The 113,205-nt window shown below is 72.4% G+C and carries 102 protein-coding genes and 2 pseudogenes; 50 read left to right on the top strand and 54 right to left on the bottom strand.

Annotated elements, in window-relative coordinates:
* The first annotated feature begins 23 nt into the window (after positions 1-23).
* Together ACWDEN_RS00520 and asnB are read left to right on the top strand one after the other, a co-directional pair.
* Positions 24-803 carry an alpha/beta fold hydrolase gene (locus ACWDEN_RS00520; protein WP_351603603.1) on the top strand — a complete coding sequence of 260 codons (780 nt, stop codon included), beginning with the start codon at positions 24-26 and terminating at the stop codon, positions 801-803.
* Positions 804-1,036: 233 nt separating this feature from the next.
* Positions 1,037-2,878, top strand: coding sequence for an asparagine synthase (glutamine-hydrolyzing) (gene asnB, locus ACWDEN_RS00515; protein WP_450856481.1), 1,842 nt, complete (start codon positions 1,037-1,039; stop codon positions 2,876-2,878).
* Here the strand turns inward: asnB and ACWDEN_RS00510 are convergent.
* Both ACWDEN_RS00510 and ACWDEN_RS00505 read right to left on the bottom strand, forming a co-directional pair.
* Complete coding sequence (locus ACWDEN_RS00510; RefSeq protein WP_450856479.1) at positions 2,868-3,068, bottom strand: hypothetical protein; 201 nt, start codon at positions 3,066-3,068, stop codon at positions 2,868-2,870. The two genes, asnB and ACWDEN_RS00510, sit on opposite strands and share 11 nt — an antisense overlap.
* Entirely contained in the window at positions 3,068-4,663 is a 1,596-nt protein-coding gene (locus tag ACWDEN_RS00505) for an alpha/beta hydrolase (protein WP_450856477.1), read from the bottom strand. Before ACWDEN_RS00505 ends, ACWDEN_RS00510 begins: the two co-directional genes overlap by 1 nt.
* Before the next feature lie 285 nt (positions 4,664-4,948).
* Between ACWDEN_RS00505 and ACWDEN_RS00500 the strand changes: the two genes are divergently transcribed.
* The 4 genes from ACWDEN_RS00500 to ACWDEN_RS00485 all read left to right on the top strand — a co-directional run bounded on the left by ACWDEN_RS00500 (position 4,949) and on the right by ACWDEN_RS00485 (position 9,293).
* Positions 4,949-5,605 (top strand): chaplin, encoded by a 657-nt coding sequence (locus ACWDEN_RS00500; protein ID WP_351603609.1) that lies wholly within the window; start codon positions 4,949-4,951, stop codon positions 5,603-5,605.
* A 277-nt stretch (positions 5,606-5,882) separates the two neighbouring features.
* On the top strand, positions 5,883-6,737 hold the full coding sequence (locus tag ACWDEN_RS00495) for a GNAT family N-acetyltransferase (RefSeq protein ID WP_450856474.1): 855 nt from the start codon (positions 5,883-5,885) through the stop codon (positions 6,735-6,737).
* 121 nt (positions 6,738-6,858) lie between these two features.
* Positions 6,859-7,635: a GNAT family N-acetyltransferase gene (locus ACWDEN_RS00490; RefSeq protein WP_351603613.1), complete on the top strand. Its 777-nt coding sequence runs from the start codon at positions 6,859-6,861 to the stop codon at positions 7,633-7,635.
* Between the two features lie 197 nt (positions 7,636-7,832).
* On the top strand, positions 7,833-9,293 hold the full coding sequence (locus tag ACWDEN_RS00485; RefSeq protein ID WP_450856472.1) for a hydrolase: 1,461 nt from the start codon (positions 7,833-7,835) through the stop codon (positions 9,291-9,293).
* Here the strand turns inward: ACWDEN_RS00485 and ACWDEN_RS00480 are convergent.
* Both ACWDEN_RS00480 and ACWDEN_RS00475 read right to left on the bottom strand, forming a co-directional pair.
* Positions 9,280-12,054, bottom strand: a complete 2,775-nt coding sequence (locus ACWDEN_RS00480) for a glycoside hydrolase family 2 protein (protein WP_450856470.1) — start codon at positions 12,052-12,054, stop codon at positions 9,280-9,282. The genes ACWDEN_RS00485 and ACWDEN_RS00480 overlap by 14 nt on opposite strands.
* Positions 12,055-12,163: 109 nt before the next feature.
* Positions 12,164-13,348, bottom strand: a complete 1,185-nt coding sequence (locus tag ACWDEN_RS00475) for an ROK family transcriptional regulator (RefSeq protein WP_450856468.1) — start codon at positions 13,346-13,348, stop codon at positions 12,164-12,166.
* Between the two features lie 118 nt (positions 13,349-13,466).
* On the opposite strand from ACWDEN_RS00475, the gene ACWDEN_RS00470 reads away from it, so the two are divergent.
* On the top strand, positions 13,467-14,915 hold the full coding sequence (locus ACWDEN_RS00470; RefSeq protein ID WP_351603620.1) for an APC family permease: 1,449 nt from the start codon (positions 13,467-13,469) through the stop codon (positions 14,913-14,915).
* Positions 14,916-15,028: 113 nt separating this feature from the next.
* Here the strand turns inward: ACWDEN_RS00470 and ACWDEN_RS00465 are convergent, their stop codons facing one another.
* On the bottom strand, positions 15,029-15,268 hold the full coding sequence (locus tag ACWDEN_RS00465) for a hypothetical protein (protein WP_450856465.1): 240 nt from the start codon (positions 15,266-15,268) through the stop codon (positions 15,029-15,031).
* A 156-nt stretch (positions 15,269-15,424) separates the two neighbouring features.
* On the opposite strand from ACWDEN_RS00465, the gene ACWDEN_RS00460 reads away from it, so the two are divergent.
* A complete protein-coding gene (locus ACWDEN_RS00460) occupies positions 15,425-16,192 on the top strand; it encodes an ArsR/SmtB family transcription factor (protein ID WP_351603624.1) in 768 nt (255 codons plus the stop codon).
* Between the two features lie 90 nt (positions 16,193-16,282).
* Here the strand turns inward: ACWDEN_RS00460 and ACWDEN_RS00455 are convergent, their stop codons facing one another.
* Positions 16,283-16,717: an SPW repeat protein gene (locus tag ACWDEN_RS00455; RefSeq protein ID WP_351603626.1), complete on the bottom strand. Its 435-nt coding sequence runs from the start codon at positions 16,715-16,717 to the stop codon at positions 16,283-16,285.
* A gap of 125 nt (positions 16,718-16,842) precedes the next feature.
* Positions 16,843-17,880: an acyl-CoA dehydrogenase family protein gene (locus ACWDEN_RS00450; protein ID WP_450856463.1), complete on the bottom strand. Its 1,038-nt coding sequence runs from the start codon at positions 17,878-17,880 to the stop codon at positions 16,843-16,845.
* A gap of 112 nt (positions 17,881-17,992) precedes the next feature.
* Here ACWDEN_RS00450 and ACWDEN_RS00445 point away from each other — a divergent pair, with 112 nt between their 5' ends.
* A complete protein-coding gene (locus ACWDEN_RS00445; protein WP_069782743.1) occupies positions 17,993-18,343 on the top strand; it encodes a YciI family protein in 351 nt (116 codons plus the stop codon).
* A 127-nt stretch (positions 18,344-18,470) separates the two neighbouring features.
* On the opposite strand, the gene ACWDEN_RS00440 is transcribed toward ACWDEN_RS00445, so the two are convergent.
* Together ACWDEN_RS00440 and ACWDEN_RS00435 are read right to left on the bottom strand one after the other, a co-directional pair.
* Positions 18,471-19,460 (bottom strand): metallophosphoesterase family protein, encoded by a 990-nt coding sequence (locus tag ACWDEN_RS00440; RefSeq protein ID WP_450856461.1) that lies wholly within the window; start codon positions 19,458-19,460, stop codon positions 18,471-18,473.
* Positions 19,457-19,957 carry a cupredoxin domain-containing protein gene (locus ACWDEN_RS00435; protein WP_450856459.1) on the bottom strand — a complete coding sequence of 167 codons (501 nt, stop codon included), beginning with the start codon at positions 19,955-19,957 and terminating at the stop codon, positions 19,457-19,459. The genes ACWDEN_RS00440 and ACWDEN_RS00435 overlap by 4 nt, the downstream gene beginning before the upstream one ends.
* 166 nt (positions 19,958-20,123) lie before the next feature.
* Here ACWDEN_RS00435 and ACWDEN_RS00430 point away from each other — a divergent pair, with 166 nt between their 5' ends.
* The 10 genes from ACWDEN_RS00430 to ACWDEN_RS00385 all read left to right on the top strand — a co-directional run bounded on the left by ACWDEN_RS00430 (position 20,124) and on the right by ACWDEN_RS00385 (position 29,619).
* A complete protein-coding gene (locus ACWDEN_RS00430; protein WP_450856457.1) occupies positions 20,124-20,726 on the top strand; it encodes a sigma-70 family RNA polymerase sigma factor in 603 nt (200 codons plus the stop codon).
* 25 nt (positions 20,727-20,751) lie between these two features.
* Positions 20,752-21,543 carry a zf-HC2 domain-containing protein gene (locus ACWDEN_RS00425; RefSeq protein WP_450856455.1) on the top strand — a complete coding sequence of 264 codons (792 nt, stop codon included), beginning with the start codon at positions 20,752-20,754 and terminating at the stop codon, positions 21,541-21,543.
* A 116-nt stretch (positions 21,544-21,659) separates the two neighbouring features.
* Positions 21,660-22,088 (top strand): ATP-binding protein, encoded by a 429-nt coding sequence (locus tag ACWDEN_RS00420; protein ID WP_450856453.1) that lies wholly within the window; start codon positions 21,660-21,662, stop codon positions 22,086-22,088.
* Positions 22,089-22,230: 142 nt separating this feature from the next.
* On the top strand, positions 22,231-23,463 hold the full coding sequence (locus ACWDEN_RS00415) for an RNA polymerase sigma factor (protein WP_450856451.1): 1,233 nt from the start codon (positions 22,231-22,233) through the stop codon (positions 23,461-23,463).
* Positions 23,464-23,579: 116 nt separating this feature from the next.
* Entirely contained in the window at positions 23,580-24,902 is a 1,323-nt protein-coding gene (locus ACWDEN_RS00410; RefSeq protein WP_450856449.1) for an aldehyde dehydrogenase family protein, read from the top strand.
* Between the two features lie 40 nt (positions 24,903-24,942).
* Positions 24,943-25,848 (top strand): aldo/keto reductase, encoded by a 906-nt coding sequence (locus ACWDEN_RS00405; protein WP_351603642.1) that lies wholly within the window; start codon positions 24,943-24,945, stop codon positions 25,846-25,848.
* An 812-nt stretch (positions 25,849-26,660) separates the two neighbouring features.
* Positions 26,661-27,038: a BlaI/MecI/CopY family transcriptional regulator gene (locus ACWDEN_RS00400; RefSeq protein ID WP_351603644.1), complete on the top strand. Its 378-nt coding sequence runs from the start codon at positions 26,661-26,663 to the stop codon at positions 27,036-27,038.
* Entirely contained in the window at positions 27,038-27,973 is a 936-nt protein-coding gene (locus ACWDEN_RS00395; protein ID WP_351603646.1) for a M48 family metalloprotease, read from the top strand. The genes ACWDEN_RS00400 and ACWDEN_RS00395 overlap by 1 nt, the downstream gene beginning before the upstream one ends.
* Before the next feature lie 143 nt (positions 27,974-28,116).
* The gene (locus ACWDEN_RS00390) at positions 28,117-28,512 is read left to right on the top strand and encodes a VOC family protein (RefSeq protein ID WP_351603648.1); all 396 of its coding nucleotides are present in this window, start codon (positions 28,117-28,119) and stop codon (positions 28,510-28,512) included.
* A 36-nt stretch (positions 28,513-28,548) separates the two neighbouring features.
* Entirely contained in the window at positions 28,549-29,619 is a 1,071-nt protein-coding gene (locus ACWDEN_RS00385; protein WP_351603650.1) for an adenosine deaminase, read from the top strand.
* On the opposite strand, the gene ACWDEN_RS00380 is transcribed toward ACWDEN_RS00385, so the two are convergent.
* From ACWDEN_RS00380 to ACWDEN_RS00370, 3 genes are all read right to left on the bottom strand, one after another.
* Positions 29,601-30,116: a mycothiol transferase gene (locus tag ACWDEN_RS00380; protein WP_351603652.1), complete on the bottom strand. Its 516-nt coding sequence runs from the start codon at positions 30,114-30,116 to the stop codon at positions 29,601-29,603. The two genes, ACWDEN_RS00385 and ACWDEN_RS00380, sit on opposite strands and share 19 nt — an antisense overlap.
* Before the next feature lie 28 nt (positions 30,117-30,144).
* A complete protein-coding gene (locus ACWDEN_RS00375) occupies positions 30,145-31,647 on the bottom strand; it encodes a carotenoid oxygenase family protein (protein ID WP_351603654.1) in 1,503 nt (500 codons plus the stop codon).
* 67 nt (positions 31,648-31,714) lie between these two features.
* Positions 31,715-32,641, bottom strand: coding sequence for a LysR substrate-binding domain-containing protein (locus ACWDEN_RS00370; RefSeq protein ID WP_351603656.1), 927 nt, complete (start codon positions 32,639-32,641; stop codon positions 31,715-31,717).
* Positions 32,642-32,752: 111 nt separating this feature from the next.
* Between ACWDEN_RS00370 and mgrA the strand changes: the two genes are divergently transcribed.
* Positions 32,753-33,745: an L-glyceraldehyde 3-phosphate reductase gene (gene mgrA / locus ACWDEN_RS00365; protein WP_351603658.1), complete on the top strand. Its 993-nt coding sequence runs from the start codon at positions 32,753-32,755 to the stop codon at positions 33,743-33,745.
* Positions 33,746-33,887: 142 nt separating this feature from the next.
* Positions 33,888-34,034 (top strand): hypothetical protein, encoded by a 147-nt coding sequence (locus ACWDEN_RS00360; protein ID WP_351603660.1) that lies wholly within the window; start codon positions 33,888-33,890, stop codon positions 34,032-34,034.
* Here ACWDEN_RS00360 and ACWDEN_RS00355 read toward each other — a convergent pair.
* Positions 34,027-34,311 carry a DUF1905 domain-containing protein gene (locus ACWDEN_RS00355; RefSeq protein ID WP_351603662.1) on the bottom strand — a complete coding sequence of 95 codons (285 nt, stop codon included), beginning with the start codon at positions 34,309-34,311 and terminating at the stop codon, positions 34,027-34,029. The two genes, ACWDEN_RS00360 and ACWDEN_RS00355, sit on opposite strands and share 8 nt — an antisense overlap.
* A 109-nt stretch (positions 34,312-34,420) precedes the next feature.
* Positions 34,421-34,804, bottom strand: coding sequence for a nuclear transport factor 2 family protein (locus tag ACWDEN_RS00350; protein WP_351603664.1), 384 nt, complete (start codon positions 34,802-34,804; stop codon positions 34,421-34,423).
* 327 nt (positions 34,805-35,131) lie between these two features.
* Here ACWDEN_RS00350 and ACWDEN_RS00345 point away from each other — a divergent pair, with 327 nt between their 5' ends.
* The 4 genes from ACWDEN_RS00345 (at position 35,132) to ACWDEN_RS00330 (ending at position 39,547) form a co-directional block, all read left to right on the top strand.
* Positions 35,132-35,542 carry a hypothetical protein gene (locus ACWDEN_RS00345; RefSeq protein WP_351603666.1) on the top strand — a complete coding sequence of 137 codons (411 nt, stop codon included), beginning with the start codon at positions 35,132-35,134 and terminating at the stop codon, positions 35,540-35,542.
* 71 nt (positions 35,543-35,613) lie between these two features.
* Entirely contained in the window at positions 35,614-37,953 is a 2,340-nt protein-coding gene (locus tag ACWDEN_RS00340) for an FHA domain-containing protein (RefSeq protein WP_351603668.1), read from the top strand.
* A 38-nt stretch (positions 37,954-37,991) separates the two neighbouring features.
* Positions 37,992-38,543, top strand: a complete 552-nt coding sequence (locus ACWDEN_RS00335) for a hypothetical protein (protein WP_351603670.1) — start codon at positions 37,992-37,994, stop codon at positions 38,541-38,543.
* A complete protein-coding gene (locus tag ACWDEN_RS00330) occupies positions 38,543-39,547 on the top strand; it encodes a serine/threonine-protein kinase (RefSeq protein ID WP_351603672.1) in 1,005 nt (334 codons plus the stop codon). The genes ACWDEN_RS00335 and ACWDEN_RS00330 overlap by 1 nt, the downstream gene beginning before the upstream one ends.
* Positions 39,548-39,587: 40 nt before the next feature.
* Here the strand turns inward: ACWDEN_RS00330 and ACWDEN_RS00325 are convergent, their stop codons facing one another.
* On the bottom strand, positions 39,588-40,862 hold the full coding sequence (locus tag ACWDEN_RS00325; protein ID WP_351603674.1) for a streptophobe family protein: 1,275 nt from the start codon (positions 40,860-40,862) through the stop codon (positions 39,588-39,590).
* Between the two features lie 192 nt (positions 40,863-41,054).
* Here ACWDEN_RS00325 and ACWDEN_RS00320 point away from each other — a divergent pair.
* A pseudogene (locus ACWDEN_RS00320) lies at positions 41,055-42,275 on the top strand (DUF6777 domain-containing protein); the annotation flags it as partial.
* Between the two features lie 455 nt (positions 42,276-42,730).
* Positions 42,731-43,183, top strand: a complete 453-nt coding sequence (locus ACWDEN_RS00315) for an ATP-binding protein (RefSeq protein WP_351603676.1) — start codon at positions 42,731-42,733, stop codon at positions 43,181-43,183.
* Between the two features lie 32 nt (positions 43,184-43,215).
* On the opposite strand, the gene ACWDEN_RS00310 is transcribed toward ACWDEN_RS00315, so the two are convergent.
* Positions 43,216-44,109 (bottom strand): RNA polymerase sigma factor SigF, encoded by an 894-nt coding sequence (locus tag ACWDEN_RS00310; protein WP_351603678.1) that lies wholly within the window; start codon positions 44,107-44,109, stop codon positions 43,216-43,218.
* Positions 44,110-44,394: 285 nt separating this feature from the next.
* Here ACWDEN_RS00310 and ACWDEN_RS00305 point away from each other — a divergent pair, with 285 nt between their 5' ends.
* Positions 44,395-44,877 carry a VOC family protein gene (locus ACWDEN_RS00305; protein WP_351603680.1) on the top strand — a complete coding sequence of 161 codons (483 nt, stop codon included), beginning with the start codon at positions 44,395-44,397 and terminating at the stop codon, positions 44,875-44,877.
* Positions 44,878-44,901: 24 nt separating this feature from the next.
* Here the strand turns inward: ACWDEN_RS00305 and ACWDEN_RS00300 are convergent, their stop codons facing one another.
* The 5 genes from ACWDEN_RS00300 to ACWDEN_RS00280 all read right to left on the bottom strand — a co-directional run bounded on the left by ACWDEN_RS00300 (position 44,902) and on the right by ACWDEN_RS00280 (position 50,591).
* On the bottom strand, positions 44,902-45,810 hold the full coding sequence (locus ACWDEN_RS00300) for an aminoglycoside phosphotransferase family protein (protein WP_351603682.1): 909 nt from the start codon (positions 45,808-45,810) through the stop codon (positions 44,902-44,904).
* Positions 45,811-45,873: 63 nt separating this feature from the next.
* The gene (locus ACWDEN_RS00295; protein WP_450856439.1) at positions 45,874-46,752 is read right to left on the bottom strand and encodes a geranyl diphosphate 2-C-methyltransferase; all 879 of its coding nucleotides are present in this window, start codon (positions 46,750-46,752) and stop codon (positions 45,874-45,876) included.
* Between the two features lie 67 nt (positions 46,753-46,819).
* The gene (locus ACWDEN_RS00290; protein WP_351603686.1) at positions 46,820-47,887 is read right to left on the bottom strand and encodes a family 2 encapsulin nanocompartment cargo protein terpene cyclase; all 1,068 of its coding nucleotides are present in this window, start codon (positions 47,885-47,887) and stop codon (positions 46,820-46,822) included.
* Positions 47,884-49,329: a family 2B encapsulin nanocompartment shell protein gene (locus ACWDEN_RS00285; protein ID WP_450856437.1), complete on the bottom strand. Its 1,446-nt coding sequence runs from the start codon at positions 49,327-49,329 to the stop codon at positions 47,884-47,886. Before ACWDEN_RS00285 ends, ACWDEN_RS00290 begins: the two co-directional genes overlap by 4 nt.
* A gap of 254 nt (positions 49,330-49,583) precedes the next feature.
* Positions 49,584-50,591 (bottom strand): zinc-binding alcohol dehydrogenase family protein, encoded by a 1,008-nt coding sequence (locus ACWDEN_RS00280; protein ID WP_351603778.1) that lies wholly within the window; start codon positions 50,589-50,591, stop codon positions 49,584-49,586.
* A 163-nt stretch (positions 50,592-50,754) separates the two neighbouring features.
* On the opposite strand from ACWDEN_RS00280, the gene ACWDEN_RS00275 reads away from it, so the two are divergent.
* Entirely contained in the window at positions 50,755-51,549 is a 795-nt protein-coding gene (locus tag ACWDEN_RS00275; RefSeq protein WP_351603690.1) for a VOC family protein, read from the top strand.
* A 33-nt stretch (positions 51,550-51,582) separates the two neighbouring features.
* Positions 51,583-52,278: a ribonuclease H family protein gene (locus ACWDEN_RS00270; RefSeq protein ID WP_351603692.1), complete on the top strand. Its 696-nt coding sequence runs from the start codon at positions 51,583-51,585 to the stop codon at positions 52,276-52,278.
* A 15-nt stretch (positions 52,279-52,293) separates the two neighbouring features.
* Here ACWDEN_RS00270 and melC2 read toward each other — a convergent pair whose 3' ends face one another.
* Positions 52,294-53,115, bottom strand: coding sequence for a tyrosinase MelC2 (gene melC2, locus ACWDEN_RS00265; protein WP_450856434.1), 822 nt, complete (start codon positions 53,113-53,115; stop codon positions 52,294-52,296).
* Between the two features lie 36 nt (positions 53,116-53,151).
* Positions 53,152-53,538, bottom strand: coding sequence for an apotyrosinase chaperone MelC1 (melC1, locus tag ACWDEN_RS00260; protein WP_450856432.1), 387 nt, complete (start codon positions 53,536-53,538; stop codon positions 53,152-53,154).
* Between the two features lie 333 nt (positions 53,539-53,871).
* On the opposite strand from melC1, the gene ACWDEN_RS00255 reads away from it, so the two are divergent.
* The 5 genes from ACWDEN_RS00255 to ACWDEN_RS00235 all read left to right on the top strand — a co-directional run bounded on the left by ACWDEN_RS00255 (position 53,872) and on the right by ACWDEN_RS00235 (position 59,147).
* Positions 53,872-55,074 carry an FAD-dependent monooxygenase gene (locus ACWDEN_RS00255; protein ID WP_450856430.1) on the top strand — a complete coding sequence of 401 codons (1,203 nt, stop codon included), beginning with the start codon at positions 53,872-53,874 and terminating at the stop codon, positions 55,072-55,074.
* Positions 55,075-55,141: 67 nt separating this feature from the next.
* On the top strand, positions 55,142-55,963 hold the full coding sequence (locus ACWDEN_RS00250; RefSeq protein WP_450856428.1) for a lipase family protein: 822 nt from the start codon (positions 55,142-55,144) through the stop codon (positions 55,961-55,963).
* A gap of 100 nt (positions 55,964-56,063) precedes the next feature.
* Positions 56,064-57,650 carry an MFS transporter gene (locus ACWDEN_RS00245; RefSeq protein ID WP_450856426.1) on the top strand — a complete coding sequence of 529 codons (1,587 nt, stop codon included), beginning with the start codon at positions 56,064-56,066 and terminating at the stop codon, positions 57,648-57,650.
* Positions 57,565-58,548 carry an aldo/keto reductase gene (locus tag ACWDEN_RS00240; RefSeq protein ID WP_450856424.1) on the top strand — a complete coding sequence of 328 codons (984 nt, stop codon included), beginning with the start codon at positions 57,565-57,567 and terminating at the stop codon, positions 58,546-58,548. The genes ACWDEN_RS00245 and ACWDEN_RS00240 overlap by 86 nt, the downstream gene beginning before the upstream one ends.
* 53 nt (positions 58,549-58,601) lie before the next feature.
* Entirely contained in the window at positions 58,602-59,147 is a 546-nt protein-coding gene (locus tag ACWDEN_RS00235) for a DUF6328 family protein (RefSeq protein WP_351603702.1), read from the top strand.
* Here the strand turns inward: ACWDEN_RS00235 and ACWDEN_RS00230 are convergent.
* The 10 genes and pseudogenes from ACWDEN_RS00230 to ACWDEN_RS00185 form a co-directional block, all read right to left on the bottom strand.
* Positions 59,125-59,437 (bottom strand): annotated as a pseudogene (locus ACWDEN_RS00230) (VOC family protein); the annotation flags it as partial. The gene ACWDEN_RS00235 and the pseudogene ACWDEN_RS00230 overlap by 23 nt on opposite strands.
* Positions 59,438-59,643: 206 nt before the next feature.
* Positions 59,644-60,069 (bottom strand): SsgA family sporulation/cell division regulator, encoded by a 426-nt coding sequence (locus ACWDEN_RS00225; RefSeq protein WP_351603703.1) that lies wholly within the window; start codon positions 60,067-60,069, stop codon positions 59,644-59,646.
* 62 nt (positions 60,070-60,131) lie between these two features.
* Positions 60,132-61,172 (bottom strand): hypothetical protein, encoded by a 1,041-nt coding sequence (locus tag ACWDEN_RS00220; RefSeq protein WP_450856421.1) that lies wholly within the window; start codon positions 61,170-61,172, stop codon positions 60,132-60,134.
* Between the two features lie 120 nt (positions 61,173-61,292).
* Complete coding sequence (locus ACWDEN_RS00215; protein ID WP_450856419.1) at positions 61,293-62,264, bottom strand: LLM class F420-dependent oxidoreductase; 972 nt, start codon at positions 62,262-62,264, stop codon at positions 61,293-61,295.
* Positions 62,265-62,314: 50 nt separating this feature from the next.
* Complete coding sequence (locus ACWDEN_RS00210; protein ID WP_450856417.1) at positions 62,315-63,880, bottom strand: serine/threonine protein kinase; 1,566 nt, start codon at positions 63,878-63,880, stop codon at positions 62,315-62,317.
* A gap of 197 nt (positions 63,881-64,077) precedes the next feature.
* Positions 64,078-65,040 carry a threonine/serine dehydratase gene (locus ACWDEN_RS00205; RefSeq protein ID WP_351603711.1) on the bottom strand — a complete coding sequence of 321 codons (963 nt, stop codon included), beginning with the start codon at positions 65,038-65,040 and terminating at the stop codon, positions 64,078-64,080.
* A 93-nt stretch (positions 65,041-65,133) separates the two neighbouring features.
* Positions 65,134-66,153: a polyprenyl synthetase family protein gene (locus tag ACWDEN_RS00200; RefSeq protein ID WP_450856414.1), complete on the bottom strand. Its 1,020-nt coding sequence runs from the start codon at positions 66,151-66,153 to the stop codon at positions 65,134-65,136.
* Positions 66,150-67,193: a tetratricopeptide repeat protein gene (locus ACWDEN_RS00195; protein ID WP_450856412.1), complete on the bottom strand. Its 1,044-nt coding sequence runs from the start codon at positions 67,191-67,193 to the stop codon at positions 66,150-66,152. The genes ACWDEN_RS00200 and ACWDEN_RS00195 overlap by 4 nt, the downstream gene beginning before the upstream one ends.
* Before the next feature lie 169 nt (positions 67,194-67,362).
* A complete protein-coding gene (locus ACWDEN_RS00190; RefSeq protein ID WP_351603714.1) occupies positions 67,363-68,040 on the bottom strand; it encodes an AIM24 family protein in 678 nt (225 codons plus the stop codon).
* Positions 68,041-68,096: 56 nt separating this feature from the next.
* Positions 68,097-69,536, bottom strand: a complete 1,440-nt coding sequence (locus ACWDEN_RS00185) for a CAP domain-containing protein (protein WP_351603782.1) — start codon at positions 69,534-69,536, stop codon at positions 68,097-68,099.
* A gap of 473 nt (positions 69,537-70,009) precedes the next feature.
* On the opposite strand from ACWDEN_RS00185, the gene ACWDEN_RS00180 reads away from it, so the two are divergent.
* Both ACWDEN_RS00180 and ACWDEN_RS00175 read left to right on the top strand, forming a co-directional pair.
* A complete protein-coding gene (locus ACWDEN_RS00180) occupies positions 70,010-71,797 on the top strand; it encodes a M4 family metallopeptidase (protein ID WP_450856410.1) in 1,788 nt (595 codons plus the stop codon).
* Positions 71,798-72,280: 483 nt separating this feature from the next.
* A complete protein-coding gene (locus ACWDEN_RS00175) occupies positions 72,281-73,498 on the top strand; it encodes an SGNH/GDSL hydrolase family protein (RefSeq protein WP_450856408.1) in 1,218 nt (405 codons plus the stop codon).
* A gap of 18 nt (positions 73,499-73,516) precedes the next feature.
* Here the strand turns inward: ACWDEN_RS00175 and ACWDEN_RS00170 are convergent, their stop codons facing one another.
* The 4 genes from ACWDEN_RS00170 to ACWDEN_RS00155 are packed head-to-tail and all read right to left on the bottom strand — an operon-like array spanning position 73,517 to position 80,052.
* Positions 73,517-76,480: a helix-turn-helix transcriptional regulator gene (locus tag ACWDEN_RS00170; protein ID WP_450856406.1), complete on the bottom strand. Its 2,964-nt coding sequence runs from the start codon at positions 76,478-76,480 to the stop codon at positions 73,517-73,519.
* A gap of 59 nt (positions 76,481-76,539) precedes the next feature.
* Positions 76,540-76,893 (bottom strand): UBP-type zinc finger domain-containing protein, encoded by a 354-nt coding sequence (locus tag ACWDEN_RS00165; protein ID WP_351603722.1) that lies wholly within the window; start codon positions 76,891-76,893, stop codon positions 76,540-76,542.
* Positions 76,890-78,359 carry an ATP-binding protein gene (locus ACWDEN_RS00160; protein WP_450856403.1) on the bottom strand — a complete coding sequence of 490 codons (1,470 nt, stop codon included), beginning with the start codon at positions 78,357-78,359 and terminating at the stop codon, positions 76,890-76,892. The genes ACWDEN_RS00165 and ACWDEN_RS00160 overlap by 4 nt, the downstream gene beginning before the upstream one ends.
* A gap of 16 nt (positions 78,360-78,375) precedes the next feature.
* Entirely contained in the window at positions 78,376-80,052 is a 1,677-nt protein-coding gene (locus ACWDEN_RS00155) for an FAD-dependent oxidoreductase (protein ID WP_450856401.1), read from the bottom strand.
* Positions 80,053-80,456: 404 nt separating this feature from the next.
* Here ACWDEN_RS00155 and ACWDEN_RS00150 point away from each other — a divergent pair, with 404 nt between their 5' ends.
* On the top strand, positions 80,457-81,323 hold the full coding sequence (locus ACWDEN_RS00150; protein WP_351603728.1) for a universal stress protein: 867 nt from the start codon (positions 80,457-80,459) through the stop codon (positions 81,321-81,323).
* 1 nt (position 81,324) lies between these two features.
* On the opposite strand, the gene ACWDEN_RS00145 is transcribed toward ACWDEN_RS00150, so the two are convergent.
* The 3 genes from ACWDEN_RS00145 to ACWDEN_RS00135 form a co-directional block, all read right to left on the bottom strand.
* Positions 81,325-82,560 carry a DUF4032 domain-containing protein gene (locus ACWDEN_RS00145; RefSeq protein WP_450856399.1) on the bottom strand — a complete coding sequence of 412 codons (1,236 nt, stop codon included), beginning with the start codon at positions 82,558-82,560 and terminating at the stop codon, positions 81,325-81,327.
* 31 nt (positions 82,561-82,591) lie between these two features.
* Positions 82,592-83,338: an MBL fold metallo-hydrolase gene (locus tag ACWDEN_RS00140; protein WP_450856397.1), complete on the bottom strand. Its 747-nt coding sequence runs from the start codon at positions 83,336-83,338 to the stop codon at positions 82,592-82,594.
* Positions 83,339-83,416: 78 nt separating this feature from the next.
* The gene (locus ACWDEN_RS00135; RefSeq protein ID WP_450856395.1) at positions 83,417-84,046 is read right to left on the bottom strand and encodes an alpha-ketoglutarate-dependent dioxygenase AlkB; all 630 of its coding nucleotides are present in this window, start codon (positions 84,044-84,046) and stop codon (positions 83,417-83,419) included.
* Positions 84,047-84,161: 115 nt separating this feature from the next.
* Between ACWDEN_RS00135 and ACWDEN_RS00130 the strand changes: the two genes are divergently transcribed.
* Positions 84,162-84,806, top strand: a complete 645-nt coding sequence (locus ACWDEN_RS00130; protein ID WP_351603736.1) for a TetR/AcrR family transcriptional regulator — start codon at positions 84,162-84,164, stop codon at positions 84,804-84,806.
* Positions 84,807-84,876: 70 nt separating this feature from the next.
* Complete coding sequence (locus tag ACWDEN_RS00125; protein WP_351603738.1) at positions 84,877-86,550, top strand: FAD-binding dehydrogenase; 1,674 nt, start codon at positions 84,877-84,879, stop codon at positions 86,548-86,550.
* A gap of 2 nt (positions 86,551-86,552) precedes the next feature.
* Here ACWDEN_RS00125 and ACWDEN_RS00120 read toward each other — a convergent pair whose 3' ends face one another.
* On the bottom strand, positions 86,553-86,900 hold the full coding sequence (locus ACWDEN_RS00120) for a DUF488 domain-containing protein (RefSeq protein ID WP_351603740.1): 348 nt from the start codon (positions 86,898-86,900) through the stop codon (positions 86,553-86,555).
* 160 nt (positions 86,901-87,060) lie between these two features.
* On the opposite strand from ACWDEN_RS00120, the gene ACWDEN_RS00115 reads away from it, so the two are divergent.
* From ACWDEN_RS00115 to ACWDEN_RS00095, 5 genes are all read left to right on the top strand, one after another.
* Entirely contained in the window at positions 87,061-88,488 is a 1,428-nt protein-coding gene (locus ACWDEN_RS00115) for a M1 family metallopeptidase (protein WP_450856392.1), read from the top strand.
* Positions 88,489-88,530: 42 nt separating this feature from the next.
* The gene (locus tag ACWDEN_RS00110) at positions 88,531-89,265 is read left to right on the top strand and encodes a L,D-transpeptidase family protein (protein WP_450856390.1); all 735 of its coding nucleotides are present in this window, start codon (positions 88,531-88,533) and stop codon (positions 89,263-89,265) included.
* A gap of 20 nt (positions 89,266-89,285) precedes the next feature.
* A complete protein-coding gene (locus tag ACWDEN_RS00105) occupies positions 89,286-89,990 on the top strand; it encodes a response regulator transcription factor (RefSeq protein WP_450856388.1) in 705 nt (234 codons plus the stop codon).
* A gap of 86 nt (positions 89,991-90,076) precedes the next feature.
* Positions 90,077-91,900: a sensor histidine kinase gene (locus tag ACWDEN_RS00100; RefSeq protein WP_450856695.1), complete on the top strand. Its 1,824-nt coding sequence runs from the start codon at positions 90,077-90,079 to the stop codon at positions 91,898-91,900.
* Positions 91,901-91,970: 70 nt separating this feature from the next.
* A complete protein-coding gene (locus ACWDEN_RS00095; RefSeq protein ID WP_450856386.1) occupies positions 91,971-92,420 on the top strand; it encodes a DUF6098 family protein in 450 nt (149 codons plus the stop codon).
* Positions 92,421-92,443: 23 nt separating this feature from the next.
* Here ACWDEN_RS00095 and ACWDEN_RS00090 read toward each other — a convergent pair whose 3' ends face one another.
* The gene (locus ACWDEN_RS00090) at positions 92,444-92,695 is read right to left on the bottom strand and encodes a WhiB family transcriptional regulator (RefSeq protein WP_351603747.1); all 252 of its coding nucleotides are present in this window, start codon (positions 92,693-92,695) and stop codon (positions 92,444-92,446) included.
* A gap of 351 nt (positions 92,696-93,046) precedes the next feature.
* The gene (locus tag ACWDEN_RS00085; RefSeq protein WP_351603749.1) at positions 93,047-93,934 is read right to left on the bottom strand and encodes a LysR family transcriptional regulator ArgP; all 888 of its coding nucleotides are present in this window, start codon (positions 93,932-93,934) and stop codon (positions 93,047-93,049) included.
* Positions 93,935-93,999: 65 nt separating this feature from the next.
* Between ACWDEN_RS00085 and ACWDEN_RS00080 the strand changes: the two genes are divergently transcribed.
* Positions 94,000-94,617, top strand: a complete 618-nt coding sequence (locus tag ACWDEN_RS00080; RefSeq protein WP_351603751.1) for a LysE/ArgO family amino acid transporter — start codon at positions 94,000-94,002, stop codon at positions 94,615-94,617.
* A gap of 107 nt (positions 94,618-94,724) precedes the next feature.
* The gene (locus ACWDEN_RS00075) at positions 94,725-96,023 is read left to right on the top strand and encodes an MFS transporter (RefSeq protein WP_351603753.1); all 1,299 of its coding nucleotides are present in this window, start codon (positions 94,725-94,727) and stop codon (positions 96,021-96,023) included.
* Between the two features lies 1 nt (position 96,024).
* Here ACWDEN_RS00075 and ACWDEN_RS00070 read toward each other — a convergent pair whose 3' ends face one another.
* Together ACWDEN_RS00070 and ACWDEN_RS00065 are read right to left on the bottom strand one after the other, a co-directional pair.
* Positions 96,025-96,483 (bottom strand): cyclic nucleotide-binding domain-containing protein, encoded by a 459-nt coding sequence (locus ACWDEN_RS00070; RefSeq protein ID WP_351603754.1) that lies wholly within the window; start codon positions 96,481-96,483, stop codon positions 96,025-96,027.
* 281 nt (positions 96,484-96,764) lie between these two features.
* Positions 96,765-97,007, bottom strand: coding sequence for a hypothetical protein (locus ACWDEN_RS00065; protein ID WP_351603755.1), 243 nt, complete (start codon positions 97,005-97,007; stop codon positions 96,765-96,767).
* 121 nt (positions 97,008-97,128) lie between these two features.
* On the opposite strand from ACWDEN_RS00065, the gene ACWDEN_RS00060 reads away from it, so the two are divergent.
* Positions 97,129-97,554 carry an ATP-binding protein gene (locus ACWDEN_RS00060; protein ID WP_351603757.1) on the top strand — a complete coding sequence of 142 codons (426 nt, stop codon included), beginning with the start codon at positions 97,129-97,131 and terminating at the stop codon, positions 97,552-97,554.
* A 234-nt stretch (positions 97,555-97,788) separates the two neighbouring features.
* Positions 97,789-98,637, top strand: a complete 849-nt coding sequence (locus tag ACWDEN_RS00055) for a SigB/SigF/SigG family RNA polymerase sigma factor (protein ID WP_351603759.1) — start codon at positions 97,789-97,791, stop codon at positions 98,635-98,637.
* A gap of 19 nt (positions 98,638-98,656) precedes the next feature.
* Here ACWDEN_RS00055 and ACWDEN_RS00050 read toward each other — a convergent pair whose 3' ends face one another.
* The 4 genes from ACWDEN_RS00050 to ACWDEN_RS00035 form a co-directional block, all read right to left on the bottom strand.
* Positions 98,657-100,879 carry an FUSC family protein gene (locus tag ACWDEN_RS00050; protein WP_351603788.1) on the bottom strand — a complete coding sequence of 741 codons (2,223 nt, stop codon included), beginning with the start codon at positions 100,877-100,879 and terminating at the stop codon, positions 98,657-98,659.
* Between the two features lie 155 nt (positions 100,880-101,034).
* Positions 101,035-102,408, bottom strand: coding sequence for an NAD(P)/FAD-dependent oxidoreductase (locus tag ACWDEN_RS00045; protein WP_351603761.1), 1,374 nt, complete (start codon positions 102,406-102,408; stop codon positions 101,035-101,037).
* Between the two features lie 201 nt (positions 102,409-102,609).
* Positions 102,610-103,044: an ATP-binding protein gene (locus ACWDEN_RS00040; protein ID WP_351603763.1), complete on the bottom strand. Its 435-nt coding sequence runs from the start codon at positions 103,042-103,044 to the stop codon at positions 102,610-102,612.
* A gap of 165 nt (positions 103,045-103,209) precedes the next feature.
* Positions 103,210-105,108, bottom strand: coding sequence for an AMP-dependent synthetase/ligase (locus tag ACWDEN_RS00035; protein WP_351603765.1), 1,899 nt, complete (start codon positions 105,106-105,108; stop codon positions 103,210-103,212).
* Between the two features lie 150 nt (positions 105,109-105,258).
* On the opposite strand from ACWDEN_RS00035, the gene ACWDEN_RS00030 reads away from it, so the two are divergent.
* Positions 105,259-105,492: a DUF6480 family protein gene (locus tag ACWDEN_RS00030; RefSeq protein ID WP_351603767.1), complete on the top strand. Its 234-nt coding sequence runs from the start codon at positions 105,259-105,261 to the stop codon at positions 105,490-105,492.
* A gap of 10 nt (positions 105,493-105,502) precedes the next feature.
* On the opposite strand, the gene ACWDEN_RS00025 is transcribed toward ACWDEN_RS00030, so the two are convergent.
* From ACWDEN_RS00025 to ACWDEN_RS00005, 5 genes are all read right to left on the bottom strand, one after another.
* Entirely contained in the window at positions 105,503-106,591 is a 1,089-nt protein-coding gene (locus ACWDEN_RS00025; RefSeq protein WP_351603769.1) for a glutamate--cysteine ligase 2, read from the bottom strand.
* Positions 106,592-106,686: 95 nt separating this feature from the next.
* Positions 106,687-108,888 carry a 1,4-alpha-glucan branching enzyme gene (glgB, locus tag ACWDEN_RS00020; protein ID WP_351603771.1) on the bottom strand — a complete coding sequence of 734 codons (2,202 nt, stop codon included), beginning with the start codon at positions 108,886-108,888 and terminating at the stop codon, positions 106,687-106,689.
* A gap of 4 nt (positions 108,889-108,892) precedes the next feature.
* Positions 108,893-110,260, bottom strand: coding sequence for a maltokinase N-terminal cap-like domain-containing protein (locus ACWDEN_RS00015; RefSeq protein WP_351603773.1), 1,368 nt, complete (start codon positions 110,258-110,260; stop codon positions 108,893-108,895).
* A gap of 32 nt (positions 110,261-110,292) precedes the next feature.
* Entirely contained in the window at positions 110,293-112,011 is a 1,719-nt protein-coding gene (gene treS / locus ACWDEN_RS00010) for a maltose alpha-D-glucosyltransferase (protein ID WP_351603774.1), read from the bottom strand.
* Positions 112,008-113,205: DUF3459 domain-containing protein (locus ACWDEN_RS00005; RefSeq protein WP_450856379.1), on the bottom strand; the 1,198-nt coding region annotated here is incomplete at its 5' end. The genes ACWDEN_RS00005 and treS, both read right to left, overlap by 4 nt.

The following is a 113,205-nucleotide window of genomic DNA, read 5'->3' as shown; positions in this document are numbered from 1 at the left end:
CAGCACGCCCCAGGAGGCCTGACATGCCGCAGCTCGAAGTCGACGGAGCGGCCCTGACGTACGACGACGAGGGCCCCCGTGACGCGCCGGAGGTGCCCTTGGTCTTCGTCCACGGCTGGACCGCGAACCGGCACCGCTGGGACCACCAGATCGCGCACTTCTCGGCGAGACGCCGGGTGATCCGGCTGGACCTGCGCGGGCACGGGGAGAGCACCGGGGCCGGGGTGCGCACGATCGCGGAGCTGGCGCGGGACGTGCTGGCCCTCCTCGATCACCTGGAGGTCGAACGGTTCGCGCTGGTCGGCCACTCGATGGGCGGGATGATCGCGCAGACCATCACCCTGGCCCACCCCGCGCGGGTGGAGCGGATGGCGCTGGTGGGCTCCATCGGCCGGATGACCTACAGCCGTGGCCGGGGCCTGCTCATGGCCGCCTCCACCCTGGTGCCGTACCGGCTGTTCGTGGCCGCCAACATCCAGCGCGCCTTCGCGCCCGGCTATCCGCGTGAGGAGATCCGCGCGCACATCCGCGCCTCCGCCGCGACTCCGCGCGAGGTCGTGATGACGCTGTACGGCGCCATGCGCGCCTTCGACGTCCTCGACCGGGCCGGGGAGATCCGCACGCCCACGCTGATGGTGCACGGTTACCACGACGTCCAGCTGCCGGTGCGGCAGATGCTGCGGATGGCCAAGGCCTACCCGGACGCGGTCGTCCGCATCCTCGACGCGGGCCATGAGCTGCCCCTGGAGAAGCCGGCCGAGCTGACGGAGGCGCTTGCTTCGTTTCTGGCCGTGAAGGACTGACACGCGAGCTGCTTGGCCAAGTCTTTGCCCGTGGCCGGTTCCCCGCGCTGCCGGCCCGGAGTCCCGGCGCTCCGGGCGTTTCGCGAAGGCAAAACCCGGCCGAAACCATGAGGAGCGTGGGGCACGCGTGTTACGGCCGTGTTGACCGTGTGGAACACCTGACGGAGGCTCGTCATATAGGTGCTCGATACAACTGGTTTGCTCGGCCCAGTGCCGGAGGCAGGAGGCAGCGCATGTGCGGCATCGCAGGATGGGTCTCTTTCGATCGCGACCTCACCGCCGAGGCCACCACATTGCATGCGATGACCGAGACGATGGCCTGCCGCGGCCCGGACGACCGCGGCACCTGGGCCGAGGGCCCGGCCGCGCTGGGCCATCGCCGGCTCGCGATCATCGACCTCCCCGGCGGCCGTCAGCCGATGTCCGTGGCGACCCCGGAGGGCACCGTCGCCATGGTGTACTCCGGGGAGGCCTACAACTTCACCGAACTGCGCCGGGAACTCCAGGGCCGCGGCCACCGGTTCACCACCGACTCCGACACCGAGGTCGTCCTGCACGGCTACCTGGAATGGGGTGACACGGTCGCCGAACGGCTCAACGGCATGTACGCGTTCGCCGTCTGGGACGGCCGCCACGACAAGCTCGTGATGATCCGCGACCGCATGGGCATCAAGCCCTTCTACTACCACCGCACCCCCGACGGCGTCCTGTTCGGCTCCGAGCCCAAGGCGATCCTCGCCAACCCGCTGGTCCGCCGCCGGGTGACGCTGGACGGGCTGCGGGAGCTGTTCGTCCTGGTCAAGACGCCCGGACACGCGATCTGGGACGGCATGCGCGAAGTGGAACCCGGCACGGTCGTCACCGTCGACCGCTCCGGCCTGTCCACCCGCGTCTACTGGCGCCTCGAGACCCGCCCGCACACCGACGACCGCGACACCACCATCAGGACCGTGCGCTCGCTGCTCGACGACATCGTGCGCCGCCAGCTGGTCGCCGACGTTCCGCGTTGCACCCTGCTCTCCGGCGGCCTCGACTCCTCCGCGATGACCGCGATCGCCGCCCGGCAACTCGCCCGGCAGGGCGAGAAGGTGCGCAGCTTCGCCGTCGACTTCGTCGGCCAGACCGACAACTTCGTCGCCGACGAACTGCGGGGCACCCCCGACACGCCGTTCGTGCACGACGTGGCCGAACTCGCGCGCACGGACCACCAGGACATCGTGCTCGACGCGCAGTCCCTCGCCGACCCCGCCGTGCGCGAGCAGGTGATCCGCGCCCGCGATCTGCCGGTCGGCTTCGGCGATATGGACACCTCCCTGCTGCTGCTCTTCCGCGCCATCCGCGAGAAATCCACGGTGGCCCTGTCCGGGGAGTCCGCCGACGAGGTCTTCGGCGGCTATCTGCAGTTCTTCGACGAGGAGGCGCGCCGCGCCGACACCTTCCCCTGGCTGGCCACGTTCAACCGGCACTTCGGCGACGACGCCGACGTACTGCGCGCCGACCTCACCAAGTCGCTGGACCTGGAGCGTTACGTCGCCGACGGCTACCGCACGGCCGTCGCCGGCATCGAACGGCTCGACGGCGAGAGCGACTTCGAGTACCGGATGCGGCGGATGAGTCATCTGCACCTGACCCGCTTCGTGCGCGCTCTGCTCGACCGCAAGGACCGGATGAGCATGGCCGTCGGCCTGGAGGTCCGGGTGCCGTTCTGCGACCACCGGCTGGTCGAGTACGTCTACAACGCCCCGTGGGCGCTGAAGTCCTTCGACGGCCGGGAGAAGAGCCTGCTGCGGGAGGCGGCCGCGGACGTGCTGCCGCAGTCGGTGTACGAGCGGGTCAAGAGCCCGTACCCCTCCACGCAGGACCCGCAGTACGCCCGCGCCCTCCAGGAACAGGCCAAGGAGCTGCTCTCCCGGCCCTCGCACCAGGTCTTCGACCTCGTCGACCGCGACCGGCTCCGCCGGGCCGCCGAGCGCGAGGCGCCGGTCAGCACCCAGGCGGCCCGGCGCGGCCTGGAGCGCGCTCTGGACCTCGCGCGGTGGCTGGAGGTCTACACGCCCGAGGTGATCACCGGCTGAGGCCGACAGCCGAGGCGGCCACGGTCACGGTGTCCACCCGGCGAGCCTCGGGGTACGCCGGGCCGATGGCGCGGACGTCGGCGTGGGCGGTCCCCCCGGCCGCGAGCCGGTAGGTGCCGGCGCCGCCCTCCGGCGTCGGCAGCGCGGCGCCGTCCCCGCGCCCGTTGCCCGTGTGCGTCCCCGCTGTCATCAGCTGGTGGGGTTCAGGGTGGCGCTCCAGTCCTCGCCGTCCGCCGGACAGGAGCTGCCGCTCGGCGGCAGGGAGCCGTAGAGCAGGAAGTCGTCGATCTTCTGGTGCACACACGTGGAGGAGGTGTAGCCGGTGTGGCCGTCGCCCTTGTTGTCGAGCACCACCGCCGACGGGCCGAGCCGTGCGGCCGTCTCCACCGTCCACTGGTACGGCGTCGCCGGGTCCCCGCGTGTGCCCACGAGCAGCATCCTCGCCGAGTCGACGTCCTTCACCCGGTCGCGGATGAAGTCGGTGCCCTTGGGGCGGCCGTAGCACATGAGCAGCTCGGTCAGCCGGTAGCGGCCGAAGACCGGCGAGGCCTGCTCGTACTCGGCCTGCAGGCCCTTCAGGTCCTTGGTGATCCGTGCCGCGCCGGGCCGGTCGGGGTCGTCGGCGCAGTTGATCGCCATCAGCGCGGCCTCGAGGTTGTCCGCCGGCACGTCCTGCGGATCGACCAGACCGCCGTTGCGGTGGCCGCCCAGGGGCAGGCCGGCGCCGCCGGTGGCGAAGTTCTGCACGCCCCGTACGTCGCCGTCCTGGACCAGCGAGGCCAGGGCGCGCTCCAGGGAGGGCCACAACTGCCTGCTGTAGAGGCCCTGCCCGATCGCGCCGACCAGGTCCTGTCCGGAGAACGAGCCGCCGAAGTCCGTCGGGACCGGGTTCGCGTCGAGCGAGCGCACCAGCCCGGCCACCTGGTCCGCGGCCGCACGCCGGTCCTGGCCGAACGGACAGGCGACGTCCGTCGTACACCAGTCCAGGAAATCGTCCAGCGCGGTCTGCTGCCCCTCGGCGGCGGCCAGCCCCTGTGCGGACAGCGGCTCGGTCAGGGTGTCCACACCGTCGAGGGCGAGCCGGCCGACCTTGTGCGGGAACTGTGCCGCGTACACCGCGCCGAGCCGCGTTCCGTACGAGAAACCGAGGTAGTTGAGCTTCTTGTCGCCGAGGGCCTGGCGGATGACGTCCAGGTCGCGGGCGGCGTTCACGGTCCCTATGTGGGGCAGTACCGGGCCGGAGTGCCGGGTGCACGCGCCGGCGGCCTCGCGCAACCTGGCGAGCAGCACCTGCGGATGGGCGAGGCCGGCCTCGTCGTCCAGCGCGGTCGAGGCCTCGTCGCTGCCCTCGCCGCAGCTGACGGGGGAGGAGCGGCCGACGCCGCGCGGGTCGAAGGTGACCACGTCGTAGCCGTTGGTCAGGTCCATGAACTCCTTGCCGTCGGTGGCCAGTTCGGGGACACCCGCACCGCCCGGTCCGCCGAAGTTCAGCAGCACCGAGCCCTGCTTCTTCCCGGTCGCCCGGTAGCGGGCGAGGGCCACGTCGAGCGTGCCCGTGCGGGGCCGGGCGTAGTCGAGCGGGACGGTGACCTTCCCGCACTGGAGGTCCTTGGGCATGTCCGGGCCCTTGCAGGCCGTCCAGGTCACCTTCTGCCGGTAGAAGCGGGACAGGTCGGGCTGTGGTCGGCCGGCTGCGGGCAGGCCGGCGCCGAGCAGCGTCAGGGCGAGGGCTCCGGTACCCGCGCAGCGCCGCACGGCGGGCCGTGTGGACAGCTTGGCCAGCATCGATCGCCTCCCGGGACGCCTGTCGCGGGCGGTGGGGACGGCGCCCTCGGGTTCACCATAAGCGGGCCCCGGACGGCCCGCCTCCCGACGAGCGGGACGGCATCCGGTGCCGTACTCTCCGCGCCCCCGATGCCCGTTATCGATCATTGAGAGTCTTTACATGCAGTTCGATAACACTGTCGCTCGACGGGGTGAAAGACCGATAAGCCATAACTCGGATGGTTCGCCTGCGTTTTATGGGGTGCGGGTGAGTGCCCGCGACGAAGTCTGGAAGGCAGGGAACCTATGAGACGGGCTACCCGTAACGGTGTGATCGCCGTCGTCGCCGCCTCCGGTGCGATGGCCGTGGCGCTGCCGGTGTCCGCGGCCTTCGCGGCCGGCGGTGCCGCCGCCGACGGCTCCGCGGCCGGCTCGCCCGGGCTGATCTCCGGCAACGGCATCCAGCTCCCGGTCCACGTGCCGGTGAACGTGTGCGGCAACACCGTGAACGTGGTGGGGTTGCTCAACCCTGCCGTCGGCAACGCCTGCGCGAACCGCGTGAACCGCGGCACCGGAAGTGGCGGGCCGGAGTCCGGCGGCGCCGCCGCCCACGGCTCCGCGGCCGGCTCGCCCGGCGTGCTGGCCGGCAACGACGTCCAGCTCCCCGTCGATCTGCCGGTGAACGTCAGCGGCAACAGCGTCAACGTGGTCGGGGTGGGCAACCCGGCCAAGGGCAACCACTCGGTGAACGGCCCCGTCGGCCGGCCCCGCACCCCGAGCAGCCCGGCCCCCACCAGGCATCACCGCAGCCCGCGCACGGCACGCCCCGTCGTCCGGCCGGACGTGTCCGCGCTGGCCCACACCGGTGCGGACATCGCACTCCCCGCCGTGGCGGGCAGCGCCGCGCTGCTCCTCACGGGCACGGCCCTCTACCGCCGCTTCCGTCCCGCCGACACCAACTGACCCACCCTCTCCAGAGGCCCCACCGGACACCGGCCCGGTGGGGCCTGCTGCACCGGCGACCCGCGGTGGCCCACGGCGCACGGGATTCCGCCGGTGGCCGGTGGTGTACGAGGAGGATGGCGGGTGCTGCCGCAGCGGGCGCGCTGGGCTCCGGTGCGTGCTCCGGGGTGGCCGGGCCGTGTCGGGTGCAACGGCCGATCTCCCCGTGGCGCGGCCCTCGTTGATCCGGAAGGATGCGGCACGGCAGTCCGGTCCCGACGGAAAACGGAGCGCATCGATGACCCCTGCGGCCCCCCACGACCTCGTCGTCACCCAGGCCACCCTCGCCGACTGGCCGGTGATCGCCGGATGGGCGGCGGCGGAGGGCTGGAATCCCGGGCTGTGCGACGGGCCCGCGTTCTTCGCGCAGGATCCCGACGGGTTCTTCCTCGGCCGGATGGACGGCGAGCCGGTGTCGGCCGTCTCCGTGGTGAACTACGGCCCGGAGTACGCCTTCCTGGGCTGCTATCTGGTCCGCCCCGACCTGCGCGGCCACGGCCACGGCCTCACCACCTGGAAGACCGCCCTCGCCCACGCCGGCAACCGCACCGTCGGCCTGGACGGCGTTGTCGCCCAGCAGGACAACTACCGCCAGTCCGGGTTCGAACTCGCGTACCGCACGACCCGGTTCACCGGTACGGCCCCGCGGCGCGAGACGCCCGCGGGCGTCCGGCCGGCCGGGCCCGCCGACCTCGCCGCGATCACCGCCTACGACAGTGCCTGCTACCCGGCCGACCGTCCGCGCTTCCTCGCCGAGTGGTTCACCGGCCCCGGACACCGGGCCTTCGTCCGCCACGACGGCACCCGCCTCACCGGCTACGGCGTGCTCCGCCCCGGCCGCGACACCCTCCGCGTCGGCCCCCTCTTCGCGGACACCGCCGACGACGCCCGCGCCCTGTTCGCCGCCCTCACGGCCGAGGCCGCGGGAGGCGAGATCGCCATCGACGTGCCCGAGCCGAACGCGGCCGGCGTCGCGCTCGCCGAGGAGGCCGGACTCCAGGCCTCCTTCGAGACCGCCCGCATGTACACCGGGCCGGTCCGCGAGCACGCCCGGCACCGGGTGTTCGGCGTCACGACGCTCGAACTGGGCTGATCCCGGGCCGTACCCCTCGGGACCGGGCGAGCTGTCCTCGCCCGCCGAGTGCCTGGCCCCTGAGCCGGCCGCCGGGACAATCCCGTTGCCCCGGACCGGTCCGGCATGGTCGAGTCGGGGCATGGATCTCTCGGCGGTGCTCGCCCTCTACGACCGTGACGTGCGCGAGAACGCGGCTTCCGACGGACCCGGTGCCCGGATCGAACGGGTCGGCGCCGTGGTGCGTCAGGTCGCGGACGGGCACGGGTGGAACGGCGTGCTCTGGTCCGCTCTGGACGCGGCGGGCGCGGACCGGGCGATCCGTGACCAGGTCGCCTACTTCACCGGCCTCGGCCGCGACTTCGAGTGGAAGCTCTACGGCCACGACCGGCCGGACGACCTCGGCGCCCGGCTCCTCGCCGCCGGATTCCGGGCCGAGCCCGCGGAGACACTGATGATCGGCGAGACCGGCCGGCTCGCCGTGGACGACGGACCTCCCGAGGGCATCCGCCTCGTACAGGCCACCGACGCGGCCGGCGTCGACCTCGTCGTGGACGTCCACGAGAAGGCCTTCGGTACCGACGGCACCCGGCTGCGGCACCGGCTGCTCGCCCGTCTGGCCGCCGACCCCGGCACGGTCGTCGCCGTGGTCGCGCTCGCCGGGGACGAACCCGTGAGCGCCGCCCGGATGGAGCTGGTGCCCGGCACCCGGTTCGCCGGGCTGTGGGGCGGCGGCACCGTCGAGGCCTGGCGGGGCCGGGGCGTCTACCGCGCACTGGTCGCCCACCGCGCCCGCGTCGCCGCCGACCTCGGCTACCGCTACCTCCAGGTCGACGCCTCACCCATGAGCCGCCCGATCCTCGAGCGCCTCGGCTTCCATGCGCTGAGCACCACGACCCCGTATCTGTACGGCAGCTGACTTGCCATCAGTTCAGTCGCCTGGCCGTCGTGAGCGGCGACGGTCCGCACCGGTTATTGCCGGGACTTTCTGTTCATCCGAGCTTCATGCCATGTACCTTTCAACCACTCGACGCGTGTAGAACCCTCAAGCGGGCTCTACGCGCGCAGACTTGGCGCCCGCACCGCCTCTCCCCACCCCTCATGGAGGTTCGCCGGATGCTCGGATCCAGGAGATCCCGCCGCAGACTCACCACCGCCCTGGCCGGTTTCGGACTGCTCCTCACCGGAGCCGCCGTCCAGATCGGCAGCGGCACCGCCGCCCACGCGGCGACCACGCACCGCATCCTGTTCGACAACGCCCACGCCGAGACGGCGGGCAACGCCGACTGGATCATCTCCACCAGTCAGCCCGACCCGCTCGGCGAGAACCCCTCCCCGTCCGCCGAGACCGACTGGACCGGCGCCCTGTCCTCCTGGGGCGTGGCGCTGCAGAAGACCGGCGACTACAGCCTGAAGACGCTGCCCTCGGGCTCCAGCCTCAGCTACGGCGGCTCGTCGTCGACCGACCTGTCGAACTTCGACACGCTGGTCCTGCCGGAACCCAACACGCTGTTCACGAGCGCCGAGAAGACGGCGATCATGAACTTCGTGAAGAACGGCGGCGGTCTGTTCATGATCTCCGACCACACCGGAGCCGACCGCAACAACGACGGCTACGACGCGGTCAAGATCCTCAACGACCTGATGACGAACAACAGCGTCGACTCCACCGACCCGTTCGGCTTCTCGGTCGACTCGCTCAACATCAGCTCCGACCACCCGGCGGCGATCAGCGACAGCACCGACCCGGTGCTGCACGGCTCCTTCGGCACCGTCACCAAGAGCCTGATCGCCAACGGCACCACCGCCACCCTCAAGCCCGCCGACAACCCCGCCGTCAAGGGCCTGCTCTACCGCACCGGTTACTCCGGCAACACCGGCGCCTTCTTCCTCACCAGCACCTTCGGCAGCGGTCGCGTCGCCTTCTGGGGCGACAGCTCCCCGATCGACGACGGCACCGGCCAGTCCGGCAACACCCTGTACGACGGCTGGAACGACAGCAGCGCCACCAACGCGGCCCTCGCCCTCAACGCCACCGCCTGGCTGGCCGGTTCGGGCACCAGCAGCGGCGGGGGAGGCGGCGGTGGTGGCGGCACCGGCACCTGCACCGCCGCCCAGCTCCTCGGCAACAACGGCTTCGAGTCCGGCAACACCGCGTGGAGCGCGTCCAGCGGGGTCATCACCAACTCCACCGGCGAGTCGGCTCATTCGGGCTCGTACTACGCCTGGCTCGACGGCTACGGCACCGCCACCACCGACACCCTGTCCCAGGCGGTGACCATCCCGGCCGGTTGTTCGACGGCCACGTTCAGCTTCTATCTGCACGTCGACACGGCCGAGACCTCGACCAGCACGGCCTACGACACCCTCAAGGTCCAGGTCCTGGGCAGCTCGGGCACGGTCCTCGGCACCCTGGCGACGTACTCCAACCTCAACGCCGCCTCCGGCTATACCCAGCGCAGCTTCGACCTCAGCAGCTACGCCGGGCAGACCGTCACGCTGAAGTTCACCGGCACCGAGGGCTCCCAGTACCAGACGTCGTTCGTCGTGGACGACACCGCGCTCAACGTGAGCTGAACCGGCCGGGGGCGGGCCGTACCGGTCCGCCCCCGTCCCGTCGGGCCGCCGGCACGGTCCGCTCCGGAGTGTTCCAGCCGGAGACCCGCACGCCCGGTGCCGAGCCGTGCAGATCGGCCGTCCGGCAGGTGGCGGTCAGCGTCACCGACTCGCCCGGCCACAGGCTCACCTCGTTGTCCGACCAGCGCACCGGCAGCACCGGCCTGCCCTGCGCGTCCACGAGGTGGACGTCCGTCAGCAGCGCCGGCGTCTTCCCGCTCCCGGTGTTGCGCAGGGTGACGGTCGTCGTCGCCGTACCGTCCGACGACCGGGTGGCCGCCGTCGCCGACACCGGCACCTGTGCCATCGAGGCGAGCCCGCTGAGGTCGGCGTAGCTCGTCGTCGGCGTGTAGTACCAGGTGGTGCCGGACCAGTCGAGGGTGTCGGGCCGGGTGGAGAGCCAGTACACGTTCCGGCTCACCTCCTTGCCGTCCGCGCCGGTCAGGACCAGGCGGAGCAGATACGTCGAGGACAGTCCGCCCACCGAGGACGGCAGTGTGAGGGCGGTCCCGTGCGCCCCGTCACCGCTGACCGTCAGCCCGCCGACCGTCTTGTCGTACTTCTGCGTGCCGTCGGGGTCGAACAGGGTGGCCCGGGCGGTGAGTCCGGTCGCGGCGGCGTGCCGGTGGTTGACGACGACGACCGAGCGGCTGTCGTACGAGTACTGGATGTGCAGCGGCTCGTTCGCCTTCTTCGCGCCGAAGTAGGCCCCGCCCTGATCCAGGTAGCGGTCCGTCAGCTGCCAGTGCAGGGACGTCCAGCCGCTGTCGAACATCCAGTGGATCACTCCGGTCGAGGGCTTCGAGGAGTCCGTGGCGTTGCGCTGGTACGCCTCGAACTGGGCGCGGACGTTCTCGTACTGGGCCAGCTGGGCCTTGCGCACATAGTCGGCGAGGCTCTTCGGCGCGCCGTAGCGGCCGGTGAGCGCGGTGTCGTAGATCTTGAGCGTGCCGAAGACCGGGGACGGCGAGCGGTGGTACTGCCTCGCGTCCGGGTCCTTCCAGAGGGTGTCCAGCTCGGCCGGGGTCAGCATGCGGCGCAGGGTGTCGAGGGTGGGGATGCTGGGGCCCGCGCTGGTCTCGGAGTTGAAACCGGTGGCCCCGCCCTCGCGTTTGAGGTACCAGTAGCCGGGCGGCACCCAGTCGTACGGCCCGGTCATCTTCATGCCCGAACTGCCCAGCTGCGGCGAGGAGTTGTCGGAGGCGGCGGAGACCACCGGGTCGGGCCAGTCGGCGGCCTTCAGGGCGTCCAGGTAGGTCTTCTCGATCCTCGCGTCGGGCGCGAAGTCGCTGCCGATCAGGAAGGAGATCACGCTCGGGTGGTCGCGCAGCCGGGCGGCCTCGCCGGCCATGGACGCCTGCGCCACCGGATAGTCGGCCTCGGTCCACTTGTCGCCGGTCTCGCTCCCGTTGACCTGGCCTTCCCACTTGTCGCAGCACTCCCAGCCGGGCAGGGTGAGGATGCCGTAGCGATCGGCGAGGTCGAAGAACTCGTCGGGTTCCAGGTGCCCTTCCAGACGGATGGTGTTCAGACCCAGGTCGAGCGCGTATTTCAGCCGGTCCTCGACCGAGGCGCTGTCCCAGCGCAGGAACTCGTCCGGCGACCAGCCGCCGCCCTTGATCAGCAGTGTGCGGCCGTTGATCCGGTACTGGCGTGCGCCGTCCGCGTTCAGCGGGGCCTGCACGTCGCGGATGCCGAAGCTGTCGTGCGCGGTGTCGGACGTCGTACCGGCGACGGACGCGGTCAGGTCGAGGTCGTACAGCGGCTGTTCGCCCATCCCGGCCGGCCACCACACCTTCGGCGAGGTGAGACGCAGGCCCGGGGTGTCGGCGGGGGAGAAGGTGACGGTCTTCGTCTCGTGGGCGGCGAGCGGGACCTGCCGGGTGAACGTGGTCGCGCCGATGTGTCCGGTGACCTCGGCGGTGACCGCGCTGCCGGTGTCGTTGCGGGCCTGCGTCTTCACCGTCAGGTCGGCGGAGGCGAGCGACGGGACGGTGAGCCTGGCGATCACGTGCGCGTCGCGCAGCGCCACCGGGCCGCCCCTGTGCACCAGGACGTCCCGGACGATGCCCATGTTCCGGTCGGGCGGGGGCTGGAGCCAGTCGATCCAGCCCATGGTGAGGTCCTTGTCCGGATCGTTGGGCCGGATGCGGAAGGCGACCGTGTTGGTGCCGGATCTGACCAGCGAGGTGATGTCCAGCTCGTGGCGCGTGTAGGCGCCGGTGGTGTCCGCGGCCTGCGCCACCTGATGGCCGTCGACATAGACGTCGGCCGCCGAGATCACCCCGCTGAAGTCGAGGAAGGTGCGCCGCGTGGTGTCCGCGACGGTGAAGTCGGAGCGGTACCACCAGGGGACCTGGAAGTCGGCCTTCGGGATCTTCTGCTGGTTGGTGGAGTAGAAGGGGTCGGCGTACACGCCGTCGGCGAGGAGCGCGGCCAGGACCGTGGAGCGGGGGCCCGCCGGATACCAGCCCTGCGCCGGATAGCCCGGGGAGGAGATGGCGGCGGGCGAGTCGCTCACCTTGGCCGAGGACTGGATGGCGTAACCGGCCAGCGGTGTGTCGGTGCCGGCCGTGGAGGGGACGCGGGTGGTCCGGGCGGGCCCGTGCGGTGGGGCCGGTTGCCGGGCGCCGCCCCAGGCGCCGCCGGTGAGGGAGCCGAGCAGGCCGAGGACCAGGGCGGTGACGGCGTACCGGCGTCCGAGGGCGGGGCGAGGGGACATGGCAGGGCTCCCGGGGCGGTAAAGTTAGGAAACTTTACTAACTCGCCTCAAGCTAGGACGCCGCGTGGGGTCGTGTCAATGACGGTGGGCGGCGGCGCCGTGGGCCCGGTCAGGTTCCGGCCGTCCTGCGCTCGAACACCAGGTCCCGCGCCGTGTCCAGCGCCGTGGCCACCGCGCCGAGCAGCACCGCGTCCTCGCCCAGGCGGCTCGGCGCGATACGCGGCCGCAGCGGGGTGAGGGCGCGCACCTGCTCCTGGACCGGGCGCAGCAGCAGGTCGACGCTGTGGCCGACGCCGCCGCCGAGCACCACCAGATCCGGGTCGAGCACCGCGGCGGCCGCCGCCACGGTGTGCGCGATCCGCTCGGCCTCCAGCTCCACCGCCCGCAGGGCGGCCGGATTTCCCTGCCGGGCCGCGTCGAAGACCGCCTTCGCCGTGAGCTGCCCGCTCATCCCGAACTCCCGGGCGGCCTCCACCACGGCCACCCCGGACACCGCGTCCTCCAGCCGCTCCGGCTTGTGCCGGCCCGGCCACGGCAGGAAGCCGATCTCGCCGGCCAGCCCGTGCGCCCCCGTGAACAGCCGTCCCTCGCTGACCACGCCCATGCCCAGTCCGGTGCCGATCAGGATGTACGCGAAGAGCCGGCTTCCGGTGCCGACGCCGTACGTGTACTCGCCGAGCGCCGCCAGGTTGGCGTCGTTGTGCACCTCCAGCGGCACGCCCAGCTCCTCGCGCATGCGGTCGACGAGCCCCGCTCGCCCCCAGCCCGGCAGATGCATCGCGTACCGCACCCGGCGCTGCTTCTCGTCGTAGACACCGGGCGTGCCGACCACGCCGTGCACCACCCCGGCCGGGTCCACGCCCGAATTGCCGATCACCTGCCGGGCGGTGCCCACCACCAGGTCGGCCAGTTGGGCGGAGGCGCGGGCCCGGTTGCGTACGTCGGCCCGGGCGACGACCGCGCCGTCCAGGTCGACCACCGCGACCCGCAGCCAGCCGCGGCCGATGTCCACGCCGAGCGCGTACCCGGCGGCCGGGTCGGGGGCGTAGAGCACGGCGGTGCGCCCGCGCTCCGGGGCGTGGGTGCCGACCTCGTGCACCAGGCCGGCCGCCTCCAGGGAGGCCAGCGCACTGGAGACCGTCGGCTTCGACAGGCCGGTCTCCCGCGCCAGTTGGGCGCGGGACGCCGCGCCGAGGGCGCGCAGCCGGTCCAGCAGCAGCCGCTCGTTGGTGCTGCGCAGCCGCCGGCGGCTCCAGGGCTGTTCCTGCTGCTCTGCGGCGTCACTGACGGTCATCGGACCATTCTCAGGTATTCCCGGCGCATACTTGACGACTCTAGTAAGGCTCCTTAACTTTATCGGCCAGTCAGCCCGCCGGGTGCCGTCGAGCGCGCCCGTGGCGTCAGGAGTCCCCATGTCCGGTAGTCCGCCGCCCACGGGTGGTTTCGTCCGCCGTGTCGGCCTGTTCCAGGCCACGGCCATCAACATGAGCCAGATGTGCGGCATCGGGCCGTTCGTCACGATCCCGCTGATGGTCACCGCCTTCGGCGGCCCGCAGGCGGTCATCGGCTTCGTCGCGGGCGCCGTCCTCGCGCTGTGCGACGGGCTGGTCTGGGCCGAGCTGGGCGCGTCGATGCCCGGCTCCGGCGGCAGTTACGTCTATCTGCGCCAGGCCTTCCAGTACCGCACCGGCCGGCTGATGCCGTTCCTGTTCGTGTGGACGGCGATGCTCTTCATCCCGTTGATCATGTCCACGGGCGTGGTCGGCTTCGTCCAGTACCTGGGCTATCTCGCCCCGGATCTCGGCCAGACCGCCGGCGACCTGATCGGCCTCGGCATCATCGCGCTGGTCGTGATCCTGCTCTGGCGCGGCATCGAGCACATCGCCCGGATCACCGCCGTGATGTGGGCGGTGATGATCGCCTCGGTGCTGCTGGTGATCGTCGCCGCTGCCTCCGACTTCAGCCCGCACCTGGCCTTCACCTACCCGTCGGGCGCCTTCGACCTGACGAGCAGCCACTTCTGGCTCGGGTTCGCCGCCGGCCTGACCATCGGCATCTACGACTACCTCGGCTACAACACCACCGCGTACATGGGTGCCGAGATCAAGGACCCGGGCCGTATCCTCCCGCGCTCGATCCTCTTCTCCATCCTCGGCATCATGGCCATCTACCTGCTCCTCCAGATCGGCACCCTCGGGGTCGTCGACTGGAAGCGGATGGCCGACCCGCACGACATCGCCTCCACCTCGGTCGCCTCGGCGGTCCTGGAGAAGACCTGGGGCAAGGGCGCCGCCGACACGGTGACCGTGCTGATCCTGGTCACCGCGTTCGCCTCGGTCTTCACCGGGCTGCTCGGCGGTTCCCGGGTGCCCTACGACGCCGCCCGCGACCGCGTCTTCTTCAGGCCGTACGAGAAGCTGCACCCCCGGCACCGCTTCCCGATGCTGGGCCTCGCGACCATGGGCGTGATCACCGCCGTCGGCTTCCTGATCGGCCGCCACACCGACCTCGCCACCCTCATCCAGCTCCTGACCACCGTGATGGTGATCGTCCAGGCGCTCGCCCAGATCCTGGCCCTCACCGTGCTGCGGCAACGGCAGCCGCACCTGCGCCGCCCGTACCGCATGTGGCTGTACCCGCTGCCGAGCCTCGTCGCGTTCGCCGGCTGGTGCGTGATCTACGCCTACGCCGACAAGAACTCCCCGGGCCGCCACCCCATCGAATGGTCCCTCGCCTGGCTGGCGCTCGGGTGTGTGGCCTACGTCGTCTGGGCACGGCTGGAGAAGGTGTGGCCGTTCGGGCAGAAGGAGATCAGCGAGGAGTACCTGGCGGGCGCGGACCCGGACGTGGCACCCGTGTGACGGCCGGTCTGTCACCGGCACACCTCGATTTCCCAGCCGGGCCTGTCAGTTGACCTGTACGTCGACGGTGGGCTCGGCCGTGGTGGTGTCCGGGATGTCGTCCACCCAGCACGTCAGCCGGCCGTCCGCACGCAGGGCGACATGGAGGCCGTTGTTCTCTCCGCAGGCGGCGCGGCCCGTGGCGGCGAGGGTGTCGAGTTCGGTGCCGTCGGCCAGGGCGTCACCTTGCCGTTCGGGTGCAGGGTGACGTGCAGGCCGTTGTTCTCTCCGCAGGCGGCGCGGCCCTTGGTGGCGAGGACGGCGGTGGCGTCGGCGGTGACGAGGCCGGTGCGCAGGGTGCGAAGAGCACGCATAGGTGGACTGTCCTTCGGCCGGTTTCGCTCGTCGGTGTCTTCGACGCCACGGACCAGGCAATGCAGAGGCAGTCGGGCGTCCTGAGTCTTTCGATCCTTGACATGCAAGTCATTACCTGCATAACGTTGAGTGTGCGATCAGAGGACGACACCGGGATGGACAGGGTCTTCAAGGCGCTGGCCGACGACACGCGCAGGCGCCTGCTGGACCGGCTCCACGAGAACAACGGCCAGACCCTGGGTGAGCTGTGCGAGCGCATCGCCATGACGCGCCAGTCGGTCACCCAGCATCTGGCGGTCCTGGAGGCCGCCAACCTGATCAGCACGGTGCGGCGGGGGCGGGAGAAGCTGCACTACCTCAACCCCGTACCGCTCCACGAGATCCAGGAGCGGTGGATCGACAAGTTCGAGCGCCCGCGCCTGAGCGCGCTCGGCGCTCTGAAGCGACGAGCCGAGGAAGCCATGACCGACAAGCCGCATTTCGTGTACGTCACCTATATCGCGAGCACACCCGAGAAGGTCTGGGAGGCGCTGACCGACGCCGACCTGACGGCCGCCTACTGGGGTCACCGCAACGAGTCCGACTGGCGGCCCGGCTCCCGCTGGGCGCACGTGCGTACCGACGGCTCCGGCATCGCGGACGTGGTCGGCAAGGTGGTGGAGAGCGACCCGCCGACCCGGCTGGTGACCACCTGGGCCGCGCCGGACGACGAGAGCCGGGAGGACCGGCACTCCCGCGTCACCTTCGAAATCCGCCCGTACGAGGACATCGTCCGGCTGACCGTCGTCCACGAGGACCTCAATGACGAGGGCGAGCGCTCGGACGTCGCCTCCGGCTGGCCGGCCGTGCTGTCCAACCTCAAGTCGCTGCTGGAGACCGGCCGGACCCTGCCGCAGGAGCCCTGGCTGGTGCCGGGCCGCTGAGCGGAGGCGAGGGAGACCGGCCCGCCCGGGCGGACCGGTCTCCCCGCAGTGCTCCGGTACTTCCTGTTGATCCTTTCCGTGCGTCTCCTGTCACGGCCTGGGGGTGCTCCGCGCCGCCGTACCGGCGCATACCAGTCCGAGCACCAGCGCCAGTGCGCCGATGACGACGTTGTTGATGATCACGCCCCTGTCCGGGCCGCTGCCCACGATCCAGGGTGCGATGATCATCCAGATGCCCATGGCGCACATGGCCCAGCTGAGGCCGTACATCCGCTCGGGGGCCCGGGTGAATCCCAGTGCCAGCAGCCCTATCGCTATGCCGATGATCAGATTGTGCGTCATGAGCGCGGGCTGGCTCGTCGTGTAGTGCACGATCCACGGGGATGCCGCGCAGTAGAGCCCGAGCAGGAAGACCGGCCCGTCCACGAGCGCCACATCACGACCGCCGAGCATGCGGGCGTAGCGTGCCCGCATTTCGGAGACATCGGGGTGGGTCGATATGTCACCCCTGTGCACGTTGGCCATAACTCGTCTCCTTTGACTTGCAGGCCAGACCGTGTCTGGTGCGGTGTGTGTTTACCACCGTGTTCCCAGTCTGCTCTTATTTTTTCTTTATGTGTAGGTCCGTGTCGTTACCGTGACCAGCTGTCTCACCCACCGCCCAGCGCCCGCAGTTGCGCCGCCCGGGTCTCGGCCGTCTGCCCCTGCACCAGCAGGAACAGCGCCTCCCGCGCGAGGCGCTGGGCGCGGCTCGTCAGGGCCATCGACCGGCCGCCCCCGGCCACCACCGCCGCCGTGGTGGCCGTCCGCAGCACCTCGTACGCCTCCGCGCGCACCGCCAGCCGCTCCGCGACCCGCTCCAGCGGCGCCGGATGGTCGGCCAGGGCGTAGGCGCGACGGCGGACGTCGGTGAGCCGGGCCGTGAGCGGGGCTGCTGTCTCCGCGTCCAGCAGGGACAGGGCGGCCTCCGTGAGGCCGAAGACCGCGGGGCTCGCGTTCAGCGTCCTGGCCCGGTCCAGGGGTGCCAGCCGCTCGTACGGCATCCGCAGGGCGACCGACTCCTCCGGCAGCCACAGTCCGGTCAGCTCCAGCGACACCGTGCGCGCGGCGGTGAGCGCCGCGAGGCGCATCGGTTCCGAGGCCCGCAGCCCCCGCTGGGCGCGCGCCTCGGCGAACGCGAGCAGCGCCTCGCCCGCGTCGGTCACCCCGGCGAGCAGCATCACGTCGTTCAGGCCCCACCCGGTGTACCAGGGCACGGTCCCGTCGAACCGCCAGCCGTCTCCCTCCCGGCGGACGCGTACCGGCACGCGCGGATACGACCGCAGGTGCGCGTACGCCACCCCGGACATCAGCTCGCCCCTCGACAGCGGGCCCAACAACCGCTCGCGTACCGGGAGTTCGCTCTGGGTCAGGACCTGCACGGGCGTGTGGTGCTGGGTCTGCACGAACCACGTGGAACAGCACGCCCCGGCCAGGATCTCCGCGATCCGGCGGACCACGTCCGGCGGCGCGCCCGAGCCGCCGTACGCGACCGGAGCGCCCGCCCCGAGCAGCCCCGACCGTTTCACCGCCTCGATGTGGCTCGTCGGCACGCCCTCCTGGTCGACCCGCTCGGCCTCGGGGATCAGCAGGTCCGCGGCGAGCCGGTGGGCGCGGTCCAGGAGCGGATGTGCGGTGGCGGCTGTCATACGGGTGATTCTTCCGAAGATTTGTTCCGGCGCCGTGTCGATCCGAGGGGCGGCCGTTCGTGTAGGAGGTGTCTCGCATCCGAGAGACCCTGAAGTCACCGAGGAGGACATCATGAAGCACTACCTGCTCAGCGTGGTCCAGCCGACCGGCGTGACCCCGCCCGCCCCCGACGCGCTCGCCGCGATCATGCGCGACGTCGAGGCCTTCAACGACGAGCTGCGCGCCGCCGGGGCCTGGGTGTTCGCGGGCGGCCTGCACGGCCCCGAGACCGCCACCGTGCTGCGCCCCAAGGACGGCGAGGTGCTCGTCACCGACGGGCCCTACGCCGAGGGCAAGGAGTACCTGGGCGGGCTCTGCCTGATCAGGGCCGCCGACCTGGACGAGGCCCTGGAGTGGGGCCGCAAGGCCGCCCTCGCGACCACCCTGCCCATCGAGGTACGGCCCTTCGTGGACCAGCACTAGCCTCGTCCCCCGGATCACCTCGCGGCCCGGACGAGGCGGTCGCGAGGTGCGCCGGGGCGGCCGGCGACGGCGCTGCCGCACCGCCGCGGCCACCTGCCGGATCATGCGGAGCAGCGGCCTGCCGCTCTCAGGCCAGCCGCTCGTCCTTGATCGCCAGCTGCTGGTCTCCCCTCCGGAGGTCCACGGTGCGGATGCCGAGCGCGTCCTTCAGCCGGCGGGCGGGCACGACCTGGGGAGTGGGGCTGGCTGCCCGTCCCGGCTTGGGCAGCGGGTAGGCGGTGGTGGTGGCGGAGTGGAAGGTGATGTTGCCCTCCGTCTTGGTGAACAGCTGGTGGACGTGTCCGTTGAGGCAGGTGACCGAGGAGAAGCGGCGCAGGAGCGCGATCACCTTCAGTGCGTCGTCCGTGCTCCAGCCCCACCGCGGGTACATGGCGAAGAGCGGGATGTGGCTGAAGACCACGACCGGGGTGTCCGGCGGCAGGCCTGCGAGATCCTTGCGGACGAAATCGATCTGCTCGGTGCCGAGGTGACCCAGCTTCTCCAGGCTCAGGGTGTTGACCAGGGCGAGGACGTGCACACCGTGGGTGTCGAAGCTGTACCAGCCGTCGCCGAGCGTGCCCTTGCCGAAGGTCTGCCGGTAGGCGCGGCCCGCGTCGCCGATGGAGTCGTGCTCGCCCGGCACGGTGAAGACACGATCCGTCCGCAGTTCGGCCATCATCTGCCTGACCTGGTCGAACTGTCCCGCCGTGGACAGGTGTGTCAGGTCACCGCTGTGCATGACGAAGTCGGGCCGGAACCCGAGCCCGTTGACCTGGTCGATCGCCGCGGTGAACGAGCCGACCACGTCCGTGTTGGCCGGGCCCTGGAAGCCGATGTGGCTGTCGGAGACCTGCACGAACCGCAGCGCGGCGCCCGGTGCCGTGGCGGCCCGTGCCGTGGTGTCCCGCGAACCGGCGACATGGCTGATCACCTCTCCGCCGGCCACGGTGAGCACCACGGCTCCGCCGAACCATCCGGCGTGCCGCATGAGTTGGCGCCGGGTCATGCCGTGTTCGGAAGGGGGTGCCCCGGCGCCGTCGTCCGGTGCCGGGCTCCGGTGGTCGTCGTACGCGGTCATGAGGTCACCTCCACGGTGCCGGTCATGAACGGATGGATGGTGCAGACGTAGGCGTAGCTGCCGGGCTTGGTGAACGTGTAGGAGTAGGTGCCGTGCGTCGCGAGGGCGGGGGAGTGCAGCGGACCGCCCGAGCCGGCGCTGGTGACGGTGTGGGCATCGGTGTCCTCGTTGGTCCAGGTCACCGTCGTGCCCGCTTTGACCTTCAGCGTGGCCGGAGAGAACGCGAAGTTCTTGATCGCCACGGCGTTCGCGGACACCGGTGCGGCGGCCGTGTTCCTGCCCGGAGAGCTCATGGGCATGGTCATGCCGGGTGTCGCCGAGGTGCCGGGCACCCCGGCGAGCCGATGCTGACCCGGGCCGGGCGTGAGGGAGCCCGTGTCCGAGGAGCGGGTCGACTGGCCGCACGCGCTCAGAAGCCCCAGTACGGCGGCGGTGGCGAGGGCCGGCCCGGCCGCACGGCTCGATCGGCGGCCCATGGGGCGGAGGTTGACGTACATGATGTTCATTCCCCAGTGATCAGGTGATGCCGTGTGCGACGGCTCATGCCTGGTTCCACGGGCGGCGGTGTCGCGCGGTTCGGGGAGATATGCATCTTTTGTCGGATCTCGTAGTGTTCACCGGGTATGACACGACAAACCGATGCGTATGCGTGAGGATCGGCTTATGCCATGGAAGACCCGAAAACGTGGCGATGCGGCCGATCCGAGTCGCTCCGGGCGCCGTGTCTCGGGTAGCGGGACCATTCCGACCACGGACGAGGAACTGCTCCGGGCTCTGTACGCCGAGCACGCGGGCCCGCTGTTCCACTACGTCCTGCGACTGACGTCAGGAGACCGGCAGTGGGCCGAGGATGTCGTGCAGGAGACGTTGCTGCGGGCCTGGCAGCACCCCGCCGCGTTCGAACCGGAACGCGGCCCGGCGCGCCCCTGGCTGTGCACGGTAGCCCGGCGCCTGGTCATCGACACGCACCGGGCCCGGCAGGCGAGGCCGACGGAGGTGGGGGGCGACGCCCTGGAGCGGGCCGCGGAGCGGACGCCGGGCGAGGACCGGATCGAGCAGGCGCTGCAGAGCTGGGCCGTCGCCGACGCCATCCACACCCTGTCCCCGGATCACCGGGCCGTACTGCTGGAGACGTACTACCGAGGCCGGACCGTGGCGGAGGCCGCCGAGGTGCTGGGCATCCCGCCGGGCACCGTGAAGTCGCGGACGTACTACGCCCTGCACGCCCTCCGGCTGGCTCTGCGGGAACGAGGCATCGAGCGATGACCACGGCATGGAGGAGGTGCCGGCCATGAACGCGGACCACGACGCCCTCCGGCTGGCGCTGGGAGCATATGTCCTGGGCGTGCTGTCCCCGGCGGAGACGGAACAGGTGCGTGCGCACCTCGCGGAATGCGACGGGTGCAGGGCCGAACACGCCGAGCTGGCCGGACTTCCGGCGCTGCTCGCGACGGTCAGCGCGGCGGAAGCCGAGGGCCGGCCCGTACCGGTCGGTGACGAGGATCCGGCCGATCGGCTGGTGCGGCGGGCGGCGGAGAGCGCCGGGGGCACACCCCAGGCGCCGCCCGGCACGTCCACGGCGCCTCGGGCTCCCGAGGCGGGACTGCTCGACCGGATGCTGCAGCAGGCCGCTGCCAGGCGCCGCAGAACCTGGCGGCGGCAACTGGCCGGTGCGCTCGCCACGTTGACGTTGGTCGCCGGGGCGGCGGTCGGCGGCACATGGCTGGCGATCAGCGGATCCGTGGCCGGTCAGGCGACACGGCCCGCACCGGTCACGCCGGCCCCGGTGCGCACCTTCTCCGGAAGCGACCCCACCACCGGCGTCACTGCTTCGGTCCGGGTCTCGCCCTCGGCGTGGGGCAGCGTGCTGCAGGTCTCCGCCCACGGGGCGCCCGCGGGCATCACCTGCCGGTTGCAGGCGGTCGGGCCCGGTGGGGCCAGGGCGGACGCCGCCACCTGGCTGGCGGGCACGTATCCCGTCGGCACCACGATCCCCGGCGCGGTCCCGATGTCACCGGGGGCCATCGAGCACTTCGAGATCGTCTCGGGCGCGGGCCAGAAGCTGGTCACGATCCGGGCATGAGGTGAACGTCGAAGAAGATGCGCGAAACGGGTGAATAGCTCGAACCATATGTGCTCGTCGTCCGTAGAACTGAATGAGTGCTCATACGGGTTCCTACGCAGAAGAGCCGGAAGACCATGTTTGTGACCGATTCGGCCCGTGCCGACACCCTCCCCGCACGGTCCTGCCACCACGAGGCGATGCTCACCCTGCCCGCGCAGGAGGCGCATGTCCCCGCCGCCCGTCACCTCGCGGCGGAACTGCTGGAGTGCTGGCGCGTGCCCGAGAGCGAGCGGGACTCCGCCGTCCTCATCGTCGACGAACTCGCCGCCAACGCCGCCCAGTACGGCCGCGAACGCATGACGCTGCTGCTCGTGCTCGACAGCGGCACCCTGCACATCGTGGTCACCGACTCCGGAACGGCGGTCGAGCGCGTCCACCACGACACAGCCCCGGACGAGCACGGCCGCGGCACCGGGATCGTCGACTCCCTGGCACAGTCGACCGAGATCCACCAGACGCGCGGCGGGCGAGAGGTCCGCGCCTGTCTGCGGTGCTCGGCGTGATCGTCCCCGTACGCTTCCGGCGAGCGGCCACGGCAGGACCGCGGCCGGCCACCGGGCCGCACTCCGCCCCACGGCCGGCGTCGTCCGGGTCGCGGCGTGACCGGACAGAGCGGCGTGATCGGACAGAAGGGCACGGGCGCCCATGGCGGACACCGTCGATGTCGAGGCCGTCTTCCGCGCCGAGTACGGGCGAGCGGTCTCCGTCCTCGTCCGCTTCCTCGGCGACATCGACCTCGCCGAGGAAGCGGTGCAGGACGCCTTCACCACCGCCGTACGCACCTGGCCGGAGTCCGGCGTGCCGCCGAGCCCGGCCGGCTGGATCATCACCACCGCCCGCAACCGGGCCATCGACCGGCTGCGCCGCGAGTCCTCGCGGGACGCCCGGCATGCCGAGGCCGTCCGGCTGTACGCGCCCCACCTGTTCGCGCCCGACCTGCACGCGCCCGAGGCCCCGCCCGAGGAAGGTCCCGTGCGCGACGACCGGCTCCGCCTGATCTTCACCTGCTGCCACCCCGCTCTCGCCCTCCAGGCCCGGGTCGCCCTGACCCTGCGCCTGCTCGGCGGACTGAGCACCGCCCAGATCGCCCGCGCCTTCCTGGTGCCGGAGCCGACGCTCGCCCAGCGGCTGGTGCGGGCCAAGGCCAAGATCCGCGACGCGGGCATCCCGTACCGCGTGCCCCGCGACACCGACCTGCCCGAACGGCTCGGCGGTGTCCTCGCCGTCGTCTACCTGATCTTCAACGAGGGCTACACCGGCGACCCCGCCCTGTGTGCGCAGGCGCTCCGCCTCGGCCGGCTGCTCGCCGCGCTGATGCCGGACGAGCCCGAGGTCACCGGCCTGCTCGCGCTGATGCTGCTCACCGAGTCGCGGCGGCCCGCCCGGCGGGACACGGACGGCGTCCTCGTCCCGCTGCCCGAGCAGGACCGCACACGGTGGAACCGCGAGCTGATCGCCGAGGGCCAGGACCTGGTCCGGCACTGCCTGAGCCGGGGCCGGCCCGGCCCGTACCAGATCCAGGCCGCGATCAACGCCGTGCACAGCGACGCGCCCACCGCCGAGGCCACCGACTGGGACCAGATCCTGCGCCTGTACGACCAGCTCATGGCCGTGGCGCCGTCCCCGGTCGTCGCCCTGAACCGTGCCGTCGCCGTGGCCGAGACCGAGGGGCCGGCCAGGGCGCTCGACCTCGTCGGCTCCCTGGACCTCGGCCGGTATCACGTGCTGCACGCCGTCCGCGCCGACCTGCTGCGCCGCCTGGGCCGCACCGCCGACGCGGCCGCGGAGTACGGCCTGGCCGCCGAGCTGGCCGGGAGCGAGGCCGAGCGGGCCTACCTGGAGCGGCGCGGTCGGGAGATCCACCCTCCTGCGACGTGACCCGCGTCACTGTGACCGGCCGGAATGAACTTGAGGAACTGAAAGGTTGGTAAATACATCCACCGTCCGATCCAGGCCCGGGCCGAAGCCGCCCGTGCACCACCAGCGAGGCACCCGTGAACCATCCCGCCACCGAACAGCCCGCCGAGCTCGTCGCACGGCTGCGCGCCACCTTCGCCACCGGCCGCACCAAGCCCGTCGAGTGGCGTACCGGCCAGCTGCGCCGACTGCGCGCGATGCTCACCGAGCGCGGCGCCGACCTCGCCGCCGCCCTGCACGCCGACCTCGGCAAGAGCAGCGCCGAGGCGTATCGCACCGAGATCGACTTCACCGTCCGCGAGATCGACCACACCCTCGACCACCTCGAGGAGTGGCTGCGCCCGGAGCCCGCGCCGGTCCCGGCCCACCTCGGCGCCGACGCGACGGCCTGGACGCAGTACGACCCGCTCGGCGTCGTCCTCGTCATCGCCCCCTGGAACTACCCGGCGCAGCTGCTGCTCGCCCCGCTGGCCGGTGCGCTGGCCTCCGGCAACGCGGTCGTCGCCAAGCCGAGCGAGCTCGCTCCGGCCACCTCGGCCGCCCTCGCCGAGCTGATCCCGGCCTACCTGGACACCGACGCGGTCGCCGTGGTCGAGGGCGGCATCCCGGAGACCACGGCCCTGCTGGCCGAGCGCTTCGACCACATCTTCTACACCGGCAACGGCACCGTCGGCCGGGTCGTGATGCGCGCCGCCGCCGAGCACCTCACCCCGGTCACCCTCGAACTGGGCGGCAAGTCACCGGTGTTCGTGGACCGCGACGCCGACCTGGACGTGGTCGCGGACCGGCTCGCCCGCGGCAAGTTCCTCAACGCCGGCCAGACCTGTGTCGCCCCCGACTACGTCCTGACCGACCCGGAGACCGCCGCCGCCCTCGAGCCCGCGCTGGTGCGCGCGGTCGAGGCGCTGTTCGGCACGGATCCGGCGACCTCGCCCGAGTACGGCCGGATCATCAACGAGCGGCACTTCGACCGGCTTTCGGGCCTGCTCGGCTCCGGCCGGATCGCGGTCGGCGGCAGGAGCGACCGCGACGCCAAGTACATCGCGCCGACCGTCCTGGCGGACGTCGACCCGAAGGCGCCCGTGATGCGGGAGGAGATCTTCGGCCCGATCCTGCCGATCGTCACCGTGTCCGGCCTCGACGAGGCGATCGCCTTCATCAACGACCGCGACAAGCCGCTCGCGCTGTACGTCTTCACCGAGTCCGAGCGGACCCGGGCACGCATCGCCGCCGAGACCTCCTCCGGCGGCCTGGGGCACGGCCTGCCGCTGGCCCATCTCACCGTCTCCGACCTGCCGTTCGGCGGGGTGGGGGAGAGCGGCATGGGCAGCTACCACGGCCGCTACTCCATCGAGACGTTCAGCCACCGCAAGGCGGTGCTGGCCAAGCCGCTGCGGTAATTCCCTTGCGTGGTACGCCGGATGTGCGACACTCCGCCGAATGACCGCTGAAACGATCACCGCGGACGCCTCCGGCACCTTCGAACTCGGCGACCTGCCCGTCCACCGCATCGGCTTCGGGGCCATGCGGCTGACGGGCAGCGCCGCGTTCCACCTCGGCACGCCCAGCGACCGCGCCCGTTCCACAGCCGTGCTGCGGCGGGCCGTGGAGCTCGGCGTGAACCACATCGACACCGCCGCCTTCTACTTCTCCGCCACGCGCTCCGCCAACGAACTCATCAACACCGCCCTCGCCCCGTACGCCGACGACCTGGTCATCACGACCAAGGTCGGTCCGTTCCGCGACTACTACGGCGAGTGGGGCCACGCGGCACGGCCCGACCAGCTGCGCGGCCACGTGGAGGAGAACCTGCGCCAGCTCGGCCGCGACCACCTCGACGTCGTCAACTTCCGCCGCCAGGAACAGGATTCGATCGCCGAGCACTTCGGAGCGCTCGCCGAACTGCGCGAGGCCGGCCTGATACGCCACCTGGGCGTCTCCGGCGTCGGACCGCGCCACCTCGCCGAGGCGCTGGAGATCGCCCCCGTGGTGTGCGTGCAGAACCGGTACGCCCTGGACCGGCCCGATCCCGTCGACGACGAGATGCTGCGCCTCTGCGCCGAACACGGCATCGCGTTCGTCCCCTTCTTCGCCGTCGCGGGCGAGGCCGGACCTCGGGCGGCGGCCGACACCCACGACGACACCGTGCGCGACATCGCCCGCGCCCACGGCGTGAGCCCCGCGCAGATCCGCATCGCCTGGACCCTGCACCAGGGCCCGCACGTCCTCGCCATCCCCGGCACCGGCAACCCGGACCACGTCGCCGAGAACGTCGCCGCAGGCGCCCTGCGCCTCACGGCGGACGAACTGACCCGCCTGAACGCCATCCACACCGGCACGAGCTGATCCGCCCTGGCCGGCGCCCCAGGGGCCTGCTCCTGGACGGCGGGGCCCGGCCTTTGTCCCGGGCTTTCTGGTGCCGGGGTCGGTGGGCCCCGGTCGTCGCCGGGGTCTCCGGGCTTGGCGAGGGCGGCCCCCAACTGTCGCTCCGGGTCTCTGGTCTCGGGGCGGGCGGCGGGTCGAGCCGGTGTGTTTCGGGTCTGTGGTCTCGGGGCGGCGGGTCGAGCCGGTGTTTCGGGTCTGTGGTCCCGGTGGGTGGCCCGTGGTCGCGTATCCGGGTCTCCGCGCCCCGGAGATGGCAGCCCCAGCCGTAGTCAGGGGGTCGCCGGTCTCGGGGCGGTGGCCCCAGCTGTAGCCCGGGAGCGGCGCTCTCCGTGGCGGTGCCCCGCAGTCGTGGCTCCAGGGCGCCGGTCCCCGGGAGGGCGGCCCAGCCGTAGTCCCGGGTTCCCGGCCTGCGGGACGGGGCCCCGCAACCCGGGCCTGCGGGACGGGGCCCCGCAACCCGGGCCTGCGGGACGGGGCCCCGCAGCCGTAGCTCCAGATCCCCGGTCCCCGGGACGGTGGCCCCAGCCGCAGTCCCGGGGTCCCCCATTTTCGGGGGCGGTCCTTCAACCGCAGCCCCGGGTCCCCCGGTCCCGGCACGGTGGCCCCCAGCCGTCCCCGCCCCCGCCCCCTGTCCCCCTGACGACAGTCCCTGACGACCAGTCCTCCCATAATGGGTGCGGGGGCACAGCCGTACGAAGGCTCGATTGACTACCATCGTGTAGACGGTCGCCCGGGCCGCACAGCTGCACACGAAGACGGGTGAGGGACGTTCCATGACCGAGGCGAAGGACGAGCGCCGGCCGGCCGGTGAGCTCGAGGCGAGCGTCATGGCCGCACTGTGGGCCGCCGGCGCCCCGCAGACGCCCGGCCAGGTCCAGCTGAGCCTCGGCGCGGACCTGGCGCGTACGACGGTGACCACGATCCTCACCCGCCTGTACGACAAGGGCGTCGTCGAGCGGCACCGCCAGGGCCGCGGCTACGCCTACCTCCCGGTCCGGGACGTCCAGGACGCGCACGGCCTCACCGCCCGCCGGATGCACAGCGAACTCGACCGGGACAGCGACCGCGAGACCGTCCTCGCCCGCTTCGTCGCCCAGCTCAGCCCCGACGACGAACGGATCCTGCGGGACCTGCTCGAAGCCGACGAATGATGACCGCACTCCTCCTGCTGCCCCTGCTGCTGCCGTTCGCCCTGCCGGCCCTGGCCCGCCGGGCCCTGGATCGGCTGGCCCCGGCCGCCGCGCTGTGGGCCGTCACCGGCTGTGCGGTGGTCCTCGCCGGCTGCTCGCTGGCCGCGCTCGGCTCGTTCGTGCTCATCGGGCTGCTCAAACTCCCGCTCTTCGCCGCGCTCGGCGAGCTGATCCACCCGCTGCGCACCGCCTCGGACCTCGTCGTGCTGCCGGCCGCCGCGACCTCCGTCGGCGCCCTCGCCGTCTGCGGCTGGACCCTCGTGCGCTCGGTGCTGCACCAGACCCGCGCCTTCCGCGCGGCCCGCACGGAGGCCGGGCGTGGGCCCTCGGCCGGCGACCTGTGCGTGGTGGACTCGCCCCGCCCGGACGCCTACGCCCTGCCCGGCCGCCCGCACCGCATCGTCGTCACCACCGCGATGCTGCGCAGCCTGGACGGTGCCGAGCGGGAGGCGCTGTTCGCGCACGAGCGGGCGCACAACGACGGTCGCCACCACTACTTCCTCGCCGCCGGCGAACTCGCCGCGCACTGTCATCCGGCGCTCCGCCCGGTCCGCGAGACCATACGCCTCGCCGCCGAGCGCGCCGCCGACGAGGCCGCCGCCGCCAGCGTCGGCGACCGCCGTCTGACCGCCCGGGCCATCGCCCGCGCGGCCCTCGCCGGACAGGCCACCCGCTCAGCCCACTCCGAGCGCCCCGACTTCGCGGCCGCCGCGACCACCGGCCCCGTGCCGCAGCGCGTCCAGGCCCTGCTGGCCGCCCCCCTCGTGCCCCGGGCCGGCCGAGCGATCGCCGCCCTCCTCATCGCCTGCACGGCCGTCTCCTGCGCCGCCTCGGTCGTCGGCATGGCCGATTTCCACCACCGGGTGGAGGTCGCCCAGGGCGACGCGAGGCCCTGACGCGCAGGTCCGGGCCCCCGACGCAACCCCGCATCACCTCCACCCCTTGAAAGCCGCACGGCAACGCGCGTAGAACCATGACTGGCGCCTGCGAGGTTTTACGTATAACCTCACGCGCTAACCACCCACACCGGAAGGTCCCGATGCGACGCGTCGCCCTGGTCACCCTCGTCGTCGACGACTACGACGAGGCCGTCCGCTTCTACACCGAGGCCCTCGGCTTCCGGCTGGCCGAGGACGCCCCCCGCCCCGACGGCACCCGCTGGGTCGTCGTGGAACCGGGCGGCCCGGACACCGGCACCGGACTGCTGCTGGCCCGCGCCAAGGACGAGGCCCAGCGGGCCCGGGTCGGCGACCAGACCGGCGGACGCGTCGGGTTCTTCCTGCACACCGACGACTTCGCCCGCGACCACGCCCGGATGACCGCGGCCGGCGTGACCTTCCTGGAGGAACCGCGGCACGAGCCCTACGGCACCGTCGCCGTCTTCCAGGACCTGTACGGCAACCGCTGGGACCTGCTCCAGCCCGCCACCCGCTGATCACCACCGCACCACCTGCCGAGGAAACGAAACGCCATGACCGCGTCCCGCATCGACACCGAGACCCTCCGCCGGCTCCCCAAGGCCGTGCTGCACGACCACCTCGACGGCGGCCTGCGCCCCGCCACCGTCGTGGAACTCGCGGCGGAGATCGGTCACACCCTGCCCACCACCGACCCCGACGAGCTGGCCGCCTGGTACTTCGAGGCCGCCAACTCCGGCGACCTGGTCCGCTACATAGCCACCTTCGAGCACACCCTCGCCGTCATGCAGACCCGTGAGGGCCTGCTGCGCACCGCCGAGGAGTACGTGCTGGACCTCGCCGCCGACGGTGTCGTCTACGCCGAGGTGCGCTACGCCCCCGAGCTGAACACGAAGGGCGGCCTCACGCTCAGCGAGGTCGTGGAGACCGTGCAGGAGGGCCTCGCCGCCGGTATGGCCAAGGCGGCCGCAGCCGGCACCCCCGTACGCGTCGGCACCCTGCTGTGCGGCATGCGGATGTTCGACCGTGTCCGTGAGGCCGCCGACCTGGCCGTGGCCTACCGCGACGCCGGTGTCGTCGGCTTCGACATCGCCGGCGCCGAGGACGGCTTCCCGCCCGCCGACCACCTCGCGGCCTTCGAGCACCTGCGCCGCGAGAGCGTGCCCTTCACCATCCACGCCGGCGAGGCGCACGGCCTGCCCAGCATCCACCAGGCCCTGCAGGTGTGCGGCGCCCAGCGCATCGGCCATGGCGTACGCCTCACGGAGGACATCGTGGACGGCAAGCTCGGCCGGCTCGCCTCCTGGGTGCGCGACCGCCGGATCGCCCTGGAGATGTGCCCCACCTCCAACCTGCAGACCGGCTGCGCCACCTCGATCGCCGAGCACCCGATCACGGCCCTGAAGGACCTCGGCTTCCGGGTCACCCTCAACACCGACAACCGACTGGTGTCGGGGACGACGATGACCCGGGAGATGTCCCTGCTGGTCGAGGAGGCCGGCTGGACGGCCGAGGACCTGCGCACGGTCACGGTGAACGCCCTCAAGAGCGCCTTCATCCCGTTCGACGAGCGCAAGGCCCTCATCGAGGACGTCGTCCTGCCGGGTTACGCGGCGGCGCTCTGAACCAGCCCCCTGAGGTAGGCGGCCTGTCCGATGTGCTGAAGGTCGTCGGACAGGACGCTCACCAGGCGGACGCCCAGGCTGACCGGGGGATCCCAGCGCTCGTCCACGATCCGTTCCAGATCCTTGGCCGCCAGCGGGCGCAGCACGCCGAGGCTCTGCTCGTGCACGGCGTCGTAGTACCCGGTGAGCAGGTCGGCGGACGCGACCCGCACCTTCGCGACCTTGGCCGGGCTGTGCCCGTACCCGGTGTCGTGGCGGGGCAGGTCGAGGCCGAAACGCTTCTCCCAGCCCTGGGACAGCCACACCTGGTCGAGGTCGAAGGCGTCTGCGATGTGGTCGTCCTGCACCCGGGTCAGATGCCACACGAGCCAGGCGATGGAGTTGGCGTCGGGGGCCGGGCGGTGGTGCAGCGCGTCCGGTCCGAGGCCCTCGAGGGCGGCATGGACTTCTTCCTGGATGCGGCCGTAGCCGTCGATGAGGATGTCCTTCGCATGCATACCGTCCACCATCCCAAACAGCGGGCGCTCACGCGTCCGGAATCCAGCTCCCGTGGAAACCGAGCGGCACCCGCCCGGGCAGGTGCACCCGTGCCACCGGCTCGCCGGTGAAGTCCTGAGCGGCCAGGATCACCAGGTCGGCGGCACCGCGGTCCGGGTTGTGGACGTACGCGATCGCGTATCCGTCGTCCTCGGCCGCCCGGTGGCCGGCCAGGTCGCGCGGTACGAACACCGCCTCGCCCGCCGCCGCGCCCTTCGGCAGCCGGTGCACCTGGGTGGCGCCGCGCAGCAGGTCGTGCTTGACGAGCGCGTTGGAGAAGGCGTCGTCGGGCGGGGTGCCGCCGTCCGGTGTCAGATAGGCGGCCGTCAGCTCGGCCGCCGCGGCCGTGTAGCCGTAGCGGTGCCGGCGCGACACCAGCGACTCGTTCACACGCGGGAATTCCTGCGGCCGGTCGTCCAGCACCCGCTGCCGTACGCGGCCGTGGTGCAGGTCGATCGTCCAGCGCTCCAGCTTCGTGGTGCCCGTGTCGTACGGACCGTCCGAGCCGCGCCCGTCGACGTGGAACGGTGCCGGGTAGGTCGTCAGGTCGACCACCACGGAGCCGCCCTCGTCGTAGGCGTTGAGCGTGTGCGAGGAGAAGACGGGGTCGATCCCGAACCAGCGCACCGGCCCGCCGGTCCGTCGCATGACGCCCACCCGGGTCGGGTGGTGCCGGTTCCAGACGTACGGCACCGGGGCGCCCCGTCCGGCCGCCGCCGCGTCGAAGGTCACCGGGATGTCGAAGAGGACGACGTGCCGCTCGGTCAGCGCGAAGTCGTGCATCATCGGCGCGTCCGCCACCGGGATCCGGTGCGTGCGGGCGACCCGCCCGGCGCGGTCCACGACCAGGTGCCGGACGTGGTCCCAGGTCGCGTGGTAGGCGACGGCGTGCAGCTCACCGGCGTGCACGTCGAACTTGGTGTGCGCGGCGAACGAGCCCTGCAGGGTGCCCCTGAAGTCGTGGGTCCCCACAGTGCCCAGCTCGCCGTCGAGTTCGTACGGCAGCGGACCGCTCTCCTGGAGCGCGAGGACCCGTCCCCGGTACGGGATCACATGCGTGTTGCACGCGAAGTCCTCCTCCGGCACCGGACCCGGATACGCCTCGCCCAGCTTCTGCGCGACCTGCGCGGAGCGCACCCAGCGGTTGCGGTACCACTCGGCCCTTCCGTCGCGCAGCCGGACGCCGTGCACCATGCCCTCGCCGAGCATCCAGTGATGGGTCCGGGGATCCTCCAGGCCGAGGACGTTGGGGCCGTTGCGCAGGAAGCGGCCGTTCAGCTCGTGCGGGACGCGTCCCGTCACCGGCAGGTCGAAGGCCGTCAGTTCCTCCGTGAGGGGAGCGAACGCCCCTTCCAGAAAAGGAAAGTGACGTTCCATCACCCTGCCTGCGGGGCGGGCCGCCGCCCGGCCTGTGCCCAGGCCGGTGAGGGCGCCCGCCGCCGTGAGTCCGGCCGTGCCGCGCAGCACGGTCCGCCGTGTGTGTTCCGCCATGCCATGTCCTCCTGACCGTCGTCGTCCTGGCCGACGGTCCCGAGTCTCGTGCGGCGGGCGGCCGGAATCAGGAGGGCTGGGACCCCTCCTGGGGTGGTGCCAGGCCCCCTGTCGCGCCGCCGGTCTCCAGGAGCGTGACGAGCGCCCGGGCGGCGGGACTGGTGGCACGGTCCGGCGGCAGCAGCGCCACGGTCTCGTACTCCGTCTCGCCCGTCCCCTTGAGCGGCAGTGCCGTGAGCGAGGGCCGCTTGTGCCGGAAGTGCCGGGGTACGACCGCGATCCCGAGGTTCTCGTCCACCAGGTCCAGCAGGCTGTGCACGTCGTTGACCTCCAGCGCGACCGTGCGCCGGACTCCGGCCGCGGCGAACGCGGCGTCGGTGGTGCGGCGCGGGCCCCAGTCCGGGTGGAAGTCCACGAAGACCTCACCGGCCAGATCGTCCGGGGTCAGCACCGCGCCCGTCGAGGTCAGCCGGTGGCCGGGGTGGCACAGCGCGGTCATCGGCTCGCTCGTCAGCGCCACCGAACGCAGCTGGTCGCTGTCCGCCTGGGTGCGGTAGGCGAAGGCGAGGTCGAGCCGGCCTGCCGCCACCTCCTCGGCCAGCGCGCCCGAACCGGCCTGCCGCAGCCGGATCTCCACGTCCGGATGCCGACCCCGGAACGCGGCCAGCAGCCGTGCCGGGTGCACCCCTGCGATGCACTGCTCGGTGCCGAGCGCCAGCGTGCCGCGCAGCACGCCCTGCACGGCCGCGACCGCCTCGTGCGCCGCGCGGACCTGCGCCAGGATCCGCTCGGCCTCCACCAGCAGCGCCCGACCCGCCTCGGTGAGCGTCACCCGCCTGGTGGTCCGCACGAACAGCGGCGCCCGCAGCTCCCGCTCCAGCGCCCGGATGGACGCCGACAACCCCGACTGGGACACCAGCAGGCGTTCGGCGGCCCGGGTGAAATGCTGGTCCTCGGCGACGGCGACGAAGTGCTGGAGATGGCGCAGTTCCATGATTGAGAAGCCTAGCCGCTGAATTCCATCGGATTCTTCTGTTGGACCGCTGCGTGCGGCTCGCGCGAGAGTGGCACCGGTAGATCGTGTGCCAACCCCTCTGGAGTCGCGTTGTACACCGCACATCCCGACCGTTACGCCGACATGCCCTACCGGCGCACCGGACGCAGCGGACTGAAGCTCCCCGCGCTGTCCCTCGGCCTGTGGCACAACTTCGGCCCGGACCGGCCCGTCGAAACCCAGCGGGCCATCCTGCGCCGCGCCTTCGACCTGGGCGTCACCCACTTCGACCTCGCCAACAACTACGGCCCGCCGCCCGGCGCCGCCGAGTCCGCGCTCGGCGAGGCACTCAAGGCCGACTTCCGGCCGTACCGGGACGAACTGATCATCTCCACCAAGGCCGGCTACCTGATGTGGCCCGGCCCGTACGGCGAATGGGGCTCGCGCAAGTACCTGCTGTCCTCGCTCGACCAGAGCCTTGCGCGCATGGGCGTGGACCACGTCGACATCTTCTACTCCCACCGCCCCGACCCGGACACTCCGCTGGAGGAGACGATGGGCGCCCTGCACGCGGCGGTGCAGCAGGGCAAGGCGCTCTACGTCGGCGTCTCCAACTACTCGGCGGAGCAGTCCCGCGAGGCCGCCCGCATCCTCGCCGACCTCGGCACCCCGCTGCTCATCCACCAGCCGCGCTACTCGATGCTCGACCGCCGCCCCGAGGACGAGGGACTGCTGGACGCCCTGGACGAACTCCAGGTCGGCTCCATCGCCTACTCCCCGCTGGAACAGGGCCTGCTCACCGGCCGCTACCTCGACGGCATCCCCGAGGACTCCCGGGCCGCGAGCGACAGCCCCTTCCTGAACTCGGACGCGGTCACCGAGGACCTCGTCGGCCGTCTGCGCGCCCTCGACGAGATCGCCGAGTCCCGCGGGCAGACCCTGGCCCAGCTGGCCCTGGCCTGGGTGCTGCGTGGCGGCCGGGTCACCTCCGCGCTGGTCGGCGCGAGCAGCCCGCAGCAGCTCGAGGACAGCGTCGGCACCATCCGCAACCTGGACTTCGAGGACGGGGAACTGGCGCGGATCGACGCGATCGTCAAGCCGTGAGCCGCTCGCCGACCTCCCGGAGGCGGGCCGCCGCCTCCGGGCCGACGGCGTAGACACCGCCCAGCCCCCGTCGAGCTGCGGGCCGGCGGCGCACCACACGCTGGTCGCCGCTCCCTGGGCGACGGTCTTCTGCTGCCAGGGGGTGCGTACCGGGCGGCCCTCCTCGTCGATGGTGCCGGCCGCCCGCAGGGCGTCCTCGGTGAGGCGCCTGGCGCACGCCGACCCGGCCCACCCCTGGCAACTGGAGGAGCCGGCGCGCGCCGCCTACCGGGAGTCGGTCGTCAGCTGAGCCGTTCCGCCAGGCGTACGGTCACGGTGTCGCCCTCCCGTTTGCCGATCGCCTTCCGGATGGCGGCCTTCACGGGGAGCTTGTGCCGGCCGTCTCCCAGAGCCATGAACGAACTCCGGAACGGGTGGCCGTCAACCGTGCCGCGGACCTTGACCAGGCCACGGGTGCCGAAGAACTCGGCCGAGCGCGGCCAGACCACATAGGTCCAGCCGCCGGCCTCCGGACTCCTGTGAAGAACCGCGGTGAACTCCACGTCCACCGGACCGCTCGTCTGCATGGTGTACCTCCGTGTGCCTCGGTGTGCCGCCGCGCGCGGCGCCCTGCCGGGAACCGTGTGTCAGGACAGACCGTCGCGCGCGGCGGAACTCATCGCCGGCCAGGCGGTGTCAGGCACCCGCCGGAACCCGGTCGAGAAAACCCAGCACCTGGCGGATCCGGCCCTCGTCGTCCAGCGTGACGACGTCGAACCCGGCGACCGGCGCCGAGCCGTCGGCCTCGTTCACCAGCTCCCAGCCGAAGCGCGCGGTGTCGTGGTGTCCGTCCACCACACCGAGCGGTCGGAAGACGAACCCGGGGAACTGCTCGTGGGCCGCCGCGATCACGGCCGCGATGCCCTCGTGGCCGCGGACGTCGGCGAGCGGGTCGGTGTAGCCGCCGTCCACGGTCCATGCGGCGGCGACCGCCTTCTTCAGCTCCTCCGGCTCGGTGGCGTTCCAGGCCTCGAGGTAACGGACGGCGGCGCTCTCGTAACGGTCGGTGTTCGCGGACATGGTGAATCAGCCTCCATCGAGGTCGTGGCTGCGGACAACCGCTGGTCGGATCCGGATCCGGGGCTTCGCCGATCCGGTGTGACCACCATGCCGGAGCGCCTGGAGGCGGGTCGATTACCTGCCTGGTCATGCCCGGGGGCCGCGAACGCGCCGGTGTGTTCCGGCCAGATCGGGCGGTGAATATGCCAACAGACTGGCCGGAAAGTCATGGTGACAGTGTTTCGGGAGTGGCGATACTCGAACATCAGGGGCACTTCACCGCACAGGAGCCGCACGGAGAGCGAGGCCGGGCCGGGCGCAACCAGCGAGGCGACGGGGGAGTGAGGCGTGCACGACGAATTCCTGTGCCATGTCACGGCGTACGGCATGTGCGACGGCCGGCGCATCGGGGTACCGCTCGGCACCTATCGCGCCCCGACGCTGGCCCTGGCCCTGTGGTGGCTGCGCGACCGCGCCTCCTGGATCGCCGAGCGTCTGGACCCGAGCCCGGAGGACCCCGCCTTCCCGGGGGGCTCGCTGGTGCCGGTGGCGGACACGGTGGCCGACGTGCCCGCCCTGCTGCGCGCCTGGTGCGCCGACGACGTCCGGCAGGAGCAGGTGGCCGACGAACTGGCGGGCGGACGGCTGGTGCGGATCGCCGCCAGCGACGACACCACCGAGTACGAACTGCTCGCCGAGTCCGTCGACGCGCTCCGCATGCAGCGCACGCTGCCGGCACTCGTCGTACCCGTCGCCTGACACGTGTCCGCCGGTCGGTGCGGCACCCCGGCTCCGGGCGCACATGTGGGTGAATCGGTAGAATTCTGGCCATGGCGGAGCGGCCGATCGCCCCGACGGCGCCCGAACTCGTGCTGGAGACCGACACGGGCTCCACGATCATGAGTCCGGGGCACGACTATCACCTCGGGCGCGACCCGTTGAGCGACATCGTCCTGGACGATGCCCGGGTCTCGTGGCACCACGCCGTGCTGCGCTGCGACCACGATCGCTGGACCCTGACGGACGAGCACAGCACCAACGGCACCTACGCCGACGGCCGCCGCATCGACCGGTGGGGCGTGCGCCCCGGCAGCGTGATCCGCTTCGGCAACCCCACCGACGGCCCGCGCGCGGTCCTCGCCGGCGCCCCGCGGCCCGCCCCCGACCGGCCCTCCTCGGTGTCGCTCCCCCTGCTGACCGGCACCTTCCGCAGGCCCAGCAGTGTCCGCCCGCTGCCCGTGCGCTCGGTCCGCATCGGCCGATCCGCCGACAACGACCTGGTGGTGGACGACCTGGTCGTCTCCCGCCGCCACGCCGAACTGCGCGCCCACCCCGACGGCACGTACGAGATCGTCGACCTCGGCAGCCACAACGGCACCTACCTCAACGGCAGGCCCGTCACCCGCGCGCCCCTGGGCCCCGGCGACATCGTCGGCATCGGCCACGTCGCGTTCTGCCTGGTCGGCGACGAACTCCAGGAGTACGTCGACACCGGCGAGATCTCCCTCGACGTCCAGGACCTCACCGTCGCCGTCGACGGCGGACGCAAGGTCCTCCTCGACCACGTGTCCTTCCCGGTGGGGGAGAAGTGCCTGCTCGCGGTGGTCGGACCGAGCGGCGCCGGCAAGTCCACGCTGCTGAACGCCCTGACCGGGCAGCGGCCCGCCGACCGCGGCACCGTCCTGTACGACGGCCGCGACCTCTACCGCGACTACGCCGAACTGCGCCAGCGCATCGGACTGGTGCCGCAGGACGACATCCTGCACCCCCAGCTCACCGTGCGCGCCGCCCTGACCTACGCCGCCGAGCTGCGCTTCCCCGAGGACACCGCCGCGGCCGAGCGACGGGCCCGGGTGGACGAGGTCATCCGGGAACTCGGCCTCGGACAGCGCGCCGACCAGCCCGTGCACAGCCTCTCCGGCGGGCAGCGCAAGCGGGTCAGCGTGGCCTTGGAGCTGCTGACCAAGCCCTCGCTGCTCTTCCTGGACGAGCCGACCTCCGGCCTCGACCCCGGCATGGACCGGTCGGTGATGAACATGCTGCGCGGCCTCGCCGACGACGGCCGTACCGTCATCGTGGTCACCCACAGCGTCCTCAGCCTCGGTGTCTGCGACCGCCTCCTGGTGCTCGCCCCCGGCGGCAAGGTGGCCTACTACGGGCCGCCCGACGACGCCCTCGCCTTCTTCGGCTTCGAACAGTGGCCGGAGGCCTTCGAGGCCTTCGACCGCGATCCGGAACGCGACTGGGCCAGGGAGTACCGCGAGTCGCCGTTCCACCGGCACTACGTCACCGAGTCCACCACCCAGCCCCACCACCCGGGCCCGGCCCCCGTCGTCCCGGCGCCGCCGCCCCGCCCACGCGGCCGGGGCGCCCAGCTCGGCACGCTGGTCCGCCGTTACGCGGCCGTCCTCAGCTCCGACCGCACCTTCCTGCTCGTCATGATCGCCCTGCCGTTCGTCATGGGCGCCATGGCCCGCGCCCTGGCCGGCGGCCGGCTCGCCCGGGACACCGCGATGAACGCGCTGCTCATCCTGTGCGTCGGTGCCGTGCTGACCGGCGCCGCCAACGCGGTGCGCGAACTCGTCAAGGAACGCGTCGTCTACCAGCGCGAACGCGCCGTCGGCCTGTCCCGTTCGGCCTATCTGATGTCCAAGATCGTGGTGCTCGGCACGATCAGCGTCGTCCAGGCCGTCGTCCTCACCCTGGTCGCCCTCCTCGGCGTCGACCTGAACACCCCCGGCGGCCGGGGCGTCCTGCTGCCGCCGCTGGCCGAGATCACCCTGGCCGCCGCGCTGCTCGCGTTCACCGCGATGATGCTCGGCCTGCTGGTCTCCGCGCTGGTGCGCAAGGAGGAGGTGACGATGCCGCTGCTGGTGCTGCTCGCCATCGTCCAGGTCGTGTTCTGCGGGGCGCTGCTCCCGCTCAGCGGTGTGCCCGGCCTGGAGCAGCTGTCCTGGCTCGTGCCCTCCCGCTGGGCGCTCGGCGCCATGGCCGGCACCGTCGGGCTGTCCCGGATCGTCCCGGGCAAGCTGACCGCCGACCCCCTCTTCCGCCACTCGACGGGCGTCTGGCTGCTCGATCTGGTCATGCTGGTGGTGCTCTCCGTCCTCTACGGGCTCGTGGTCGCCCGGCTGCTGCGCCGGCACGAGCCCGCCGTGATGCGGAAGTAGGCGAACGCGATGGCACACACGCGGAAGCAGGCGTCCCGATGAGCAGAACGCCCAGTCCCGGATTCCGGCCCACGCACGTCGTGCCGCCGCGCGGCATGCCCGCCTGGGAGGCCCCCGACCCGGCCCGGCCCACCCTGCCCCTCGACCCGCTGCTGCCGGTCGAGCTCGTGGAGCGGCGCGGCGACTGGGGGTACATCCGCTGCGCCAACGGCTGGGGCGCCTGGGTCGACGGCCGCCGGCTCGTCGCCGTACCCGAGGACCCGCCCGCCGCCGACGGCCCGGCGGACACCGCCGATCCGCGGCCCCTGCTGACCCGCGCCGAGCAGGCCCTGGCCGATTACCGGTCCGCGGTGGAGGAACTGGCGGCCGGCGCCCTGGACGGCGAGGACTTCGAGGACCGTACCCGGGGCCTCAGGATCGGAATCGTCGTCGACGGCGAGTCCATGTGGCTGTACGACCCCGAGGAGGGCCGCTGGGTGTACGGCGACGGACGGCGGCTGACCACCTACGCCACCGACCGCGAGATCACCGGCGACAACGCCACCGGGCACGCCCCGACCCGGCTGGTCGCGCCCGAAGGCGAGCGCTGATGGCGCGCGAGACCAGCCTGTTCTCCGGCCGGCCCTCGGAGCTGATCGGCCGGCAGATCGCGAGCTACCTCATCGAGAGCGAGATCGGACGCGGCGGCATGGCCGTCGTCTTCCGCGCCCGCGACCTGCGCCTGGACCGCACGGTCGCGCTCAAGCTGCTCGCCCCCGAACTCGCCCGCAACGACACCTTCCGCAAGCGTTTCACCCACGAGTCCCAGGTGGCCGCGGCGATCGACCACCCGCACATCGTGCCGGTCTTCGAGGCCGACGAGACCGACGGGGTGCTCTACATCGCCATGCGGTACGTCGCCGGCAGCGATCTGCGCCACGTCCTGGACCTGCGCGGACCACTGCCGCTGCCCGATGCCGTACGGATCGCCGCTCAGGTGGCCTCCGCCCTCGACGCCGCCCACGAGCACGGCCTGGTGCACCGGGACGTCAAGCCCGGCAACATCCTGGTCGCCGAGGGCATCGACAGCGACCACCCCGAGCACGTGTATCTGACCGACTTCGGGCTCACCAAGAAATCGCTGTCCCTGACCGGCTTCACCAGCGTCGGCCAGTTCGTCGGCACCCTCGACTACGTGGCCCCCGAGCAGATCTCCGGCCGCCCGGTCGACGGGCGCTGCGACGTCTACGGCCTGGCCTGCGTCGTCCACGAGACCCTCACCGGCCGCCCGCCGTTCCTCCGCGACGACGACATGGCCCTCCTGTGGGCCCACCAGTACGACGATCCGCCCCCGCCGAGCGAGACCCGCCCCGGCCTCGACCCCGCGGTGGACCCGGTCTTCGCCAAGGCCCTGGCCAAGAGCCCCGACGCCCGCTACGACACCTGCCTCGCCTTCGTCGCCGCCCTGCGCGCCGCCACGGCGACCGGCTCCGGCCCGGCCGGTGTCCGCCCGGCGCCGGAGCCCGACACGGAGACGGACCACACGACGGTGAGCGGCCCGCCGAGCCCCCCGCACTGGGCGGATCCGGTGTACCGGGCGGACGCAACGGCGTGACCCCGCGGCCCGGTCGGCGACCCCGGGGCCGACGGGATCCTCAAGGCGGGCTCACCTCGCCCCGACGGTGCACCCGCCGGGCCAGCAGGCCGCCCAGGAACCCGGCGACCAGTCCCCACAGCGCGCCCAGGCCCACCGCCTGCCACAGCTGGGGTCTGAGGAACAGTTCTCCGGACAGTCCGCCGCCCAGGTCGCCGATGCCGAGCAGGGAGAGCCCGTAGTGCGCCGAGATGCGGCCGGTCAGACAGATCATCAGCACCGTCAGCGCCAGCGCCACGCCCAGGTGGACGGCGTGCTGCCACAGGCGGATCCGGGCCGGCGAGCTCGCTGCCATCCGGAAGGCCACGGCCAGCAGCAGGATCGCGTCCACGACCACCAGCCACCACCACCGGCCGTCGTAGTCGGTGAGCGAGCGCAGGTTGAGCGCGGAGACGTCCGGGGTGCGCAGGATCGCGTCCAGGACATGCGGCATGGGCAGGCCGAACGGGCCGTGCACGCGGCCGGTCCAGGTCGCTCCCAGACCGAGGGTGAGGGCGAGCCAGGCCAGATTGGGCAGGCCGAGCAGGATCAGCGCCAAGATCGCCGAGGCGTGCCCGCGAGTGGCCGCCGTGATCAGCGCGGTGACCAGGCCGATCACGACGTACGCGAGGAGCAGCACCACCATCGCGTGCGCCGCCGGGCGCACCGACTCCTGCAGACGCAGCAGCCGCCCCGGCAGCGGCGCCCCGCGCGCGACCAGCAGCGCCAGCACCAGCACCCCGGCCAGCCACAGCAGGCCGAACAGCACCGTCAGCGGCACGTCCGTGGTGAAGCCGACCCGGGGCGCGGCGCCGAACAGGCCGGTCAGGTCGCTCAGGGTGCCGCTGCCCACGTCGACGGCGAAGGTCTGCCGGGCACCGAGGGCCAGGCCGATCAGCACGAGCAGCCACAGCACCGCGATCCGGGCGGCCCAGCCGGCCAGCTCACCGGCCGAGGCGACCGCCCGGTGCCGCAGCGGACGCAGGAAGCCCCCGCCGATCGCCAGCGCGCCGACCAGGGTCACCGACAGCGGGATCACGGTGACCCCGGCCCGGGTCTGCGCCAGCGCGCCCGCGTTGCCGGAGAGTTCCACACTGCCGCCGACCGCCGTGACCAGGGTCGCGGCCACCACCCGCGGGAACGCGCCGTCCGGCAGGCCACCCGCTCCGGCCGCCCACAGTCCCAGCGACGCCACCAGCACCATGACGGCCAGCCCGGTCAGCACCGCGGCCACGGCCTGCGCCCAGCCATGACGGGCGACGGGCGGGGCGACGGTCGGAACGCTCACGGTTGACACGCTATGCAGCGGCCGGGCAGCCCGCCCGCCGGGTGGGCCGTTCGCGTCGGCTTGCGAGCCTCACGACCCTGCGACACACAATGGGATCAATGTGCAGCCAAATGCAGCAAACGGGATTTGACTGAGAAAAGCCGCGCATCGCCTCGCGTACCGCTCCGCGTATCGCGACGATCGCGACGGGAAGAAGTGCTCGTGAGCGCCGAACCTCCGTCCTCCGGCCGCCCGACAGGGCCGCCCTCCGGCCCGCTGTCGGGCTCGTCCCGGCCCCCCTCCGGACCACCGCCCTCCCAACCGCCGGGTGGCGGTGCCGGTGGTGGAGCCAGGGGACCGCACGGGCCGTGGTGGAAGTCCGTGCCGCGGGTGGCGGCCCTCACCGCCGCCGTCGTCGCCGCCGTGGTCCTCGCGGTGGTCTTCACCCGTCCGGGTGGCGGAGGCAAGGGCGGCGAGGTCTTCCTGCAGTCCGCGAACAGCAGCGGCCAGGACCCGTTCACCGAATCCACCGCGAAGGAGAGTTCCGCCCCGCCCCCGCCCTCCGCCTCCGCCGCGCCCTCCGGCACGGCCAACGCGGTGCATGGGGTCGAGGGCGGGGCGCCCGGCCTGTACGGCGGCACCAACCGCACGCCCGCCTGCGACGTCGAGAAGCAGATCAGGTTCCTGCAGGCCGACCCGGGCAAGGAGAAGGCCTTCGCCTCCGTGGTCGGCGTCCAGCCCGCCGGCGTGCCCGCCTATCTGCGCTCGCTGACCCCCGTCCAGCTCCGCGTCGACACCCGGGTCACCAACCACGGCTACCGCAACGGGGCTGCCACCAGCTACCAGTCGGTCCTCCAGGCGGGCACCGCCGTACTGGTGGACAACCACGGCGTCCCCCGCGTGCGCTGCGCCTGTGGCAACCCGCTGAACCCGCCGGTCGCCCAGAAGAGCACGCCGACGCTGGTGGGCCCCACCTGGTCGGGGTACCGGCCCTCGAACGTGGTCGTGGTGACGCCCGCGCCGACGGTCGTCAACGTCTTCGTGCTCTACGACAACCACCACAAGGACTGGATCCACCGCGAGCGCGGTGACCAGTACGGCACGCACGACCAGCACGCCAGGCCGCCGATGCTCCCGCATCCCTGGAACCCGCCCCGGCCCCCGTCCCCGTCGTGCCCGCCGGGCTCGAAGCACTGCCCGTCCACACCGTCCACCCCGGGCAAGCCGAGCCCGTCGACGTCGACGTCGCCGTCGAGCTCGTCGCCGTCGCCGTCCAAGTCCTCCCCGTCCTCTTCTCCCTCCTCATCCTCGTCCTCTTCCTCGGCCTCGCCGTCGGCGTCGAGTTCGTCGCCGTCGTCCTCGTCCCCGTCGTCGTCCGCTTCCTCCTCCACGTCCTCGCCCTCTTCGTCGTCCTCGCCTTCGGCATCGAAGTCGTCGGCATCGAAGTCACCACCGGCATCGATGTCGTCGGCATCGCGGTCGTCGGAGTCGAAGTCGCCGGAGTCGAAGTCGCCGTCCACCGGGTCGTCCTCCGCCAGTCCGGTGTCGCCGTCCGCGGGCTCGCCGTCGGCCCGGACCTCGAGCGAGAAGGCGTCGTCGCAGCAGCAGACGACCAGCTTCACTGCGCCGTCCTCGGCGAGTTCCGCTCCGGGCCCGGCGACCCCTGTGACCCCGGGGACGCCCGGCGAGTCGGCGATGACGCCCACCGCGCAGATGACGCCCACCGAGCAGCAGCCGCATGGTTCGCCTTCGGTGTGAGCGGTCGCGGCCCCGGGCAGCGTGACCATCGCCACTGTGCGCGGTCGGCGAACGCCCCGGGGGACTGCGGAGCCCGGCACGGGGTACGAGGACAGGTGCAACAGGCGTCCGGCCGGGCCGGGTCTTCCGAGAGAGACAGCATGACCAATTACCTGGGCGGGGCAGTGATACCGACTGGCTTCGACGTACCCGTGGAGCCGCTGTGGCGGGCGGCGCACTACACCGGCGAACCCGGTTGCATCGCCGAGGCGCGCGCCTTCGCCGCCCGCTTTCTGGAGCAGCTGTGCACCGAGTGGTGCGCCATCGCCGACCGCCGCGCCCACGGTGAGCTGCTCCTGCTCGTGAGCGAACTCGTCACCAACGCCGACCAGCACAGCAACGGCCCGTACATGCTGGAACTGGAAGGCACGGACAGCGCCGTCACCGTGTGCGTCTACGACAGCAGCTCCGCGCTGCCCCGCCGCTTCCCCAAGGACCCCCAACGCGTCGGACGGCACGGCATGGAGATCGTGTACGCCCTGGCCTCGGAGGTCACCGCGGAGCGTGTGCCCGTGGGCAAGCGGGTGCGTGTCCGCTTCGAACTCAACCGCTGATACTCAAGCGCCGATCTGGACCCGACGCCGTCTCAGGCGCGGTCGAGTTCGCCGAGCATCCCCTGGCGCAGACGGGTGATGATCCGCTTGATCAGCCGGGACACGTGCATCTGGGAGCAGCCGAGCCGTTCCCCGATCTCCGCCTGGGTGGCCTCCTCGACGAACCGCAGATGGATGATCCGCCGGTCCCGCTCGCTGAGTTCCGCCATCAGCGGCGCGAGTGCGTGGAAGTCCTCCACGAGCCGCAGCCCCTCCTCCTCCACGCCGATGAAGTCGGCGAGCACCGCCTCGCCCCCGTCCGGCCCGTCGCCGGTGAGCGCGGCGTCCAGGGAGGCGGAGTTGTACCCGTTGGAGGCGAGCTGGGCCTCGACCACCTCGGCCTCGGAGATGTTCATCAGGGTCGCCAGCTCGGCCACCGTCGGGTCCCGGTCCAGTCGGCTGGACAGCTCCTCACGCGCCTTGGCCAGCTCCACCCGCAGCTCCTGGAGCCGGCGCGGCACGTGCACCGCCCATGTCGTGTCCCGGAAGAACCGCTTGATCTCACCGACGATGTAGGGCAGCGCGAAGGAGGTGAACTCCACCTCGCGGGCCAGCTCGAACCGGTCGATGGCCTTGATCAGGCCGATCATGCCGGTCTGGACGATGTCCTCCATGTCGTCGCCGCGGCCCCGGAACCGTCCGGCCGCGAACCGCACCAGCGACATGTTCATCTCGATGAGGGTGTTGCGCGCGTACTGGTATTCGTGCGTGCCCTCGTCCAGCTCGGCCAGCCGGCGGAAGAACTGACGGGACAACTCCCGTGCGTCACGTGGTGCGACGGACGCCGGATCCGCGATTCCGGGCAGTGATACCGATGCCTCGCCCGTCCTGTCCTGCTCGGTCCTCTCGGTGACCTCTGCTGCCGACCGGATCCCGGCGGTGTTCATTGCCTCTCCCACGATAGTCACGGCTGTGTCTGCCTCGGCGGCCTCTGCGTGTCCGTTTCCTGTCGTTCGCCGCCTGTACCGAAACCTGGTGTTCCATGCGTACCGGCGGGTGCTCACCGGGCGGGTACCCCCGGTGACGCCGCGCATGCACGGGACGTGACCGAAGACCGGGATGCAGGGAGGGGCGCCGTTCACCCGACCGGATCATCCGGTGGCCCGGCCGATGAGTTTCGCCGCGAGGATCGGTCCACCCTCACGACCGTGTTTCCCGCCCAGGAGGTGCTCATGACCACCGACGGATTCGTCACCTGCCTCTGGTTCGACGGCCAGGCAGAGGAGGCCGCGCAGTACTACGTGTCGATCTTCAAGAACTCCGCCATCGGTCGCGTCGGCCGCTATACCGAGGCCGGTCCCGGCCCGGCCGGCTCCGTGCTGGCCGTCGAGTTCACGGCCAACGGCCAGAAGTTCGTCGCGCTCAACGGCGGCCCTCAGTTCACGTTCAACGAGGCCGTCTCCTTCCAGATCATGTGTGCCGACCAGGAGGAGATCGACTACTACTGGACCAAGCTCACCGAGGACGGCGGCGAGGGCGGCCCCTGCGGCTGGCTCAAGGACAGGTACGGCGTCTCCTGGCAGGTCGTCTACGAGCGGCTGATCGACCTGATCGGCGACCCGGACCAGGAGAAGGCCGCCCGCACCATGAAGGCCATGATGGGCATGGGCAAGCTGGACGTCGCCGCGCTGGAGCAGGCGTACGCGGGGGAGTAGCGGACTCCCGGGGCTTGCCGGCCGTCACCCGGCCTCGGCGAGGATCTCGGCGATCACATGCCGGGAGTTCTCCGCCAGGGCCGGGTTGGTGTCCCAGTAGTACGGCAGCTGGATCAGCGAGACCGACAGCGCCCAGCCCCGCCCCCGCGCCCACTGGGCGTCGTCGGCGCCGACGGCCTTGCGGAAGGTGCCCCGGGCGGACGCGGGCAGCAGGTTCCAGGCCACGATCAGATCCACGGCCGGGTCACCCACTCCCGCGCAGCCGAAGTCGATGACCGCGCTCAGCCTGCCCTCGTCGACCAGCACGTTCCCGGGGGAGAGGTCCCCGTGGGCCCACACCGGCGGCCCCACGTGCTCAGGAGCCCGCAGGGACTCCTCCCACAGGGCCGTGACCGCGCCGGCGTCGACCCGTGCGCCGAGCTCGGCGACGGCCACCCGGGTGGGCTCGTCCCGGTCCCGCAGCGGGCCGCCCCGGTAGCCGGGCGGCGCGTCCTGCGGCTCGATCCGGCGCAGGGCGCGGACGAACGCCGCCAGGTCCTCGGCGAGCCGTTCCGGCTCCCGTACGGCGCCCGCCACCGGATTGTGCCCCTGGATCCAGCGGTAGACGGACCAGGGCCATGGATAACCCTCGTCCGGCTCGCCGATGCCCACCGCCTCGGGCACGGCGACCGGCAGCAGCGGCCCGAGCCGGGGCAGCCAGCGCTGCTCCCTTCTCAGGTCCTCCACGGCGCCGGGCCGCCGGGGCAGCCGTACCAGCAGGCCGGCGCCCAGCCGGAACATGGCGTTCTCGGTCCCGGAGGACGGCAGCCGGCGTACCGGCAGCGCGGCCCACTGCGGGAAGCGGCGGGCGATCAGGCGCTGGATCAGCGGGGCGTCGAGGTCGACCTCGTCCGCGTGCATCCGCGGCGGACTCTGGCTGTCGTGGGCACTCATGGCCGCCCATCCCAGCGCCTCAACGCCCTCGCTGTCGACGGAATTACCGCCGGGGCCCCGGCCTCAGACCCGGTCGGCCGCGATCAGCAGGTACTGGAAGCTGCCGTTGCGGTAGGCGTCGAGGAACGTGTCCTCGACGCCCGTGACCAGATGGTCGGCCTCCCGGCGCAGCTCCCAGTAGGGGATCGTCGCCTGGGTCAGGTCCTCGACGTGCACCGGCACCAGACGGTTGCGGGCCATCGCCTTGAAGTACTCCGAGCGCGGGTGGATGTCGCAGATGTAGTGGGCGTTGATCAGCGACACCTCGCGCGAGGCCCGCCCGTAGGTGTCGTTGTAGCAGCCGGTGATCACCACATAGCGTCCGCCGCGGCGCAGCAGCCGGGCGTGCTCGGCGAACAGCAGGTCCAGCTCGACGTACATGGTGGACTCGTTGTTCCACGAGGCCGCGTACGCGCCTGTCTCGAAGCCGGTGTCGAGCATATTGCGGTGGTGGTAGCGCACCTTGTCGTCGATGCCCCGGGTGCGGGCCTGCTCGTTCGCGAACGCGGCCTGTTTGGCGGAGATGGTGACGCCGTCGGCGTGGCAGCCGTGGCGCAGATGCGCCACGACACTGCCGCCGCCCCGTCCGCAGCCGGCGTCGAAGACACGGTCGGCGGGGGTCAGCGGGCCGAGATGCGAAGCGAGCAGTTCGGCCTGGGCGTGTTCGAGCCGGTGCAGTTCGGCGGTGACGCGGTCCCGGCGCCGCTCCGGATCGGGCTCGTCGAGCACCGAACGGTCGGCCGCTCCGATGCCGTAGTGATGGTGGTACAGGTCGTCGATCCGGCCGAGCTCGAGGTTGACCGGGTTCTCCTCGGCGTTCCAGTAGTCCGCGACCCGGTTCTGGTAGACGGACTGGGTCGGGACCGGAACGGGCGCGGTCCGGGCAACGGGGGCGGAGGTCAAAGGTGGCTCCTCGTGGTGCATGTGACGGCGTTCCTGGTGCATGTGGCGGTGTTCCGCAAGAGGGCGGTCACCAGTAGTCGGGCAGGTGGTAACGGTGGGTGTTGGTGGCGTGCCACTCGTGGTTGCCGGACACCCAGGCGGCGAGCCCCCGGGCGTAGCGCTCCACCAGCGGCGAGGTGGCCGACAGCAGGGCCGACTCCTCCTCGAAGGCCGCCATGATCCGGTTGTGGATCTCGACGGACTCCAGATAGGCGGCCTTCAGCCCGCGCCGGTCGTTGGCGGCGACGACCTGCGGCAGGTTCAGGTGGTCCGGATCGCCGGCCAGTTCCTTGGTGAAGGAGTACAGGTCGTTGACGATCGTGGTGGCGTTGCAGGCGAGGGCGGTGATCCGCTGGATCTCGGGCCTGGCGTAGACCTGCTCGGGCAGCTCGTAGCCGTCCACGGCGTCCACGATCGACAGACAGGGCCGGAAGTTGTTGAACTGCCGCATCACCAGGTATTCCCAGACCCGTGGCTTGTACCGCGTCTCCGCCCAGGCGGCCTCCGCGAGGTAGCCCAGGTGCAGCCGGGCCATGTCCTGCACGAACCGGTCGGTCTGGCTGGGTGTGGCGAACCCGGCGAAGTCCTCCAGGGCGAAGTGGTACGAGCGCAGCGGACCGTCGGCCCGCATGCCCTGGCGCCACTCCTCCTCCAGCTCCGGAATGCCGTGGTAGGGATCGAGTGCCGACTGGGCCATGATCAGCCGGCCGGCGAGGCCACGGCGCACCCCGCCCCGGCCCTCGTCCTCCTCGCAGTAGCAGGAGTCGACGATGTTCTCGGCGAGCAGCAGTTTCCCGGCGGCCGTCAGCCGGTCCACGTCCAGCGCGCCCGGATGCTGCAGTACGACGGCCCGGCCGAACTGGAACCCGGAGAAGTCCCCCTTCCAGGCCTCCGGGAACAGATCCAGGCCACGGGCCCAGGTCTCCAGCCGCCGGTCGACCTCGGCGGCCTTCACCGGGTCGGCGGGCACGGCCGGCCGGTGGTGCAGTCCGGGGATCGCCCCGGTGCGGCGGGGTCTGCGCAGGCTCGCGGCGATGTCGGGCGGCCCCGGCAGCGTGTAGGAGGCGGCGGTGTTCATGGAGTGCTCGGATGTCATTCGGGGAACCGGCCGATCTGTACGTTCTCCAGGATCCCGGCCGCGTCCGGCACGAGGATCGCCAGCGAGTAGTAGGCGGTCACGAGGTAGCTGATGATCGCGGCCGCGTCGATGCCCATGAACCGGACGTTCAGGCCCGGCTGGTACTCCTCGGGGATGCCGGTCTGGTGGAGGCCGATCACGCCCTGGTCGGCCTCGCCGGTGCGCAGCGCGATGATGCTCGTAGTGTGGTCTTCACTGATCGGGATCTTGCTGCACGGAAAGATCGGCACCCCGCGCCACGCCGGCACCTCGTGGCCGTCGACGCTCGCGGTGCCGGGCACCAGGCCGCGCCGGTTGCACTGCCGGAAGAACGCCGCGATCGCCCTGGGATGGGCGAGGAACACCTTGGTCTTGCGCCGCATCGACAGCAGCTCGTCCATGTCGTCCGGCACCGGCGGGCCGGTGAAGGTGCTGATCCGCTGGCCGTAGTCGATGTTGTGCAGCAGTCCGAACTCCCGGTTGTTGACCAGTTCCCACTCCTGGCGCTCGCGGATCTCCTCGACCGTGAGCCGGAGTTGCTGCTGGGTCTGGTCCATCGGGTGGTTGTAGAGGTCGGCGACCCGGGTGTGCACCCGCAGCACGGTCTGGGTGAGGGACAACTCGTGCTCGCGCGGGGCGAGTTCGTAGTCCACGAAGCCGCCGGGCAGCGTGGGTTCGCCGACGTGGCCGGCCTGCACCGGCACCTCGGCCTCGCCCTTGCGGTTCATCGGCCTCCGCTGCCGTTCGACATAGGCCTGGAGGTGCGCGGCGAGGGAGGGGACGCGCTCGGTGAACTCCTGCACGACAGCCCACGGCAGCGCGAGCACCACCCCCGCCGTCTCGGCCCGCACCGAGGACAGCCACAGCGGATCGGACTGCCCGACCGCCTCGTCGCCCATCTGGTCGCCGTCGGTGACGACCCCGGTGATCTCCTCGTCGCCGTACTTGCCTGTGGTGTAGCGGGTGAACCGGCCGTGGGCGACCAGATAGGCCTCGGTCACCGGCTGACCGGCCTCGAACAGCACCTGCCCGGCACGCACCTCCCGGGGCTGGAAGCGGCCGGCGATCTCCCGCAGCACGTCGGTGTCGGGGTAGCCGCGCAGGATCGGCAGCTCGGTCAGCGTCTGAGGGATGACCCGGACGTCGTCGGCGCCGTTCTGCTCGAAGTGCACCCGGCCGCGCCCCGTGCGCAGCGTCAGACGGCGGTTGACCCGGTAGGTGCCGCCCTTGACGTCCACCCACGGCAGGGTCTTCAGCAGCCATCGTGAGGTGATGGCCTGCATCTGCGGTTCGGACTTGGTGGTCGTGGTGAGCTGGCGTGCCGCCCGGGTGCTCAGGCTGGTGAGCTGCCCGTCGGCCGCGGGGTCGGGGGCGGGTTCGTCGACGGCGGGACCGGTGGCGCTGTCCGGTGTGGTGGTCACATTCCCTCCAGCGGAGCTGTGTGCGAACAGGGGTGGCCGGATCGATGGGTGGTGAGCGTGGTGATCCTGCAGCCCGGGCCAAGCCAAACAGTCCTCGTGAGGTACCCGATACAGCGCGAAGGGGGCTGATCATGACACTCAGGAGCGTAAACCTGTTGATCGGGGCACGAACGGCAAACGGTGTGCCCGGGCGCCGGTGCCCCGCGCCCTCGCGCGGGGTGCTCGTACGCCGGTGTGCTGCGCCTCTCCGGTGCTCAGGACAGGTCGGCGTACAGGACGGCCGCCCCGTCGAACCGGCCGGCCTTGAGGTCGCGAAGCGCCTGGGGAGCGCGGGAGAGCGGATAGGCGTGCGTGGTCGCGCGGACGCCGTGCCGGGCGGCCAGGGCGAGGAACTCCCGGCCGTCGGCACGGGTGTTGGCGGTGACGCTGCGCAGCTCCTTCTCGTAGAACAGCTCGGTCGCGTAGTGCAGCGGCGGTACGTCGGTCAGGTGGATCCCGGCGAGGGCCAGCACTCCGCCCCGGTCGAGGGCGCGCAGCGCCACCGGGACCAGCTCGCCGGCCGGGGCGAACAGGATCGCCGCGTCCAGCGGCTCCGGCGGCGCCTCGTGCAGGTCCCGCGCGGAGGCCGCGCCCAGTTCCAGGGCCAGCCTGCGGGCGGCGGGCTCCCGGGTGATCACATGCACGGTGGCACCCTCGGCGAGCGCCACCTGCGCGCACAGATGGGCGCTGCCCCCGAACCCGTACAGGCCGAGCCGCCCGCCCTTGGGCAGTCCGGTCCGCCGCAGCGCACGGAACCCGATGATCCCGGCGCAGAGCAGCGGCGCCGCCGCCACATCGTCCAGGGCGCCGGGCAGCCTGTAGGCGAACGCGGCAGGCACGGTCGTGTACTCGGCGTATCCGCCGTCGGCGTCCCAGCCGGTGTACTCCGAGTACGGGCACAGGTTCTCGGCGCCCCGCGCGCAGTACGCGCACACCCCGTCGGTGCGCCGTAGCCAGGCCACGCCGACCCGGTCGCCCGTCGCGAAGTCCCGCACCGCGGCCCCGGCCCCCACGACCTCGCCGACCACCTCGTGCCCGGGGGTCACCCCGTCCCGGTGCACCGGCAGATCGCCCTCGGCGACATGCAGATCGGTCCGGCACACGCCGCAGGCCCGCACCCGCACCAGGAGCTCGTCCGCCCCGGGTACCGGCACGGGCCGCTCCACCAGCCGCAGCGGATGCCCCTCGACCGGCCCCGGCCGCACCACCGACCACGCCCGCATCGTGCCCGTCGTCATCGCACCGTCGCCTCCCCTCCCATTGTCCGGTCGGTTCCCCGGTTCGGCGCGCGGGCCGACGGCCGGATGGCTAGCGTGAGCTTCGGGACGCAAGCCTCGAAGGCGGGGGACCATCCGTACGGGACCGAAGACCAGGAGGGCCGCGAGCATGGCCGTGCAACCCGAGGGAACGCCCTGTTGGGCCGATGCGATGTTCAACGACGTCGAGGGAGCCAAGCGGTTCTACGGCGACGTCCTCGGCTGGACCTTCGGCGAGTCGTCGTCGGAGTACGGCAACTACACGCAGGCCTACGCGGACGGGAAGGCGGTGGCGGCCGTGGTCCCGCCCATGCCGGGCCAGGAGGGCCAGTCGCAGTGGTGCCTGTACTTCGCCTCACCGGACGCCGCCGCCACCGCCGAGAAGATCCGGGAGAACGGCGGTGAGGTGCTGATGGAGCCGATGCAGGTCGGCGACTTCGGCACGATGTGTCTGGCCCGCGAGCCCAGCGGGGCCGTCTTCGGCGTCTGGCAGGCCGGCAGCCACGAGGGCTTCGAGGCGACGGCGACCCCGGGCGCCTACTGCTGGGCCGAGGTCTTCACCCGCGAGCCCGAGAAGGCCGACACCTTCCTCTCCGCCGTCTTCCCGTACCGGATGAAGGACATCGTGGACGACGCGGTGGACTTCCGGATGTTCGACATCGACGAGGAGACCGTGCTCGGCCGGATGCGGATGACCGACGACTTCCCGCCCGAGGTGCCCTCGTACATCAACGTCTACTTCACCGTCGACGACTGCGACGCGGCCGTGGCCCGTGCCACCAAGCTCGGCGGCGTCCTCCGCTTCGGGCCGATGAGCAGCCCCTTCGGCCGGTTCGCGGCGCTCAGCGACCCGCAGGGCGCGAACTTCTCCGTGATCGACATCGCGACCACGGAGGGTGAGATGCCGAAGGTCAAGGACGTCTGACCCGTCCGTGACGGGGTCCGGCGCGGCCATGGCATGATCGTGCGTATGCGTGAACGTGTGGTGGCCGCGTGCGACGGGGCTTCGAAGGGAAACCCCGGACCGGCCGGATGGGCGTGGGTGGTCTCGGACGGCGACGAGCGGACCCCCGCCCGCTGGGAGGCCGGTCCGCTCGGCCGGGCCACCAACAACGTCGCCGAACTCACCGCCCTGGAGCGGCTGCTCACGGCCGTCGAGCCCGACGTGCCGCTGGAGATCCGCATGGACTCCCAGTACGCGATGAAGGCCGTCACCACCTGGCTGCCCGGCTGGAAGCGCAACGGCTGGAAGACCGCGGCCGGCAAGCCCGTCGCCAACCAGGACCTCGTCGTGCGCATCGACGCGCTCCTGGACGGCCGCACGGTCGAGTTCCGCTACGTCCCGGCCCACCAGATCGACGGCGACCCGCTGAACGACTTCGCCGACCGCGCCGCCAGCCAGGCCGCCTCCGTGCAGGAGGCGGCCGGCAGCGCGCTCGGCTCCCCGGCGCCGCCGCCCTCGCCCGACACCCCGAAGGCGGCCGCCCCGCGCGGCAAGGCGCCCCGCCGCACCGGCGGGGCAGCGTCCTCCCGCACCATCAAGGCGAAGTTCCCGGGCCGCTGCCTGTGCGGCCGCTCCTACGCGGCGGGCGAGTCCATCGCCAAGAACGCGCAGGGCTGGGGACACCCGGAGTGCCGCACCGCCGAGGCCTGATCACACCGGGTCCGCTCAGCTGTCGAAGGTGTAGTACCGCGTGTGGTCCAGCAGGTCCGCCGGACGCACGTCGTTCCACGGCTTCATCGTCTCGTCCAGGTCCACGACGTCCGGCGTGCCGCCGGCCGGTACGTACCCCGCGTCCGGGTGCCGCCGCTGCCACTCCGCCCACAGCTTGTCGACGTAGGCGTGGTGCAGCCAGAACACCGGGTCGTTGGGGGAGACCCCGGTGCCCATCTGCCCGCCGACCCAGACATGGACCCGGTTGTGCAGATTGACCCCGCGCCATCCCTCCAGGTTGTTGCGGAAACCGTCCGAGGCGCTGTTGTACGGCGCCATGTCGTACGCCGGTATCGACAGCACCGACTCCACCTCCGCCGGGGTCGGCAGCTCGCGCACGGCCGTGCCGAGCGAGCGGCGCAGGAACGTACGGCCGTCGACGCGTATGGTCATCGGCCAGTTGCCGGTGGAGCCGGCGAACGGGCCGTCCATCACCCGGCCGTCCGTGCTGCGCCCGGTGCCGCCGAGGAAGTCCGGCGCCCACAGCGAGGCACGCACGGTGCGGTCGGTGCTCCAGTCCCAGTACGGCAGTGCGACCGAGGGGTCCACCGACTGCAGTGCCTGCTCGAAGTCGAGCAGGAATCTGCGGTGCCAGGGCAGGAACGACGGTGAGCGGTGGCCGGTCCGCTCGCCGGTGTCGGTGTCCGACATGATGAACGCGTTGTGCGTGCGGACGAACTCGTCGTAGCGCCCGTTGCGCTTGAGTTCGAGGACGGCGGACACGAACCGCTTCTTCTCGTCGGCGGTCAGGGTGGCCTGGTTCTTGCGTACGGTCATGGTGCGCGATGCTCCGGAAGGTCCTTGCGGGGGCGGTCAGTTGGCGGGGAAGGGCAGCAGCGGGGCGCCCTGCAGCTCGTCCACCGCGGCCCGGGCGGCGGCGCGCGGGGTGGGCACCGGGGCGTAGTGGCTGACGACGCTGATCCAGCTGCTGTCGGCGTTGCGCATCACGTGCAGCGGTACGCCGTCGATCAACACCTCGTAACCGCCGCCGTGTTCGTGGTGGTGGCCGCCGTGGCCCATCGTCATCGGGCGGCCCTGTATCCGGCGGCCCTTGTAGACCTCGTCGAAGGTCTCCGGCATCGGCATGGGGTGGTCGTGGCCGGTGGCCGAGGCGGCGGGCGCCGCGAGGGTGGTCACGGTGGCCGTCACGGCGAGGGCCGCCGTCGCGGTGAGCGCGCGGCGCCGGGTGATGCCGGGCATACGGGTCCTCCTGGAGGGTGTTGCGGTGGGTGACGACGCATGCCTATCGGGGGCTCCGGTGCGGGAGGAAATCGCCCGGAACCGGTTGGCTGTGATCCGGACAATTGGCCACATGTCGTACGGCTTTGAATCAAGATGATCTTGCCGTTGCCGGGGGTGATGCGCCCCGGAACAAGGAATTCCTTGCCTTTCCGGTCCCGATTCCGCCGATCCTTGTCGTCCGCGGTCCGTCCGAGTGGCCCGGCTCACCACGCCAAACTGACGCGATCGGGCGGCCCGACCGCCCTGCTACCCTGCGTTGCCGTACGGCCACATCGGGTGACTGTCAGGGGTGTGCGTGTGAAGGTCGTCTGCGTCGGAGGCGGGCCCGCGGGTCTGTACCTCGCCATCCTGCTCAAGCGACAGAACCCGTCCCACGACATCACCGTCCACGAGCGCGACCCCGAGGGTTCGACCCACGGCTGGGGCGTGACGTACCGGCGCGCCCTCCTCGACAGGCTCCGGGAGCACGACCTCGCCTCGGCGCGGGCGATCGAGGACGCTTCCGTCCGCTGGAGCGACGACGTCGCCCACGTGGGCGGCCTGACGATCCGGCACCACGGCGACGAGGGCTTCGGCATCGGCCGCCACCGGCTGCTCGGCCTGCTCGCCGACCGGGCCCGCTTCCTCGGTGTCCGGCTGGAGTTCGCGAGCGGGATCACCGAACCGCCGGCCGGCGCGGACCTCGTCGTCGTGGCCGACGGGCCGCACAGCGCCCTGCGCACCCGTCATGCCGCGTCCTTCGGCACCCGGATCACCATGGGCCGCAACCCCTACGTCCGGCTCGGCACCTCCAAGGTCTTCGACGCCCTCACCTTCGCCTTCACCGAGACCGAGCACGGCTGGATCTGGGCCTGCGGACACGGCTGCAGCAGCGAGCACAGCACCTGTGTCGTCGAGTGCTTCCCGCAGACCTTCACCGGGCTCGGCCTGGACCGGGCGACGCAGGCGGACGGCCTCGCCCTGCTGGAGCGGCTCTTCGCCGGCGTCCTCGACGGCCACCCGCTCGCCGGCCGCCCCGGCGCCGGCTGGCTGACCTTCCGCACTCTCACCAACCGCACCTGGCACCACGGCAATCTGGTGCTGCTCGGCGACGCCGCCCACACCACCCACTACTCCAGCGGCGCCGGCACCGCCCTCGCCCTGGAGGACGCCATGTGCCTCGCCCGCGCCCTGCACGAGCACTCCGACCTGAGCGACGCCCTCGCCGCCTACGAGCGCCGGCGCATGGACGAGCTGCTGCCCGTACAGAGCGCGGCCCGCCACAGCGCCCAGTGGTACGAGAACCTGCCCCGCTACATCCACCTCCCCCCGCACCGGATGTTCGCCCTGCTCGGCCGGCGCCACTCGCCCCTGCTGCCGTACGTCCCGCCGCAGCTGTACTACGGCCTCGACAAGGCGGCCGGCCGGCTGGAGGCGCTGCACAGGGTCAAACGGTGGCTCGGCCCCGGGGCGGCGCGTACCCCGCACGCCCGGTCCTCCGCCCAGCGCGGCTAGTACCCCGCCTGGTTCCGCCGCACCCGCCACCGGTTCCCCCACCCCCCACACCCGAGGAGTCCCGTCCATGGCCGTACCCGTCACTTTCGACCACACCTCGACCGGCTACAGCCTGCAACGCGCCTACTGGCTGGCCCGCGCCGCCGACCTGGCCTACAAGGACCGCGCCGCCATCGAGGACCAGGCCGCCCGGTGGGGCTTCGACCAGGTGCGCCACCACGAGACCCGCTTCACCCCGCCCTTCCCGCTGCAGGACACCCAGGCGTACACCGTGGCCGGCGACCGGATGATCGTCACCGCGTTCCGCGGCACCGAACCCACCCAGATCAAGGACTGGCTCACCGACGCCACCACCCCGCCCCGCCCCGGACCCGGGGGCAACGGATACGTCCACAACGGATTCGCCGAGGCCCTGGAATCGGTCTACCCGGCCGTCCACCGGAGCCTCGCCGAACTGCGCACCGACGGCCAGACCGTGTACTTCACCGGGCACAGCCTGGGCGGCGCCCTGGCGATGCTGGCCGGCGCCCGGATGTATCTGGAGGACCCGCACCTGGCCGCCGACGGCGTGTACACCTACGGCCAGCCGCGCACCTGCGACCGGCTGCTCGCCGAGGCGTTCCACCAGGGATTCGGCGGCCGCATGTACCGCTTCGTCAACAACAACGACATCGTTCCCCAGCTGCCGCCCGAGCCCGCCTTCACCCACGTCCGCGCCCTGCGCTACATCGACTCGCACGGCCGGCTGCACGAGAGCATGCCGATGCTGTCCGCGCTCACCGACCGGGCGACCGGACTGACCGCCGACGCCTTCGCGCCCGCCTCCGACGGCATCCGCGACCACTTCATGCACAACTATCTGGCGGCCCTGGAGAAGAACCTCGACTGAGGTGCCCCGCGCCGGTACCGGGCGCGTCGGTGAATGGCCGTTCCCTCGGTAGGGTGAACGGCCATTCACCGAGCAGCCGTGCAGTCCGCAGGGGCGCCGAATGGACCAGCCCGCCCCGATACCCCGGCCGCCCGGCCCGGTCCCAGCGCTCCCGTTGCGGGACCGGCTCGTCGTCCCCCTGCTGGCGTCGGGCGGCATCCTCATGGCGGTCATGCAGACCGTGGTCGTCCCCCTGCTGCCGGACCTGCCCCGGCTCACCGGCGCGTCCGCCGCCGCCGTCTCCTGGACGGTCACCGCGACCCTGCTCTCCGGCGCCGTCCTCACCCCGGTGCTCGGCCGGGCCGGCGACATGTACGGCAAGCGCCGGGTGCTCACCGGTGCGCTTGCCCTGATGACGATCGGCTCCGTGCTGTGCGCCCTGTCCTCCGGCATCGGCGTCCTCATCGCAGCCCGCGCACTCCAGGGCGCCGCCGCCTCCGTCGTACCGCTGTCGATCAGCATCCTGCGCGACGAACTCCCGCCGGAGCGGCGGGGCTCGGCGGTGGCGCTGATGAGCTCCACCGTCGGCATCGGCGCCGCGCTCGGCCTGCCGCTCGCCGCGCTGGTCGTCCAGTACGCCGACTGGCACACCATGTTCTGGCTCACCAGCGCCCTGGGTGTGGTGGGCGTCGCGGCGACCTGGGGGGCGGTCAGGGAGTCGCCGGTGCGCGAGCCCGGCCGGTTCGACGTGCCCGGTGCGCCGGGGCTCGCCGCCGGGCTGGTGTGCCTGCTGCTGGGCGTCTCCCAGGGCGGCTCCTGGGGCTGGGGGAGCGCCCGGGTCCTCGGGCTGTTCCTCGGCGCCGCCGTCGTTCTCGGCCTGTGGTCGTGGCAGCAGCTGCGCACCGAACGGCCGCTGGTCGACCTGCGCTTGGTCGCCCGGCCGCGGGTGGGCCTGTCCCATGTGGCCGCCCTGCTGACCGGGTTCGCCTTCTACGCCAACTCGCTGGTCACCGCCCAACGTGTCCAGGCGCCGAAGGCCACCGGCTACGGCCTCGGCCTGTCCATCGTCGCCACCGGTCTGTGTCTGCTGCCCGGTGGCGTGACCATGCTGCTCCTCTCGCCGCTGTCGGCCCGCATCTCGGCCGCGCGCGGACCGCGGATCACCCTCGCGCTGGGCGCCGCCGTCATCGCCTGCGGCTACGGGGTCCGCATCGCCGACAGCCGCGACCTGTGGATGATCATCGTCGGAGCCACCGTGGTCTCGACGGGCACCACCCTCGCCTACTCGGCGCTGCCGACCCCCATCCTGCGGGCCGTACCGGCCGGACAGACCGCCTCCGCCAACGGCGTCGACGTCCTCATGCGCACCATCGGCCAGGCCACCTCCAGCGCCGCCGTCGCCGCCGTCCTCGTGCACCACAGCAGCCCCGTCGGCGGCGTACCGGTCCCCACCCTGCACGGCTGTCTGCTCGAGTTCGCGATGGCGGGCGCCGTCGCCTTCGCCGCCTGGCGCCGTACCGGGACATCGCCGAAGCCATCGGCCGGCACCGGGACGTGCCCGTCACGGGATCGCTCCCCGGGGAGTTCGGTCGTGCCCCGGTGCCGGGTGACAGACTGGCGCCATGGACGAACGCGTGATCGGCAGGTCGGGGCAGTGGGCATCGGTGATCGGTCTCGGCACGTGGCAGCTGGGTGCCGACTGGGGTGAGGTGGACGACAAGGAGGCGCTGTCCGTCCTGGAGGCCGCGGCCGAGGCGGGCGTCACCTTCTTCGACACGGCCGACGTGTACGGCGACGGACGCAGCGAGGAGACCATCGGGTCCTTCCTGCGCGGCCGGCCCGATCTGCACGTCCTGGTGGCGACCAAGATGGGCCGCCGGGCCGAGCAGGTCCCCGAGAACTACGTCCTGGACAACTTCCGTACCTGGAACGACCGCTCCCGCCGCAACCTCGGCGTCGACCGCATCGACCTGGTGCAGCTGCACTGCCCGCCGACGCCCGTCTACTCCTCCGACGCGGTGTTCGACGCCCTTGACACCCTGGTCGACGAGGAGCGCATCGCGGCGTACGGGGTGAGCGTGGAGACCTGCGCCCAGGCGCTGACCGCAATCGCCCGGCCGAACGTGGCGAGCGTGCAGATCATCCTCAACCCGTTCCGCATGAAGCCCCTGTACGAGGTGCTCCCCGCCGCCCGTGAGGCCGGCGTCGGCATCATCGCGCGCGTGCCCCTCGCCTCCGGCCTGCTGTCCGGCAAGTACACCAAGGACACGGTGTTCGCGGCCGACGACCACCGCACCTTCAACCGGCACGGCGAGGCCTTCGACCAGGGCGAGACCTTCTCCGGCGTCGACTACGAGACCGGTGTCGAGGCCGCCGCCGAGTTCGCCGCGCTCGCACCCGGGGGCTGCACCCCGGCCCAGCTGGCGCTGCGCTGGATCATCGAGCAGGACGGCGTGACCACGGTGATCCCGGGTGCCCGCAACCCGGAGCAGGCCCGCGCGAACGCGGCCGCCGCCAAGCTGCCGCCACTGCCGGAGGAGACGTTCACCGCGATCCGCGAGCTGTACGAGCGGCGGATCAGGGAACAGGTCGAGCACCGCTGGTAGGCACTCCTGCACCCACCGTTTGAACGAACGGCCGGGCGGTTACACGACACCGCATGACCGAGGAAGGACGGCGCAGGGGGCGCAACGAGACCGAGGAGGAGCGGGCCGACCGGATGTGGGTCGAGCTCATCCAGGAGGTCCGCGTCGCCCAGACGGGCGTACAGATCCTGTTCGGCTTCCTGCTGACCGTCGTCTTCCAGCCGAAGTACGGCACGCTGCCCCGCACCGACCAGGTCATCTACATCGTGACCGTCGTCCTGGGCGCCTGCACCACCGGGGCCCTGGTCGGGCCGGTCTCCCTGCACCGCCTGGTCTCCGGCCGCCGGGTCAAGCCGCGGGCGGTGCGGCTGGCGTCCCGGATGACCCTGGTGGGCCTGGTCCTGCTGCTCGCCACCATGACATCGGCTTTGCTGCTGATTCTCCGGGTGGCCACGCACGGCGGCTTTGTGCCGGGGCTGGTGGCAGCGGTCGTCGCCTGGTACCTGCTGTGGTGGCTCGGCCTGCCCCTGTGGGCCCGCCGGCACACGTCCCGGCCCGATGACGGGGACGTGCGCCCGCCCGGGTCCCCGGCCAGGAGCGGACGTACGGCCGGGTCATGATCTCCATGTTGTGCCCGGCCGGGTCGGCGAAGCAGGCGCCGCGGCCCCCGAAGAGCCGGTTGATCGTGCTGCGGCTGGATCGGCTCGTCGCGCTTCTCGTGGTAGTCGAGCGTCACGCCGCCCCCGAGGTCGACGGGCAGGAACGGCCCGAACGGGGCGCCCACTTCCAGGCCCAGGACGGCGGCGAGGAAATCCGCCGACAGCCGCGGGTCCGTGGCGAGGACGGCGGTGTGGTCGAGCCGGACGGCGCTCGTGGGGGCGTGCTGCGCGGTGGGCTGGATGGTCTGCATGGGCTTCAGGGGGTGTCTCCGGGCGTCGAGGTCCGTGGGAGGGCGGGCGCCCACGCGGGCGCCGGGCAGGAGCACTCGGAGACGGCGGCGGGCCTCGCGCTCACGCCGGGGCCGGGAACCTCACGCATGCGTGGCCCATGGCCGACCCGGCAGTCACCCGGGTGACCTTACTGATCACCTCGGGCCGGGGCAACGGCCCGAGCTCTTCAGCCCGCGGACAGGATCTCGGCCAACAGCGCGTCGACCGGGGCGCGTTCGCGACCCGGCGGCACGATCCGGTGGGTCTGCCGCAGGAACGCGGCGACCGCCGGCGCCCAGGCGAACACCACCGCGTGCTGCCGGCCGCCGTCCGGGCGGAGGTCCCCGAGGAACTCCATCCGCAGCTCGTGCCACGCACCGGTCGCGGCCGGCCGCAGCCGTACGTCCCCCACGCCGACGGGGCGTGCCAGACCTTCGGAGAGCATCTCCCGGTCCAGCCGCCAGCACGCCAGCACCCGGCCGTCGTGGCCGAAGACGGCGGTGACGGCGAACGGGTCGTCGGCGCGGTAACTGAGATGGGCCAGCACGGGGCACCGGCCGGTGCCTTCCGAGCGGAGCTCCACCACCAGGGTCTTGTGCACGAACGCGGTCACGCGAGGGCCTCCGGCGACGATCGGCTCAGGGCCCTCTAGTACCCCCGTGACGCCCGGGATGCTCAACTCCGCGACGAATTCCCGCCGGCCCCGCGCAGCGCGGCCAGGCAGCCGCCGATGGCCTGCTGGAGTTCCTCCAGGCGCCGGACCATGTCGTCCTCGTAGTAGTCCTGGGCGTCGTCGAAGGTCAGCTCCTCGAACGCCCTGGTCGCCTTCTGCAGGCTGCTGTAGAACTTCGTCCGCCGCTCCTGGACACGCAGTTCGGGATCGGCCTCGACCGCCTCGGCGACGAGCGACTTCATGGTGCCGTACGCCTCGGTGGCCCACTCGCCGGTGTCCTCGCCGTCCTCCAGCTCGTCGATCAGCGACAGATGGCGCTCGGCCTCCTCGCGCAACTCGGCCGGGGCGTCGACGGTCTGCCCGGCCGGGGTCCTGATCTGCCCGGACTCGGCGATCTGCCGGACGTACCCGATCCGGTCGGCGGCCCGGGTCTCGGTCGCGACGGCCTTCTTCAGGTCGTCGGTCCGTACGACGTCACGCGCCAGCTCCGCCTGCAGCTCGGGGTCCTCCCGCAGCCGGTCCAGCAGGGCGGACCGGGCCGCGCGGGCGGTGGAGGGGTCGGCGAGGATGGCGGCGCGCAGGGCGGTCGGGTTCTCGGCGACCTCCAGCGCCTTGGTGGGGCGGATGCCCTCGGCCTCGGCGGCCTCGGCGATCGCGGTGCCGCGCTCGGAGGTCGCGCTGTTGCGGGAGACGTAGTAGCTCAGCCACACGTCCGCGTCCGGCAGTTCGACCTCCTGGCCCGGCTGCAGCGCCTCGAAGTGCGGCACGAGCCCGTCGTCGGCGGCCCGGTCCCAGGCCTTGTAGTAGCGCATGACGCGCTCCGGTGAGCAGCCGGCCAGCTGTGCGAACTCCTTCGCGGACACCTTCGGCGTCTCACCGGCGGCCTGCCCGCCCGGCCGCACACTGCGGGCCACCATCAGCGCGAAGGCCCAGCTTCCGGTGCGCGCGTAGCCGCCGAACTCACGGGCGTCGCGCGCCACCAGGTCGGACAGCGGCGCCGCGGCCGGGGCGGGCGTCTCGGACGGGTCGATGACCAGGGTCACGGATGACTCTCCTGCGGGAATGCTCAAGGGACCGCACCCGGGAGCGGGCGCAGACGGGAAAGCCTATATCGACGCATTGGCCATGCTTTGGCGGAACGGTTGCGGCCCGGGTCCGGGCTGTCAGCCGAAGGCCTCCCGCAGCGCGGGCAGCAGGGTCTTCGCCGACCAGTCCAGGTACTGCGCCTGCGCGTCGCCGCCGATCTGCACGAGCGCGATCTCCCCGAACCCGGCTTCGGCGTACGGCCGTACGGCCTCGACGAAGGCGTCGGGGTCGTCGCCGCACGGGACGGAGGCGGCGACGTCGTCCTCGTCCACGAACCGGGTCGCGGACTCGAAGGAGTCCGGGTGCGGCAGTTCGGCGTTCACCTTCCAGCCGAGCCCGAACCAGCGGAACTGGGAGTGGGCGCGCTTGACCGCCGTGTCCCGGTCGGGGTCGTAGCACACCGGCAGCTGTCCCACCCGGGGTTTGCCGCTGCCGCCGTGCCGGTCGAAGGCCGCCAGCAGCCCCGGCTCCGGTTCGGTCGCGATGACCAGGTCGGCGAGGTGCCCGGCGAGCCGGCACGACTGGTCGCCGGAGACGGCGATCCCGATCGGCGGGGGCTCGTCCGGCAGATCCCACAGCCGGGCCGAGTCCACGTCGTAGTGCGGCCCGTGGTGGGTGACATGGCCGCCCTCGAACAGCGCGCGGATGATCCCCACGGCCTCCTCGAGCATCTCGTGGCGCACGTCCACCGGAGGCCATCCGCCGCCCACCACATGCTCGTTCAGGTTCTCGCCGGCGCCCAGCCCGAGCCGGAACCTGCCCTGGGACAGCAGCTGCACGGTGGCCGCCTTCTGCGCCACGATCGCCGGGTGGTAGCGCAGGATGGGACAGGTCACATAGGTCATCAGCGGAATCCGCGAGGTGGCCTGGGCGGCGGCGCCCAGCACGCTCCACGCGTACGAGGAGTGGCCCTGCGAGCGCAGCCACGGAAAGTAGTGGTCGGAGATCACCGAGAAGTCGAACCCGGTCTCCTCGGCCCGGACCACGTGGTCCACCAGGTCCCGGGGCCCTGCCTGCTCGGTCATCATTGTGTATCCGATTTGCACCATAAGTGGCGAGTCCCCGGGGTCGCGGCTCGAAAACGAACCACGGGCGCCGGTCAGTCCCGCGGTACCCGGAACGTCTGCAGGAACGTCCTCAGCGCCAGCCGGTTCGCGGCGTCGTCCCAGGTCGCGGCCGGGGTCGTGAAGCGCAGGGAGAAGGCGTCGCCGCCGCCGGTCAGGAAGCCGCGCCCGAAGGTGTGCACGCGCTCGTCCCCCGTCCCGGCCAGCCACTCCAGGTCGGCGGCCCTGTCCCCCTGGTAGGTGGTGGCCCGGACGGTGCCGACGCGGTGGTAGCCGGGCAGGCGCTGCAGGCCGGGTTCGACGTCCTCCTGCCAGACGGCCACGGGATCCGGGCCGACGTGCTCGCTGTGCGTGACGGCGAGGGTGGGGGAGGCGCCGTCCCGGCCGAAGACGACGCGGTAGGCGTCGGAGACGCGGGAGGTGGCCAGCCGCTTCCAGCCGTCCGGCAGGGCGACGGAGAAGCCCTCCGGGGCGGCGTAACGGTGGTAGCCGGCCGGCAGGGCGGGTGCGGCACTCGCGGTCGGGGTGGGGGAGGCGGGCCCGGTGCCTGCGGTGTGGCGGGCGGGCGGGCCGGCCGAGGTGGTGGGGCGGGCCGGTGTCTGCGCGCCGCCGACGCCCGGCAGCTGGTGGGTCGCGGCCAGGACGGCGGCGGCGACGGTGACCACGGCCAGCGCGGTACCGGCCGCCAGGAGCCATCTGCCCGGCTCCCGCCCGGCGAGGCGGACACCGGCGTAGGCGCCGCGCAGCCGGGGCACGGGGGCCGGCTCCCGGTCGGCGTCGGCGTCCCCGTCGAGGGTCCGGACCAGGGCCTCCCGGACCACCGGCCGGGTCAGCCGCTCCCGTGAGTTCTTCCGCAGCAGCCCCTGCACGGCCTGGGTGAGCGGGCCGGCTCGCAACGGGGTGCGCAGCGGCAGCCGGTCCACGGCCTTCAGGGTGGCGTCGGGCCGGCCGCGGTCGCGGAACGGCGGCCGGCCCTCCACCATCGTGTACAGCAGCGCACCCAGCGCCCACAGGTCGGCGGCCGGTCCGATGCGCTCGTCGCGGGCCTGCTCGGGCGAGGCGTACGACGGCGCCGTGAGCCGTGGCACCAGGGTCGCGCCGGCCAGCCCGAACCCGGTGACGACGACCGGACCGCTGTCCCGCACGAAGACCTGACCGGGGCTCAGCTCGCCGTGCGTGATGCCCCCGTCGTGCGCGGCCTGCAGCACATCGAGCACTTCCAGGCCGACCCGGGCCGCACGGGCGACGTTGAACGCGCCCTCGCGGCAGAGGAGTTCGTCGAGGGGGGTGCCGTCGATCCACTCGGTGACCGTCCACAGGGTGCCGGCCTCCACCACGGCGTCGACGACCGTGGCGACCTGGCCGGGGCACAGCAGCCGCATGGTCTCCGAGGTCCTGACGACACGGGCCGTGACCCGGCGCGCGCTGTCGTCACCGGCGGGCTCCGGCAGGGTGGTCTGGGCCACCAGCCGGGGCTGCTCCGCCGACACGTCCTCGGCGTACCACCACAGGCGGTTCGTCTCGCGGCCGAAGACCTCCAGGAGCCGGTATCGTCCGGCGACCAACTCGTGTGCGGAGACGTGCGCCTTGGTCATGGTCATCCCTCGCTGAAACCCCTGTTTCGTGTCCTACAGAGGTACGCGGGGCGTGCCGGGGTGCGTTCAAAGAATCGCGAGTCCGGTGCCGTTCCTGCCTTTCATTCAATTCTTCGAAAGGGCTTTCGAGTTTACGTTGTCCGCACCCGGCGGGTGTTCGACCTGCGGGTAACCGAGGGTAAATGCCCGGGTGCGGCGCCGACTCACAGCAGCCCGAACCGCTCGGCCCAGCCGGTCAGTTCCCGTGGTGTCGTGTTGCCGCCGCACACCACGAGTCCGATCCGGGCGCCGTCGCCCACCCGGGCCGCCACCTCGCGGGCCGCCGGCAGCAGACAGCCCGCGGCCGGTTCGGCCCAGACCTTGGCGTGGTCGGCGAGGTCCAGCGAGCCCTGCACCGCGTCCCGGTCCGGCACCACCAGCACCTCCTCGACCAGCGCGGAGACATGGTCGTACGTCAACTGGGACACGGAGGGTGCGCTGAGCGTGGTGACCAGGGACGACAGGGGCACCGGCACCGGTCCGCCCGCCTTCAGCGCGCCCGACATGGCCTCGGCGCCCTCGGTCTCCACGCCCCAGACGCGCACCCCGGGACGCCGGGCGGAGAGGGCTGCCGCGACCCCGGCGATCAGCCCGCCACCGCCGATGCTGACCACGACGTCCGTCAGGTCGTCCGCCGCGTCCTCGGCCAACTCCAGCCCGACCGTGCCCTGTCCGGCGATCACCACCGGGTCGTCGAACGGGTGGACCAGCGTCAGCCCCTCGTCCCTGAGCCGCGTCACCAGCGCGAAGGCGCTGTCCATGCCGTCGGTCAGCCGCAGCTGCGCACCCGCCTGCCCGGCGAGCGCGAGGGAACGCGCGGGCGCGGTACGCGGCATGACCACGGTGGCCTTCACATCGAGGGCCGCGGCCATCACCGCGAGGGCGATCCCGTGGTTGCCGCCGCTGACCGCGACCACACCCGCCGCCCGCTCGGCCTCGCTCAGCGACAGCAGCTTCGCCGTCGCCCCGCGGGCCTTGAACGAACCCGTGCGCTGGAGCAGTTCGAGCTTGGCGGTGACCGGGACGCCGAGCAGCTCGCTCAGGCCCGGACTCGGCACGGTCGGCGTCCGCACGACATGCCCGGCGATCCGCTCCGCCGCGGCTTCGATCTCCTTGATGCCGATCAAGGTGCTTCACCCTTCCGGCGCGGGGTTGTCAGCCGCGCCGTTCGCACCCTGACCCGTGCGGACTTCCGAGGTCAACTCGGTTTCACCGACCGCTTACGACTCGCGGCCCACCAGGAAGTCCAGCAGCCGGAACAGGTCGCCTGCCGCCTCGGCGGCCAGCGGTGCCTCCGAGAGCAGCGCCCGGCCGGCTGCCGTGTGCGCACGGGCCTCGGCCAGCGCCGCCGTACGGCCACCCGCCGCCTCGATCAGCGCGGCGGCCTCCGCGGCCCGTCCCGGCGAGTCGAGCAGTCCGGGCAGCTCGCGGGCCGCCGGGGAGCCGAGCGCGGCCAGCACCGGATACGTCTTCTTGCGCTGCCGCAGATCGCCGCCCACGGGCTTGCCGGTGGCGGCCGGGTCGCCCCAGATGCCCAGCACGTCGTCGACCAGCTGGAAGGCGACGCCCAGATGCCGCCCGGCCCGGTCCAGCGCGTCGGCCGTGGCCCCGCCCGCCCCGCCGAGCACGGCGCCCAGCGCGGCGGCACAGCCCAGCAGTGCGCCGGTCTTGCCCTCCGCCATCGACCGGTACTCCTCGGGCGTGACCCGCTCCGGGCCGGTCCAGGGCCGGGTCGCGAACAGCAGGTCGTCGGCCTGCCCGCGCACCAGGTCGGCGAGGGCCGCCGACAGCAGCCGTACGGTGCCGGCCGCCCGCGGCGCGGTCGCGAGGGTCTCCACCGCCAGCGCGAACAGGGCGTCCCCGGCGAGCACCGCCGGGCCCGTGCCGTAGGCCTTCCACACGGCGGGGCGGCGGCGCCTGGTCGCGTCGCCGTCCATGATGTCGTCGTGCAGCAGCGAGAAGGCGTGCACCAGCTCCACCGCGACCGCGGCCGGGACACCGGCCCGCCCGTCGGCGCCCGCCGCCTCGGCGCCGAGCACCGCCAGCGCCTGCCGTACGCCCTTGCCGCCCGGCGCGGCGGCGGGCGCCCCGCCGACCTCGCACCAGCCGAAGGAGTACCCCGCCATCTCGGCCACCCACGGATGCAGCCGGCCCACCGCCCCGCGCAGCGCCGGGTCCGTCAACTCACGGCAGCGAAGGAGAACTTCGGGCGCGGACAGCGGCGCCTGTACGGCGGTCACCGGGCGACCCCCGCCGCCTCGAGACCGAACTCCTCCTGGGCCCGGGCCACCATCTCGCGGGCATGCTTGAGGCCACTCCGCTCCAACGTCCGTGCCAGGTCGGCGAGTTCGGCCGCGGTCTCGGCGCGGTCCCGGCCCAGCTGAGCCAGCGACTTGGCCAGGCCCAGCCGGGCCAGTGCCTCGCCGCGCGGCTCGCTCATCGCCCGGAACTCCTCCAGCGCCAGCTCGTACAGATCCCGCGCCTCGCTGTGACGCCCGGCCCGGTACAGGACGTTGCCGCGCATCTTGTGGTTGTAGGCGAGTGCGCTGGAGAGGTTCATCGCCCGGCAGCCGGCCTCCGCGGTCGACAGCAGCTCCAGTGCCCGCTCGGTGTCCTTGTCGCGCACCGAGAGGATGTCGGCGAGTCCGCGCAGCGCCCAGGCGTGCCCGCGCCGGTCCTCCGCCCGCTCGGCTATGTCCGCCGCCTCCTCGAACAGCGCGTACGCCCGGTCGTGGTCGCCGGTGTTGCGGTGCATCTGGGCGATGCCCTCCAGCGCCCACACCGTGTGCCGGGCCTCACCGCGCCGGCGTGCCTCGGCCAGCAGCTGCTCGTGCAGCCGGCCGACCGCCGCGTAGTCGCCCTGGATACGGCCGGTCTCCGCGAGACCGGCCAGTGAGTAGCCCCGGCAGACGACGTCACCGCCGCGCTCGCCGAGTTCGGCCGCGAGCCCGAGCAGCCGCCAGGCCAGCGGGAAGGCCCCGCGCTGCCGGGCGAGGGTGCCGCCGCTCCACAGCGCCCATGCCATCGCGGCGGTGTCGCCGGCCGCGCGGGCGGCGCGGTAACTCGCCTTCCAGGCCCGGTCCGCGTCCGCCGTGTGGCCGAGCCGCCGGTGCGCCTCGGCGACGGCGAGCCCGCAGCGGGCCGCCTCGGCGCCGCGCCCGGACCGCTCGGCCTCGCGCAGCTTCTCGGTGCCCTGCGCCAGCACATCGACCAGCGAGGAGTTCACGGACAGGGTGGTCAGGGCGCCCTGGTACTCCGGGGCGAAAGCCTTGCCGTACATGCGTACCTTTCTATACACAACGTGTATACATCGCATGTATACGTGGAGTGTATAGGATCTCGGAAATACGCCCCGGCCGAAGGGACCGGGGCGTGTCGGTCTGTTGTCGATCAAGACGCGGGTACGGCGACGAGGGTTGCCCGTGCGGCGTGGATCACCCTGTGAAGGTTCAGTGCTGCTGGGCCTTCTGCGGCGTCAGCTCGCTCGGACGCACCACGACGAAGCCCTCTCCCTGGAGCATCAGCTGCACCGCTTCGCCGGAACCGCCGCGCAGCATCGAGCCGATGGACTGGGAGCGGTGCAGCGAGGTCCGCAGGTGTGCCGTCCAGCCGACCACCGCGTCCGTGTCGACGTACACCGGGGCCTGCGCGGAGACCGGGATGACCAGCGGGTTGCCCTCGCAGGCCAGACCGAGCCGGCCCTGCCCGCTGAACACGCTGTTGAACAGACCGCCCCCTGCGATGCCCGAACCCTTCACCGTCCTGATGTCGTACGACAGCGAGGCGTCGAAGCACAGCACGTTGCGGCCGTTGACCGTGAACTCGTCGCCGGGCTCGACCTCGACGATGAAACAGTTCTGCGCCTCGTGCGCGAACCAGGCCTCACCCTGCCCGCGCACCGCCATGAGGGGCAGCCCCTCACCGGTGACCGCACGCTTCAGCATGCCGCCGACGCCCTGCCCCTTGCGCTCGAACCTGAGGCTGCCGCGATGGGCGATCATCGCGCCCTGGCGGGCGTACATCTCTCCGTTCACCGCGTACTTGATGCACTTGGCGTTCTCGACGGACATGCCCGGCTCGACGGCCGGCTGCACCACGTGCTCACTGGAAAAGAGATCACCCTTCATGCGGGGCATCGTGTCCCGGAGGATGTGATTCCGCCAAGATTACGGAAAGTGCCCGCTCAGCCACCGAACAGCTGGGCCCAGTACGTGCCCGCCCGGCCGCCACCCGCGAAGCCGATGCCGATATGACCGAAATCCCGCTTGAGGATGTTGGCGCGGTGCCCGGGACTGTTCATCCAGCCGTCCACCACCTCGGCGGGGGAGCGCTGGCCGCAGGCGATGTTCTCGCCGATCGTGCGCCCGCGGTACCCCGCCGCGGCGGCCCGGTCCCAGGGGCGGGAGCCGTCCGGCGCGATGTGGTCGTAGAAGTCGCGGGTCACCATGTCCGCGCAGTGCGCCCGGGCGGCGGCCGTGAGCTGTGGGTCCGCCGCCAGCGGGGGCAGGCCGGCCCGGCCGCGCTCGGTGTTGGTGAGCGCGACGACCTCGGCGGCCGTACGCGACAGCGCGTCCGGGGTGAGCGGAGCGGCCCACAGCGCGGTCCAGTACCGGTGGCCGGCGCCGGCATGGGCCAGGGCGGCATGCCGGAAGGCCGGGTCGAGCAGGGTGCGCCGGGAGGACGCCGAACCGAGGAGGTACTCCACGAACTCCGCCGGGCTGCGCGGCCCCGACACGAGATGCTCACCGACGCTGACGTACGCGTACCCCGCAGCGCCGATCCGCTGATACACCGACACACCGTCCCGCCCCTCACTGCCGAGCCGTCCCGCCTCCGCCATCGCCCGGGCATGCGCCCGCGCGGCGGAGAGAAGACGGGGATCGACCGCGACGCACGGCGAACCGGCTTGCGTCCGGGCCGAGTTGACCAGCTGGAGAAAGCCGTCGGCCGCGACGCCGGGTGCCGCCGTGGGCCGGCTGGACGGGGGGTGTGGGTTGGCCGTGGTGGGTCGGCTGGACGGTGAGCCCGGGTCGGTCGGCGGTACGGGAGGCGCCGCTGCGGTGGGCCGGGCGCTGTGGACCGCAGGTGCCGAGCGGGGCGAGGGAGTCGCGGTGCGCCCATGGGGGCGGTGGGGCGCTGTGTGGCCGCCGTCGTCCGTGACCTGTACCCCGAAGTCCCGGGCGAGCCCGGCCAGTCCGTCCGCGTACCCCTGCCCGATCGCCCGCAGCTTCCAGCCGGTGCCCGGCCGCAGATACACCTCGGCGAGCAGCAGCACGGTCTCCGGGCCCGGGCGGGGCGGCACGAACCGGGCCACCGTACGCCCGGAGCCGTCCGTGACCTCGAGCCGGGGACCGGGCAGCCGCCCGAGCGGCGTCCCGGGCTCGGCCGCGCTCACCACGACGGTGACCCGGGTGGCGCCACCGCGCAGCAGGGCCGGCTCGACGGCCAGGGTGTCACCGCGCAGTCGTACGCCCGCCGCCCGAGGCTGGTTGTAGAACACGAAGTCGGCGTCGGACCCGGCCTTGCCGTCCGCCCCGGTGACAAGCGCGGACACGTCGAACGGGCCGGCCACCCGAAGCAGCACCACGCCGCCCGGTAGTGGCACGTTACCGCCAGGCACCAACTCGCTCGTCACATCAAGGACAACGCCCCGCGCTCATCAGATGGTTCCAGCCATGCCGGGGGGCGGAGTCAGTCGCCGCCGCTCAGCTTCCTTCCGCGGAACGCCGCATCCACGCGGCGCCGGGGGCGTTGGTGCGGGACTTCTGTCGCCAGCCGCGACGGGACCGCGAGGAGCGACAGCGCGGCACGAGGTCTGATGCGACCTCGGTCACATTCCGGCCTTGGAACCTGGGGGATTGAGTCGACGTCTCCACAGCCGACACACAGTTGGTCAGCAAGTGATCGCTCTGTGCCGCGCATTTGCAAAGGATTGCCCTAGAAGGTCGTGAAATGGATCATTCCATCTTTACGTGGACATGACCGATCCGTAAGGGTTACGCCTTGGGGCCCGACCAGCCCCCGTGACGCGGAACAGCGTCATGTGTCAAGGCGGTTGGTGACCCCGGCTGCCTCAGAACGAAGGAACCCTGATCCTTGCGTAGACCTCACATACGCAGTGTCGCCGTCGCCATCGCTGTGACGACCGCTGCCACGGGTCTGGCCGGTACGGCTTTCGCGGGTCCCTCCACGGGGGCGGAGCGGACCTCGGCGTCCACCACCACAAACGCCACCGCGGTGGTCGAGGCGGCGCGCACCGCGGCCTTCGCCCACGCCTCGGCGACCGGCGTCTCCCAGGGCGACGAACTGCACGCGCAGGACGTGATGCTCGACCCCGAGGGCGCCCGGCACGTCCGCTTCGCCCGCACGCACGACGGCATGCCCGTGCTCGGCGGCGACCTCATCGTCCACCTCGACCACACGCTGGCCTACACCGGCGTGACCCGCGCCGCCGGTCACGCCGTCGAGCCGGCCACCACCAAGGCCACTCTGACCGCGGACCAGGCCGCCGCCAAGGCCGCCCAGGCCGCCAAGGGCGACGCGGGCTCCGCCCAGCTGGTCGTCGACGCGCGCGGCGGCTCCTCCGCCCTCGCCTACCAGGTGACCGTCACCGACGAGAACGGCACCAACACCGTCGTCGTCGACGCCGTCACCGGCAAGGTGCGCAGCAACACGCCCGACAGCGACGAGTTCCTGTCGCCGAAGCTGCTGGAGAACCTGAGCAAGCACGGCGAGACGATCGACCCGGCCACCGGAATCGGCACCGCCTCCCCGCAGGCCGGTCTGCTCGGCTCCGGAGTCTCCGGCGCCACGCGCTACCCGTCGGCCGCCAACGGCACCGGCAAGACCCTCTTCGTGGGCAGCGTCGGCCTGACCACCACGCAGACCTCGCGCGGCCACTACCAGCTCAAGGACCCGAGCCGGTACGGCACCGAGACGCGCGACGCCAAGGGCAGCACCACCGAGAAGTTCAGCACGGGCACGGCGTTCACCAACACGACCGACGTGTGGGGCAACGGCACCACCGGCAACCGGGCCAGCGCCGCCGCGGACGCCCAGTACGGGATCACCAAGACCCTGGACTTCTACAAGGCCACCTTCGGGCGCAAGGGCATAGCCAACAACAGCAAGGCCGCCCAGGGCATGGTCCACTGGGGCAACAAGGTCGCCAACGCCTTCTGGGACCCGACCTGCACCTGCATGCTGTACGGCGACGGCGACGGCCAGACGTTCAAGAAGCCGCTCGTCGTCCTCGACGTCACCGGCCACGAGCTGACGCACGGCGTGGTGGACGCGACCGCGAAGCTGCAGCCGACCTACGTCGACTCCAACGGCAACCAGTACGGTGAGCCCGGCGCGCTGAACGAGTCGCTCGCGGACATCTTCGGCTCCAACGTCGAGTTCTACGCCAACAACCCGAAGGACACGCCGGACTACCTGATCGGCGAGAAGCTGGGCCTCGCCCAGAAGTTCCTGCGGCGCCTGGACCACCCGTCGCTCGACAAGCTCGAGGGCACGATCGACTACTGGTCGCCGGACACCTACTACACCGAGGTGCACGCCGGGTCCGGTGTCTCCTCGCACGCCTACTACCTCCTCGCGGAGGGCAGCGGCAAGAAGACGATCAACGGCGTCGCCTACGACTCGCCGACCTACGACCACTCCACGGTCAAGGGCATCGGCCGGGCCAAGGCCACCGCGATCTTCTACCGTGCGCTCACCCGCTACATGGTCTCCACGACCTCCTTCCACGACGCGCGCGTCGCGACGCTGAAGGCGGCCAAGGACCTGTACGGCGCGAACAGCACCGAGTACAAGACGGTGGACAAGGCGTGGGCCGCGGTCAACGTCACCGCCGCCAACACGCCGGCCGCCGGTCACTGACGCGGCCGCCGCACCACCGGATGCCCCGCCTCGCGCGGGGCATCCGCATGTCCGGAGGCGGCCCGGACCGCCTCGACCGCCGCCCGGAACCACGGCCTTGGGCGCCGCCCTCGCGCCTCGGCCCGCCCGACGACGCCCTGGGCGTCACCCACGCCGGCGGCTGGTGCGGGTCCCGGTCCGGCACTCACCGTGCGGCGGCGGGACCGGCCGTGACACCGACCGCGCCGCGACCGCCGGCCCACCGCGCGACCACCCACGGCCGGCGCTCTGCGCCCGCCGGCTTCGTTCCCGGCGACCGCGTGCCACTCGCTCGCCCCCCGGAGGACAGCAGCCGGTCGCCCATCCCGTACCCTCCGGACCGCAGGCCACCGACGTGTGATTCCCCGGTGTCGGCGGGAACCTGACCTGCGTGGGATACGCAGGCACGACCCGGACGGTCCCCATGCGACCCGGCGGGTCCGTCACACCGCGGGACCTCGCCCGATGACCGGCCGGTCCGGACGCGTCCGCCGCGTCGCCGCCGTCCTGCTCACGGCCGTCGTCTGCCAGCCCGCGCCCGCCCGGGCAGCCCCTCCGCCCGCGCCCGCCGAGCGGGCCTCCGGGGTCGTCACCTGGGCGGCGAGCGCCGACCGCATGGGCGAGGGCACCGCCGGAGAGGACTACCGGCTGATCGTCCACACCAGCGTCGGCGGCGACGATCCGCGTGTCCGCCTGAGCAACGCCTTCGGCGAGCGGCCGCTGACCGTGGACAGCGTCTACGCCGGAGTGCGCAGCAAGGGTGCCGCCCTGCGGCCGGGCAGCAACCGGCGACTGACCTTCGGCGGCGTTCGTACGGTCACCGTCCCGGCGGGCGCCACCGCCTGGAGCGACCCGCTGCCCGGCCGTCTGCACGCCGGCACCGATCTGGTCGTCAGCCTGCACACCCCGGCCGCGGCAGGGCCGGCCACCGGCCACTGGCTGGCGCTGCAGACCTCGTACACCGGGCGGGGCGACCACACCGCCGAGGAGCGCGGCACCGACTGGACGCGGACCACCCGCTCCTGGTGGTATCTCGACGCCGTGTCCGTACGGCCGTCCCAAGCGGCCACCGGAGCCGTGGTCGCGCTCGGCGACTCCCTCACCGACGGCCGGCGCTCCACCATGGACCGGAACCGCCGCTGGCCCGACTACCTGGCCAGGCGCCTGAACACAGCCCACGCGGCCGTCCGGGGCGTCGCCGACGAGGGCATCTCGGGCAACCGGGTGCTCGCCGACGGCCTCGGGCAGAGCGCCCTGCACCGGCTGAACCGGGACGTGCTGTCCCTGCCCGGTGTGCGCACCGTCTTCCTCTTCGAGGGGGTGAACGACCTCAAGGCGCACACCGGCGTCACCGCGAAGAACCTGATCGCCGGCTACCGGAAGATCGCCGAGCGGGTGCACACGGCGGGCAAGTGCGTGGTCGCCGCCACGATCGGCCCCTTCGAGGGCGGGCCGGAGTGGGACCCGGCCACCGAGGCCGTACGCCGCAGGGTGAACCGATTCATCCGCACCAGTGGGGAGTTCGACGCGGTCACCGACTTCGACCGCGCCCTGCGCAGCCCCCACGACTCCGCACGGCTGCGGCCGGTCCTCGACGGCGGCGACCATCTCCACCCCGACGACAGGGGCATGCGGGCGCTGGCCGACGCCGTCGACCTCCGCAGCCTCGACTGCACCCGCTGACCGGGGGTTCCGGCCGGCTCATCCCGCCCCGGTCGGCTCCGGCGCGATCAGCCCCCGGCGGTAGGCGACCGCCACCGCCTCGGTACGGCTCGCCGCGCCCAGCTTGGCCAGGATGTTGGAGACGTGCACGCTCGCCGTCTTGCCGCTGATGAACAGCTCCTCGCCGATCTGCCGGTTGCTGCGGCCCCGCGCGAGGAGCCGCAGTACGTCCTGCTCCCGTGCGGTCAGCGGCGCGGCACCGGCCGTGCCGGTCCCGGTGGCGGCGGTGAGGCGGCCCCGGCGGGTCAGTCCGTCGATCCGCTCCAGCAGTGGTGCCGCACCCAGCGTGGCCGCCGTCGCCCTCGCCGCACGCGTCTGCTCCGCCGCCTCCGTGCGCCGCTCGACGGCCAGCAGCGCCTCGGCGTACCGCACCCGGCAGCGCGCCTGCTCGTACACATCGCCGTACGCGAACGCGGCGACCGCCTTCGCCCAGGCCGCCGGATCCGGGCCGGAGGTGGCCGTCGCCCACTCCGCCTCGGCACGGGCCAGCCAGGCCTGACCCTCCGGGCCCTGCGGACGGCCCTCCTCGTCCCCCGCGGCCGAGGCCCGGGCCTGTTCCACCAGTTCGGTCGCGGTGTCCGCCCAGCGGCGCAGCGCCGGCGCGTCCCCGGCACGTCGCAGTTCCACGGTCCGGTCGGCGACCGCGGTGAGGCAGAGCGCGGCGAGCCGGACGGTGACGTCGGGCCGCCGCCCCGAGACGTCGCCCAGCGCGGCGAGCGTCACCCGCATCCGCTCCACGGCCGCCTCCGGGGCACCGCGCAGCGCGGCCGCGTCGGTGAGGGCGATACCGGCGATCAGTGTGCCCATCCAGTTGAACGGCCCCTCCAGCAGGGCCTCGGCCCGCTCGACGGCCCCGGCGTCGCCCCGTGCCACCGCCACGTACAGCGCGGGACCCGCCGCGAAGGCGCCCGTGGCCGGCAGCACGGCCTCGGCCTCGGCCGCCGCGCCGAGGCACGCGTCCCAGCGGCCGAGCGTGTACAGCGCCAGCAACTGGAGATACCGCATCTCCAGTGGATACGGCGAGGACAGCAGCCCGGTGCGGCGGGCCCGCTCCAGCGCCTCGGCCAGCAGGGGCAGGCAGCCCTCCAGGTCACCGGCCTCCAGACGGCTGATGGCCTGGTTGAACAGCGCGCGCATCTCCACCGGACCGTGCCCGGCGGACCGCGCCAGCTCCCCGGCCCGCCGCAGCTTCTCCTGGCCTTCCGCCGAGCGCCGGCCGCCTCCTTGGAGATTGGCCAGGGAGATCAGCAGATCGGCCTGGGCGTCGGCCATGCCCAGCTCCTCGGCGACGCGCAGGGCGCGCTGGGCGATGCTCAGGGCCGTCTCGTCCGCGCCGAGGTGACGGGCCGCCATGACATGGGTGGCCGCCGCCCACACCCAGGTCCGCGAGGGCGGCTCGGCGGGGATGAGCGCCAGCGCCTCGCTGCTGTACCGGAAGGCCGCCTGCAGCCGGTCCACGTTGAGCAGGTTGCCGGCCAGGGTGTAGCGGATCCGGGCGGCGAGCACGGAGTCGGCGTCCTCGCCGACCTCGGCGAGCGCGGCCCGCGTCAGGGAGACCGCCCGATGGGAGTCCCCGGCCTGCGCGGCCGCTGCGGAGGCTCGCAGGGTCAGCGTGACGGGCGCGATCCCGTCGGCGGACGGCCGCTCCTCGGCCGGCACCGACGCCCACAGGTCCAGCGCCGTCTCCAGATGCCGCAGCTCCTCGGCCGGCGCACCCAGCCGCCGGGCGTGGTCGGCCGCCTCCAGGCAGGCGGTGAGCGCCCCCGGCAGGTCATGGCTCTCGCGCGCGTGGTGGGCGCGCTCGGCGGCGGTCTCCGGGGCGCGGCCACGGGCGGCGAGCAGCCGGGCGTACGCCCCGTGCAGCCGGGACCGCTCGCCGGGCAGCAGGTCGGCGTAGACCGCCTCGCGGGTCAGGGCGTGCCGGAAGGCGTAGGTGTCGCCGTCCCCGGGCACGAGCAGCTGCCGTCCGGCGGCCTCGCGCAGCGCCGTCTCCAGCTCTTCCTCGGGGAGCCCGGCCGCCTCGCGCAGCAGGTCGTGCTCCACCCGGCGCCCGGCCACGGCGGCGGTGCGCAGCACCTGCTGGGCGGTCTCGGTCAGCTGCTCGACCCGGATCAGCAGCAGGTCCGCGAGCCCGCTGGGCACGCCGTCGGCGTCCGCGCCAGCCGCAGCGAACAGCTCCTGCGCGTAGAACGCGTTGCCCTCGGCGCGGGCCACGATGCCGCGTACGACGGCCTCGGGCAGCGGGCGGTCCTCCAGGGCCCGCACGAGCCGCGCGACCTCCGGATCGGGCAGCGGCCGCAGTTCCAGCCGCTCCACGGCCGGCAGCCGGACCAGTTCGGCGAGCAGCGGGCGCAGCGGGTGGCGTCGGTGCAGATCGTCCGCCCGGTAGGAGGCGAGGACCGCGAGGCGCCGCTCGGGGCCGCCGCCCGGCCGGTGCAGCACGCCCCGGCTGAGCAGGAAGCGCAGCAGGTCCCGGGAGGACTGGTCGGCCCAGTGCAGGTCCTCCAGGACCAGCAGCAGCGGTGCCACGGCGGCCAGTTCGGCCAGCAGCCCCGAGACGTCCTCGAACAGCCGCAGCCGCCCGTCGGGGCCGCCCGCCGGATGGGCGCCCGCGCCCAGCAGCCGGTCCACCGCCGGATGCGCGGCCAGCACGGACGAGAAGCGTGCGTCGGCGGCGAGCACGCCGAGGATCTCGGTGAACGGCAGATACGGCAGGCCCACGTCGCCGAGGTCCACACAGTGCCCGGTGACCACGGTGCTCCCCGCCCGCGCCGCCCGCCCCGCGACCTCGTCCAGCAGCCGTGTCTTGCCTACCCCCGCGTCCCCGCCGACCAGCACCGCCCGCGCCGCACCGCCCCGGACACGCTCCAGCACACCCAGGAGCCGGGCCAGTTCCTCGTCCCGCCCGATCAACGGCGGCGCACTGAAGGCGATCTGCGACACGCCCCATCCTGACACGCAGGGCACAGCAGCGCCCCAGTAGGCACTCAACCGCTCGGCACTCAACCCCGAAGCGTCTCCGCCCAGTTCTCCGGTACCCGCCCCGCGGGCCCCGGCACCGGCTGACCGGCCGGATGGCTGTCGGGCGGGGCGAGCCCCGGACCCGAGGTGAACAGCTCCTCCGTGGCGTAGTCCCAGAACCAGTCCTCACCCGGTTCGAAACTCTGGATCACCGGATGCCCCGTGGCGTGGTAATGCGCCGTCGCATGCTTCGCGGGCGAGTCGTCGCAGCAGCCGATGTGCCCGCACTGCGCGCACCGGCGCAGATGGAACCACCAGCCGCCGGCCTCCTCGCACTCCACGCAGCCGGTGCCGCTGGGCGGGACGTTCACGTCGAACCCCTCGACACTTCTCATACGGCTTCCTCCGCTCGCTCGATGGACGTGTCCGGCGTCTCGGCGGTCAACGGCAGCAGCACCTGGAAGCGGGTGTCGCCCGGCACCGACTCCACGCGCAGGCTTCCGTGGTGCTTGTTGACGACGATCCGCCAGGAGATGTCCAGGCCCAGCCCGGTGCCCTCGCCGACCGGTTTGGTGGTGAAGAACGGGTCGAAGATCCGGTCCTTGATCTCGGGCGGCACTCCGGGCCCGGTGTCCTGGAACTCCACTTGGAGCCGCTCGTGGTCGAGCGCGGTCCGCACGGTCAGCGTGCCCGTGCCGCCCGCGCCGTTGATGGCGGACACCGCGTTGTCGATCAGGTTGGTCCACACCTGGTTCAGCTCGGCCGGATAGGCGGGCACCGGCGGGAGGGTGCGGTCGTACTCCTTCACGACCTCGATGCCGGCGCCGATCTTGCCGGAGAGCATCAGCAGGGTGCTGTCGAGGAGTTCGTGCACGTCCACCACGCGGTAGGGCGCCCGGTCCAGCTGCGAGTACTGCTTGGCCGCGTCGACGAGATGCGAGATACGGGTGGTGGAGTCCTCGATCTCGTTCATCAACAGCTCGGTCTCGATCGTGTAGTTGAGCCAGCCGATCGCACCGGCGAGGATCTCCTCGTCCACGGCGGCAGCGACCTGATCCAGCCAGTCGACGTCGAGTCCGGCCTGCACGAAGGTCGGCGCCACCTGCCAGGCCTGACCGATGCCGTGGTCCTCCAGCCAGTCGGTGAGCAGGTCCTCGCGGTCCGCGGCCTCCAGCGGGCTGAGCACCGGGGCCTTGGCGACCCGCTCGGCGGTGCGCTCCTGGATCTCGATCAGGCTCGCCAACGCGTCGCGGGAGAAGGGGCCTTCGGCGATCATGGCGAGCTTGCGCCGCATCTTCGCGACGCGTTCGCGGAGCGTGGCCGTCGCCCGTACGGCCGCCGCCGCGGGGTTGTTCAGCTCGTGCGTGAGCCCCGCCGACAGCGAGCCCAGCGCCAGCAGCCTCTCCTGCTGCCCGATCGCCGCCTGGGCGCGCTTGGACCCGAAGAACAGGCCCTCCAGCAGGTGTACGGCCATCGGGAACCACTCGGTCATGACGTCGGCGAAGATGTCCGCCGGCAGCACGAAGAACCGGGTCGGCTCCGTCACCCGCATCGAGTTGTTGTAGACCTGCTGCACCCGGTCGCCGATGTAGGCCTGCATCGCGCCCGCGTACACCCCGCGCTGCGAGGTGCGGGTGACCTCCACGTCGTCGCCGCCGACCCGGCGGGAGAGCACCACCGTGCCCTCGATCAGCACGAAGAAGCAGGTCGCCGGGTCGCCCTCGGTGTACACCGGCCCCGGCTGGAACAGCTCCACCTTCCCCTCGCTGCACAACCGGCCCAGCTGTTCGGAGCTCAGCTTCTCGAAGAGGAACAGCGAGCCGATCTCCTTGGGGCTGCACGGCATGATCTGCCCGCTCATGACTGCTCCTGATCGTTCATGACTGTTCCAGATACCGGTGGACGAGCATCACGGCCATGGCTCCCTCGCCCACGGCGGACGCGACCCGCTTGGCGGACTCGGCACGCGCGTCACCGGCCACGAACACGCCGGGGACGCTGGTCTCCAGGTGGTACGGCGGCCGGTCCAGCTCCCAGCCGGCCGGCGGCCGCCCGTCGGCGGTCAGATCGGGCCCGGCCAGAATGAACCCGCGCTCGTCGCGCAGCACCGCGTCGCCCAGCCAGTCGGTCAGCGGCGCGGCGCCGATGAACACGAACATCCAGTGCGCGTCGACCCGTTCGCTGTCCCCGGTCACCGTGTGACGCAGGGTCAGCTGCTCCAGGTGGTCCGAGCCGTGTGCCGCGTCGACGACCGTGTGCGGGCGCACCGAGATGTTCGGCGCCTCGTTGATCTGCTGGATCAGGTAGTGCGACATCGAGGCCGACAGGTCGGGGCCGCGCACCAGCAGCGTCACCGACTTCGCGCCCCGGGACAGGTACATCGCCGCCTGCCCCGCCGAGTTGGCGCCGCCGACGATGTAGATGTCCTGCCCCTGGCAGGCGGCGGCCTCGGTCAGCGCCGAGCCGTAGAACACCCCGCAGCCGGTGAGATCGGTGCAGCCCTGAGCCTCCAGCTGCCGGTACTGCACGCCGGTCGCGAGGATCACGCTGTGCGCGGCGATCGCCGAGCCGTCCGCGAACCGTACGACCCGGGCGGCGCCGTTGACCTCGAGTCCCGTCACCTCACGGGCGGTCAGGATCTCCGCGCCGAACTTCGCCGCCTGCCGCCGCGCCCGGCCGGTGAGCTGGGCGCCGGAGACGCCGTCCGGGAAGCCCAGGTAGTTCTCTATCCGGGAGCTCTGCCCGGCCTGCCCGCCGGTCGCCGACCGCTCCACCAGCACGGTCCTGAGCCCCTCGGAGGCCCCGTACACCGCAGCGCCGAGCCCGGCCGGCCCGCCGCCGATCACGATGAGGTCGTAGAAGTCGGCCGTCGGCGTCGTCGCCAGACCCACCCGCGCCGCCAGCTCGGGCGCCTCCGGTTCGACCAGTGCGCCGCCGTCCGGCGTGATCACCAGCGGCAGCCGCCGCCCGTCCTGCCCGGCGGCCGCCAGCAGCCGCTGCCCCTCCGGCTCCTCCACCGAGTACCAGCGGTACGGCACCTGGTTGCGGGCGAGGAACTCGCGCACGTCCGAGGACCGCGCCGACCAGCGGTGCCCGACGACCTTGGTGCTGGGCACGGGCCGGTAGGCGCTGGTGCGCCAGGCCTGAATCAGGTCGTCGAGCACCGGATAGAGCTTCTCCTCCGGCGGATCCCAGGGCTTGAGCAGATAGTGATCGAGATCGACGACATTGATCGCATCGATGGCGGCGTTGGTGTCCGCGTACGCGGTCAGCAGCACCCGCCGCGCCCCCGGATAGACGTCCAGCGCCTGTTCCAGGAACTCGATGCCGTTCATCTGCGGCATGCGGTAGTCGGCCAGGATCACCGCCACCAGGTCGCCGCGCAGCTTCAGCTCGCGCAGCGCCTCGAGCGCGGACTCCCCGGACTCCGCGCGCACGATCCGGTACGACTCGCCGTAGCGGCGCCGCAGATCGCGGGCGACGGCACGGGAGACCCCCGGGTCGTCGTCCACGGTCAGGATGACGGTCCGCGCTGCGTCGGCGCCCTGTGCCATACGTCTCTCACCCCGAGCGTTGGTTCCACGGGTCGGTGTCGTGGGGACCACCGCACCGGTTCGCAGCCATCGTATGTTCGATCGGCCCGGTTCGCCCTGGCATACGCCGGGCAGCGCGGTCATGCCGTGCTGCTCGCCGTGCCGGCCGGCAAGATCGCCACCACGGTGGACGTCGTCTCGGTCGCCGGACACACGGGCATCCGGAACATCCCCGGGCCGCCGCACACCTCCGTGGCGACCCTCATCCGATCGCGGCGGGCTTCGCGCCCCTCGTGCCCAGCCTGCGCGCCCCCCTACCCCCGGGGAACCGTCCGACGGCTCGTGAAGGAGATCGTCGTGCCGGTGCGCGACGGTGTCCGATAGTGGGCACCAGCACCACGAGAGCGGCGACGAGGAGGCCACGCATGACACGCCCGGTCACGGCAGGGGTGGACGACAGCCGGGAGAGCCTCGCCGCGCTGGACTGGGCGGGCCGGGAGGCCGTACGCCGTGGGCTGGCCCTGCGCGTGGTGCACGCCTGGCGGTACGCCGAGTCGCTCGCCACCGCCGACCGGGACACCCAGCACGGATGGGTGTCGGAGGGCGTGTCCGAGGCCGTGCGTGCCGTCTCCGAGCGGCATCCGGGGCTCGCGGTGAGCGTCGACGTGGTCGAGGGCGAGCCGGTGCACGCGCTGGCCCGTGCCGCGGCGGAGGCGGAGATGCTGGTGCTGGGCTCGCGCGGGCACGGGCCCGTCCTCGGGTTCCTGCTGGGCTCGGTCGGCCGGCAGGTGATCGCGGAGGCGAGCCGGCCGGTGGTCCTGGTGCGCGCCGGGGACCGGCCGGCGGCCGAGGCCGCCGGGCGGGACGTCGTCGCCGGCCAGCACGGCGACCCGGAGGACAGCGCGGCCGTCCTGCGGTTCGCGTTCGAGACGGCGGCGGTCCGCGGCGCTGCCGTCCGGGCCGTACGGGCGTGGACCCTGCCGCCGGTCTTCGCCTACAGCCCCGGCTCGCTCAAGCTCCTCGACGACGCGGGCGGGCTCGAACCCCTCGAGCGGCAGGCGCTCACCGAGGCGCTCAGGCCCTGGCGGGAGCGGTTCCCGGAGGTGCCCGTGGCCGAGCACGTCGAGATGGGCAGCGCGGGTCAGGTGCTGCTGTCGGCGGCCGGCCGGGCCCAGCTGGTGGTCGTCGGGCGCCGGGCGCACCGTACGGCCGTCGGCGCCCGGATCGGCTCGGTCGCGCACGGGATGCTGCACCACGCCGAGTGCCCGGTCGCCGTGGTCCCGCACGAGTGAGCTACTCGGCCTCGGCCGGCTCCAGGGTGGCCCGCGCCCCGGGCAGGACGTTCTCGATGTAGTCCTTGACGGCCGTGCCGAGGCCTATGTCGTGCTGGGCGCGCTCGGACAGGTACCAGCGGTGTTCCAGGAGTTCGTGGTAGATCTCGGCCGGGTCCATGGCACCGCGCAGCTGAGGCGGTACGGCCCGCACGGTGGGCCGGAACACGTCCCGCACCCACCGGTGGGCCAGGACCTCCGGGCGGGCGGCGAGGGGATCGCCGGGGGCGTGGTCGTCCTGGGTCGCCATCCAGCTCTCCAGGTCGTTCAGCAGCCGCCGCGCCTGGTTCTCCTCGGCGTCCAGGCCGGTCAGCCGCAGCAGCTGGCGCTGGTGATGGCCGGCGTCGACCACCTTCGGCACGAAGGTGACCGTGTCGCCGTTCGAGGAGTGCTCGATCTGCATCTCGGCCACGTCGAAACCGAGTTCGTTCAGACGGCGGATCCGGCGTTCGATGTAGTGGTACTTGCCCGCCGGGTACACCGAGGTGCGGGTCAGCTCCCGCCACAGGCCCTGGTACCGGGTGCAGATCTCGTGCCCGAACTCCACCGGGTCGACGGACGGGTGCAGCGCACCGGACGCCTCCAGGTCCAGCAGCTCGCCGCTGATGTTCACCCGGGCCAGGTCCAGGTCGTACTCCCGCTGCCCGGGGCTCAGCCGCGGGTGCAGGTCGCCGGTCTCGGCGTCGACCAGATAGGCGGCGTAGGCGCCCGCGTCCCGCCGGAAGAGGGTGTTGGACAGCGAGCAGTCGCCCCAGGCGAACCCGGCCAGGTGGAGCCGGACCAGCAGCACGGCGAGGGCGTCCATCAGACGGTGCATGGTCGCCGGGCGCATGGTCGTCTCGAACATCGAGCGGTACGGCATCGAGCCGCGCAGATGCCGGGTGACCAGGACCGGCTCCAGCGGGGCGCCCGAGCCGTCGGTCCGGCCGGTGATCACCGCGAGCGGGTCGACGGCGGGGATGCCGAGCCGGTCGAGGTCGCGCAGCAGCCCGTACTCGCGCAGCGCGGGCCGCTCGGCCAGCTCCTTCACGGCGATCACCTCGTCGCCGGCCTGCGCGTACCGCACGACGTGCCGGGAGATGCCCCTCGGCAGCGGCACGAGGTACTCCCCGGGCCACTCCTCCAGGGGCACGTCCCAGGGCAGGGCGAGCAGGAGCGCGGGATGCTCCGGGTTCGTGGCGCTGATCTGCAAGGCCATGGCACGAACCCTAAGGCCCGGACCGGCTGTTCTAGGAGGCCCGGTCCCGGGCCTGCTCGGCCGCCGCGCGCACCGAGCCACGGTGCACCGGCCCGTGCCCCGGCAGCAGGGTGTCGCCGTCGAGCGCGCCGATCGTCTCGAGGGAGGCCAGGACACCGGCGCGCTCGTGGTGGAAGAAGTCGAGCAGTATCTGCGGGCCCTTGACCCGCGAGGTCGCGTGCCCGGTGGCCAGGGTGTCGCCGGAGATGACGATGCCCGCCTCGGGAAGGTGGTAGACGCAGTGGCCGTCGGTGTGGCCCGGGGTGTGCACGGGCACCGGGCGGCCGGGCAGGTCCAGCGGGCCCTCGCCGGGGAACGGCTCGGGAGCGGTGACGGGGTTGTGCTCGGTGCCGCCCAGGCGGATCACATGGGCCGCCCAGGGCACGACGCCCGGCCGCCAGGCGTTGCGCACCACGTCGCCGATGGAGGCCTGGTGCAGGAACTCCCGGCGCGCGTGCGGCACTTCGGCCGGGTGCAGGTACACCGGGGTGCCGTGCGTCGCGCGCAGGTACTCGGCCGAGCCCAGGTGGTCGTTGTGCGCGTGGGTGATCAGGACGGCGGCGACCGCCTCGGGTGAACTGCCCACTTCCGCCAGGGACGCCAGGACTTGCTCACGGTCTCCCGGATAGCCGGTGTCCACCAGGGTGACGGCGTCCCCGTCCTGCAGGATCACCCAGTTGACGTGGCTGCCGTGCACCAGATAGGTGCCGTCGGCGACTTGGTGTACCTCTGCCCGCATGATCTCCCCGAGCCCTGTGCGGCTGACCGTCGGGGACAGCCAACCAGATGCGGCGGCGCCCCGCACCGTCGGGTCGCGTCAGTGCACGCCGTGCGGACGGAACTGGATGCTGATGCGCGGCCCCGCGGCCCTGGTCGACTTCGGCACGCAGTGTTCCCAGGTCCGCTGGCAGGAGCCGCCCATCACGATCAGGTCGCCGTGCCCGAGCGGCCGCCGCAGCGTCGTGCCGCCTCCGCCCGCCGGGCGCAGCAGCAGGTCCCGGGGCGCGCCGACGGACAGGATCGCGACCATCGTGTCCTCCCGCGCACCCCGCCCGATCCGGTCCCCGTGCCAGGCGACGCTGTCCCGGCCGTCGCGGTAGAAGCACAGCCCGGCGGTGGTGAACGGCTCGCCCAGTTCCCCGGCGTAGTGCCGGGACAGGGCGTCGCGCGCCTCGTCCAGCACCGGATGGGGGAGCGGGTCGTGCGCCGTGTAGAAGGCCAGCAGGCGCGGCACGGCCACCACGCTGTCGTACATCTTGCGGCGCTCCGCCCGCCACGGCACGTCCGCCGCCAGCTTCTCGAACAGGGCGTCGGCGCCGCTCAGCCAGCCCGGCAGCACGTCGATCCAGGCGCCGGCGCCCAGCGCGGTCCGGCGCAGCCCTTCGAGCGGGCCGAGCCGCAGCTCGTCGGTCTGGTCGAACAGGGAGCCCTGGAGGTGCGTGGACATGGGTCCAGCGTACCCCTTAATCGAAAATGTGTTCCCTTGATTCCGCTCTGACTCCGGGCTTTCGATACACCGCTGTATCCGATACATTCCCGTATCGAACGAGAGGTGGCTGCCCATGGAGGAGACGGCCAGGCGCGTCACCCGGCGCCGGGTCCGCACCCGGGCCCGGCTGCTTCAGGCCGCGTTCGAGGTCTTCGCGGCCAAAGGGTTCGGACGGGTCTCCATCGAGGAGGTCTGCGAGGCCGCGGGCTTCAGCCGCGGCGCCTTCTACTCGAACTTCGCCACGCTGGACGAGCTGTTCTTCGCGCTCTACCAGGAGCGCGCCGACCTCATCGCCTCCCAGGTGACCGAGGCGCTCGCCCAGGACGGCCCCGGACTCGACGTGCCGACGGCCGTGGACCGGGTCACCGAGGTGCTCCTGCTCGACGTGGACTGGCTGCTGGTCAAGACCGACTTCCTGGTCCACGCCGCCCGTGACACGGAGACCGCCCGGGCCCTCCTCGACCACCGCACCCGGCTCCGCGAGGCGATCGCCGACCGGCTGTTCCGGGCCCGCGGCCACACCGAGCTGCCCGCCGTGCTCGGTGACGTGGCCGGTGCCGCGCACGCCGTGGTCGCCGCGTACGACGGCGTCACCGTCCAGCTGCTGCTGGACAAGGACGTCGACGCCGCCCGGGTCTGGCTGGGGCAGCTGCTCACCGCCCTGCTCACGGACGGCGGCCGCACCCCGCACCACCCCGGCGCGACCACCCCCGCATGACCCCGCACGCCGCCCCGCACCAGCCCGTACGACCCCCGCATGAGGATCCCCAGGGAAGGACACAGTCACGATGGACGCGGACGTCATCGTCGTCGGAGCGGGCCTCGCCGGCCTGGTCGCGGCGCACGAGCTCACCAGCCGGGGCCGCCGGGTGGCCCTGGTCGACCAGGAGAACGCCGCCAACCTCGGCGGACAGGCGTTCTGGTCCTTCGGCGGGCTCTTCCTCGTGGACTCGCCCGAGCAGCGCCGCCTCGGCATCAAGGACTCCTTCGGCCTCGCCTGGAGCGACTGGCAGGGCAGCGCGCGGTTCGACCGGCTCGACGACGAGGACTCCTGGGCGGTGCGCTGGGCCCGCGCCTACGTCGAGTTCGCGGCCGGCGAGAAGCGGTCCTGGCTCAAGGGGCACGGCATCGAGCTGCTGCCGACCGTGGGCTGGGCCGAGCGCGGCGACCTCAGGGCGGGCGGGCACGGCAACTCGGTACCCCGCTTCCACATCGCCTGGGGCACCGGCACCGGCGTGGTCGAGCCCTTCGTCCGCCACGCCCGCCAGGCCGCCCGGGACGGACTGCTGACCTTCCACCACCGCCACCAGGTGGACGAGCTGGTCATCGAGGACGGCACGGCACGCGGGGTACGCGGCACCGTCCTCGCCGAGGACCACTCGCCGCGCGGTGTCGCCTCCAGCCGCGACCGGGTCGGCGACTTCGAACTCACCGCCCAGGCGGTCGTCGTCACCTCCGGCGGCATCGGCGCCGACCACGACATCGTCCGCCGCTACTGGCCCGCACGGCTCGGCACCCCGCCGGCCGAGATGGTCACCGGCGTCCCCGCCTACGTCGACGGCCGGATGCTCGACATCAGCGCCGAGGCCGGCGTCCGGCTGGTCAACCGCGACCGCATGTGGCACTACACCGAGGGCCTGCAGAACTGGGACCCGATCTGGCCCGGCCACGGCATCCGCATCCTGCCCGGCCCGTCCTCCATCTGGCTGGACGCCCTCGGCCGCCGCCTGCCCGACCCCTGCCTGCCGGGCTACGACACCCTCAGCACCCTCGAGTACCTGCGCACCACCGAGGACATCGCCGGGTACGACCACTCCTGGTTCATCCTCACCCGGAAGATCATCGAGAAGGAGTTCGCGCTCTCCGGCTCCGAGCAGAACCCCGACATCACCGCCAAGGACCGCAGGGCCGTACTGCGCGACCGGCTGCTCGGCAAGGGCGCGCCCGCACCGGTCAAGGCCTTCCTCGACAAGGGCGCGGACTTCGTGACCGCGGGCAACCTGGAACAGCTGGTCGGCAAGATGAACGCGCTGACCGGCAAACCGCTGCTGGACGCGGCCGAGGTGCGCCGCCAGATCGAGGCCCGCGACCTGCAGATGGCCAACCCCTACAGCAAGGACTCCCAGGTCCAGGGCATCCACAACGCCCGCCGCTACATCGGGGACCGCCTCGGCCGGGTCGCCTCCCCGCACCGCATCCTCGACCCCGCCGCGGGCCCCCTCATCGGCGTCCGGCTGCACGTTCTCACCCGCAAGACCCTCGGCGGCATCCAGACCGACCTCGACTCCCGCGCCCTCGCCGCCGACGGCACGCCGATCGACGGGCTGTACGCGGCGGGCGAGGTGGCCGGCTTCGGCGGCGGCGGTGTGCACGGCTACAACGCGCTGGAGGGCACCTTCCTCGGCGGCTGCCTGTTCTCCGGGCGGGCCGCGGGCCGGCACGCGGCCCGGCACACGGGCTGACCTCAGCCCCTCAGCAGCTCCAGCAGGACCTGCGCGTGGCTCCGCTCCGGCGTCTTCGACGCGGTCAGCAGGGTCACGCGCTTCCCGCGGGCCGCCGTACGCAGGCCGTCGAGGAGGCCGGCGGCCTCCGGAGCGTCGAGCTCCGCCTCGTAGCGGCTCCTGAACTCCTCGTAGGAGCCGCCCCCGTGATACCACGTGCGCAGCTCGGTGGACGGCGTGAGCCCCTTGGGCCACTCGTCCACGCGGGCCACGTCCTTGGCGAGGCCGCGCGGCCACAGCCTGTCGACCAGCACGCGCAGGCCGTCGTCGGGCTCGGGCGGGTCGTAGATCCGGCGCACGCGCACGCTCACGGTCCTCACTCCTCCCGGGACGGCGGACGGTGCCGCGAGCCTAACCCGGCGACGACCGGTGCGCCGGGGGGATACTTGGCCAGAATGGGAGGGAGACGGGACCACCGGCGCCCCTAGTCTGTCGGCCAGCCGATCACCAGCCACCTCCCGAGGAGTGCCCGTGACGCCACTTGGCAGACAGCCCGCCCGGCGCCGAACCGCCGTGCTGCGCCGCGGGGCGGCCCTCGCCACCGTCCCCGCCGTCCTCGCGGCGCTCCTCGGCGCCACCGGACCGACGACGGCGGGCCCGGCCGGCGGATCCGGCGCGGGCGACCCCTACTTCCCGCTCAGCGGCAACGGCGGCTACCACGTCCGGCACTACGGCCTGACGCTCCGTTACGACACCTCCAGCCGGCACCTCGACGGCCGCGCCGTCCTCTCCGCCCGGGCCACCCAGAACCTGGGCCGCTTCGACCTCGACCTGGACGGCCTGAGGGTCACCGGGGTCACCGTCGACGGCACGCCCGCCGCCTTCCGGCGCGTCGGCCAGGAACTCGTCGTCACCCCGCGCCGCACCCTGCGCGCGGGCCGGGACTTCCGGGTCACCGTCGCCTATGACGGCACCCCGAAGCCGGTCACCGACCCCGACGGCAGCACGGACGGCTGGATCCCCACCGACGACGGCGCCTTCGTCGCCGGCGAGCCACAGGGCGCGATGACCTGGTTCCCGGCCAACAGCCACCCCAAGGACAAGTCGTCGTACGACATCACCGTCACCGTCCCCCAGGGGCGGACGGCCGTCGCGGGCGGCGTGCTGCTCGGACAGCGCACCGAGCACGGCCGTACGACCTTCCGCTGGCGCGAGACCGAGCCGACGGCCGCCTACCTGGCCACCGTCACCATCGGAACGTTCAAGGTCGAGCAGTACACCACCCCCGACGGCATCCACGTCTACAACGCCGTCGACCCGCGTGAGGCGAGCGCGGCCGCACCGGTGCTGAAGAAGCTGCCGTCCGTGGTCGCCTGGGAGAGCAAACTGTTCGGGCCGTACCCGTTCCGCTCCGCCGGGTCGATCGTCGACCACGCCCCGGGCGTCGGCTACGCCCTGGAGACCCAGACCCGGCCGCTCTACGACTCCGCGCCCGACCTCAGCACCCTGGTCCACGAGAGCGCCCACCAGTGGTTCGGCGACTCCGTCTCCCTGACCGCCTGGAAGGACATCTGGCTCAACGAGGGCTTCGCCACCTACGCCGAGTGGCTGTACGCCGAGCAGCACGGCGGCGACAGCGCCCAGAAGACCTTCGACGCCCTCTACGCCCGCCCGGCGAGCGACCACCTGTGGGCCTTCCCGCCCGGCGACCCGGGCAGCGGGAAGAACATCTTCGACGCGCCCGTCTACGCCCGCGGCGCCATGACCCTGCACGAACTGCGCAAGGCCGTCGGCGACCGGGACTTCTTCAGGATCCTGCGCGCCTGGACGGCCGGGCACCGCGGCGGCCACGGGACGACGGCACAGTTCACGGCGCTGGCCGAGCGGATCTCGGGGAAGCGGCTGGACGGGCTGTTCCACACCTGGCTGTTCACGAAAGGCAAACCGAACAGCGCCTGAATCCTGACCGGTTCCCAACAAGTGTCGGCCAGGGTCGGCACCATGATCCATCGCAGAACCGCCGTCGCCGCCCTCGTCTCCCCGCTGCTGCTCACCGGCTGCGGCGGCGGAGCCGAGGCGACCGAGCGCCGGACACCCCCCACCCGCCCGGCACCCACCGCCACCCCCGCGATACAGGCGGAGCAGGCCTCCCGGGGCATACCCGGCCTCGGCCCCGTCATGTCGGCGGCGCTGCCCGAGTGCTGCGAGCAGGCCGTGGTCGTCACCGGGCGCGGGAAGGACTCCCCGCTCTGCACGGTCGTCCTGCACCAGCGCACCGTCCCCGGCTGGCAGTCCGGCCCCGCCTGGCCCGGCAGCAATGCCCTGCGCGGCTGGAGCGCCCACCACGTGCTCGGCGACCTGCGCTCCCCGCTCGGCCTGTACACCCTCTCCGATGCCGGCGGCCTGCTCCCGGACCCCGGCAGCAGGCTGCCGTACCACCGCTCCGGCGGCTTCCACTCGCCGGGCACCGGCTTCGAGGGCGAACCGCTCGAGGGTTGTTTCGACTACGTCATCGCCATCGACTACAACCGCGAGCCCGGCACCTCCCCGCTGGACTGGACCCGGCTGCTCGGCCCGAAGCGCGGCGGCGGAGTATGGCTGCACGTCGGCCACGGCGGCCCCACGCACGGCTGTGTCAGCGTCGCCAAGGCCCACATGAGGGAACTGCTGCACACCCTCGACCCGCACCGGCATCCGGTCGTGGTCATGGGGTACGCCGACTTCCTCGCCGCCTGAGCCGCCTAGGATCCGAACCCGTGTGCGCACATGTACTGGTCGCCGAGGACGACGAGAAGCAGGCCGAACTGATCCGCCGCTCCCTGCTGGCCGAGGGACACACCGCCACGGTGGTGCACGACGGCGCCGCCGCGCTGGAGGCCGCGCGCGGCCTCAGGCCCGACCTCGTCGTGCTGGACCTGATGCTCCCGGTCGTCGACGGCTTCGGCGTGTGCCGGGCCCTGCGCGGCGGCGGGGACCCGGACATCCCGGTGGTCATGCTCACCGCCCGCTCCGCCGAGGACGATGTGCTGCTCGGCCTCGAACTCGGCGCCGACGACTACATGACCAAGCCGTACAGTCCGCGCGAGTTGATGGCCCGCATCCGTACGGTGCTCAGGCGCAGCGGGCGCGGTCTCGGCACCCGGGAGGACGACCCCGTGGTACGGGCCGCCGGGATCGGCGTCGACCCCGTACGGCACGAGGTGCGCTGCGACGGCGCGGTCGTGGAATGCACGCCCGCCGAGTTCCAGATCCTGCTGGCCATGGCCGCGGAGCCGGAACGGGTGTTCACCCGGCGGCAGTTGCTGCAGTGCACCCGCGGCTTCGACCGGGCCTCCACCGAGCGGGCCGTCGACGTCCACATCATGAACCTGCGCCGCAAGATCGAGACCGACCCGCGCCGCCCCGTACGCCTGTTGACCGTGTTCGGCGTCGGCTACAAGCTGAGCGGCGCCCGCCCGTGAGGCGCCGACTGCTGCGGGTCCGGCCGGACACGCCCGAGCCGCGCGGGCGGGGCGGCGCCGGCGGGCAGGCGCCCGTCGGGCGGCGGATCCCGCTGCGCAAGCGGCTCCTCGTCCGGCTGCTGTCCGTCTCCGCCCTGATCGCCGTCTGCTCGGTGGCCGCCACCGCCTGGCTCGCGGTGACCACCACCACCAGCGCCCTGAAGGAGGAGCAGGGCCAGGACCTCGCGGCCGACAACAGCATCCTGGCCCGGCTCAGCGGGTACGCCGCCACCCACTCCGACTGGACGGAGGTCCGGCGCACCGTCCGGCAGCTGGCCGCCGAGACCGGACGCCGGATCGCGCTCACCACCGCCGACCGCACCCTGGTCGCCGACTCCGCGCCCCGCGGCACCCCGCTGCCGCCCCGGCCCGCCGCCACCGTCGACCCGCTGCGCACCGACACCTACAGCGAGACCGGCGCCCAGCTCAGCGGCATCGATCCGCGCGTGGTCGGCCCGTACCTGCTCCCCGCGCAGGAACGCGCGAAGCTGGACGCACTGGCGGCCAGACGCAAACAGTGCTACGAGCGCTACGGCCTCCAGGCCGGCATCGCCCGCACGCCGAGCGGGCGGCCCGTCGTCACCGTCCCGGAGGGCACCGACCCGGCCGGCTACGGCGCGGCGGTCTGCGAGGACGGGCTGCTCAACACGCCCACGCCGACCGAGCACAAGGCCCTGGCCGACCTCACGGACCTCGCCCGGCCCTGCCTGAAACAGGCCGGCCTGGACCTCGGCGGGCAGCTCTTCCTCACCTTCGACCCCAGCGGCAAGGACCCCTTCGCCGGCGGCTACCTCGCCGCCAAGTACGCCAGTGCGGGCAAGACGGCGACGGCGCGGGCCGCCCAGCACTGCATCCTGACCGCCCGGCGTACCCAACTGGAGCCCTACGTCGCCCCGGTGGCCGACCTGTTCCTGGGCATCGGCGACCAGACCCCCTCCCGCTTCGACATGTCCCCGGCCAACAAGGCCAAGGTGATCGGCGCGGCCGGGCTGGTCCTCGCCGTCACCGTCGCCGTGACCGCCCTCGTCGCCACCCGGCTGGTACGGCCGCTGCGCGCGCTGACCGAGGCCGCCCAGCAGCCGCCCGAACTGCACGTACGCGTCCCGGTGACCACCCGGGACGAGACCGGCATCCTCGCCGAGGCCTTCAACGACCTGACCGAGCGCCGCGCTCGTCTCGAGGCCCAGCGCAAGGCGATGGTCAGCGACATCGCGCACGAGCTGCGCAGCCCGCTCACCAACATCCGCGGCTGGCTGGAGGTCGTCCGCGACGGAGTCGTCGAGCCCGACCCGCCCCTGCTGGACTCGCTGCACGAGGAGGCGCTCGTCCTCCAGCGGATCATCGACGACCTGCAGGACCTCGCGGCCGCCGACGCCGGCACCCTGCGGCTGCACCGCGAGCCGCTGCGGGCCGGCGATCTGCTGGACCAGGTCGCCGCCGCGCACCGGGTCGCAGCCAGAGCCGCCGGGGTCGCCCTGCGCACCGAGGCCGACGCCGGCGCCTGGCTCGACGCCGACCCGGTGCGGATGCGGCAGGCCCTGGGGAACCTGGTCTCCAACGCGCTGCGGCACACCCCGGCCGACGGCACGGTCACACTCGCCGCCCGCCGCGACGGCGCTCACGTCGTGCTGACCGTCACCGACACCGGCACGGGCATCGCGGCCGAGGACCTGCCGCACGTCTTCGACCGGTTCTGGCGCGCGGAGAAGTCCCGCAGCCGTCGCACCGGCGGCAGCGGCCTGGGCCTGCCGATCGTGCGCCACCTGCTCGCCGCCCACGAAGGCACGGCCGAGGCCGCGAGCGAGCCCGGCGCGGGCGCGGTCTTCACCCTGTGGCTGCCCGCCCGGCAGCCGCCGCGCGAGGAACCCTGAAAGGGCGGGGATTCCTGGCTCCCGCCGGGGGGTAATCCGGTCGCGCGGCGCCGTCGAGGGAGGTCTTGCCATGAGCGCACCGGAGGACCTGCCGGTCGTGTCCACGCTCGCCGAGGTGGCCCGCCTGGTGGACCGGCGGCAGGGCCTGTACGTCCGCTGGTCGCAGGGCCCCGGCGCCGACCTCGCCGAGGTCTCCAGCACCGACGACCTCACCGGCGTACCCATGCCCGGGCTGTCCGCCAGTCCGCTGGAGATCGAAAGCTGGTGGGCGGACCGGTCGGTGGAGCTGTGGGTGGCCCGCCGTCTGTACGACTACGCGCATCTGCCGCACGACAAGGGGCCCGGCGTGCGTCCCTGGGTGCTGCGCGGCCGGGAGGCCGGCCGGGGCCCCGACAACGAGCCGCTCGTGACCGATGCCGAACCGCTGTGCTGGATCGCGGACGAGGTGATCGAGGCGGCGAAGAAGGAGGTGGCCCGGCAGGAGCGGGAGTGGGGGACGCTGCGCCGCGGGGGCCGCTGAGGCCCGGACCGTGGGCGCCGGGGTCAGCCGGAGCGCGGCCGGGTGCGGGTGCGGCGGCTCAGTGCCCGGCGCTCCAGCTCGGTCGTCCCGCCCCAGATGCCGATGCCCTGGCCCGTCCCCAGCGCCCAGTCCAGGCACTCCTCCCGGACGGCACACCGGCCGCAGACCGCCTTGGCCCGCTGGGTCTGCACCTGCGCCGGACCGGTGGTGCCGATGGGGAAGAACAGGTCGGGGTCCTCGTGACGGCACGCGGCGTGGTCGCGCCAGTTGTCCATGGAAGTCTCCCGGATCCGATCGAAGTCGTCCGTGCCTGTCGAATGCGTACTGCGGGTTCGGGTGACCGGTCGGGGCGGTGTGAAACGGCGTGTGCGACAGGGGTTCGAGCGACGACCGCGATCCGGCCACGGGCGGGCGCGGGGCCACGGACGGGCCGCACGCGCTCAACAGGCCGGGGAACGGGGCGGACAGGCCGGCGGGCCGAGGGCACCCGTACCCGACCGGGCACCGGGGGCGCGGAGTTGGGGGCGAGAACCGGCTGGGTCCGCCGTCCGCCGCGCCACCGCCCGACCACCCTACTCCGCAGGGCCCTTCCCTGGGTGCGAAACGGACAAAGCGTGACCTGGGCGTCAGCGGCGCAGTGACTCGGTCGCCGTCACCGTCACCGCCTCGGCCAGTGCGGCCAGCGCGGGGGAGTCCAGCCTCCACTGCTGCCAGTACAGCGTGACGTCCATCCACTCCTCGGGCGCGAGCAGTACCAGCCTGCCCTCCGCCAGCAGCGGACGCGCCTGGACCTCCGGCACCATGCCCCAGCCGAGCCCGGCGGCGACCGCGTCCAGGAAGCCCTCCGAGGTGGGCACGAGGTGCCTGAGCGGGCCGGCGGAGCCCCGGCCCAGCCGGCGTACGAAGGCGTCCTGGAAGTCGTCCTTGCGGTCGAAGACCACCACGGGGGCCTCGGGCAGCGCCTCCGGCAGCGGCCGCCCGCCCAGGTGGTTCGCGGTGAACTCCGGTGCGGCGACCGGCAGATACCGCATCCGGCCGAGCGGCCGGACGGTGCAGCCCGGCACCGGATCGGCGGCCGTGGTCACCGCCGCCATCACCAGACCCTCGCGCAGCAGGGCCGCCGTGTGGTCCTCGTCCTCCCGGTGCAGTTCGAAGCAGAGGCCCGCCACCCGGGTCAGCGCCGGCAGGAACCAGGTCGCCAGCGAGTCCGCGTTCACCGCCACCGAGACCCGGGTCGGCTCCCCGGCACCGCTCAGGCCGAGTTCACCCCACGCGTCGCGTTCCAGCCGGGCGAGCTGCCGGGCGTAGCGCACCAGCACCGCGCCGGACTCCGTGGGCCGCACCGGCTTGGTGCGCTGCAGCAGCACCCGGCCGGTGCGCTGTTCGAGTGCCTTGACCCGCTGGCTGACCGCCGACGGGGTCACGTGCAGGGCGGCCGCGGCGGCGTCGAAGGTGCCCTCGTCCACCACGGCGAGCAGGGTCCGCACCTGCTCCAGCGGAAGGTCCGTCATCACGAGCGCTAAGGATACGTAAGAAAGTTTAGCTGTACTTGCGGATGCCGGCTTCCTAGGTTCGATGCATGAACCACGCCCTGACCGCCGCGGCCGCCGGATTCGGCACCGGCCTCTCCCTGATCGTCGCCATCGGCGCCCAGAACGCCTTCGTCCTGCGGCAGGGGGTGCGCCGGGACGCGGTCCTCGCCGTGGTGGGGATCTGCGCCCTGTCCGACGCGGTGCTCATCGCGCTCGGCGTCGGCGGGGTGGGGGCGGTCGTGGTGGCGTGGCCGGGCGCGGTCCGGGCGGTCGGGATCGTCGGTGGCCTCTTCCTGCTCTGCTACGGCGTCCTCGCCGCCCGCCGGGTGCTCAGGCCGGGCCCGGCCGGGCTGAGCACCGAGGGCGAGTCCGCGGGCTCCCGGCGCCGGGCGGTGCTCACCTGTCTGGCGATGACCTGGCTGAACCCGCACGTCTACCTGGACACCGTGTTCCTGCTCGGCTCCCTGGCCGCCGACCGGGGCGCGCTGCGCTGGACCTTCGGGCTCGGGGGCGCGCTCGCCAGCCTGTGCTGGTTCGCCGCACTCGGCTTCGGGGCCCGGCTGCTCGGCCGCTTCCTGGCCCGGCCGGCGGCGTGGCGGGTGCTGGACGGCCTGGTCGCCGTCACCATGCTGGCGCTGGGAGCCATGCTCATGGCCGGGTCCTGAGCCGGTCCTGGCAAAAACCCGTTCGGTTGCACAGGGTCCCGCTGAGATAGTCAGGCTCTCGAAGCGAAAAGATGTAGCGAGCAACCTCTATCGGCAACAGGACACCCGTGGACACGAGCGAGAGCAGTACCACCGAACCCGGCGCCGCGACGGACGCGGCGGCTCCGCCCCGGCGCGGCTGGCGCCGCTGGGCGATGGACACCCGTCCGCTGAGCATCCCGGCCTACCGGCGGCTGTGGACGTCGACCATCGTCACCGCCGTCGGCAGCCAGCTCACCGCCGTGGCCGTGCCCAAGCAGGTGTACGACGTCACGCACTCCTCGGCGTGGGTCGGCTACGCGAGCCTGGCCGGCCTCGTGCCGATGGTGGCGTTCGCGCTGTGGGGCGGCGCGGTCGCCGACACCGTGGACCGCCGCAGGCTGCTGCTGGTCACCAACACCGGTATCGCGGTCACCTCGCTGCTGTTCTGGGCGCAGGCCGTCACGGGGATGGGCTCCGTCGCCGTCCTCATGGTGCTCCTCGCGTGCCAGCAGGCGTTCTTCGGCCTCAACTCCCCGGCTCGCAACGCCTCCATCGCCCGGCTGGTCCCGGCCGAGCAGCTGCCCGCCGCCAACGCGCTCGGCTCCACGGTGATGCAGACCGGCATGGTCGCCGGCCCGCTGCTCGCCGGTGTGCTGATCCCGGTCATCGGGCTGCCCGAGCTGTACCTCATCGACGCCGTGGCGCTGTGCGTGACCGTGTGGGCCGTCTTCCGGCTGCCCGCGCTGCCGCCGCTCGGTGAGGCCGGCGCCCGCCGGGCCGGGGTGCGCGAGATCGCCGCCGGGTTCCGGTACATCTCGCGCCACAAGGTGCTGCTGCTGTCCTTCCTCGCCGACATCGTCGCCATGGTCCTCGGCATGCCCCGCGCCCTGTTCCCGCAGCTCGCGGCGCAGACGTACCACTCCTACGGCGAGGGGCTCGCGCTCGGCGTGCTGTTCGCCGGCATCCCGGTCGGCGCGGTGCTCGGCGGCCTGTTCTCCGGGGTGTTCTCGCGGGCCCGCCGGCACGGCCGGATGGTCATCGGGGCGGTCGTCGGCTGGGGCGTGGCCATCGCCGGGTTCGGGCTGAGCGGCAACCTCTGGGTGGCCCTCGCCTTCCTCGCCGCGGCCGGTGTCGCCGACATGGTCTCGATGGTGTTCCGCGGCGCGATCCTGCTGTCGGCCGCGACCGACGAGATGCGCGGCCGGATGCAGGGCGTGTTCACGGTGGTCGTCGCGGGCGGTCCGCGCCTGGCCGACGTCCTGCACGGCACGGCCGGCGCGGCCTTCGGCCCGCGCGCCGCCGTGGCGGGCGGCGGCGCCCTGGTCGTCGTGGTGATGCTGGCCCTGTCCGCCGCCGTACCGGCGCTGCGCCGCTACCGGATCTGAGCTACAGCAGACCGCCGCGCCGCTTGGTCGTGTACTGGTCCATCAGCTTGCCCCGGGTCGTCTCCAGGCGGTGGGCGAGGATCTCGGCCACCGTCCGGACCAGCGAGAGGCCGAGCAGCGGGTCCTCCACGCACAGGGCGAGCACCGAGGGGCCGTCGAACTCGTAGGCGCGTACGTCGGTGAAGGCGACCGCGCCGAAGTCCCACTGGTACGGCGGGAACAGCCAGGACCAGCCGAGCATGTCGCCCGCGCCGAGCGTGGCCACGGTGATCCGCTGCCGGGAGGTGACCTGCTGGTCCAGGTGGACCGCGCCGGAACGGATCACCCAGAACCGGTCGGCGGTGCCGCCCGCCTCGAAGATGCGGGTGTCCTCCGGGAACGAGACCTCCTTGGCCAGTTCCATCAGGCGTTCGCGCTGCGCCTGGGGCAGGGCGGTCAGCAGTTTTATCGCTTTGGTCATGGCGCGGCGCTCCTCGCCGAGGCGGTCCGGGGTGCTTTCCCTAAGCCCATTTCAGCCGCTGCCGCCCCGGTGGGCACCTCGAAGGACGCGGATTTCCCCGGCGGCGGCCCGGTGCGCCGCCCGGGTGCAGGCAGCAAGAAGCCCTGGCTGGACGGGGGAGACCAGCCAGGGCCGTATGCGGTGACGCGACAGAGGGAGGAAGGACGGTTCCGGTCACCTCCGGCATCACGTATGTATGAACGATAAACCATCTGGTGCCTGTTCTACCAATCGGTAGCGGGTCACGTGACCTGTTTCACGCCTCCGGCCGTGCTCGGCGGCCCACCCGGGCAGACGATCTCCCCCAGTACCCGCGTCACCGCCTCGAACGCCCACGCCCGGGCAGTGGCCTCCCGCGCCCCCTCCGGGTCCGTCGCCGTGAGGCTCTGTGCGCGCTCGCGCCATGCCTGTTCCTCCTCGGCCGCGTGCTCCCGGCCGCGCTGGATGCGCCGCAGCAATTCGTCCGCGTCCACGACATCGGTCATACCCGTCTGGTACCCGCGAGAGCGTGGTGATGACACGGCCACCGACGGTGTTTGACGGCTTTGAAAGGGGTGAGGCGAAAGGAGTACGTCGGGCCATCCGGGCATCGCTCAGGGAGGCAGGATGCGCGACAAGTACCGCACCAGCTGTTCCACGACGCTGCGGGAAGCACGCCGCCGGCTGCCGTGCCGGCCGGCCGACGCCCGCAGAACCGTGGAGCGGGCGGTGGCCGAGCGGTGCCGGGCCGTCTCCTGCGGTGCGGCGGCCATGGCGGACGTCCTGCTCGTCACCTCGGAGCTCACCACCAACGCCATCCTGCACGGCGGCGGCATCACCGGCTTCGACGTCGCAGTCGACTCCGGCGCCGTACGGGTGTCCGTGAGCGACCGCAGCGACGAACTGCCGGTGGCCGCCCCGCCCGTCGACGAGCGCGGCACCCGGCCCGGCGGCCGGGGCTGGCCCATCGTCTGCCGTCTGTCACGGGACGTCCGGGTCGCGCAGCTGCCCTGCGGGGGCAAGCGCATCACGGCCGTCGTACCGCTGCGCTGAAGCCGTGCGGGAAGTTCAGCGCCCGTGGTGTTTGCTCCCCGGAGCGAGGGGCAGGCGGAAACTCGTGCTTCGGACCGGAGGCGCGCGCCCAGCGGGAACCGTACGACTGCCCGCGTCCCCCTCCCGGCGGACCGGGCGACCGACCCGCGGCGAACCCTGACACCACCGTTCGGGCCCGGCCCCGAACCTCGTTCCGGCCGTGTGCCCTGAATCCACGTTCAGGAGCGATTCCGCATGCTGACCGACATGTCGACAAGCCGTCCCGGCACGCCCACCACGGACTCCGCCGCCGCTGCCCCGCGGCGGCCCCATGACGACGCCCCCGACACCGCGGAACTGTTCGCCCGGCTGGCGGACCTGGACGACGGCCCCGAGCGGGACGCCGTACGCGACGAACTCGTCGCCGCCTGGCTGCCCATGGCCCACCGGATCGCCGGCCGCTTCCGCGACCGGGGCGAGACCGTCGAGGACCTGCGGCAGGTGGCCGCGCTCGGGCTGGTCAAGGCCGTCGACCGGTTCGACCCGTCCCGCGGGGCCTTCGAGAGTTACGCCGTGCCGACCATCACCGGCGAGATCAAGCGGCACTTCCGGGACCGGATGTGGGCCCTGAGGGTGCCGCGCCGGGTGCAGGAACTGCGCAACCGGGTGCGCGTGGCCCGTCGCGAGCTCACCCAGCACCCCGGCAGCCCCGAACCCACCGTCACCGCCATCGCCACCCACACGGGCCTCAGTGAGGACGAGGTCGGTGCGGGCATGGAGGCGCTGGAGAGCTTCAGCACCCTGTCCCTGGACGCCGAACTGTCCGCCGGGGACGACGGCTACAACCTCGCCGACACCCTCGGGGCGGCGGACACCTCGTACGACGTCGTGGTCGACCGCGAGGCCGCCAAGGAGGGGCTGCGCCGGCTGCCCGAGCGGGAACGGGCCATCCTCTACATGCGGTTCTTCGAGGACATGACACAGAGCCGCATCGCCGACCGGCTGGGCATCTCCCAGATGCACGTCTCCCGGCTGATCAGCCGCAGCTGCGCCCGCGTCCGCGACGAGGCCATGGGCCGGCGCGCGTGGGCGGACCCCGCGTGAGGGCGTGGCCGACGGACCGTCACTTCTTCGGACGGTCCGCCCGCGTGGTGACGCCCAGCGGCCGGGCCAGCCCCGAGACGGCCTCGTCCAGCCGCTGCAGATGGCGCAGCACCCGGTCGGTGACCCGGCCGTAGCGCGGGGTGCGCAGCGTTCCCGGCTCCAGCATCGAGGCGATGCTGGAGCCGGTCTCGATCTCCGCCGTGGCACGCGGGTCGGCGACATGCGCGGCGATCGCCTCGATGTTGTGCACGATCCGCCGGCACGCCCCGCGCAGCCGGGGATCCGCCGCGATCGAGGGGTGCGTCGGCAGCAACTCGGCCGTCGCCGCGAGCGAGCGCCCGTGGTAGGCGCAGGTCTCCAGCAGCGCCACCACGTACCGGGCGGTGTTCCGGCGCGCGCGCAGCGGGGTGATCGGATGGGTCAGCGGCTGGGTGGCCGCACGCAGGTCGGCCAGCGCCTGGTCGAGATCGCGCGCCTGCTCCACCAGACCGGCGCCCGCCCCGCCGCTCAACTGGTCCACGGCGGCCCGTGTGACCTCGGCGAGCCGGTCCAGGACCGCGCCGAGGAGGTCGTTCGTACGGCGGTCGGTGCGCACGGGCAGCACCACCGCCGCCGCGATCACCCCGCAGGCCGCGCCGAGCGCCGTCTCCTCCACCCGCAGCACCAGCACCGCCATGCTGTAGGTGTTCAGCAGCGTGTACAGCAGACCCAGCATCGCCGTCACGAAGAACGACATCAGCGTGTACGACAGCGGGGCGGTGTAGAACATCGCGAAGATGAACACCAGCACCAGGCCGAACGCCGTCCACGTGTGGGGCCCGACCAGAGCGGCGAGCCCGATGCCGGCCACCACGCCGAGCACCGTGCCCAGCAGCCGCCGGTAGCCCTTCACCAGGATCTCGCCGGTCGAGGCGGTGTTGATGAACACGATCCAGCAGGTCAGCACCGCCCAGTACCAGCGCTGGCTGGACAGCAGCTCGCCGCCCGCGATGGCCAGCGCGGAGCCGACGGCCACCTGGACCGCGGCCCGGGTCGTGGGCCGCTGCAGACCGCTCGGCCCCGGCTCCTCCGCCTCGGCCTCCTCGCCCGCCTCGATCGCGGCGTCCTCCGCGTCCAGCTCCTCGCGCGAGCGGCTCGTCGCCGGGGTGTCGTCGGACTCGTCCTGCGGCCCCTCCAGCGCGACCCGCAGACCCAGCGAGGCCCGGGCGGCCTCACCGAGCCCACGGAAGACGTCCTGCACGGCCGGCGAGGCCTTGGGCAGGTTCTCCTCCTCGCGGTAGCCGAGCAGCCGGTTGCGCACCTGGGCGAGCGCGGTGCCCCGGGCCTCGCCGGCCGGCCGCAGCATCAGCAGCCGCAGCGCCTGCAGATCCCGGCGCAGCGCCGCCGACGCCTCGTCCCGCACCGGAAGCTCACCGCTCGAGGGCAGCGGGGCGCCCGGCAGATGCAGGGTGAGGGTGTCGGTCCGCTCGGCGCTGCGCGCGGTGAGCAGCAGCAGGCCGAGCCGCTCGGAGGCGATCTCGGCGTCGGCGATGCGGCGCTGCAGCAGCCGGGCCACCGCCGCGTCGGAGGTGCCGTCCTCCAGCCGCCCCTGGATCAGCAGCGCCGTCTCGTGCAGGCGCGCGGTGGCGGTGCGTAGATCGTCCAGGACCTTGTCCACGTCGTCCGGCCCGGCGTCCAGCAACTCCGTCTGTACGGCGATCAGCTGCGCGAGCCGGGCGCGGAACGCCCGCCGCAGCCGGTCCAGGGTGCCCGCCGGGGTCTGCGGCAGCAGCACGAAGCGCGCGACGGCGCTGCATGCGAAGGCCACGCAGATGACCCCGCACAGCGCGGGCAGCGCCGAGGTGGTCGCGTGCACGAACAGGGAGAGGAAGTAGATCTGGAAGCCGATCAGGCCGAGCGCCGTGCCGCGGTCGCCGAACCGGCGGCCGTAGACCGCGCAGAAGATGAGGGCGACGAAGAACAGGTCCCCGGCGACGACCCGTTGGTTCAGCAGCGCGCCCAGCGACACCGACGCCAGGGCCACCGGCAGGCCGAGCGCGAGGGTCACGGCCTGCGCCGCGCGCTGTTTCTCCTGCACGGCGAAGGTCGACACCATCGCCGCCATGGCGCCGGCGACCAGCTGGGGCACCGGCACCCGCAGGGCGGCCAGGACGGCGAGGGTGAGCGCGATCGCGGTGACCGTGCGCGCTCCCGCGGTGAGCCGGAGCAGCCCGGGATCGGACGCCGCGAGCCGGTCCCACATCCGTACCCGCCCAGGTCGTCCCGCTGTGCTCACGCCGCCGTGCTCTCTCCCGTGCCGGAAACCGATCTCCGACCCAGCATCGCACGACGGTCCGGACCGGTTGCCCCACGGGCACGGTCAGCACCGAGGAACGGATCAGCTCCCGCCGCTCTGTGTCACGGGCTGTCCGCCGTCCCGCCCTCCACCCGCGCCCGCACCTGTTCCGGCGTCAGATACGCGTCGGTGAACTCGAAGTCCTTCAGCCGGGCCGGCTTGCGGGCCTGGAAGCCGGTGCGCACGAAATCGTCGCCGGCGACCGCGTTCACCAGCCAGTTGGTCATCACCCGGGTCTTGGCGACGTTGGTGCGCAGAGCCGACCAGTGGTAACCGCGGGCCACCGCCTGGGCCGGCACTCCGCGCAGCTCGACGCCGAGCGGCTTGGACACAGCGTCCCTGCCGCCGAGGTCGACGACGAGGCCGAGGTCGCGGTGCACGTACGGCTGCAGCGGCGCACCCCGCAACGTCGCGATGACGTTGTCCGCGACCCGCTTGCCCTGCCGCATGGCGTGCTGCGCGGTCGGCGGGCACACCGCGCCGTCGCCCTTGGCCAGGTCCGGCACCGCGGCCGAGTCGCCGAGCGCGAACACCCCGTCGTGGCCCGGCAGAGACATCTCGGGAGTGACCGCCAGCCGGCCCCGCACGGTCTCCGCGCCGAGCGTGCCGATCAGCGGGCTCGCGACCACGCCGGCGGTCCAGATCAGCGTGTGCGTCGGCACCACCCGGCCGTCGGTGAAGGTGACCTCCTCGGCGCCGGCCTTGTCGATCGACACGCCGAGCGACACCTCGATGCCCCGCCGCCCCAGGATCTCCTGCGCGCTGCGGCCGAGCTTGTCACCCAGCTCCGGCATCAACTTGGGCGCGATGTCGATCAGATGCCACTTGATCAGGCCGGGGTCCAGACGCGGGTAGCGCTGTACGGCGGCGTGCGTCAGCCGCTGCAGACAGGCGGCGGTCTCGGTGCCGGCGTATCCGCCGCCGACCACCACGAACTGCAGCCGGGCGGCCCGCTCCGCCGGGTCGTCGCTGGCGTCCGCGAGGTCGAGCTGCGAGATGACGTGGTCGCGGATGTAGGCGGCCTCGGCCAGGGTCTTCATCCCGAAGGCGTGCTCGGTCAGACCCGGGATGTCGAAGGTCCGGGTCACGCTGCCGGGGGCCAGCACGATGTAGTCGTAGGGCTCGTTGACGATCTTGTCGGTGATGGTGCGGACGACGCACACCTTCGCCTTCAGGTCCACGCCGATCGCGCCACCCGGGATGATCCGGGTGCGGTACTTCTTGCTGCGGCGCAGGCTCAGCGCGATCGACTGCGGCGTGAGCACGCCGGAGGCGACCTGAGGCAGCAGGGGCAGGTACAGCTGGTAGGACTGCGGCGTCACCAGGGTGACGTCGGCCTCGGCGGGAGCGAGTTTGCGCTCCAGACGGCGGACGCACCCGACTCCGGCGAAGCCGGCGCCAACCACCAGGATCCTGGGTCGTGTCACGGTGTTCATCCCTCTCTGCGGCTCCAGGCGGTCCGACTCCACGCCGTTCGTGTGCCCGGGACCGGTGCGCACCACCTTCGATCCCACCGTGCCCCGAGCCGTCCCGCCAGCCGGTTGCGGCAGGCAGACGAACGCGTGGGCTCCAGCATGCCCCCGCTGGAGCTGGAGTAACCGGTTGTCGCACAGATACACGTCGCACATCCGGTGCGGTCACCAGGGCAGGAAGACGTGGATGTCCTTGCCCTCGTCGTGGACGACGACACTGACCTGCGTGCACAGCGTGTGCAGCAGGTGCCAGCCGATGCCGCCGCCGCCCGTGCGCGGGTGGAAGGGGCGCGGTTCCGGCCTGGTGGTGCTCGTGTCGCGCATCGTCACGTGGACGCCGTCGAAGGTACGGCGCATCCGCAGACCGAACGGCCCGGGCGCGTACTGGATCACGTTCGCGGCCAGCTCCGTGACGACCAGCAATATGTCGTCCCAGAACTCGGGCGCGGCGGGCGGCGCCCGGGTGGCGAGCGCGCAGAGCCACTCCTCCGCGGCGAGCCGGGCCTCCGTGACGTTGCGCAGCTCACCGGCGAAGGAGAAACTGCGCTCGTACCCGTCCTCCGAGCGCGGTGTGTCGTCCCCACGTGGCTCCGTAGCCATAGCGCATTCCCCCGTCCCGGGCGGTCAGGGACGTGGCGAGGCCCTCCGACCAGGACGGCTGTCGGTGCTGATCTCATCCTGTGCCTGCGAGTTCCCGCAGCCGGGCCGGATATCCTTCCGGCCCGGCCCGAGGTCCGGACGGGCGCGCCTTGCGGGCGCGGGGTGTCAGCGGAAGACGTCGTCGGGCTCGTCCCAGTCCGCCGGCTCCTGCGGGACCCGCGCCGCCCGGGACCGCGCCTGGTACATCGCGTCGATCTCCGTGGCGTAGTGCCGCACGATGACGTCCCGGCGCAACTTCATCGACGGCGTGAGCAGCCCGTTGTCCGCGGCGAACGGCTCCGGGAGCACCCGGTAGACCCGGATGGACTCCGCCCGGGAGACGGCGCTGTTGGCGGAGGCGACGGCCCGCGCGATCTCCTCCCGCAACGCGTTCTCCTCCCGTCTCTCCCGGGCCGGACTGTCGCCCTGCAGGGCCAGGGCGGCCCGCCAATGCGCGAGGAAGTCCGGGTCCAGGGTGATCAGGGCGCCGACGCAGGGCCGGTCGTCGCCGACCACGACCGCCTGGTGGACCAGCGGATGCATGCGCAGCCGCTGCTCCAGCGGGGCCGGGGCGACGCTCGTGCCGCCGCGGGTGACGATGACGTCCTTCTTGCGCCCGGTGATCGTCAGATAGCCCTCGGAGTCCAGCCGCCCGATGTCCCCGGTGGCCAGCCAGCCGCCGCGCAGCGCGGCCCGTGTCGCCGGCTCGTCGCCGACATAGCCCTGGAACACCGACGGACCGCGCACCAGGATCTCGCCGTCGTCGGCCACCTGGATCTCGGTGCCCGGCAGCGGCCGGCCGACCGTACCGGACTTCTCCCGGCCGAGCGGCTGCATGGTGATCCCGCCGGAGGACTCGGTGAGGCCGTACCCGTCGTGGATGTACACCCCGATGCCCTCGTAGAACAGGCTCAGTTCGCGGTTGAGCGAGGAACCGCCGGAGGTGCCGCGCACCACCCGCCCGCCGAGCGCCGCGCGCAGCCTGCGGTACACCGTCCGCTCGTACAGGGCGTGTTGCAGCCTCAGCTCGAACCCGGGCCCCGGCCCGGTGCCCAGCCGGTGGCGCTCCTGTGCCTGGGCGAAGTCCCGCGCGGTCTGCGCGGCCCGCTCGAACAGGGCACCCCGGCCCGCCTGTTCGGCCGCCTGCAGGAAATTCTTGTAGAGCTTCTCGAACACCGACGGCACGCCGTACAGATACGTCGGCCGGAACGTGGTCAGCGCCGATGCCAGCGACGCCGCGGTCAGCTCCGGCTCGTGCGCCATCAGGGCGCCGCCGCGCACACACACCAGCATGATCATGATGCCGTACACATGGGAGAACGGCAGAAACGCCAGCACGGACGGCTGCTCGCCGGGCGGAGCCGCGGTGTGCTTCCAGCCGGCCAGGTACGTGTCGCAGGGGTAGGCGAGACTCCGGTGGCTGAGCGCGCAGCCCTGGGGGCGGCCGGAGGTGCCGGAGGTGTAGACGACCGCCGCCGTGGCGTCCGGCAGCACGATCCGGCGCAGCGACTCCACGGTGGTGTACGGCACGACCTGGCCCCGCTCGACGAGTTCGGGCACCGCGCCCGCGTCCAGCTGCCAGACGTGACGCAGCCGCGGCAGCCCGGCGCACACCGTGCCGACGGTCATGACGCCCTGCTCGTCCTCCACGACCACGGCCACACAGCCGGCGTCCCGCAGGATCCACTCGACCTGGTCCCGCGAGGAGGCCGGATGGACCGGCACGATCTCGGCGCCCACGGCCCACAGCGCATGGCTGAACACCGTCCACTCGTAGCGGGTGCGGGACATCAGGGCCACCCGGTGGCCGGGGGAGATCCCGGCGGCGATCAGCCCCTTGGCCAGGTCGACCACCTCGTCACGCAGTTCGACGGCCGTCACCTCCTGCCACCCGGTGGCGGCGGAGTCCACGCGATGGGCGAGCACCGGCAGGGTGGGACTGAGCTCCGCGGTGTCGAAGACGCTGTCGGCGAGGCCGCCGGTGAGCGGCGGGGCAACGGCGGGAGCGAGGGCGACGTCGCGCATGCGCTGCTCCTGGATGTACAGAGGGTCACACCGCCGACCGGCTCGGTATCGGCGGTGCTCGAATGTAGCCCAGCGGACCGCGTTCGGCAGGGGGAACGAGGAAGTCGTGATCAGCTGATGATCCGGGCGTGTCCTGGGGACTCGGCAGACATGAGTCACGTGAACCCGGATCCCGAACCCGAGCGGACCACCGGGCTGGAGCCCGGCGGCTCGGTACCGCCCGGCGAGACGCCGCCCGCCGAGAGCAGCATGCCCGGGGCCGGGCCCCGCGAGACGCACAATCCGCCCCGGGGCTGGGCCAAGGCGCCGCTGACGCTGATCCTGGTCGTCGTCGTCCTGGTCGCGCTGTTCTTCCTGGTGTACGCCCTGATGCTGATCGTCTGACCGCGGGCGGTCAGCCCTGGGTACGCCGGACGCACTCGGTGACGACGCCCCGCAGGCCGCCGCCGTGCTCCAGCAGCCGGCGCTGCTCGCGCGCGCCGTTGCCGCGCCGCAGCAGCTCCGTGATGCCCTGCTCGGCGCGGTCCGCGTCGCCGGTCGCGCAGAGCGCGTCCCAGGTGTGCGTGAGCAGCGACCGCAGCACCTGCGCGGCGGGTTCGGCCCGCATCGCCGCCGGGTCGAGCAGGTCCTCCTCCAGGCCGAAGCGGGCGGCCTGCCAGTCGGCGAGCCGCAGCAGGCTCACGCTGTGGCCGGGCGCCGGCCGGCCCGCCCGCCAGTGCTGAGCGGCCGTCTCCACGAGCGCGCGGGTCAGCGTCGCGATCAGCACGGCCGTGTCCGCGCCGAGGCATACGTCCGCCACCCGGACCTCCACGGTCGGATAGCGGGCGGACAGCCGCGCGTCGAAGTAGACCATCCTCTCGTCCAGCAGGGTGCCGGTGGCCACCATGTCCGCCACCCGCTGGTGATACCGCTCGGCCGACGCGAACGGCTCGGTCGGCCCGGCCGACGGCCAGCGGTTCCACACCCGGCTGCGATAGCTGGCGTAGCTCGTGTCCCGGCCCTGCCAGAACGGCGAGTTCGCACTGATCGCGCGGAGCACCGGGAGCCACGGGCGGATCCGGTCGAGGACGGCGATGCCCTCCTCGTCGGACTCCACGCACACATGCACATGGCAGCCGCACACCAGCTGCTCCCAGGTCGGTATCCCGTAGTGCTCGGCCAGCCACTGGTACCGCTCGTTCACGCTGAGGGAGGGGCTGACCGGCAGGGGAGAGGTGGCCAGCGCCGCGACCGCGCAGCCGAGCTCCCCGGCGTGCCGCGCCGCCTCCTTGCGGCAGCGCACGATCTCCTCGCCGAGGTCCGCCATGTTCGCCTGCGGATGCGTGGCGAACTCCAGCATCTGCCGGAACAGCTCCTTCTCGAAGACGTGCTGTCCCGGATCGTCATGGGCGACCCGTTCGAGGACGGCCGCCGCCAGCGCCTTCGGTTCGCCGCTGTCGGGGTCGACCAGAAGGAGCTCCTCCTCCACTCCCACGGTGCGCACGTGGTGCCACCCTTCCGTGTCCATGCCACGAGGGGCAGTCAAGGCTCTGTACGACCCCCGACTGCCCCTGGGCGGGCCGCCGACACCTGCGGCTTTCAGTGCTCCGGCGCGAGCCAGACCGTGGCGAGCGGCGGCAGCGTGAGCCTGATGAACCCGTCCTCGGGCTTCAGCAGCCCCTCGTTGCCGACCCCGCTGCCGCCGTAGCGGACGTCGTCGGTGTTCAGCTCCTCCTGCCAGGCGGGGATCTCTTCTCCGGCCCACAGCCGGTACTCGTGCCGGACGACCGGGGAGAAGTTCGACACCGCGAGCAGCGGGGAGCCGTCGGCGGCGAAGCGCTGGAACGCGAAGACGTTGTCGTCCGCCGCGTCGCCCAGCACCCACCGGAAGCCGCCCGGGTCGGTGTCCCGCTGCCACAGCGCCGGCGTCGCCCGGTACACGGTGTTCAGATCCCGCACCAGATCCCGCACGCCCCGGTGGTCCCCGGCCGAGTGGTAGTCGTCGCCGAGCAGCCACCACTCGGGGCCGTGCGGCTCGGACCACTCCGCTCCCTGGGCGAATTCCTGCCCCATGAACAACAGCTGCTTGCCCGGATGGGCCCACATGAAGCCCAGATAGGCGCGGTGGTTGGCGCGCCGCTGCCACCAGTCGCCCGGCATCTTCGACACCAGGGAGCGCTTGCCGTGCACCACCTCGTCGTGGGAGATCGGCAGCACGTAGTTCTCGCTGTAGGCGTACACCATCGAGAAGGTCATCTCGTCGTGGTGGTACTTGCGGTGCACCGGCTCCTTCTGGATGTACTGGAGCGAGTCGTGCATCCAGCCCATGTTCCACTTCAGCCCGAAGCCGAGCCCGCCGCGGTCCGTCGGCCGGGTCACCCCGTCCCAGGCGGTGGACTCCTCCGCGATGGTCACCACGCCCGGACAGCGCCGGTAGACGGTGGCGTTCATCTCCTGCAGGAAGGCGACCGCGTCCAGGTCCTCCCGGCCGCCGAACACGTTCGGCTGCCACTGGCCGGAGTCCCGCGAGTAGTCCAGGTAGAGCATCGACGCGACGGCGTCCACCCGCAGCCCGTCGATGTGGAACTCCTGGCACCAGTACACGGCGTTGGCGACGAGGAAGTTGCGCACCTCGGTCCGGCCGTAGTCGAACTCGTACGTCCCCCAGTCCGGGTGCTCGGCGCGCGTCGCGTTCCCGGGCTCGTAGAGCGGATCCCCGTCGAACCGGGCCAGCGCCCAGTCGTCCTTGGGGAAGTGCGCCGGCACCCAGTCCATGATCACACCGATGCCCGCCCGGTGCAGCGAGTCCACCAGGTACTTGAAGTCGTCCGGGGAGCCGAGGCGGGGCATCGGCGCGTAGTACGAGGTGACCTGGTAGCCCCAGGAGCCGCTGAACGGATGCCCGGCGACCGGCATCAGCTCGACATGCGTGAAGCCCATCTCCTTGACATAGGCGGGGAGTTCCTCCGCCAGCTGACGATACGTCAGACCAGGCCGCCAGGAGGGCAGATGGACCTCGTACACCGAGAACGGCGCCTGGTGCACGGGCGTGTCACCTCGGTGCGCCATCCACTCCGCGTCGCCCCACGCGTACCGCGAGACCGCGACGACCGACGCGGTGTCCGGCGGCGTCTCCGTGCACCGCGCCATCGGGTCGGCCTTGAGGAAGCGGTGGCCGTAGCGCGAGGTGATCTCGAACTTGTAGCGGGCGCCCTCGCCGATCCCCGGAAGGAACAGCTCCCACACCCCGGACGCGCCGAGCGACCGCATCGGGTACTGGGTGCCGTCCCAGTACGTGAAGTCCCCGGCCACCCGCACTCCTTGGGCGTTGGGCGCCCACACGGTGAAGCGGGTGCCGGTCACGCCCTGGTGCGTCATCGGCTCGGCGCCGAGCGCCTGCCACAGCTGCTCGTGCCGCCCCTCCCGGATCAGATGGAGGTCCAGCTCGCCCAGGGCGGGCAGGAAGCGGTACGGGTCGTGCACCTCCTGCTCGGCGTCGTCGTAGGTCACCAGCAGCGTGTACGACGGGATCTCCGGGTACGGCAGCACGGCCGCGAACAGACCGTCGCCCTCCGAGCGAAGCGGGCTGCGCATCCCGTCGACCACCACACTCACCGTGCGCGCGTTCGGGCGCAGCGCCCGGAACAGGACGCCGCCCGGGACCGGGTGGGCGCCGAGCAGGGCGTGCGGATCGTGGTGGGCGCCGCCGAGCAGCCGGCCGCGGTCGGCCGCGTCGAGGGGCAGGGCCGGGGCCGGCGCGGGGCCGGCTGCCTCGGGGAGCGAGGTGTCGCGCAGAGCCATGACGTCATCCTCCCCACACGGCGAGCCGCTTGATCGCCGCCATCGGTACCGGCAGCCAGTCCGGCCGGTGTCTCGCCTCGTACAGCACCTCGTACACCGCCCTGTCCGTCTCGTGCGCGCGCAGCAGCGCGTGCTTCTTGCGTGGATCCCAGCCGGCGCGGGCCGCGTAGCCCGCACAGAACGCCTCCCGGCAGCGGCGCGCCCATTCGGGTCGCCAGGGGCGGCGCTGCCGGGCCGCGTAGTCGAAGGAGCGCAGCATCCCCGCCACGTCCCGCACCGGGGACTGCGGGATCTGCCGCTCGGCGAGCGGCCGGGACGGCTCGCCCTCGAAGTCGATGACGAACCAGTCGCGGCCGGCCTGCAGCACCTGACCGAGGTGCAGATCGCCGTGGATGCGCTGGGCGGGCGGCCCGGAGTCGCAGGTGGCCAGCGCCCCGAACGCGGCCCGCAGCCCCGGCACGAAGGGCAGCAGCCCCGGCACGGCGTGCGCGGCCGCGTCCAGCCGTGCGCACATCGCCTCGGCCGTACGGCTGTTCTCGCCGCCGGGCCCGGCCGACGGAAAGGCCTCGGCCAGCGCGAGGTGCACCTCGGCCATGGCCAAGCCCAGCGCCCGGGACTCGGCGGTGAAGTCGTCACCGGCGGCGAGCGCGTGCAGCGCCAGCGTCCAGCCGTCGGTCGCGTCCGGCAGGAACGGCTGCAGCACGCCCAGCGTGGCCGGCTGCGGCGCGGTCGTACCGAACCAGGCCACCGGTGCCGGCACCCGGGTGCACCCCTGTGCGGACAGCGCGGCCGTCACCTCCAGGTCCGGGTTGACGCCCGGCTGGATCCGGCGGAAGACCTTCAGGATGTACGCGTCGCCGTACACGATCGAGGAGTTGGACTGCTCGGCGTCCAGCAGGCGCGGCGGCAGGCCGCCGGGCACGCGGGCGGCCGGGTCGGTCCGGAAGCGCAGCGGGCCGGCCGCGCCGGGCTGCCGCAGCCGCTCCAGCAGCAGGCTTGCCGAGCGCGGGTCGTGCAGCGCGTCGTAGACCGCGAGCCCGGCGAACGGGCCTTCCTCGGCCCGCCCGATGTACGCCCGCTCCAGCCGTGGGGCGAGGTGTTCGCGCAGGCCCAGCAGCAGCTGGTAGCAGTCACCGGGCGGGGGAGTGCCGCCCGGCGTGGGCACCGGCGCGTGCGAGGCGTGCACCAGCAGGTGCAGACAGCCCGGGAACAGCTCGGTCACGGAGAGCACCGACAGATCGGTGACGGGCCGGTCCTTGCCCGCGAACCAGCGTTGCCTGGGCAGCCATTGGCGCAGCAGCCCGCCGAGCGAGGCCAGGGGGCCGTCGAGCCCGGCCACCGTTCTCGGTCGGACAGTGATGGTCTTCGGCATGGTGACGCGTCCTTTCCTCGGCGCCGGGCGCGCTAGCGACGGCGGCCGATGCGGGATGCGACTCGGGTGAGCCGGAACCAGTAGAAGCCGTGGCCTTGCAGGGTCAGCAGGTAGGGAAGTTCACCGATGGCGGGGAAGCGCACGCCGCCGATCAGCTCGACCGGGTGCCGGCCGTCGTAGGCCCGCAGGTCGAGTTCGGTGGGCTGCGCGAAGCGGGAGAAGTTGTTGACGCACAGCACCAGGTCGTCGCCGTACTCGCGCAGGAAGGCCAGCACCGCAGGGTTGGAGGACTGCAGTTCCGTGAACGAGCCGAGACCGAAGGCGGGGTTCTGCTTGCGGATCTCGATCATGCGGCGGGTCCAGTGCAGCAGCGAGGACGGCGAGGACATCGACGCCTCGACGTTGGTGACCTGGTAGCCGTAGACCGGGTCCATGATCGTCGGCAGGAACAGCCGTCCGGGATCGGACGTCGAGAAGCCGGCGTTGCGGTCGGGGGTCCACTGCATCGGGGTGCGCACGGCGTCGCGGTCGCCGAGCCAGATGTTGTCGCCCATGCCGATCTCGTCGCCGTAATAGAGGATCGGTGAGCCGGGCAGGGCCAGCAGCAGGGCGGTGAACAGCTCGATCTGGTTGCGGTCGTTGTCGAGCAGGGGGGCGAGGCGCCGCCGGATCCCGATGTTGGCGCGCATCCTCGGGTCCTTGGCGTACTCGGCCCACATGTAGTCGCGCTCTTCGTCGGTGACCATCTCCAGGGTCAGCTCGTCGTGGTTGCGCAGGAAGACGCCCCACTGGCAGCCGGAGGGGATGGCCGGTGTCTTGGCGAGGATCTCGGAGACGGGGTAGCGGGACTCGCGGCGCACGGCCATGAAGATGCGCGGCATGACGGGGAAGTGGAACGCCATGTGGCACTCGTCGCCGCCGGTGGCGTAGTCCCCGAAGTAGTCGACGACGTCCTCCGGCCACTGGTTGGCCTCCGCCAGCAGCACGGTGTCCGGGTACATCGCGTCGATCTCGCGGCGGACCCGCCTGAGGAACTCGTGGGTCGCGGGCAGGTTCTCGCAGTTGGTGCCCTCTTCGGCGTAGAGGTAGGGGACGGCGTCGAGCCGGTAGCCGTCGATCCCGAGATCCAGCCAGAACCTGAGGGCCGCCAGGATCTCCTCCTGCACGGCCGGGTTCTCGTAGTTGAGGTCCGGCTGGTGCGAGAAGAAGCGGTGGAAGTAGTACTGGCCGCGCACGGGGTCGAAGGTCCAGTTGGAGGCCTCGGTGTCGACGAAGATGATCCGGGCGTCCTCGTACTGCTTGTCGTCGTCGGCCCACATGTAGTAGTCCCCGTACGGGCCGTCCGGGTTGGTGCGGGACTCCTGGAACCACGGGTGCTGGTCGCTGGTGTGGTTCATGACGAAGTCGATGATGACGCGCATGCCGCGCTGGTGGGCGGCGTCCACGAACTCCACGAAGTCGGCGAGGTCACCGAACTCGGGCAGCACCGCGGTGTAGTCGGAGACGTCGTAACCGCCGTCTCTCAGCGGGGACTTGAAGAACGGCGGCAGCCACAGACAGTCGACCCCCAGCCACTGCAGATAGTCGAGCTTGGCCGTCAGACCCTTCAGGTCGCCGATGCCGTCACCGTTGCTGTCCTGGAAGGAGCGGACCAGGACCTCGTAGAAGACGGCCCGTTTGAACCACTCCGGATCCCGGTCCTTGGCCGGTGTGTCCTCGAAGGTGTCGTGTACGGGTTCGTTGACGGTCATGAGGCCGCGGGCCCTCCGTTCTGGGGCGTCGATCGCCCGACGTGGAGCACGTGCGCCGGCGCGCTGCCGGGCGTCAGGCGCACGTAGTTGGTCCTGCCCCAGTGGTACGTCTCACCCGTCAGTTCGTCGTGCACGGACAGGGCGGAGTTCCAGTCCAGGCCGAGTTGCGGCATGTCCAACGAGACCGTGGCCTCCTGGGCGTGGTGCGGGTCGAGATTGACGACCACGATGACCGTGTCCGCGCCCGTGCTCTTGCTGTAGGCGAGCACGGCGTCGTTGTCGGTCCGGTGGAAGCGGAGGTTCCGCAGGCGCTGTAGCGCGGGGTGCTGCCGTCGGACGGTGTTGAGGCGGGTGATGAGGGGCGCGATGGTACGGCCCTCGCGCGCGGCCGCCTCCCAGTCCCGTCGCTTGAGCTGGTACTTCTCCGAGTCCAGGTACTCCTCGCTGCCCGCCCTGAGCGGGGTGTTCTCGCACAGCTCGTAGCCGCTGTAGATGCCCCAGGTGGGGGAGAGGGTGGCGGCGAGGACGGCCCGTACCTCGAAGGCGGGGCGTCCGCCGTGCTGGAGGTAGGCGTGCAGGATGTCCGGGGTGTTGGCGAAGAGGTTCGGCCGCATGTAGGCGGCGGCCTCCCCTGCCAACTCACTGGCGTATTCGGTGAGTTCCTGCTTGCTGTTGCGCCAGGTGAAGTAGGTGTAGGACTGCTGGAAGCCGATCTGGGCGAGGGTGTGCAGCATCGCCGGCCGGGTGAACGCCTCGGCCAGGAAGATCACGTCCGGGTCCTTGTGGTTGACCTCGGCGATGACCCGCTCCCAGAAGACGACCGGCTTGGTGTGCGGATTGTCGACACGGAAGATGCGCACGCCGTGGCCCATCCAGTGCCGCAGGAGCCGTACCGTCTCCGCGACCAGCCCGTCCATGTCCGCGTCGAAGGCGATCGGGTAGATGTCCTGGTACTTCTTCGGCGGGTTCTCCGCGTACGCGATCGTGCCGTCGGGGCGATGGTGGAACCACTCGGGGTGCTTGTGCACCCAGGGATGGTCGGGGGAGCACTGCAACGCGAAGTCCAGCGCCACCTCCAGACCCAGCTTCTGTGCCTCGCCGACGAAGAAGTCGAAGTCCTCGATCGTGCCGAGGCCGGGATGGACCGCGTCGTGCCCGCCCTCGGGAGAGCCGATCGCCCACGGCACGCCCACG

The sequence above is a fragment of the Streptomyces sp. NPDC001153 genome (assembly GCF_053598315.1).
The sequence above is the reverse complement of the archived record's forward strand: the minus strand, read 5'-3'. Positions and strand labels throughout refer to the sequence as shown.

Bases quoted from the DNA above. Each gene is read 5' to 3' on its own strand.
- ACWDEN_RS00240 (WP_450856424.1), top strand. From the start codon at position 57,565: ATGGACGAACGCGTGATCGGCAGGTCGGGGCAGTGGGCATCGGTGATC.
- ACWDEN_RS00300 (WP_351603682.1), bottom strand. From the start codon at position 45,810: ATGAGTGCCCACGACAGCCAGAGTCCGCCGCGGATGCACGCGGACGAG.
- ACWDEN_RS00165 (WP_351603722.1), bottom strand. From the start codon at position 76,893: ATGAGAAGTGTCGAGGGGTTCGACGTGAACGTCCCGCCCAGCGGCACC.
- ACWDEN_RS00235 (WP_351603702.1), top strand. From the start codon at position 58,602: ATGACCGAGGAAGGACGGCGCAGGGGGCGCAACGAGACCGAGGAGGAG.
- ACWDEN_RS00460 (WP_351603624.1), top strand. From the start codon at position 15,425: ATGGACAGGGTCTTCAAGGCGCTGGCCGACGACACGCGCAGGCGCCTG.
- ACWDEN_RS00275 (WP_351603690.1), top strand. From the start codon at position 50,755: ATGGCCGTGCAACCCGAGGGAACGCCCTGTTGGGCCGATGCGATGTTC.
- ACWDEN_RS00485 (WP_450856472.1), top strand. From the start codon at position 7,833: ATGCTCGGATCCAGGAGATCCCGCCGCAGACTCACCACCGCCCTGGCC.
- ACWDEN_RS00505 (WP_450856477.1), bottom strand. From the start codon at position 4,663: ATGCTGGCCAAGCTGTCCACACGGCCCGCCGTGCGGCGCTGCGCGGGT.
- ACWDEN_RS00445 (WP_069782743.1), top strand. From the start codon at position 17,993: ATGAAGCACTACCTGCTCAGCGTGGTCCAGCCGACCGGCGTGACCCCG.
- ACWDEN_RS00035 (WP_351603765.1), bottom strand. From the start codon at position 105,108: ATGCGCGACGTCGCCCTCGCTCCCGCCGTTGCCCCGCCGCTCACCGGC.
- ACWDEN_RS00110 (WP_450856390.1), top strand. From the start codon at position 88,531: ATGATCCATCGCAGAACCGCCGTCGCCGCCCTCGTCTCCCCGCTGCTG.
- ACWDEN_RS00405 (WP_351603642.1), top strand. From the start codon at position 24,943: ATGACCGCTGAAACGATCACCGCGGACGCCTCCGGCACCTTCGAACTC.
- ACWDEN_RS00290 (WP_351603686.1), bottom strand. From the start codon at position 47,887: ATGACATCCGAGCACTCCATGAACACCGCCGCCTCCTACACGCTGCCG.
- ACWDEN_RS00270 (WP_351603692.1), top strand. From the start codon at position 51,583: ATGATCGTGCGTATGCGTGAACGTGTGGTGGCCGCGTGCGACGGGGCT.
- ACWDEN_RS00430 (WP_450856457.1), top strand. From the start codon at position 20,124: ATGCCATGGAAGACCCGAAAACGTGGCGATGCGGCCGATCCGAGTCGC.
- glgB (WP_351603771.1), bottom strand. From the start codon at position 108,888: ATGGCTCTGCGCGACACCTCGCTCCCCGAGGCAGCCGGCCCCGCGCCG.
- ACWDEN_RS00030 (WP_351603767.1), top strand. From the start codon at position 105,259: ATGAGTCACGTGAACCCGGATCCCGAACCCGAGCGGACCACCGGGCTG.
- ACWDEN_RS00065 (WP_351603755.1), bottom strand. From the start codon at position 97,007: ATGACCGATGTCGTGGACGCGGACGAATTGCTGCGGCGCATCCAGCGC.
- ACWDEN_RS00495 (WP_450856474.1), top strand. From the start codon at position 5,883: ATGACCCCTGCGGCCCCCCACGACCTCGTCGTCACCCAGGCCACCCTC.
- ACWDEN_RS00040 (WP_351603763.1), bottom strand. From the start codon at position 103,044: ATGGCTACGGAGCCACGTGGGGACGACACACCGCGCTCGGAGGACGGG.
- ACWDEN_RS00050 (WP_351603788.1), bottom strand. From the start codon at position 100,879: ATGTGGGACCGGCTCGCGGCGTCCGATCCCGGGCTGCTCCGGCTCACC.
- ACWDEN_RS00175 (WP_450856408.1), top strand. From the start codon at position 72,281: ATGACCGGCCGGTCCGGACGCGTCCGCCGCGTCGCCGCCGTCCTGCTC.
- ACWDEN_RS00500 (WP_351603609.1), top strand. From the start codon at position 4,949: ATGAGACGGGCTACCCGTAACGGTGTGATCGCCGTCGTCGCCGCCTCC.
- ACWDEN_RS00125 (WP_351603738.1), top strand. From the start codon at position 84,877: ATGGACGCGGACGTCATCGTCGTCGGAGCGGGCCTCGCCGGCCTGGTC.
- ACWDEN_RS00520 (WP_351603603.1), top strand. From the start codon at position 24: ATGCCGCAGCTCGAAGTCGACGGAGCGGCCCTGACGTACGACGACGAG.
- ACWDEN_RS00475 (WP_450856468.1), bottom strand. From the start codon at position 13,348: ATGACCGTCAGTGACGCCGCAGAGCAGCAGGAACAGCCCTGGAGCCGC.
- ACWDEN_RS00095 (WP_450856386.1), top strand. From the start codon at position 91,971: ATGAGCGCACCGGAGGACCTGCCGGTCGTGTCCACGCTCGCCGAGGTG.
- ACWDEN_RS00070 (WP_351603754.1), bottom strand. From the start codon at position 96,483: ATGACCAAAGCGATAAAACTGCTGACCGCCCTGCCCCAGGCGCAGCGC.
- ACWDEN_RS00090 (WP_351603747.1), bottom strand. From the start codon at position 92,695: ATGGACAACTGGCGCGACCACGCCGCGTGCCGTCACGAGGACCCCGAC.
- ACWDEN_RS00395 (WP_351603646.1), top strand. From the start codon at position 27,038: ATGACCGCACTCCTCCTGCTGCCCCTGCTGCTGCCGTTCGCCCTGCCG.
- ACWDEN_RS00440 (WP_450856461.1), bottom strand. From the start codon at position 19,460: ATGACCGCGTACGACGACCACCGGAGCCCGGCACCGGACGACGGCGCC.
- ACWDEN_RS00055 (WP_351603759.1), top strand. From the start codon at position 97,789: ATGCTGACCGACATGTCGACAAGCCGTCCCGGCACGCCCACCACGGAC.
- ACWDEN_RS00130 (WP_351603736.1), top strand. From the start codon at position 84,162: ATGGAGGAGACGGCCAGGCGCGTCACCCGGCGCCGGGTCCGCACCCGG.
- ACWDEN_RS00490 (WP_351603613.1), top strand. From the start codon at position 6,859: ATGGATCTCTCGGCGGTGCTCGCCCTCTACGACCGTGACGTGCGCGAG.
- ACWDEN_RS00310 (WP_351603678.1), bottom strand. From the start codon at position 44,109: ATGAACACCGCCGGGATCCGGTCGGCAGCAGAGGTCACCGAGAGGACC.
- ACWDEN_RS00470 (WP_351603620.1), top strand. From the start codon at position 13,467: ATGTCCGGTAGTCCGCCGCCCACGGGTGGTTTCGTCCGCCGTGTCGGC.
- ACWDEN_RS00425 (WP_450856455.1), top strand. From the start codon at position 20,752: ATGAACGCGGACCACGACGCCCTCCGGCTGGCGCTGGGAGCATATGTC.
- ACWDEN_RS00385 (WP_351603650.1), top strand. From the start codon at position 28,549: ATGACCGCGTCCCGCATCGACACCGAGACCCTCCGCCGGCTCCCCAAG.
- melC1 (WP_450856432.1), bottom strand. From the start codon at position 53,538: ATGCCCGGCATCACCCGGCGCCGCGCGCTCACCGCGACGGCGGCCCTC.
- ACWDEN_RS00045 (WP_351603761.1), bottom strand. From the start codon at position 102,408: ATGAACACCGTGACACGACCCAGGATCCTGGTGGTTGGCGCCGGCTTC.
- ACWDEN_RS00480 (WP_450856470.1), bottom strand. From the start codon at position 12,054: ATGTCCCCTCGCCCCGCCCTCGGACGCCGGTACGCCGTCACCGCCCTG.
- ACWDEN_RS00380 (WP_351603652.1), bottom strand. From the start codon at position 30,116: ATGCATGCGAAGGACATCCTCATCGACGGCTACGGCCGCATCCAGGAA.
- ACWDEN_RS00355 (WP_351603662.1), bottom strand. From the start codon at position 34,311: ATGCAGACGAGCGGTCCGGTGGACGTGGAGTTCACCGCGGTTCTTCAC.
- ACWDEN_RS00420 (WP_450856453.1), top strand. From the start codon at position 21,660: ATGTTTGTGACCGATTCGGCCCGTGCCGACACCCTCCCCGCACGGTCC.
- ACWDEN_RS00160 (WP_450856403.1), bottom strand. From the start codon at position 78,359: ATGAGCGGGCAGATCATGCCGTGCAGCCCCAAGGAGATCGGCTCGCTG.
- ACWDEN_RS00155 (WP_450856401.1), bottom strand. From the start codon at position 80,052: ATGGCACAGGGCGCCGACGCAGCGCGGACCGTCATCCTGACCGTGGAC.
- ACWDEN_RS00140 (WP_450856397.1), bottom strand. From the start codon at position 83,338: ATGCGGGCAGAGGTACACCAAGTCGCCGACGGCACCTATCTGGTGCAC.
- ACWDEN_RS00250 (WP_450856428.1), top strand. From the start codon at position 55,142: ATGGCCGTACCCGTCACTTTCGACCACACCTCGACCGGCTACAGCCTG.
- ACWDEN_RS00135 (WP_450856395.1), bottom strand. From the start codon at position 84,046: ATGTCCACGCACCTCCAGGGCTCCCTGTTCGACCAGACCGACGAGCTG.
- ACWDEN_RS00315 (WP_351603676.1), top strand. From the start codon at position 42,731: ATGACCAATTACCTGGGCGGGGCAGTGATACCGACTGGCTTCGACGTA.
- asnB (WP_450856481.1), top strand. From the start codon at position 1,037: ATGTGCGGCATCGCAGGATGGGTCTCTTTCGATCGCGACCTCACCGCC.
- ACWDEN_RS00350 (WP_351603664.1), bottom strand. From the start codon at position 34,804: ATGTCCGCGAACACCGACCGTTACGAGAGCGCCGCCGTCCGTTACCTC.
- treS (WP_351603774.1), bottom strand. From the start codon at position 112,011: ATGACCGTCAACGAACCCGTACACGACACCTTCGAGGACACACCGGCC.
- melC2 (WP_450856434.1), bottom strand. From the start codon at position 53,115: ATGACCGTACGCAAGAACCAGGCCACCCTGACCGCCGACGAGAAGAAG.
- ACWDEN_RS00370 (WP_351603656.1), bottom strand. From the start codon at position 32,641: ATGGAACTGCGCCATCTCCAGCACTTCGTCGCCGTCGCCGAGGACCAG.
- ACWDEN_RS00340 (WP_351603668.1), top strand. From the start codon at position 35,614: ATGGCGGAGCGGCCGATCGCCCCGACGGCGCCCGAACTCGTGCTGGAG.
- ACWDEN_RS00245 (WP_450856426.1), top strand. From the start codon at position 56,064: ATGGACCAGCCCGCCCCGATACCCCGGCCGCCCGGCCCGGTCCCAGCG.
- ACWDEN_RS00450 (WP_450856463.1), bottom strand. From the start codon at position 17,880: ATGACAGCCGCCACCGCACATCCGCTCCTGGACCGCGCCCACCGGCTC.
- ACWDEN_RS00400 (WP_351603644.1), top strand. From the start codon at position 26,661: ATGACCGAGGCGAAGGACGAGCGCCGGCCGGCCGGTGAGCTCGAGGCG.
- ACWDEN_RS00060 (WP_351603757.1), top strand. From the start codon at position 97,129: ATGCGCGACAAGTACCGCACCAGCTGTTCCACGACGCTGCGGGAAGCA.
- ACWDEN_RS00465 (WP_450856465.1), bottom strand. From the start codon at position 15,268: ATGCGTGCTCTTCGCACCCTGCGCACCGGCCTCGTCACCGCCGACGCC.
- ACWDEN_RS00510 (WP_450856479.1), bottom strand. From the start codon at position 3,068: ATGACAGCGGGGACGCACACGGGCAACGGGCGCGGGGACGGCGCCGCG.
- ACWDEN_RS00215 (WP_450856419.1), bottom strand. From the start codon at position 62,264: ATGGTGCAAATCGGATACACAATGATGACCGAGCAGGCAGGGCCCCGG.
- ACWDEN_RS00375 (WP_351603654.1), bottom strand. From the start codon at position 31,647: ATGGCGGAACACACACGGCGGACCGTGCTGCGCGGCACGGCCGGACTC.
- ACWDEN_RS00390 (WP_351603648.1), top strand. From the start codon at position 28,117: ATGCGACGCGTCGCCCTGGTCACCCTCGTCGTCGACGACTACGACGAG.
- ACWDEN_RS00415 (WP_450856451.1), top strand. From the start codon at position 22,231: ATGGCGGACACCGTCGATGTCGAGGCCGTCTTCCGCGCCGAGTACGGG.
- ACWDEN_RS00015 (WP_351603773.1), bottom strand. From the start codon at position 110,260: ATGCCGAAGACCATCACTGTCCGACCGAGAACGGTGGCCGGGCTCGAC.
- ACWDEN_RS00080 (WP_351603751.1), top strand. From the start codon at position 94,000: ATGAACCACGCCCTGACCGCCGCGGCCGCCGGATTCGGCACCGGCCTC.
- ACWDEN_RS00145 (WP_450856399.1), bottom strand. From the start codon at position 82,560: ATGGCCTTGCAGATCAGCGCCACGAACCCGGAGCATCCCGCGCTCCTG.
- ACWDEN_RS00195 (WP_450856412.1), bottom strand. From the start codon at position 67,193: ATGTACGGCAAGGCTTTCGCCCCGGAGTACCAGGGCGCCCTGACCACC.
- ACWDEN_RS00210 (WP_450856417.1), bottom strand. From the start codon at position 63,880: ATGACCATGACCAAGGCGCACGTCTCCGCACACGAGTTGGTCGCCGGA.
- ACWDEN_RS00435 (WP_450856459.1), bottom strand. From the start codon at position 19,957: ATGTACGTCAACCTCCGCCCCATGGGCCGCCGATCGAGCCGTGCGGCC.
- ACWDEN_RS00190 (WP_351603714.1), bottom strand. From the start codon at position 68,040: ATGAAGGGTGATCTCTTTTCCAGTGAGCACGTGGTGCAGCCGGCCGTC.
- ACWDEN_RS00280 (WP_351603778.1), bottom strand. From the start codon at position 50,591: ATGCGGGCGTGGTCGGTGGTGCGGCCGGGGCCGGTCGAGGGGCATCCG.
- ACWDEN_RS00330 (WP_351603672.1), top strand. From the start codon at position 38,543: ATGGCGCGCGAGACCAGCCTGTTCTCCGGCCGGCCCTCGGAGCTGATC.
- ACWDEN_RS00305 (WP_351603680.1), top strand. From the start codon at position 44,395: ATGACCACCGACGGATTCGTCACCTGCCTCTGGTTCGACGGCCAGGCA.
- ACWDEN_RS00150 (WP_351603728.1), top strand. From the start codon at position 80,457: ATGACACGCCCGGTCACGGCAGGGGTGGACGACAGCCGGGAGAGCCTC.
- ACWDEN_RS00335 (WP_351603670.1), top strand. From the start codon at position 37,992: ATGAGCAGAACGCCCAGTCCCGGATTCCGGCCCACGCACGTCGTGCCG.
- ACWDEN_RS00455 (WP_351603626.1), bottom strand. From the start codon at position 16,717: ATGGCCAACGTGCACAGGGGTGACATATCGACCCACCCCGATGTCTCC.